Source organism: Psychromonas arctica (assembly GCF_036697365.1).
GTDB classification, from domain to species: domain Bacteria; phylum Pseudomonadota; class Gammaproteobacteria; order Enterobacterales; family Psychromonadaceae; genus Psychromonas; species Psychromonas arctica_A.
Genome location: NZ_JBAHZA010000002.1, coordinates 346,029 through 454,548, shown reverse-complemented (window position 1 = coordinate 454,548; position 108,520 = coordinate 346,029). Strand labels below are relative to the sequence as shown.

Here is a 108,520-nt window from a genome sequence, read left to right as displayed (position 1 = left end):
AAATGTACTGTCTCGTTCATAATATAGAGAAGTTAAGGAATAGTTTACATTAAGCCAAAGGCTAAGCCCTTAAACCGCAATAATCCAGCCTAAATAACTTCATATACGTCTTTACAACTCAAATTAATCAATCATTTATTGAAAATCCGAATTATCTATTGGAATCTCAACTAAATATGAATTAATGTGTTTTTTATTTTAAATAATCGGGCTGAAAATGAGAAATTCTACAGCCTCGTTATAACTTAAGGAGTATTTAAACATGGATGTCAAACTTCCAGAGCTTTTCTCTTCAATGGGTGAAACAAAAATCACGGTGATATACGTTAATGATGGGCAGGCAGTTAAGGAAGGGGATGTTTTGCTAGATGTAGAAAGTGAAAAAGTATCCATAGAGTTGCCAGCACCTCGTTCTGGCGTTGTAGATAACTTTAAAGCAAAAGTAGGAGATATTGTTTCATCTGAGCAAATTATGCTTGAAATAAGAGACTTACATGAAGGTGAGCAGCCAGCTAAAAAGAAAATGTCATTAGAAGAAGAGGTTGCTTTTTTAAGACTTGAAAATAGCAGATTGTTAAAAGAGTTAGAAAATAGCATAAAGTTACAATAAGCTAATTAAGCGGAATTAAAAACAGTTTACTTGGTTTCACTTCGCTACACATTTTAGCAAACAATTTTTAGCCCCTTATTGAGGCGTTAAGTTCACAAGGAGCATCGGTGTCAATTAGAAAAGTTAACTCAGCAGATTTATGCGGTGTAAGCACTATATGCATTGATGCTTTTATGGAAACGATAGCACCAACACTGGGAAAAAAGGGGATTCAAACATTTCAGAGAATTGCATCTAGAGGAAGCTTAGAAAGACGAATGGACGCAGATAATGAAATGCTGGTTTACGAGAATAATGGTGAAGTAGTAGGTTTTCTTGAGCTTAAAGAAGGCCGCCACATTGCCATGCTTTTCGTATCTCCTGGCGCTCAGAAAAAAGGCGTGGGTAAGTCGTTGGTTTCAGCAATGCTCCCGTATGCTAAAAATGATATCGTCACTGTTAGCGCATCACTAACATCCGTTTCGGCTTATCGGCAGTATGGATTCGAGTGTTCTGGCTGTGTATCAGAATCAGCAGGGCTAACGTATCAGCCAATGGAGCTAAAATTTAACAAGCCAAAGCACGCGGAATTGTAAATACTGTTACCTTTTTTGAGAAAACGTTTAAAAAATTCGCCAACATTCACAATCCGGCGTTTGAGCTGTTATATGGCTCTGGGAAATTATGACTTTTGGTGAAGAAGAATCTCTATTTGACAATATTAAGTCGGCTCACAATGATAATTACCTTATCGCTGATACATCATGGCGATTTTTTCTAAAAATTGAGAATAATAAGCTTCACATGTGTCGCTCTGAAAAAGCTGGTTGGAGTTATGAAATTCCTGGTGAATTAGGTAAGCAGTTCCAATTTGTTGAAATTGTTTCAATTAATACAGATGAAATCGTGTTCAAACTTAAAGGTAAGAGGAAAAAAGTGGAAGTACTATGCTCAGATGCAAGCCATTATTATGGTAGGTAGCTAATTATTTTTTTATGATATAAAAAAATAATTAGCTTGGCAGACAATAAATCAATTTCATTGGCAATTTTTCTTGGCGTATCTAAAGGATTCGAAACCATGTGGGGAAATTGGTTGTTCAGTAACTTTACCAATAGTAGTTTTAGTGCAGAAGATTTTGTTGCAAACCTAATTGGGTTTTATCGGGCGGTAGAACCAAATAATCAATTCATTTCTATTTGCGAACTTGTCAGCAAAAATATCGCTTTGAAATATGGGATAAATATGGGGGGCGGTGATAATAAAAATACTACTACGATCCCTTATATCTATCCTCTTCCAAACTCGTCTAGATCAACGCCTTTAAGGATGTCTCTTCGTCATGCTTTCAATTGAATTACTCCCGTAAAGCAGGGTGTATTGTTTTGTGAGGTAAAATAAGTGATAAAAAAATTAATATATTTCAGTGTATTATCAATTGTATTACTAGGGTTTTACTATTCGATGATATCTTTATCGGAAAGGAGGGATTTTTCTAAGTCTTCGCTTGATTATTATTTACTCGCTCCTAATTTATTTAAAAACATTTCATCTGCAGATATTATTGAGGAACGTTATATTTATAATTCCAGTGACGGCAATAAGCCAATGATAATTTCTCTTATATTCCATAGTATGAAAGACTCAACTCAAATTAAAAATGAGCTTAGAGAATATTTAAATGCTAATGGTTATAAAATGGTGGGGTCAAGTTTTTCGGATGGTGAAAATAGAAAAATTACAATAGAGGCAACAGATAACAATATTAATGTAATTGTTAAGCTAACAATGCTTGAGTATATAAAATGATATAGCAGGAGATTAAACGTAAATAAAATAGTGGATACGTATCACTTTCTAATTCACTATTCTAGTCCGCTTAATGTGACGTTGAGACTTTAGCATTTCTCCAAAAATAATGTTTTTATGTTCTTTTTTATAATCTCATTGTACGAAAAATAATCTTTATTGAGCTGATCGTCCGTGACCTGATAGTTATTTTACTCAGAGATAAACATGGTTGCACTCTTTTAAAGTAAAGAGGCAAACCTGATATATCTTGCCCAAGTAAATTCATTTCGATTGATTTTGAACAGTAAATTATTCCCAGTGTATTTCAATATACACTTTTCGAGGTTGCAGCCTATTATTTAAATAAGGTAGACGAATAGCGTCTACTGTTCTTATTTTTAAAATCAGAGGGGTAATAAAAGGATGAGTAAACTCATTTTGTGTCGCCAAGATAAAATGAATACGCAATGGTAAATGTACCGTCTCATTCATACTGTTCGTTATAACGGTGAGAAGCTAAGGAATAGTTTACATTAACGGAACTGCTCAACCCTTAACTCAATAAATTCCGTGTGTTTAGCCTTCTAACCCCATTTATAGCTCAATTTAATTAATTAGTTAATAAAAATAAAATAATCTATTTAATCTCAAGTAAATGTAAGATACTGTCATTTTTTATTTAAAATAAACAGGCTGAAAATGAGAAGTTCTACAGCCTAGTTATACGTTTCGAAGTGATATATGAAAATCTTAAGTTTCGTCTTTTTATTCTTCTCTTTGCCAATTTTTGCTAATGAATTGACTTTGGAGAAGTCTAATGATTATGAGGTCCCACAAGGTAAATCTTGGATTTTGAAATCAATCGAGCCTGCTGACTATAAAGTTTGCACATCAGACTTAAGAATCGCTGGTGGAGTGGCTATTGGTAACAAAAGTGAATTAACAATACATGGAGACTTTGAGATTTCTTTTAATAGTAAGTCTCATAGTTCAATAAAACTATTTACTGGTACTAAATTTTGGCTCGGAGATTCTAGACCAACTATCAAAGTTATTGAGTTGGTAGAATAAATGTATAATAAGTTATTTAAGCAGGGCAGTTGGTTATTGCTCGCAGGTCGCTGATTTTAAAAAGCTATTTTATTGTATCTGGGATAGTATGCTGACTTCTACGCAAGAATTAGAAACAATTAAAGCTTTCGGTTTGATTGCAATGACAGTCGGTGGAAGTAAACTTAAAGTCAATTGGGCTATGAGTTTACTTGAGCAAGGCGTCGAAACCGAAAACCTTTGTATTTTGGCCTCTTTATTAAATCCACTAAATGAATTTGAAGTAGATGAGCACTTTAATATTGTGATCTCTGAGTTAGATCTAAAGTTTCCTAAGCTTGAAGAGGCTGTCGAGGGTTATGTTAAAATTTTAGCCCATGAAGTTATCCGAGGAATGCTTCCTCCCGAAGACGGAGCCTCCAAGATTTATGATGCTAATGTATTTTTAGGTTACCCTGAGTCGTTTTCAGAATATACAATTTATGAAGACGAATGGTATTGTGAGCATATTAATGGTTGGTCTAAAGAAAAAAGGCAAGAAGAGATAATTCAAGCTTGTAAAGTTTCATTTGGCTTGCTCAGGTACCCTAGTATAATTAAGGTCTAGCGAAAGATCGTAGACAGCCATAAAATTTTAATGGATGTACTATTTTGTAAGTTAATAAATAATGTTGAGTGTGTTATTACTTTTAACCGTGAGTCGATTGAGCATAATGTGAACAATATATGTTGCAAATAGTAATTGAAGTTCAAGGCTTTATCGATGTTTTCAGCAAAAAATATAAACATAACAATTAAAAAGAAGAAGCAAATATGAGCAAAAGAGCGAGTTTATTAATTATAATTTCAATATTTTTTATAAGTATGGCATCCAAGGCTAGTCAAAATATTAAAGCGTTCGTTTCCGGTCATAATAGTAATTACGACGTACAACTCAAAATTAATGGAAAACCTGTAGGTAAAGGAGCTGTTTCAGGTCTAAAAATTTTTAATGAAGAAAATCCACTTAAAAATCAATTTCAAGATATGCCTCCTTTTGTTCAAGACATATTAGCCTTTGTATTAAAAGAGGGCGAGAATACCATTGAATTAAAGTTTGATAGAAAAAGGGCAAACTTTTCTCCACCTAGAAAATTTAGCTTTGGTTTAACAAGCTCAACGGAATATATTCCTTTCTATTATGTTTCAAGTGAAAAAGAATCAGGTGTTATAACGTCAAAGTTTTACTTGAATTACACAAAAGAAAGGCCAGAAAAAGAACAAATTACTTTAGGCAATAAAGATGCTGCTTTTATTTACTCTGAAAGAATGAGTTCTTTTCAAGCTACCTTAAACGATGAAAGCTTAATGTATTTTGGAGGCTCAGGTGGACTTACAGATTTAAACTTAATCAAAGGTACTAACATTTTACAGGTTCAATATGAGACTGAACACGAAGGTGAAATTAGCTATTATATTCAAACACCTAGTTTTACCAAAAAAGTGGTAAAAAACATATCCAAAGACCAAGTTAATAAGGCTCAAACTGATATTTATGAGTTAAAAAAATAATAATAAATAGTGAACATATATGGTAACTCTTTGTAAATCGGAAAAGAGCGTGGACAACCATAAAACTTGACGAGTCATAAGTAGCCTTCAACCTTTTAGTCATGTAACTTTTGCACGCTAAGAGGTAGTTGTTATGACTCAGTCTCGCCAATCTTAGATATCGTCATCGGATACACCTCATTATTACTGTATTTCATATTGTATTCGCGCGCTTATTTTTGCGGGGAAGATATATATAAAAAATTTTTTGAACGTAGACGTCAATGGTTGATTGAACAGGTAAATTATTGGCTTCTAATATTGATGTATCTGGTTATGTGCCTTCTGCATTAACGTCAGTCTTTAATCGCTACCATTTAGTCTTATACGTTTATGATTAGCTTAACTATCAACCCACCAATGAGAGGTGTGTTAACGGTGGTATCAGTTATATCCTAAACCCGTTTAAGTTGAATGTCGGCAGAGCGAACAAACATGCTTAGTCCCTGAAAATATAGCTGAGTTAGTGGTGATTAGCCGTTGATGAGAACGAGCCTAATCGATTGCATTTATTACTTGAATGCAAAGGCAATAGGCTTCAGTTATGAAATAATATCTTCTAAATTAATCAACGCAGGGCTCTTTTGTAACTGAGAAATACATATCTTGTAAAAGTCTATATCCAGTTTGGCGGTCACATTAAAATTAAAGTCTGCTAGTTCACTTTCATTATTCACTTTCCCTAAATATAACCAATGCGAAATAATATGAATACAGCTTATATCGCTTGTTTCATTGTACTCTTTAATGCCAATTGCACCTGAGTAGGGCCAACCTTTAATTTTTATCGGTGAAAATGCTTGTTGCATTCGCATTTGGTAACTGATGTTCGACTCTTGGCCACAGCAAATACCTTTACATTTTTTAAGTTGATAGGAAAAACAAGGGCCTTTTCCTTTATCTAAACCTAATTGTATTCCGCATAGTTGATTTTCATCTTTTAATTTACGTAGGGCTTCAAGTGCGGTTCGGCGGTTTTTATAAAGTCCGTAGGTGTTACGTAGTGATGCTTTTTTCGATTGTGTATTTAAAGTATTAATATCAATCACACTTGGTTGAGCAACATTCTCATTCGTACTGTTTTCCCAATAGATTGTAAATAGAGATTTTTGTTTTCTAAGCTGCCTATTGAATAAAGGGGCGCGTGACTTAACTAATTCGGATTCTAAAACTAACGCACTAAATTCACCCGCTGTGGTTATCCATTCAATATCATATACTTGTTGAGCCATACGCATTTCTCTATCATGACTATGATCGCTAGAAAAATGTGAAATGACTCTCGCTCTGATTTGTACGCTTTTACCAACATATAATAAATTACCTGTTTCGCCGTAGAACAAATAAACTCCGGGTTCATTGGGCATAGTTGAGAAAATATCAGGGTTTATATGGGGCGGAACACTAGATAGCTTTTGTTGAGATTGCATAGCTTTCATGACTTTGGCTTCATCAAATTCACCCGTCATACGTGCAACTATCTGCGGTAAAATAGCCGCATCGTCCATTGCTCTATGTCTCGCTTCACAGGTTAGATCAAAGCGTTTAATGATGCTATCAAGGTTATGTCTTTTGAAACTTGGGTATAGTTCTCGTGAGAGTTTAACGGTGCACACGACTGGATATTTAAATTCTACATTGTTTTGTTTAAAGGCATTTTTTAAAAAGCCCACGTCAAATCGTGCATTATGTGCAACGACAACATGTCCTTTAAGCTTTTCAATAACAGTAGGAATAACTTGATCGATAGTTGGGGCGTCTGCCACCATCTCAGGAGTTATTCCCGTTAACTTCTGAATCATTAAGGGGATGTTTGTATCTGGGTAAATTAGCGATTGCCACCTATCAACTATGACTCCGTTGAGGGTTTGTACGATAGCAATTTCTGTTATTTGATCTCGTGTTGGTTTGGTTCCTGTTGTTTCAAGATCAACATAAGCTAGTCGGCTAAAATCAACCATAATTATATGATATCCATTTGTTTATATTAATAAAAATTGTACGATTTTGTTGATAGTAAATACAATCCACTCCACATCATACGGATAAATAATATAGATCAGTTCACTTTGATGGCAATTACATTAAATATATGATTTTAAAAAGTAATATAGATTAGTCGTTGGTGTTATTAATATTAATGAGTACAAAAGATAACGTTGCTTTTTATAACGGTAAGTTTGGATGTAAGTCATTGTTAAAAAGCGTATTTTGAAGAGTAGGTTTCAAAATACATTATTCAAGAGTAAGTCGCTAAACAGATATTGTCGTTACGATTAATACTTTGAATAATGTAGATTGAAAAGTATTGGTTTATTTTATGTCGACAGTGGCGTTGCTTACCCAAGTTTCAGTGATTGCTTTGCCTTGTTTGTTGATTAAATGCGCGCTAATAGTAACTGGGTTGGCATTAACTTGTTTGTAATCAAAGGTTAAGCGCCATTGGTCTGTGCCGACAATAGGGTAGGCGCGTATCGGCTCTAAGATTTCTCCATTACTCGCTTCAACAATGGGCTTTATTCCACTGTCTCTGTCTAGTCCTTTTAATGCTGCACCGTCAAAATCAATGACCATTTTATTGATATCAGCAGGTATTGGCTGGCCGGGAATGCCACCTAAACCTTGTCGAGTGTTTACAACAGTGGCTAAGGTTGTGGATCTCGGATCAAGTGGACGCCATTCAATATCGTAAGAAAAAGTAAACTCATCACCTTTACGAGCCGGTTTATCGGGTACCCAATAAGCCACAATATTATCGAAAGTTTCATCTTTGGTTGGAATTTCAATTAATTGAACAGCGCCTTTACCCCAATCACCAATCGGTTTAATCCAAGCTGACGAGCGTTTATTGTAGAAAACGCCATCATCTTGGTAATGGCTAAAATCACGATCTCTTTGAATTAAGCCAAATCCTTTCGGGTTCTCATCGATAAAACTATTGGTAGATACTGATTGAGGGTTATTCAGTGGACGCCAGATTTGTTGACCTGATCCAGTATGAATAGCAATGCCATCACTGTCATGAATTTCGGGACGCCAGTCTTTAGCGATTGTTTTATCTTTCTCTGAATACCAATACATACTGGTTAATGGTGCAATACCTAATCGTTCAACATCAGCACGCATATATAGGTTGGCGGTAACAGAGGTAATATGTCCTTTAGCTTCTTTGTTATCTTTACTTAATTCAAAACGGTAGGCGCCAGTGATAGAGGGACCTTCAAGTAGCGCCCAAACAGACAAACTTTCTCCTTGTTTATCTGCAGGACCTAACCAAAATGCTGAAAAGCGAGGAAATTCTTCAGGCTGGCTCATACCTGTATTGATTGCAATGCCTCTGGCTGATAAACCATATTGCCCTTCAGGCCCATCAGTTCGAAAGTAGGATGCACCGAGAAAAGATATCCAATCTGGTTTGTTATCTGGTCGCATTATTCTAAAACCTGCAAATCCAAATCCAGCAGGAAGATTTTGGGCAGGGCTATCAGATGGCATATCAAAAAAATCATTACTGAAAGGAATGTGTTGAGCTTGGTTGTTATTATCACGTACATAAATTTTTACTGGTTCTTGGAAGTATCGACCAGGGTAAAAAAATTGCACAGGTGCTTTTGTTCCATTTGGGTATAAGGTTTTTTCGTCTTTGAAGCGTATTTTCCAATGCTGATCATAGGTAATTTTATCAATTAAGTCTGTTGCTGGAACAACCGGAGGAGAATAGGGGCTGGCAGCAGAGGCTTTTGCAAGTCCCTTCAAATCTTCGAAGGTAAACTCTTTTCTATCTAATACTTCTGATGCGTGAGACGACATTGAGGTAGAAAATACAATGGCGACAAATAACTTCAATCTCATAAAAATCTCCAATACATTGGGTTTGATAAATTCGTTGTGGTGAATAAATTCTGCTAATTAACTTTCCGAGTATCGCGGTAAACTTGATAACTTTTTAAATAAATCAGGTGTGCCTAATACACAGGTTTGTTCTTGTTTGTTTAAGTAACTAACAGCTTCGACTATCGTTGTTGCTTCAAGGATTTTTACTGTTGCAGTTGCTTCAACTACATTTATTTGACCACGCGCTCTTAATGGAATTGAGTCCATCAGGGAGAGGTGTACTGCACGCCATTTAGGGTTTGCAGCTATTTCAATTAAATCAGGCGCATTATTGACAGCAGTTTGATAGACACTTCTTGTATCATCCATCGCTTGCTGAATTATTGGTTTTTCTTTCTCGTATTGCGTAGATAATATTGTTGATTTCTTAACAGCATTACCAACGGCCCATGACCCGGTTAATAGTGATAATGGCACCGATAACAGCATTCCTAAAATAGCCGGGGACAACCAAGCTAATAATGCGAGTGAGTTGAGGTAACCAGCCACTGTTAATAATAATCCCACAATCATGTGCCAACGATGTCTGTAGATTAAATGCTTAACGGGTAAGCTACCATCGTCGCGGCGTTGTGGGTTCCAACCAGAATCTTGGCCAATCAAGATAGAAAAGACTGCGCCAGTATGAATAAGCATCATGATAGGAGCGAGCATTGCTGATAAAATAATTTCGACAATAAAGCTGAGCATCAAAATGAAAAATCCACCGCAACGTTTTCTTAAAGGACTGTGGATCATATAGGAGATTAAGCCTAAGGTTTTTGGTGTGAAAAGTATCACCATGGTAAAGGCAAATAAGCTTAGGGCACGCGCGGCATCCATTTGAGGCCAAGTAGGAAATAACGAGAATTGGTCGCTAAAATACTCTGGACGAATATATTCAGCCTGTAAAGAAAGTGCTAGCCCGACTAGAATTAACATCAACCACAAAGGTGATGATAGGTATGACATGATTCCCGTTAATAAATGACTACGGCTCACCCAATGTAAGCCTTTTGCAGTGATAATACGGCCATGTTGTAAATTACCTTGGCACCAACGACGATCTCGAATTGCTAAGTCGGTGATAGATGGTGGGCATTCCTCGTATGAACCATAAAGGTCTGCTGCAATAGTCACACTCCAACCAGCACGTCTAATCAATGATGCTTCTACAAAGTCATGGCTTAAAATATGCCCACCAAATGGTGGAGCGCCTTTAAGATCTGGCAAGCCAGCAGCCGACATCATTGCTTTAGTACGTATAATGGCATTATGTCCCCAGAAGTTGCCTTCTTTATGAGTCCACCAAGCAAGCCCAGTACCGACAATGGGGCCATAAACACAAGTAGAAAACTGTTGTAACCTAGCGATTAAGGTGGTGCCATTTATTAATTGAGGGATGGTTTGAATTAAACCAGAATCAGGATCAGCCTCCATACGACGAGCTAATTCCAGCATGGTATCTGCTTCCATCAAGCTATCGGCATCTAACACTAATAAGTGGTCGTAACTCGCTCCCCAGCGTTTACAAAAATCAGAAACATTACCTGCTTTTCTTGCTGTGTTGTTTTGGCGTCGACGATAATAAACGTTTGTAGAGTGGCTTATTCGTTGGCGTAATGTATGAAAACCTGCTTCTTCTTTGAGTACTATCTCTGGATCTGTTGTGTCACTAATAACAAACCAATCAAATGCTTTACTTTCCCCTGATTCAGCGATTTCTACTGCCATCACTTCAATCGCTGCGTAAATACGATCAGGATCTTCGTTATAGGTTGGCATTAATACCGCGGTTCGGCCAACGAGTGTATTTGTTAAGCGCTTAGGTTTTTGGAGGCGTTGAGCACAGACTAAGAAAAAACCAACAATTGAGCCACTAAAGGCAACGGTGATCCAGCTAAAAGTCAAAGCGAATAAAATAAGAAAGAGGTATTGAATGAAAGTCATATTATCCGCACCGAGCACGGTATGCATTTCATTGACTCCCCATATAGACAATAAAAGTGATGATCCTAAAACTAACCATCTTCTTAATACTTGGGATTTAACTCCCTTAGGGTTGATGGGAGTGCGTTTGTTACTTGTATCATAGTCGCTTAAAGATTGAACTGGCATCGCCTCAAAATGCTCTTTTGGCATACCTGGTTCAACAATATCTGGTTCAGATAAAGGAGTGTCATGCACAATTATTTTGTCCATTGATACATCCAATTTTCAGCTTTTCTACCATCGGCAAATTGTAATGCTAATCGAAGCTCAATTAATTCAGCATCAAGTGGGTCAAGTTCAAAAGTAACACGATAACCATCCTGGTGGTTTTCAGTAATAACCACATTGTGTATTTCACCTGCGGTGTTTTCAATTGATGTGGTTGGTTTTTGAGTGGCGATATGATTTGAAGGATTAGGAAAACGATAGTCGACAACAAATAAGCGCTTCTCCGTCGGGCCATTAATACTCGCTCGACCGCTTCGTGTTGCTTCGACAATAGCTTCATCTTTCTTTACTGATGGAGCTTCGCCCCAGAGTAATCGGTATGCAAACTGATATTCAGATCCGGCAGGAATGACTTCACTAGGAGACCAATAAGCAACAATATTATCATTGACCTCAGACTCTGTCGGGATTTCAACTAAAACGACAGATCCTCTTGCCCAATTACCAAGAGGTTCAACCCATAAACTTGGGCGTTGTTGATAATTAGCTTCTAAATCTTGGAAGTTATTAAAATCACGATTACGTTGTATCAAGCCAAAGCCAATAGGCCCGTTGTCACTAAATGCACTGACTTCTAAATTTCTAGGGTTACGTAAGGGGCGCCATAATCTATCACCGCGTCCATTAATCATTAATAACCCATCTGAATCGTGAACACGAGGTCGGAAATCATCGACTTGTTCTCGTTCGTATGAAGAGAACATGAACATACTTGTACCAGCTGCTAATCCTACTTTATCTAAATCTTCACGTGGGAATAAAGTGGCTTCTACATCCATCACGGTATTGTCACCTGGACGGATTGTGAAGCGATAGGCACCGGTTGTACTTGGGCTATCTAATAAGGCATAAACAACAATTGAATTACTGTCATTGGCTGGCTTTTCAATCCAAAATGCTCGAAAAGCTGGAAATTCCTCTCCTTCAGGATCAGCGGTTTTGAGCGCTAAACCACGTGATGACAGACCATAACCTTCATTTTTACCGAGGGAGCGAAAATAGCTACCACCTTGAAAAACCGCTACTTCATCATAATAATCAGGGGTATTTAATGGGTTGTGTAAACGTAGACCAGCGAAACCAACATCTGCATTTGGCAACGTTTTCTGCATAACATCACCCGTTGTAAACATATCAGGTTGGTAGCGTAAGTGCTTTGATTGACCATTCTCTACGATCGCAATTTCCACAGTCTCTTTAAAATAAAAGCCACGATGAAAGAGCTGCATTTGGAAAGGTAACGATTCATCTTTCCATATAGCAGCATTAGGATTAAAGCGAATGTCTCTGTATTGGTCATAATTCAAGTCTTGCAATTCAGCAGGCAATGTCAAATTAGGTTCTTGATATGGTTTGCTAGCTAAGTCACGCGCTATAGAAACCACTGTATTACGATCAAATTTACCATCAACAGCATAAAGAATTTTTGTATTATTCGATGTTTGTACTGGATCAGTATTCGCATTAAAAGGCACTTTAGAGAAAGCAACGCCAGGTAATAAGCAGCTAATAAAGATTATTTTTTTTAAGGTAAATGGTCGTACAGTCGTAGGTAACAAAGGCATATAATTAAACTCTCTAGTGATGATTTAAAATAAACTGACCAATCGTTAAAGTAGGGTGCTGTTTTAGTTATCTCTTACATTTTTTTGAAAAATTTAAGCTAATTTATAATGATCTTTTAATGTGTAATCGAACTCTAAATAACAATTAAATGCTATCAAACTTGCATTAGCGTATTGATAAAAAATCAAATTTATTTAATTAAAATATACTGAAGCTAAAATGAGAGTTAATAATGAACACTGTCATTTTATGATTGTTATGTCCTATGGATACTGACAGTTGATTGATTTAATAGTTTCATTTAATAAAAATAGTAAAAGAATAGTGCTTATATCTTGCCAATAAATATCACTTTATAGTGATGTAGTTGTAAATTTTTAGATGAGAAATGACGAGGGGATATTTTTAATATTATCGTCTTAAGTAATCAATTAAGGAGAATGGTTGTGCGATATTTAATGCGAAAAATTAATAATATTTTCTTTATAGGATCTTAAAAATTTAAGCCCTTTATAAGCTTTAAAATTATGAACGGTCAGTAAATTGATAGCAATGGTTACTGATATTGGCAGAAGACATTGAAATAAACTTTTATATTACGATTATTTTTATCAAGTTTAATAATAAACTTAGAAAGCCCACCATTAATAAGTTTGTTAAACAACGGCTAGGCTTCTCGAATAACACAAGTAATCTCTTTGGGACGACTCTTCCAAATATGATCAAACCCACTTGAAAGCATTACTTCAATGTTGCCTTGAGGGGATTCAATCAGAAGATAGCGATCGTGAGAACCTTTATATTTTGTGCTTTCACAGATAGACCACTCTTTACAAATGCTATGCATGAATCGTTCACTCATTTTTGCACTATTCTTTGTCACTGTAATGACTCGTGGGGTTTCGACATATTCTATTTGAAGTTTATGGCGGGGTAATATGAACCTGAATAAACTTTGAGTGTTGTCCCAGCCTTGTGCAAAGTAGTTATCACAAATGGTGATTTTAGTCGCGCTCGCACACAGTATTTGTAGGTATTTAACCAAATCAGTACGGCTATCATCTGCTTTCAAACTAATTGATAATTCATTACTAAGAAACGATGAGCGATAAAATACATAGGGCAATTTAGCGGCTTTATCTTCCGTTAGAATGATTTTTAAACTGGTGTTCATTGCCAACATTTCAAGCGAATCATCTCTATTAGATTGATGCTGTAACTGAGGCATTAACCGATTGTAAGTAACGTCGTTAAGCCCTTGGCTTTTTGCCTCAATTAACTGCCTTTTATTGGTTTTATAGGGTAAAGATAAGGTTTTCATTAAACGCTTATACTTTTTTTGATACTGACGAGCATCAAACGCCATGTTTTCATAGGCAATCAATAAAGAGGTGCTGAGAACCATTTTTTCAGCCATTATCGAATTACCTCATGTCCATCAAGTCAGTCAAGGTGACATCGAAGAAGCCTGCAGGGAAGCTAATAATGTTACCTTCTAGATCGTTGAACTCACCATTCAGGTCAATAGTGATTGCTTGAAAGTCTTCTTCTACATGTCCTTTGTAATGGATGACAACATCTCCACTCTCTATTTCATCTTCATACACTTGATAAGCTACTTTATTAATTAAGTGCTCACAGTGTGTTTCAATAATGAGTTGAATGCCTGAACTGGCGATAAACGCGAGGAATACACCTAATAGGGCTTGTGCTTTAGGGTGAAGTTGTACTTCTGGATTTTCAATTAAAATTAAATCGCCTTTTTTAGCCATTAAACACACAATGAGTACCTTGGCTACATCACTCATGCCAGCACCCAAATTGTAAGGGGATACTTGACTGTCTATATCTTTTACGTTGAAAGACACTTTAACTTGATCGCTTGTTTTTTCTGTTTGCAGTTCTAACGAAGTACCTGTGATAAACGCTAACCATTGACTAAGTTGGTATGAAATGGTTTTAGAACCTTCAAACTTTAACAGTTCATCGGGTAAAATATTACCTTTCACTTTATCAAAAGTAGGAAAAACAAATTCTCCTAATAAGCCTATTTTACGATCTGCTACGGGTACTAATTCTTGTGCGCCAATACGGTTTGCATTTAGGTAAAGCAGCTCTTGTTCAGCGATTTTTGTTGGCGGCTCATAAATGTACTGTAATTGACTATCAGCTTCTACGCCATCTGCATTAATGTTGATCTGATGGGATTTATCTTGATGATCGATGGCGGTGATATTTAATGATCTGGCATTGTTTCTCTTATTGCGGATAGCTGAGAAATCGTTCATGTAACGTAATAGTTCTTCCATACTAAAGCGATTGCTTGATCCGCTATGTTTAATTAATAACATCAGTGATTGCATCACCGTGGACTTACCTGCGGAATTTGCCCCTGCTAGAATGGTTAAAGGAGCAAGTTTTAATGATGTTTTACTAATACTTTTTAAGTTAGTAATATCGAGTTGCTTAAGCATTGGTTAATCCTTCCGTTATTTCTAGAGCAGTGTTAAACCGCATTGTTACATGTTCAATAGTATCGATGCTACCACCAAAAATACCTTGCTCATCGAGATAAGCTTTTTTCTCTTTAATGAGATTTTTAGCCTTTTCTATGTTCACTTTATCGAGCTCTATATGGCCAAATGCAAAGACTAACATTTCGAATAATCCGATATTGATAGGGCGTTTATGTGCCGAGGCTTTGCTATCAAAACGAAAAGCCTGATCGCCTATTATTTGGTAAATATTGTGCATACCTTGCAAACAAGTTTGTGTAATATGTTGAATTAATTCATCAGATGCTTTCTCGTTTAAATATGCCATTGTAGCGGCGAGAAAAGAGTCAATATCTGACTTGTATTCAATATTGGTTGTAGGTGTTTGTTCTGCCTTTAATAGATAAAAAGCGATAAAACGTAATAGTAAATAGCGGTCACGCATTCGATCTGGTTTTACCCCATTATCAGTGCACAGCTTGAATGCGGTGCTTTCTGCTAGTACTTGCAGTAAATCAGTCGCTTTACCTTGATACAAGGCGTGTCGCATCTCTTGTTTATTAATGCTGATACCACTTCGATTAACACGCTCAAAAATATTAAATTTTACAAACTCCGGAGTGGGAGGTTGAATCACATAAGTATGTAATTGGTAATCTTCTAGCTTTGCTTGTGAAAGAGGGCGTATATCATCAAAGGTTTTACCTTTTAGGTCTGGCAACATTGATAGTGTTGTGAGGGCGAATTCATTATTGAGAAACGCTTTTAGGGCGCTAATTCGCTGCTTACCATCGACTACTTGTCTAATACCGTTTTCATTTTCAAAAAGATAAATTAAAGGGATCGGAAATCCCATTAGAATGGACTCGATTAACTCTGATTTATGTTTTAAATCCCAAACATCGTTTCTTTGAAAGTCAGGGGCTAAGATAAGATCACCGCGTTTTTCACGGCGAAGTAGTTCAAATACGCTCGATTGTTCTTTTGCAATACGAACGTTGATGTCATTTTCCATATAAACAGGACGAACAGCTAAATTTAGCTCATCTTGGTTTTCAATTTCAATAATCTCATCAGTGTTTGTCATCGCTTGTACCTTGGTATTTTTTGTTGTGTAATCATATCATTAAGTGTTACTTGGGATAAGCGCGTAATATTCATTAGCAAACAATAAATGGTTATTATGATTTATTTGTTACTTTCTGATCGTGTTCACTATAAATTAATTTTAATTATTATTGATGACTGTGTTTATTAAATTATATTACTTCAGTATTTTTCACTGTTTTAAGCATTTATGGAAAATTTATAATTCATTTTATTCTGGCGATTCTGATCGTGTCGTTTTTATCAGGATGTTCAAGTATTGTTAGTGAACGTCGATATTTAGTTGAAATTACCAGTGAACCTAGTCACGCTCATATCACACTTAAAAATAGAAGTGGGGCATTAATACATACGGGTACAACGCCTATTTCACTTATACTAAATGCGTCCTCTGGATTTTATAAAGGAGAGACGTACACGCTCACTTTAAACAAAAAAGGGTATATTGAAAAAACAGTGATAATAGACAGTAATTTAGATGAATGGTATTTTGGTAATATTCTCATTATTAGCTTTCTTGGTATGCTCGTGGTCGATCCTGTAACAGGGGCGATGTTTGAGTTACCTGAGCACTCTTATACTGTTTTAGATAAAAGTAAGTGAGTAACTTACTTACGACTAATAACTGACTATCAATCCGTGGCCAGGTTTACTGACCACTACAAATGCGTATCTAACATCTTGTTTATTTTTGATTCTATATCGTTTTTCGCGACTTTAAATAGCGCCCCAAGGGTTAGATTCAACTCTAAGCTTTGTGCGTCAATTTCAATACTTCCACTTGCCCCTTTACGACGAAAAAAAAGACAGTTATCTTCCCATTCACTTGTTAGTTGATATTCAGTGGCTAACTCCGCGGCTATGTTATCAATTTTTTGTTTTAAGACTGAAATCGGTAAATTATGATCTCTGGTTGTATGGATAAGAGCCATCAATAAATCCTTAGTTAATTTTTATTACGAGTAAAAACTCACTTACTACCTTAGTAAGGAAGCAATAAGTGAGTTATATCAAACCAATCAAAGTCATATTATTTATAACCACAGCGATAAACGCATTATTGCTTTTAGTTATTATATGCATCTGGGTTTTTATTTATTGTTAATCGCATTAACAATGTCATTCAATTGACCGACAATTTGTTGTCCGCTATCTGTTTCATCGCCACCCATTGCTAAATTACGTTTGAAGTCAGCTTTTATAGAGGCCCAACGTTTATTATCTTCTGAGGTTAATAATCCACGTAATTCAGCTAGTTTTAACAGATTCGCTTCAGTGCCTGTTGTTAATAACTGCGATTCACCTTGGTAATGGTCATCAACCAAGTCGGCCAATTCTTTATCGGTCATAATGGCAGAGATCTTCTCAGCCATTTTATTCATATTACGATATGAACCCTGTAACTTGAATGGAGGCTCTGTACGGTATTTAGGATCTTGTGCGCTTGACTGAATGTATTGTTTATTGACGATAGCAACCACGCTCTGTATTTGTTGTAGCTTTTGCAATACGGTGACTATCTCTTTACTTTCAGCAGCACTATATTGGTGACTAAAGTCAGTACTCGCCACATTTTTACCCTCTGCCATATCAACAAATTTATACACATCATCCATCGAACGACTGGCTAAAGGTGCTAATATTGCATTGGAAGATAGGGCGTTTTCAATATAACTTAGATTAAACACCTCTTCTTTACCGCTTAATACATCACCTAGATTATAAATATCTGCTCGGTTGGCTAACATATCTGGAATTTGGAATGTCTCACCAGTTTCAGTGTAGGGGTTGCCGGCCATCACAACACAGAACTTTTTACCGCGCATGTCATAGGTTTTGGTTTTACCTTGCCAAACGCCTTCAATTTTTCTTGTGCCATCACAAAGCGAAATGAACTTTTGTAAGAATTCTGAGTTGGTATGTTGAATATCATCTAGATATAACATCACATTACTGCCCATTTCTAAAGCTAGATTGAGCTTTTCTAGTTCTTGTTTTGCTGCGCTGTCGGTTGTGCCATTTGGATCAACGGATGTCACTGAATGGCCAATAACAGGGCAGTTAATTTTCATGAATATCAAGCCAAGACGATCTGCGACATACTCCATCAAGGTGGTTTTACCGTAACCAGGCGGTGAAATCATTAATAATAATCCCATCAAGTCCGTACGCTTACTGCTCCCTACTGTGCCCATTTGTTTGGCGAGGTTATCACCAATTAACGGTAAATAAGAATCTGAAATTAGACGGTTACGTACAAATGATGAAAGTGGTTTTGCTTTAAACTCTTCTAAACGAAGTAGTGACTTTTGTTCATCCATAACCTGTTGGCGCGTACTTAAGTAATCTAAGTATTTTGGTAGCACTTGTTGATGGAAATGATTGTTACGATCCAGAAAATCAGGCAGTTGAATGGTTAATGCTTGTTCTTTAATAAGCGGATGATTACCTAGCAATCCTGTAATGGTAAACTGAATATCAACTTCACGGTCATTTCTGTCGATACGTTTTTCTGCATTAAGGATACCAATGGCTTCACCGATAAATTCATATAAGTCTGTTTTACCTTGTGACTCAACAAATGCTGTTAACCAACTTTCTGTTAATTGCCAACGTTTACCCGTTTCGCCTTGTAATTCGTTCAATAATTTTAAGTAGTCTTGCCATACATCATGTGTATTTAAATATGTTGTAAAATCATCACACAAACGACGTGCATACTTACTGGTGTCAAAGTTAACTTGATCTTTTGCAAGCTCTTCACTTAAGTATTCACTTGCACGTGAAATGATTTGTGTTGGCACAGCAAACTGATGTTTTACGAGAAAAGCGCTTAATGATTGTTGAATTTCATTAATGATTGTCGTTTTAGCGGTTAACTGACCAAAAAGACGTTGCATTTGAGCGGCGTTTTTACACGCTTGATGCCAAAGTGTTTGAGGCTTTTCTGTTTGAGTATTCGCCCAAAAAATACACGCTAACCCTCTCGCAAATGGGCTGTGAACAAATACCCCTGCGGTTTCATAAGCTGGGAATAATTTGGTTAATATTAATGTGGCATCAAAATCATGTATGCCTTTTTCATAGCCTTCTTTATAACGCGTACTCGCAAATTCACTGACTAATTTAGAGAGTAAATCTTGGCTTCCCACTACAGCGCTAAGTGATTGCCAGGTTAAGCCATCAGTTTGATTAATCGCTGCTTGTAAAACCGAATAAGCTAAGAACTCACTACGATATAGTAAATTTGTTTCAGATGGATAATGTATGTTCCAATAAGGTTTTAAGTCATCTAATTTAGCGTTTTGTATCACTTGTTCATAATCAGTACCGGTAAGCCGAACATACATTTGTTCATCTTTTGCTAAAAGGCTTAAATCTAAGGCTTGTTTATTGACTGAGAATTTGTGGCGCGGGCCTAACTTGATGACATTGCCGCCTTCCTCAAATAAGTCACTTTTATCACGTAAAGAACGGAGTGCTTGTGCTTTAATAGCTTTGAGTTTTGCATCAACATCTTCGGCTTTAACTGAGCTATCAAGCTGGTTCAGTTGCTCAATAATATCGCGAATTTTATTGATTAAACTATCAGCAGCAAAAAAAGTATTCATTTCACTGGCTTCAGTAAAACGATTAATACGTTTAGTCACAGAAGATAAAATACGTTTTGCAGCATCTTCTAGTGATTGTGCTTTGCGTTGTCTTGTTTCAATAAGCGATTGACGATGTGTTTCAAAAGATTCAAATATTTCATCACGCTTTGTGACAATATCGCCAATGAATTGATCATATTCGCTGAATTCACTTTCTAACTCTTCAACTTGTACCATTAACCTTGCTGATTGCTCATCACATTTATCGGGTGATGTTGAAAGACTTAATGCGTTATGAATAGTTTGATTTAATAGTTTTAATCTAGCTGAAAACTGAGCTTGTGCTTCGTGGCTACCAAAACTCTTTTGCTGGTGGCTGAGCTGAGCTTTTTGCTGATTAATTTTGCTGTAAAGTGTAGAGACTGCATCAACAATTTGTGTTTGCATGGTGGCATCGGATACTTTTAATGAAGCCATGATCTGACTAATGAGATCCAACCCTTGTGAAATATCGTTCAATGCGTCTATTTGAGGTGATAGTTCTGCAGTTGATTGGGCCTTTTCACTGCTTGATATAATCTGTTCAAGGTCGCTGTAATAACTTTTCAACGCATCATCAGACGATAAAAATTCAACCGTTCTTTGATTCAGTTCTTCACTGGTTTTAGTCAGCTTTTGGTTCAATTCATCAATCGCTTCTACATCAATATAACGATATTCTCTAATCGTTAATAAATGTCCTTGTTGTGCTGAGATGGTATTCAAGCCATCCACAAATTCCTGTGGTGAACGCCAACTACCAGGCTGAATCTGACGTAATATTTCTACTTGTTTTTTGTTTGCTTCACTTAATGCTTTGTCTGATTGTTTACGAATACTTTCTACTTTTTCATATTCATCAATCACGGCTTCTGAAGTTTCTTTTACGGTATAAAGCAGGTTGCGAATTGGCTCAAGTTCTTTGCTGTCTAACCAGTAATAAGCATCAAAAATAGTGGCACAATGTTTGATTAAATCATTGTAATGATTAGCAGAGCTGGCTTCTTGGTGAATACTCTTTGAGATGGTATATAACTCTGAAATACCACGAACCAGATCGGTGTTACCAATTTTCCCGAAGAAGGTAGGGGACTGAATTTGTTGGCTAGCAAAAACATCTGAGTAATAAGCGGTTTGCCAAATTTGCACAGGATGAATACGGCTTGCTTCTTGTTCTGCATAAAAGATGATCATACGGCCATCTTCATAGAAACCATAACCATGCCCGAATATTGGATTTTGTAATGACTTATTGATTAAATTATATGGGTATAACGCCACGATATTTGTATGTGGTTGATAGAATACGAATAACACATCTTCACCATTAGGTGATTTCATGCTGCTATTAAAAACTAGTCCTTCTAAATCATCCTCAAAAGTTTTAAGTTCACCTGTCGTAAGGTAATAACCACCAGGGAAAATAATACCGTGATTCTCCGGGAGTTGCTGGCAAGAGTCACCAATAGCATCAACTCGTTTTATATCTTGGTTTTTTTTATTGAAAAGGAGGTATCGATAATTTTCTTCTTGATAAGGTCTTATTTTCAATAAAATAATGGGATCAAGATCTGCATAATAAAATTCAGCATCGTTAATTGACTGATTACTTTCTTGTACTGGTTCGCTGTAAATACCTTGTCCCACATTAGTATTATCTTCAACTTTTATGGTGATATCACCACGTAAACTGTCAATAAAAAGGGTATCAAGGACATTAACATGTGGGTTACGCCCATCGATAATATCTTCACGACCACAGCGATTCCATTGAAAGTCGTGTGTATCAGGTAATTTTAAATCTCGTTCACCACGATTATCGATGTACTCGATATCATTACCATTTACTTGCCAGCGAAATACTCGAATATCTGTTAGTTTTTCACCAATCTTGAAGGCCGCTAACAGTTTATTGTTTCTCAATACTAATTGAGAAAGGGTAGCATCTTTGTAGTATGCATATACTTCTTGGAATTCAGTAATAAATCGAGGGTCTGAGAGAAATGAGCTATCTAAGTCAACTTGCTTCAGTTCATATTGCTGTTCGACTTGCTCTAATTGAAATAGTGAGAGTACATCACTTAGTACTGTTTGTTTTTTTAAACCTAGAAAAACATTATAACCAAATAGAACATAATCACCAACGATAACCAAGTCTGTTGCTTGGCAATTATGTTCTGTTCGAATACGAGTACGACCCAACACTTTCATTTCAGTAGTGCCGAATTCTTTTTGTCTATCTAAGTTGAGTTGTTGAGTTAAGCTATCTAGTTGGTTGCCTTGATCTTCAAGACGTTTACGAATGATTTCATAAGCGCCACCTTGTGCGACGGCTTGTTCTACTATCATTGATTTATCAGTCACAATTACTTCCTAAACAGCTTTAATTGACAAGTCAGAGCAGGGCTCTGACTATATGTAAATATATTAAATGAATCGCTACTCAGGTAATCGTTTAATCAGGTTGGTTGAATATGAACATTCCTTATTAAACGATTAAGTACTGAGTAGGAAGAGGTTAATTAAACCTCAGGTGTCTTCGTTGTTTCTACGATTGGTTGGTTTATCTCTTTTTCATTTGAGGTACCCGCCAATAATTTCTCCATCAAGCTTTGGATAACAGGGCTCTTTTCTAAGAAACCGTTAATTGCATTACCTGCTCCTAAACCTTTATACAGCTTGTCAAAGTATTCACCTTGACCACCTACAATATCGATATTCGCATGTTTCAGTGCGGCACCTAATACGCTTGCTTGATCGCTTGAAATCTCTTTGTTAGCTTCGATATTAGCTAATGTTTGTTTGAATTCTATTTCAAGGTTCATACGGAATTCTTCAAACTCTCTGCTTTCTTTACTCATGTTGTTCATTGCAGCGAATTTTTCAATTAGACCATCTGCTTCAGCTTTACCTTTCTCGCGAATAATGTCTGCTTCACTAACACCAATCTCACGTTTAGATACCGCTTCTGCTCTGCCTTTTTCAGTTAAGACTTCTGCTTCACTCAGACCAACTTCACGTTTGGCAACAGCCTCTGCTTTACCCAATCCTTCATTACCACGAGCTTCAGCTGTTAGTTTTTCTTCAAGTACTTTAGCTTCTGCAAGACCTGTCATTTCTGTTGCTTTGGCTTGCGCTTCCTCTACTCGAACTTTTGCTAATCCTTCTTTTTCAGTTGCATCAGCTTTTGCTATTAATACTTTTGCGTCAGCTAAACCATTCGCTGCTTGTTCTGCTTGAGTACCTTCGGCTAGTTTCTTAATTGATTCAGCTTCTTTAGACGCTACTTCAAGGTTAGCTTGTGCCATTAAGTTAATTTCACGAGATTTATGTTCAGCTTTTTGTTCATCTGCCTCAGCTTGTTTGACAACACGAAGTAATTCTTCTTGTGCTTTAGCTTCTGCTTCTATGATAGTAATTTGTTTTAGACGATCAGCTTCAGAGACTTCTTGTACTTCTTTAATTCTTTCTTCTTCTTCAGCTACTTTACGATCTACTGCAATTCTTTCACTGATTGTTTGAGCAATAATTTTACGCTCTTCTTCCAGTGCTTTTTCTTTATCAATTTCTGATAATTCAACTTCGCGTTTACGATTCACAATTTCCATTTCTTGTGCGCGAATGACTTTTTCTTTTTCGATAATAACAGCACGTTCTCTACTTTGTTCTGCGATCTCAACTTGACGTAATTTTACTTGGTCTCGAATGGCAATTTGTTCATCGGCTTCTAGTTGAGCTTGTTCTGACTTGCTGCGTTCTTCCTGTTGAATTTTATGTGTTTCAGCTTCTTCACGTGCTTTTACTGTTTCTATCTCACGTTTCTGTTTAGATTCTGCATCAACTTCTTGACGCTCTAACGCTAACATTGCTTCACGTGTTTCTACGTTCTTTTTGGTAATAGAAAGAGATTCATCTTTTTCTAAACGGTTAGTTTCAATATTTTGTACTGCGGTTTTTTCGGTAATTTTACGAATACCTTCAGAGTCTAAAATGTTGTTTGGATCTAAACTAGATTTTGGTGTTTGCTCTAAGTAATCAATTGCCACATCTTCTAATACATAACCGTTAAGATCATTACCTACAACAGTGACAATCTTTTCACGAAAGCCCATACGATTTTCAAAAAGCTCAAGGAAGTCCATCCCTTTGCCGGCAGTTTTTAATGCTTCAGAAAATTTAGCATTAAATAACTCGTTAACAGCATCTTTGTCAGATGCTCGATCAACACCTATGGCTTTTGCTACTTTCAATACATCATCACGTGTTTCATTTACACGTAAGTAAAAGGCAACAGTAATATCAGCACGTAAGTTGTCTTTACAAATTAATCCATCGCTACCACGACGGTCGATTTCAAGTGTAATTAATGAAATTTTCATTATTTCCATCTTGTGTACAACCGGTAAGACCATGCCACCTGTAAAATGTACCTTTGGTTTAGAAGACATGTCATTCACGATCATCGCATGACCTTGGCTGATTTTTTTATAAAAGGCACTAAATGTCATTGCCAATAAAGTAATAATGGCAATGACAGCAAGGACCGCAGTCCCTATTGTTATTAAGATACTAGTATCCATGGTTTGAGCTCCGTATTATTGATTGAATTCTTGTTTACTAACGACAATGTACATGTTGTCAATTTCTTTAAAGTCGATGATGATTACTGTTTCACCGTATAAATATTGTTTTGCGCTACCTGATCTTGCGTTGAGTATTAAACTAGCTCCATCACGAGAACATTCAATCTGACCTGAATTTTCGTCAATTTTTGTAGTGCGTACTCGTGCTTCTTTACCCATTAAGGTTTCTTGTATAGGGCCTTGATTAAAAGCTCGAAATAGTGGTCTAAGTGGGTTAATTGTTTTAGCGGTAAGTGGGATAGAAAGGGCACCAGTAGCGATCAAAATAAAAGTATTTAAAAGGAAAGTTAATACGCCATAATCCCAATCGAAGTGACCAATAAATAGTGACAATATTGAACAAAGTGTCCAGCTATATAAAATAAGTATGCTAAGTACTAAAGTGACAGGTACTCCTGTTAACCCTAATGTAACAAGCACCCCTAGTGCGCCACCGACTTCAGAGGTGTCTAAGTCGATATCAACATCTAAAATATCCATGTCGAATAAACCAACCACTGTTAGTAGCCAGAATAATAATATTATTAATAATAATGTTGTGTAGATAACAGTTGGGTAGCTTGTTATGTTAATGAGGAAGTGTTCCACAAATGTTCCTTTATGTGTTTAGTTCGTGTTGTTATTTTTTGGGGGTAAAACATTTCTACTTGGACGTTTAATATTTATTAAATAGGTATAAATATTTTTGGGTAAACAATTAAACGAGAAAAGTATTATTTGGTGGCTTTATTACATTTGTGCGTAACTCGAGAAATTTACTAAAAAGTATAAATAAAGTCAAAACAATAAATTTAATTTATTTTTTAAATATAAAGGTTATTTAAAATTAAATCATTATTTGAAGTGTTTTGGAGGCTGCCTAATCAGAATTAGGGTTATGAGGTATTAAAATCAGCTTGTTTTTTTAGTTTGTGTTGAACAGATTAAAATTATGAATACTATTGTTACAGCCTGTATTTGAATATCAATTTACTAATAATTATAGGTCTATTAACGTAATATTTAACTATTTACAAAACAGTATAAATCAGAATTTATCGCTTATAGTATTGTTAAGATTAAATGAATTAGAGAATGAAAAATGAAGTAGGCATTCAGGAAGTATGTCATGGTTATCATTAAAAGCAGGGTAGTTTCCTACCCTGTCGTTAGCTCTTGATGCGCCTCGGCTAAATCAGTGAGTGTCTAGTCATTGCAGCAGGTTGTTCTACGCCAATTAACTTTAATATGGTTGGTGCCATATCACCTAACACACCGTCTTCAATACTCTTCAGGTCTTTATCCACTAGAATTACTGGCACAGGGTTTGTTGTGTGTGCAGTATGTGGACTACCATCTGGATTCATCATGGTTTCACAGTTACCGTGATCGGCAATAATTAATGTAGTGTAGTCATTAGCAAGCGCAGCAGTAACAACATCTTTAACACATTCATCTACTGCTTCGCAGGCTTTAATTGCTGCATCCATCATGCCTGTATGACCGACCATATCGCCGTTTGCAAAGTTAAGACAAACAAAGTCAGCTTCACCTTTGTTTAGTTCTGGTACTAATGCATCACGTAATTCGTATGCACTCATTTCAGGTTTTAAATCGTACGTCGCTACTTTTGGTGAGTTTTTTAAGATACGTGATTCGCCTTCAAAAGGCTCTTCTCGACCACCAGAAAAGAAAAACGTAACGTGTGGGTATTTTTCAGTTTCGGCAATACGAATTTGCTTTTTACCGTTTTTTTCTAATACTTCACCAAGTGTTTCACTGATATTGTCTTTGTCGTAGATGACTTTTACATTTTCAAAGTCATCGCTGTAGTTAGTAATCGTTACGTAATATAAATCAAGTTTAGCGGTATTCTGCTCAGGAAAGTCCTGTTGGCTTAACATTTGAGTTAATTCACGACCACGGTCGGTACGGAAGTTAAAGAATATAACCACATCATCTTTTTTAATCGTTGCTTTAGGCTGTGCTTGCTCATCAGTTAAGATAATTGGTTTAACAAACTCATCAGTAACACCATCGGCATAACTTTGTTCAATTGCACTGATTGGATCTGTGGCTTTTACACCAACACCATTAACCAGTGCATCATAAGCTAGTTGTACTCGCTCCCAGCGATTGTCTCTGTCCATTGCGTAGTAGCGACCTGTGATTGACGCTATTTGAGTATTGGTATTTTTAATGTAGTTTTGCAAATCAGCAATAGAGCCTTTTCCTGATTTAGGGTCTACATCACGACCATCAGAAAATGCGTGAACATAAGCGTTTTTTATACCCGCTTGTTCTGCTGCGTCGATAAAGCCTTTTAAATGACTTGAGTGGGAGTGTACGCCACCGTCACTTAAAAGACCTAAGAAGTGTACATCTTTGTTATTATCTTTGGCATATTGCAGTGCATCAACTAAAACAGGTTCTTTTGCTAACGTGTTATCTGCTACTGCCATGTTAATTTTTGCTAAGTCTTGGTACACAATGCGTCCTGCGCCAAGGTTCATATGCCCAACTTCACTATTACCCATTTGACCCGTCGGTAAACCAACATGTTCTCCGTCAGTGCGTAATGAGGCATTAGGGTAATCTTTATATAAAGAATCTAAAAATGGAATGTTCGCATTGTCTGGTGCTGATACTTTAGGATCTGGTGAAGTGCCCCAGCCATCTAAAATCATAAGTATTGTTTTTTTATTCATAATTCACCCAATTTAATGTGTAGTGCTTATATTCTGTTAGCTATTTTGTTTTATGCTTGTCATAAAGAAATAATATCGCCATTTAATGATAATAGTTATTATTAAGATGTGTTCAATTTATGCCTTATTGATAGGTTTGTCCATGACATATCGTGTTTTTGCTATGGTTATTTCCAATCAAACTGATAGGTGTAAAAGGCTGCGTCATATGAAAAGGTGGGGTAATTGAATGGAATTGTATTACCGACCAATGAAAAAGCACGACAGTAAACGCGTGCTTTAGATTGTGATAGTTAGCAATGACCTTGTTGAAAACTAACTAGGTAATTTTGAGTAAATACCTCTAATCATAGTCCGTGGATTATCAATGCAATCCTTATAAGCCGCTCGACCATGGCAAATTCGGCTATTATCCATCACCATTAATGTTCCGCTTTGTAATTGAAACTTAGCGGTAAAAGGTGAGCCTTCCTTTGCCATGTCAAAGAGTTGAGCAACAGTTCTGTGCAAGCCAGGTACTTTGTTAAATCCATCTTGCCACTGGCAGGTAATGTTTATTGCAAATCGAGCAATCAACCTCTTTGTTTCTGGGTGGTAGCCTAGGATAGGACCAGTATGACTCTCATTGATACCTTCATAGGTTGAGGCTCTTTTGAGTGCATTTGGATCAAATAAAGGTTGAATGAGAGATAAATCTTTTTTGGCTAAGTGATTAATGGCTCCAATCAGGTTGAAGACAATACTTTCACCACCGACTTTGGCAGGTTGTTTGCAATATAAAAGTGATGTTTGTATGGATCCTAACGGTTCAATAGTCCCGTCTACGTGTAATCCTTGAGCATTATTACTTTCAAAACCTTCATGGTTAATTTGACCTTTTCTATTGGGAAGGTTGCCAATTACAGCCATATTGTCTGTTGTTAGCTTGTAGTCAAAGTAGGTTTTGTTGTAATAGGTTGTCGCTGCATCGCCTAAGTTTAATGCTGCTGCAATAGGGGATATTTTATCTTTATCCTCAATAGAGCTGGTATCTATTAATACAAAGCCTTGTCGATAAAATGTGGATTTTATATTGGTTAACTCGTTTAGCGTGTGTTTGTTTAAATTTAATGCGTTAAAAGTAATCATTTTCTTCCTTTCATTCATTTCTATAAGGTAAGAAAGGCTTCACAAAAAGTAACAATTTGCTATTAGCCGATCAGATTTTGCAAACTAAATTGCACAGTTAACGTACTGTTTTTATAGAAAATAGACAAAAATGTTAAGTAGGAATGTAGGAGTCAATTGTTGTTTTTTTGGTGTTATTAAATGGGGTGTTATTACAGAGAGGATTAGGCCTGTTGAAGCAGATATATTGAATTGATGTAGAGGAAAATAGCGAGTATGAACTGTTTAAAATTACTCTTGTTAGCAGCAAAAGCACTTACTCAGACAGCACTGAATAATCGTTGAAAACTGCTTCAAGCGGATATTCAATAGCTGTCTGGTTCTTGTTTGTCTTGTGTACATTAGCTCATGTGCTGTTTCTGGCGTTGTAGCAATTTACTTGGTTTATTGGTGTCTTTTATTCGAGCTTGGTAAAGGTTTAGTGTGTTAAAGATACTTTTTAATCCTGAAGCTTGGTAGTCCTTTTCAAGTTGTACCAGTACCACTGAATGTTGCTCAGGGAAAAGTGTTACCACTGACTGAGAGATTAATTCATAAAGTCGCTTTAAGTTAATCTTATGTGTTTGACCGGTTTCTTCAAAAATCCAGTTAGAGATAGCCATAAAGTTATCGAAGGGCTTATCTGCAAGTAATAGGTCGAGAGTGTGCTTGAACCGACCTGAATTACCAATCATATCCCAGTAACGCGCAAAACGATTCACCAATTGCATCGTCGCAAAGTCAACGCGATCGGTACTTAATATATTAAAAGGTGGTAGCGGGTTAAAGCGAAGATCGAAGTTCTCTGTATGCCTAATAATTGGGCTACCTTTAAGGCGCTTTAAAATACCCATTTGAATTTCATGTGGTTTACAAGCGTACAGTTGATCGAAGCTATCTTTAAATGTCTCAAATGTTTCACCAGGTAATCCGAAGATTAAATCTGCGTGGATGTGTGCAGTGGTATTTTCTTTCAACCAGATTAAATTTTCTTTTGATTTTGGATTATTTTGCTTACGGCTGATATTCGTTTGCACTTCTTGATCAAAAGTCTGTATTCCAATTTCAAACTGCAGAGTATTTTCAGGGAATAAAGCCAGCATCTCTTTCAGTTTTCTTGGTAAATGATCAGGTACTACTTCAAAGTGTAGATAAAGGTCGTCTGTCATTCTATCCAAGAAGAATTGCATAATTTGTAAAGACGTTTTAATGTCTAAATTAAAGGTTCTATCAATAAATTTAAAGTTACGCGCACCGCGTTGATACAAGGTTTCCATTTGTTGTAAGAAAACGGTTAATTCATAAGGGTTTGATTTTGTATCTAAAGAAGATAAGCAGAACTCACATTTAAAAGGACAGCCTCGTGATGCCTCTACATACAATAATCGATTCTTTAAATCTTCATCGCTGTAATATTGATAGGGCATTGCTAAGTCTTTTAAATCTACTGGTTTAGATTTCATGACCTTAGTATCAGGGGCATTATCACTTAAGATATCCCTGCATAAATCGTAAAAGCTGATATCAGCTTCGCCAGTTAATACATAATCGGCAGTTTGCACTATAGGTTGTGATTCAGATTCATAGCTTACTTCTGGACCACCTAATACAATTTTTACATTAGGTGCGATTACTTTTAATAAGCTAACGACATTGGTCGTCTCAATAATATTCCATATATACACACCAAAGCCTACTATAGTAGGGTTCGTTGCGAGTATTTGCTCTACAATGTCCAGAGGACGTGTATGAATAACAAACTCTTTAACTTCACAATTCGGCTGTAAATCTTTTAAATTAGCATATAAGTAACGTAGCCCTAAACTGGAGTGGATATATTTAGAGTTGAGCGTGGAGAGTATGATGCTAGAAGAAGATAAACCCTCAATAACAGGCGCCGCTACATCAGTGTTAGCAGTACGCATAATAGTGAGTTCGTTATCGAATTGTTGAATAGCCATGAAAATTCTTTTATGTCGGGGAATATATGCGCGACATAATACATTAATCGTGGTTAATATTCAGCGCTAGATTGATTGTAAAAAGGAACATTTATTGTGTGACGGTTTGAGATGATTTTTTATTATTCGTAATAATCCTGTTTATTTTCTCTTAGGTTCGCATAATAAGCGTAAATAGTATTTTTCTTTTTGAGTTTTTCTCATTTAGTTAGTGAGTTATACCAATAAATAAGCCATTTATTGTGATTGCTATTAATGGCTAATATTAATCTGTGGAGTTTTACTATGCCTTATGAATTAGGTAACCGTTTAGTGATTGGTGTTGCTTCGAGTGCGATGTTTGATTTAACTGAGTCTGATACAGTCTTTCGTACTAAAGGGGAAGAAGAATACCGTAAATATCAAACAGAGAAGGTTGATGTGCCTTTACCAAAAGGACCATCGTTTTCATTTGTTAAACGTTTATTGTCACTTAATAATTTAACTGATGATCCGAAGTCTGATCCATTGGTTGAAGTTGTGTTGTTATCGCGTAACGATCCCGATACGGGGTTACGTGTCATGAAGTCGATTAAACATCATAATCTACCCATTACACGAGCGATATTCATGCAAGGCAAGTCACCATATCAGTATATTCCCGCTTTAAGTATTTCTTTGTTTTTATCGGGAAATTCTTCTGATGTAAAAGAGGCGATTAGACTAGGTTATCCAGCCGGGCATGTCATGAAATCTGCAATAATTGATGACGACGATGATGATCTCCGTATCGCCTTCGATTTTGATGGAGTGCTAGCAGATGATGAATCAGAAACCGTGATGCATAAGACGAATGATTTGAATCAGTTTCATGAACATGAAACAAAGAATGTTTTACAGCCGCATAATCCGGGGCCGTTAAAAGAATTCTTAGTGAAAGTGTCTGCCATTCAAAAAATTGAAGAAAATAAAAAAAAGAATGATCCCGCCTATCGTAATCGTTTACGTGTATCGATTGTCACTGCGCGTAATGCGCCTTCCCATGAAAGAGCCTTAAATACTTTAAAAGAGTGGGGCGTAATGACCAACGATGCTTTTTTCTTAGGTGGTGTTGATAAAGGCTTGATCCTTGGTGTATTAAAGCCACATATTTTCTTTGATGACCAATCCGGTCATTTAAGTTCAACAAGTACGGTTGCGCCTTCTGTACATATCCCCTTTGGTGTTAAAAATGCAGTTGATAGCAATGAAGTGGAAGTGAGTGATTAATGCAAGATAACCTGAGTATTCGCGCTTACAGCAAACAACAAAAAGGGCATGTACACTGCTATCATCAGTTAGTTCTGCCCATTATTGGAACAATTATTATTGAGCTAGAAGGTTATACGGGTAAGGTATCAGTTGGTGAATGTGTGGTAATACCCGCACAAGTTTTTCATCTGTTTAAAGCCAATGAGAGTGCACGTTTTATTGTTGCTGACCTTAACCATCTCCCAGATAATTTATTGAGTATGAGCTCTTCTGTTTTTGCTATGTCAGCGCCGTTACGTAGTTATTTGCTATTTATTGAGCAGCAATTGCAGCATAAAGTTGATCAGTCATTAGAGAAAATGATGATTGAAATGTTTAGTAAATTGTTATCAGAACAAATAGCTGGAGAACAAATAGACCCTAGAATTCGAGCTGTTTTGCAGAGCATTTCAGATGATCTTTCTCAACCTTTACATGTTAATCAACTTGCACAGTTGGCTTGTCTTAGTCCAACTCAATTTAAAAAGGTATTTAAACAGTGCATCGGTCAAAGTGTATTGCAATATATTACCGAACAAAGAATGGAAAAAGCTAAAGCCTTGTTAACGCACACCGATATCCCGGTACAATTAATATCAGAACAAGTAGGTTACAGTGATATCTCGGCTTTTAGTCGCCGATTCTCTCAATTTTATCAACTCTCTCCGCGCCAAATAAGACGTTAACTAAGTCTTTAATGTCAAACACAGCGTCTTAACTGCAAACTAATTGTTAAATGAATGCTTTATGATTTGATACTAATCTATAAGAGAAGGAAGTTAACATTGAGCCAATTAAGCGTGAGTAGCAAGGCAAGTAAACAGGGCGTATTTGCCATTTTGTTTGCCTCATTACTGTGGGGAACAACAGGAACAGCTGCTTCCTACGCATCAACTATCAGTCCTTTAGCTATTGGATCTTTCACCATGGGGATTGGTGGGTTATTGTTGGCTATTAACGGCGCTAAACATATTCGTTTGGACATGAAAAAACTGAGTGAGTCTCGTTATACCTTACTGATTGGCGCCATTGCATTAGCTATTTATCCATTAGCATTTTATAGTGCGATGCGCTTATCTGGCGTTGCTATCGGCACAGTTGTTTCGATTGCTAGTGCACCATTTTTTGTTGCTGTTATTGAGCGACTTTTTAGCAAAGAAAATAATATTGATGGATATTGGTTAGTTAGTTTGTTGTTGGGAGCCGTTGGCATTGTTTTTTTAGCTGGCTCAGAGACTAATATTTCGGGTAGTGAGTTTGATGAAAACAGTAAATATTTAGGCATTTTATTAGGTTTTATCGCAGGCTTTACCTATGCCTTGTATTCTTGGGCAGCAAAAGCATTAATTAATCGTGGTGTTAGCTCAAAGTCAGCGGTGGGTAGTATATTTGGTATTGGTGGTATCTTGTTGGTGCCTGTGTTTCTGATCAACAGTAACTCGTTAGTTATTGCTTCTATTGATACCATAGTACTTGTGTATATAGCGGTTATTCCAATGTTTATTGGTTACCTTTGTTTTGGTTTTGGCTTGAAAACAACTCATGCGAGTAAAGCAACTTTATTGACTCTTTTTGAGCCTGCTGTTGCTGCTTTGTTCGCGGTTTTTGTAGTAGGCGAGTCAATTTCATTATTAGGTTGGCTAGGGCTTTTTTTAATTCTGATCTGTTTATTGTTGCAGTCCTATAAAAGTTAAATAGGTAAACCTGTAAAGAGTTATCATTGTTTGGATTATTTTTGACTAATACCTAACGTCGTTAATTTAGAAACAATCAACTTTGCTCTTGCATAAATTTTTCTGATTAAAATTTAGCATCATTATTTAATGTGATTGGCTTTATTAACGAAATAAGGAAAACTGTGTTTTTAATAGATTTAGAAAAAGGTTAACAAAAATGAGTTTATGTTCTGAAGTCGCTATTTTTAAAGTCTCTAAAAACAATATCCCTGAAGTGATGCGTGTGAGTTTATTAATTTTTGAAGAAATTAATGTGCACGGTCAGTTAATATCATCATATGATATTTTACAAAGTATTGATCGCGAAGATGAGGTTTGTTGGCAATTGACTTGGACAAGTGAGCAAGCGGTCAAGCAGGCCGCTGAGCTTTGGCATAGCTTACCGAGTCGTGAAGCTTTAGAGTCGCTAGTAGGTGAAAAGCTTTACTATGGGCATTTCACTAGTATGTTATAAAAATTAAATACGAGGCCTCGAAATTACGGGGTTTCTGATTCTAGTATTTCAGCTAAACGAGCTTGTTTATTACTGTGAATAACGGCAGTTAAAGCAATTGATGAGGCAATCAGCATAATAAACACCACTGGTTGCAAATAGCCCATACTAATAAACGCAGCAAAAGCGCTAATCGTTGCCCCCATTGTGCATTGAAAAGCGCCTAAAACTGCAGAAGCAGTGCCTGCATTTTTACCAAAATATTTTAAGAAACAAGCATTACAGTTAGCCATTACGCCTCCATTTGCACTGATCATTATCATAAAACCAATTACGATTAGGGTTAAATTATCTGGAACAATCAAGCTTGATGCAACCAATAAAACACCTCCTAAAAACTGCATGGTCAAAAAGCACCTTGCTAATATCGCTGGTTCAAAACGATTCAATAGCAAGGTATTAAGCCGATTAATAAATATTAAGCCGCCAATATTTAATGCAAATAGCTGAGTGAAGGTCGTGGCGGTAACCTTAAAAATAGATAAATAGATCATGGCTGAGTTAGCGACAAAGGTCATCATTACAGCAAATGCAAAGGCTTGTGCCAGCATGTAACCGATCCCTTGCTTGTGCTTAAACACTTCAATAAATTTAATGCCTTTTTTACGTTCAATGGTGATGGCTAATAATTTTTTTTGTTTTTTTGATTGATGTGGGACGTATTTCTTAGCCATCAACATCGCTATACATGAAAAGCCTGCCGTAAAATAGAAAATCCAGTGCCATGAATGCAAAGATAAAATAAGATTACCAATGGTAGGCGCAATTGATGGCGCTATCATCATGATTAGGGCGACTAGAGCAAAGAGTTTTGCAGCTTCTTTACCATCAGCATTATCTCGAATAGTGGCTGGTACGCCAACGATGGCGATCCCTCCACCAATAGCTTGCATTAAGCGCCATCCCCATAACAAAGCTATATGACTGCTGGTGGTGAGTAACAAACTTGCAACTGCAAAGATGAACAAACCTAATAGCATAATAGGTAATCTTCCGTGTTTATCGGAAAGTGGGCCGCCGATCAGTTGGCCAATGGCTAAACCCAAAATATATAAACTAACAGTGACTGATAATAAAGAAATATCAACCTGCATTTCATTGGCAATTAATGGGATCGCTGGTAAATAACTGTCAATGGCAAAAGGGGAAATGGCATAAATAGATGACAAAGTGATAATTAATCGTTTACTGACTTTTTTAGGCTGTGCAGTTGTCATCTTGACCTCTAGTTTATATTTTTAAGATGATAATAAGGGGCTTTTACTTGGCAGGCAAGGTTTGTTATTTTGCGATAATAGGCTGTCGCAAGTTAATAATTAAAATAGCTTTAAATTCAGAGGTATAGTGTTTTTTTAGATTAGGTCGGTGGTGCTTGTCATTAGATAAATAATTTAATTTATGTAGCCGGACGTTGCTAGTGTTCATCTATATTTTATTGATATTGCTAAGGGAACATAACAACAAATCACAAGTAACTATGATATAAATGCTTATTAATTTATTTTTCGGATTCTTATATGTATTCTACCTTGCAGCAATATTTTGGTTTTGATCAGTTTCGTGCTGGGCAAGAGCCAGTGATTCAATCACTCTTAAATGGCCATAGTGCTGCTGCTATCTTTCCTACAGGTTCAGGAAAAAGCCTCTGCTATCAATTGCCTGCATTACACCTCCCACATTTAACGTTAGTTGTATCGCCTTTGTTAGCCCTAATCCAAGATCAGTTAGATTTTTTACAAAGCAAAGGAATTCACGCGGCGAGTATTCAATCTATGCAAACAGCAGCAGAAGCGGCTGACGTTTATAAACGTGTTAGTGAAGGTGAAATTAAGATCTTATTTATTTCAGTAGAGCGTTTGAATAACGAACGGTTTAGAACATTTTTGAAGCAAGTCCCGATCTCATTAATGGTGGTTGATGAAGCACACTGTATCAGTGAGTGGGGACATAATTTTAGGCCAGATTACTTAAAGCTGGCAGCTTATCGAGAGCAGTTTTCGATTAATCAAGTTTTGTTATTGACTGCCACTGCCACTGATAAAGTGATTCAGGATATGGCAGAAAAATTTCATATTGAATCAGAGCATATTACGCTTACGGGTTCTTACCGTGCTAACTTAAACCTCTCCGTTTTAGGTGTAGATGAGCAGAATAAATTACCTTGTTTAGTGCCTTGGCTAGAAAGTAAAGCTGGGCAAGCAGGGATCATTTATGTGACGTTACAAAAAACTGCAGAACAGGTCGCTGAAGCGCTATCTCAAGCTGGTATTAAGGCAATCGCTTATCACGCAGGGTTAGGCAATGAACAAAGGCAACTCATACAACAGCAATTTATGGACGGACAGTTACCATTAATCGTAGCTACTATTGCCTTTGGGATGGGGATTGATAAAAGTGATATTCGCTTTGTGGTGCATTATGACTTACCTAAGTCTATTGAAAACTATGCTCAAGAAATTGGCCGAGCAGGACGTGACGGTAAAACTTCAGAATGCCTTGTGCTAGCCAATAAAAATAACCTTAATATATTAGAAAACTTTGTACATGCCGATACACCGGAAGCCAGTGCAGTGGATTTTATTATTCACGAAATACAACAAGCACAAGGGCAATGGGAAGTGGTCATGAATAGTCTGTCGGCTCAGTCTAATATTCGCTTGTTAGCTTTGAAAACATTATTAGTATATTTAGAGCTGGAAGCAGTGATCGAACCTGCTTACAGTTATTATGCAGAATATAAGTATAAATTATTGGTACCTGAAACTGAGTTAGTGGGACGTTTTCATGGGGAAAGGGCTCAGTTTGTACAAACTATTTTAGCGACTTCTGATAAAGCTCGCACTTGGTCTTCATTAAATTTTGAACGCATGCAAAGCCAGGTTCAATGTGACCGTAGTAGGGTACTTACTGCGTTAGATTATCTAGATCAACAGGGGTTGATAGAACTACAAACTAAACAGATGACGCAAGTCTACAAAATTGACAAATCCAATATTACTAATGACCTGCGCGATGAACTCATTACGCGATTCTTGCAAAAAGAACAGAGCGAGATTCAACGTATCCATCATTTATTAGACTTTTTTGCGAGTGACCAGTGTTTGAATTGGCAACTCGCTGACTACTTTTCTGATCGCCGTTTACAAACTCAATGTGGTCACTGCTCGGTATGTGTAGGGCAGCCTGCAGTGATGCCTGTAGTGCCCGCTTTAACACCTTTACAACAATTTGACCCAGTGCAGTTAAGCCAGTCTATCGCTGAAAAATTAGGTGAACATGATAGCTATATATTGAGAGCTCGATTTTTATGTGGATTAACGACACCAATATTTACTCGTTTAAAAGTACGCCAATTACCTGGATTTGCTTCACTAGAGAATTATCGTTTTTCCGACGTAGTTAATTGGATAAGTAAAAACAACAAATAATACTAACAATAAGTGGTTTCAGTAATTTATTTTAGCCCGACATAAGAGGAGTGTGTATGTATAAACTGATTGCCTTAGATATTGATGGCACATTAATGACGCCGGATAAAAAAATCACAGATGAAAATAAAGCCGCTATTGAAGCTGCTCGCGCTAAAGGTGTACGTGTTGTCTTAGTTTCTGGACGTCCAACTAGTGGTATGAGAGGCGCATTAGATGAGTTAGGTATGACTACTGACGATGACTATGTATTAAGTTTTAATGCTTCTGTCGTGCAGCAAGTTGAAAGTGGCAATATTGTTCGAAGCCAAATTTTGCAGGGTAAAGACGCAAAACAGATCGCCGCATTAGCAGATTTAATGGGATTACATGTACATGCCTTTTGTGCAGAGAGAGGCTTAGTAACTCCTGCTCACAATGAATACACGGATTTAGAATCCCGCATTAATGGTGAATTAATTACTTTGTTTGATTTTAAAGAATTTAATGATGATGACGCTATTTTAAAAGTGATGATCATAGATAAACCAGAAAAGTTAAGTGCAGCCATTGAAAAATTACCTCCTGAATTATATGAGCAATTTACTATTCTAAAAAGTGCTCCTTTCTTTTTGGAATTTTTGCATAAGCAGAGTAATAAAGGGATTGGTGTTAAGGCACTTGCAGATTACTTTTCTATTCCTGCTGAGCAAGTTATGTGTGTTGGTGATGCTGGCAATGATTATCATATGATTAAATATGCAGGGTTGGGGGTAGCGATGGGTAATGCGACGGATGATATTAAAGAGATCGCTGATTATGTCACACTATCAAACACTGAAAGCGGTGTGGCTAAAGCGATTCAAAAGTTTGTACTAGATGCTTAAACTTTAATATTTTTGATTGATAATAGACAGTGATGAATTTACTGAGAGTGAGGTGATATGAAGTTTTTAGTCTTTTTAGGTTCGGTACGTGATAGTACGCCACCGAAACCTGCTAGATTAGGCGAAAGAGTCGCTAAGGCTTGTATCTCTTGTTTACAGAGCCGATATGACGAGCATCAGTTCGAGTTAATTGATGCTTTAGATTTTTCATTCGATGATGTTTTTAAACCTCATTTTGCTTATGCTAAAAGTCAGGTCCCAAAAGATTTAGAAGCATTAGCAAACAAGATAAAAGTCAGTGATGGTTATATTATGATTAGTCCTGAATATAATCATTCAATGAGTCCCGCATTGAGTCATTTACTTAATCACTTTGGGAGTTCACTCTTTTCATATAAGCCGAGTGCGATTGTCACTTATTCTGCCGGACAATGGGGCGGTATGCGAGCCGCTATGGGGATGCGTACTTTTTTATCTGAATTAGGGAGTTTATCGGTATCTTCAATGATTCATATCCCTAAAGCACAGGAAGTTTTCACTGCAGATGGCTCGATGCATGTAAATCAAGAACAGGATGCGTGGTTTAACTATTTTACACAAACCTTTAATCAACTTATGTGGTGGGCAGAAGCAACTAACCAACAACGTAAGCTTGTTAACCCATTGAGCGTAGGAACAACATTTAAAAATTCTCCTAGCGAAAGAGATGCACCATAAAGTTGCTATAATTAATGATGAATACAGTTAACTAATTCTATTTATTATCAATATCTTAAAAAATATTAAACTATGATGTTCAGTAATGTTACGATCAGCAATTATTTAACGCAGGCTACACTAAGGTAAATTTAAGTGATGGATTTCTTTTACAGCGATCAACAAGTGGTCGATTTTACCCGTATTTATCTTGCCGTTTTTTATTCTTTTGTCGCTGTATTTTATACTGGTCGAATTATAATAAAGCAGCGGAGCACTGAGACTAAATCAGTGGTATTTCCTGGAGAGCGGTTTTGTTGTACTTGGTGGAATCATATGACTTTCCGAGTATTTAGAGCTGTAATTTGGGCTGTTTGTTTGCTTCGTCTCGCTTTTGTAGACTTCGATCATTATCTGGGAGTTATTTCATTTTTAAACTCAGCGGCTATTATTACTTTGGGTAATGTACTGTTAACACTTGGCTTTCTTTCTACTGTCGCGATCCATTTATTATTAGGTAAACATTGGCGTACTGGAATTGATCCCAATGGCCCGTCAAGTATACGTACTACCGGCGTTTATAGACTTTCTCGCCATCCGATGTTTGTTAGTATTATGCTATCGCAATTAGGCTTTTTCCTGGCATTACCTTCAGTTTTTTCACTAACTTGTTTAGTGATTGGCGTGATTGCTTTACAACGTCAAAGCGTTGCTGAAGAAACGCATTTATTGACTGTTTATCCTACTCAATATCATGCTTACAAAGTACAAGTCTCTAAATGGTTATAGTACTTTTCAGCAGATGATTAGTAGAGTTAACGTCTCCGTCTATTTCATCTAAAATTGAACTGTTTTTTTAGCGCAAAACTTAGATCGAATATGTAATGTAATTGCTATTATTGTTCTAACAAAGCAGGTAATTGCACTGCATAGAGTTCACCACTTCTGTTGGTAATATATAAAGTGTTCATCTCTTTGCCACCAAATGTGCAGTTAGTCGTGCGTAATGCATTTGGTAATACTATTTTCCCCCATTTTTTTCCAGTTGTAGAAAAGACTTCGACTCCTGTGCGAGACGCGACATATAAATTTCCTTTTTTATCAACAGCCATTCCATCTGCATTTTGCGCATAAACAAATTCCCTTTCATTGAGTAACATACCTTTCAAATCAACATCGTAAGCGAAAATAGGACCAGATTTGTCATCTGAAATGGCAACATATAAGGTGTTTTGTTGTTGATTAAAAATAATGCCATTAGGTTTCTTATCTAAAGGCATTCTTTTGATTAAGTTAATTTGTCCACTAGGATAACGCACATAAATACCATTGAAGCCTAAGTCTGAGGTCTTTCCTCTTAAGCCAAAGGGCGGATCAGTGAAAAAGACACTGCCATCGTGAAACACTGCGATATCGTTGGGAGAGTTAAACTTTTTAGTTGCACCATCGAATTCAAGGCGGCTAATAAAAGGAACAACCTCTGAAGTTGCAAGATCCATACGTGAGATGGCTCTGGTTTTTTGCTCAGCTGCCAGTAAAAAGCCTTGGTTATCTAGCACTAGTCCATTTGCATTATTACTTGGATTACGTAATACCGATAAGGTTGCTGTGTCGGCTTCTAAGGCATAGATAGTGTCACCAGGAATATCACTGAAGATCAATGAATTAGATTTTTTATGCCAAACAGGTCCTTCAGTTGAGATAAACCCACTGGCAACAACTTTTACTTCACCGATATTATTTAATGGATTTTGATGGGTTGTGGGTTGGGTACTTTGTTGCGCATGTAATACTGAAAAGCTGAAGGTTAATAAGCTTAAGGTGATCCATTTTACTGAGCTAATAATCGACATGATTAATTCCTTTATCATTTATCCATGATTATTTTATTGTAATTTTATGTTCATTTTTGCATTAGATTAGTTTTTAGCTAGGGTGCTTTGTTTGAGTAATAACAGCAATCCATTGAAATAACAGACCCGGCTTATCAATAAAGGTTCACGGAATTAAATTATTTGTTTACTGGTAAAGCATCAATTAATAAGCGTGATTATGATAATTTAATGACTTCAAATGGAGAGTGTTATTAAAAATAGTTGGGTTGTTAATGTGTTTAAGCATTTGTTGATTTGGTAAACAGTCATCATCAACATAATCGACAAAATCACCAGATGAATCAAAAATCAGCGTATCAAAGGCCAATCTATCTTGACCATATAAGCCTCGGTGAATCATATCTGCTGAAAATACTAATAGATCACCAGCATTTAATGGGATTTTTTTACCAGTAGAGAGCTCATCGCTACTGAATTTACGTTTTCTCGCTAATCGTACATCTAATTCTTCTTGAGTATCCCAGCGTTTATGTGACCCTGGTACTAACTCCATTCCAGGTTCGTCGAACAACGGCACTCGAAAATGCACTACTTGTGTGTCTTTAATAGCTTGTTGTTGACCTGCAATATCATGGTCATATTGACAATCTCGGTGCCAAAAATTTTCTTGTGCTGCGGTACACGGGTTAAAAAACAGTTGTGTATTCATAAATGCGGGTTTATGAGGAACAATAGTCTCGATTATCTGTGTCATTTTAGTTGAACTGATAAAATTAAATAACTGTAAGCGTTCTGTGTTTGCTAAGTATTGTGTCCCTGTAATGAGAGACGAATTAAAAGCTTCAGTTTGGTAGAAGTGCTGATTATCTTGTTGCCAGTTATAATGAAATTGCAATACAGCTTGTCGTAAATGCAGTAGTTCTTCAGCGTTAAAATAATTTCTTAATACAAAGTAACCTTGATGATCGTAAGTTACTTTCAAATTATTTAACGTTCCGTTCATATTACTGTGATTACCTTAGGTCTATTTTGTAGGGGAATAGTTGAGCGCGAATCATAGCGGAATCATCTACAAACATTAATCATTATCTTGTTGTTTAATCAAATTTGCTAATTCAATGATTCCTTGTTCTCTTTCTAGCGCGGTTTTTTCACTAAAATTTAAGCGCATACAATGCCGAAATTTTCCCGTTGCCGAAAAGAGTGTGCCAGGGGCAATACTGACAGTACTTTTTTTACTTTGCGCGTAGACTTTGACGGTATCGTAGCGTTTATCGAGCTCTACCCAAAGTATATAACCACCTTGCGGAAAGCTAATCCGAGTCCCTATTGGAAAGTGTTGTTTAATACATTGAATTAAGTGATCTCGACCTTGCTTATACAACAAACGTACTTTGCGTGTATGACGAGCATAAGCCCCTGATTGGATAAAATCTGCTATTGCTAGTTGTGGTAAAGTAGGGCACATAGAGCTACTTACATATTTAATGTGAGTCACTTTATCGCGATACCGACCTGGTGCAATCCAACCAACACGTATCCCAGGCGCGACACTTTTAGAAAAAGAGCTACACAGTAAAACACGACCATCCTCATCAAATGATTTAATTGTTTTAGGGCGCGGAGATTGGTAACTGATATCGCCATAAATATCATCCTCAATGATACTAATATCATAACTTTGTGCGAGTTGATAAAGGCGTTTTTTATCAGCTTCCGACATGCTGAAACCCATTGGATTGTTTACTGTCGGAGTCACCAATATTGCTTTAATAGGCCATTGTTCTAAGGCTAATTCTAATGCTTCTAAACTCAAGCCGTTTTCGGAATTAGTTGGTATTTCTATGGCTTTCAGATTTGCTGCTTTAATTGCTTGCATTGAACCATAAAAACTCGGTGATTCAACGGCAACAATATCAGCTGGTTCTGTTACTGCTCGTAAACAAACTGATAAGGCTTCTTGGCATCCTGATGTGATCACCAAGTCATCAGGGTGAAGCACACAACCAGAATAAGTTGCAATTTCTACTATTTGTTCGCGTAATGCTAACGTTCCTTTTATATCGCAATAGGGGAGGCTTATTTCGGCTTGTTGGCGCATTAACCATGACATCTTTTTCAGTAGTGGCGACAAGCTAGAAACTTTCATATTTGGCATGGCATGTTGAAGCTGTACTTTTTGCTTGTCTTCCTTAGCTAATAGCACTTCTAAAACATCTTGCCATTGAGAAACCTCAATAGGCCTTTGAGCCGGTCTTGAAGTAATGGGTAAATCAGGCGAATCCATTTTATGAGCGACAAAATATCCAGATTTAGGGCGTGCTTCGATTAAGCCTTCCATTTCCAACTGGTGATAGGCTTGTTGAACTGTCGAGATACTTACTTCAAATTCAGATACTAACTGACGAATGGAAGGTAACTTGTCGCCCTCTACAAATAATCCTGTATGAATATTTTCACGTAATACTTTCGCAATCTGTTCGTAAAGCTTGAGTGTAGTTGCCATGACTTTCTTCCTTAAAAGCAAATGTAATACTTCGGCTGAATTATATACTAAGTCAAAACACTATAACTTAACCATACAGAATGAATGATTTTTGTGCATACAGTGCGTTCATCGATATATCTGTATTGTGAAAATAATTTTATTTGAATCTGTATTGCATTTTGTTGTTATTTACAATCATTTGGTATTCAAAAATTGAATCAATAAATGAAATGTTAATAATCAGGAGGCTCAATGCAGTATTTAAATAGAATATTATTGTTATGTAGACAGTATCGGACACGACAGCAATTACGTCATTTACCTCGCTTTACTCTTAGGGATATAGGTAAGACGCAGTATCAAGTCGACAGAGAGCTAACTAAGAATAATATCAAATATATTACGGGAAAAGGGATCCGCAACCTCTATCAGCTTATTGTAGGGAGGGGGTAATATGGACATCTCTTCATTGTTAGCAATTTCTTTGTTTGCTTTTGTTATGTCGGTAACGCCAGGTCCAAACAATATTATGTTGTTAGCGTCAGGCGCTCAATTTGGTTATCAAAAAACATTGCCACATGTTTTCGGGATTATTGTTGGGATTGCTTGCTTGTTAACATCGGTATTACTTGGATTAGGTGCTGTACTGGAACGTTTTCCTTCTTTTTACGACATATTAAAAGTATTAGGAAGTGTTTACCTTTTTTGGCTAGCTTGGAAAATAACCACTGCATCTACTGCAGGAAATACAATAGGGATTAAATCAGAAAAAACAAAGCCCATGTCATTTTTAGGGGCAGCTTGTTTTCAATTTGTTAATCCTAAAGCGTGGGCAATGGGTATTGGCAGTATCAGTACTTTCACCTTAGCGGGAGATCAATACTTAGTTTCAGGTTTATGGATCATGTTATGTTTTGCTGTAAACGGATTTGTGGCTATTAGCATTTGGGCTTATCTGGGCGTAGGTATTGCAAAATGGTTGACTACCGCCAAACGTAAGAAACGTTTTAATTACACGATGGGAGCGATGACGGTAGGGACCTTATTTTTTATTTTAAATTAAGTGATGAGGTTATTAACAACCTCTTTGCCTGCACTGAATAATAAATTGAAATACTATTGTTTATACTTATGAAGTGTTGCTTCTGGAATATGGCAATAATCATCAGGGTAGTGTTGTAATCTATCTTGATGCTCTGCTGCACTTTTGATGTAGTTACTTAAAGGTAATACTTCTACTGCTATTTTGGCACTATCGTCACGGCTGCTAATAAATTGCTTAGCAATGGCAAGGTGTTCTGTTTTTGTTGAGTAGATCCCTGTTCGATACTTTTCTCCTTCATCAATTCCCTGTTTATTTATACTGTAAGGGTCGATGATCTCAAAGTAGCGTTCGATTAGGGTATTTAAACAGATAATATTAGGATCAAATTGGGTTTTTACGCATTCAGTATACCCGTCGTAATTACCGTCTAATATTTGTGTTGTTCCATTTGCTCTACCTACTTCAGTTAAAGTTACGCCTGGAAGGTGTCTTAGGTATTCTTGTACTCCCCACAAACATCCGCCAGCTAAATAAATTTCTTGCACTGTATTTCCTATTGTTCATTAGTTGGATAGATATAAAGTGACAAGGAGTCTAAATAAATCATAATTCATTTGCTAATTGTTTTTAACATTCATATTGAACGATTGTTAGTCACTAGGGGGGTATTTGTAAATTGTGTCGTTCAATACTCAATTATTGATTGGAAATGATAGTATAAAGGAAATTATCCATGTTTAATTAATGGTTATTACACGTAATTGATAAATAGAACGTATCAGATGATTTAGAGTATTAATTCAACAATTGTAAATAGTTGGATAAATTATGTTCAATATTGTTAACAAGTAGCTTGCTACTGATAATGATAATCATATGGGGCTGTTTTAGTCTCATTTTATTGAATTATATCGTTTTATCTGCGAGTTGAGTTGCTATCTATTTTTTATGTTTATAGTATATAATGTTACGTATGTTAAATTATTGTTATTATTAGAGGTATAAATGAGCCTGTATTTAGATTACTTAAATGAAATAGAAGACCGTAAAGTTCAAGGATTACATCCACTACCAATTGATAAAGGTGAGCTATTAGCTGAAATCATCGAGCAAATCAAAGATACTGGTAATGAGCATCATAAAGACTCTCTTCATTTCTTCATCTATAACACTTTGCCTGGTACAACTAGCGCTGCGGGTGTTAAATCTCAATTTTTAAAAGACATTATCCTAGGCAAATCAGTGGTTGAAGAAATCACTCCTGAATTTGCATTTGAGCTACTTTCACACATGAAAGGTGGTCCTTCTGTTGAGGTGTTATTAGATTTAGCACTTTCTGATGACGCATCTGTAGCTCAACCAGCTGCACAAGTATTAAAAACACAAGTTTTCTTATACGAAGCAGATACTGAACGTCTTGAAGCTGCATTTAAAGCTGGTAACGAAGTTGCTAAAGATCTTCTTGAAAGTTATGCACGAGCTGACTTCTTTACTAAATTGCCTGAAATACCAGAAACAATCGATGTGGTTACTTACATTGCTGCAGAAGGTGATATTTCTACCGATTTATTATCTCCAGGTAACCAAGCTCACTCTCGTTCTGACCGTGAATTACATGGTAAATGTATGATTTCACCAGAAGCACAAGACGAGATTCAAGCGCTACAGAAGAAGTATCCTGGTAAAAAGGTAATGCTAATTGCTGAAAAAGGCACCATGGGCGTTGGTTCTTCTCGTATGTCTGGTGTAAATAATGTGGCACTTTGGGCTGGTGAACAAGCTAGTCCGTATATTCCATTTGTTAACTTTGCACCTGTTGTAGCAGGTACTAATGGTATCTCTCCTATCTTCTTAACAACTGTTGGTGTAACTGGCGGTATCGGTTTAGACCTTAAAAACTGGGTTAAGAAAGTAGATGCAGACGGAAAAACTGTTTTAAATGAAAATGGTGACCCAGTACTTGAGCAAAAATATTCTGTTGAAACAGGGACAGTATTAACGATTAATACTAAAGAGAAAAAACTATACAACGGCGATAAAGAGTTAGTTGATGTGTCATCTGCATTTTCTCCTCAAGCGGTTGAGTTCATGAAAGCGGGCAGTTCTTACGCGATTGTGTTTGGTAAAAAACTACAAACATTTGCAGCAGAAACATTAGGCGTTCCATTAGAGTTGGTGTACGCACCGTCGAAAGAGATTTCACATGAAGGTCAAGGTTTAACTGCTGTTGAAAAAATCTTCAACAAAAATGCAGTAGGTGTTATGACAGACGCTGCACTTCATGCTGGTTCTGATGTTCGTGTTCAAGTTAATATTGTTGGTTCGCAAGATACAACGGGTCTAATGACTTCACAAGAACTTGAATCAATGGCAGCAACCGTTATCTCTCCAATTGTTGATGGTGCCTACCAGTCTGGTTGTCACACTGCATCTGTTTGGGATGCTAAAGCACAAGCAAATATTCCTAAACTAATGCAGTTTATGAACAAATTTGGTTTGATTACAGCGCGTGACCCGAAAGGTGTTTACCGTCCAATGACTGATGTTATCCATAAAGTATTGAATGATATTACAGTAGATGACTGGGCTATCATTATCGGTGGTGACTCACATACTCGAATGTCTAAAGGTGTCGCATTTGGTGCCGATTCAGGTACGGTTGGTCTTGCATTAGCAACGGGTGAGGCATCAATGCCAATTCCTGAGTCTGTTAAAGTAACCTTCAAAGGTGATTTGAAAGACCATATGGACTTCCGTGATGTAGTACATGCTACACAAGCACAAATGTTAAAACAGTTTGGTGATAATGTTTTCCAAGGTCGTGTCATTGAAGTACATATCGGTACATTGTTATCTGACCAAGCCTTCACTTTTACCGATTGGACTGCTGAAATGAAAGCAAAAGCGTCTATTTGTATTTCACAAGATGAAACATTAATAGAGTCGCTAGAGATTTCGAAAAGCCGTATTCAAATCATGATTGATAAAGGGATGGACAACGAAGCAGAAACGCTGAAAGGTCTGATTGCGATTGCTGATAAACGTATCAATGAAATTAAATCTGGTGAAAAAGCTGCTTTATCTCCTGATAATAACGCTAAATACTTTGCTGAATTAGTGGTTGATTTAGACCAAATCGTTGAACCGATGATTGCCGATCCAGACGTAAACAATGAAGATGTTTCTAAGCGTTATACGCACGATACTATTCGCCCAGTTTCTTATTACAAAGGTGAGAAGAAAGTTGATTTAGGGTTTGTTGGTTCTTGTATGGTACATAAAGGCGATATGAAGATCATTTCGCAAATGTTGAGAAACCTTGAAGATCAAAATGGCAAAATTCAATTCAAAGCTCCACTAGTCATCGCTCCACCAACTTACAACATTGTTGATGAGTTAAAAGCTGAAGGTGATTGGGAACTATTGAAAAAATACGCAGGTTTTGAGTTTAATGATGACACGCCTAAAGAAGCTGCTCGTACTAAATATGAAAACATCATGTATTTAGAACGTCCTGGTTGTAACCTATGTATGGGTAACCAAGAGAAAGCTGAAAAAGGTGATACGGTAATGGCGACTTCAACTCGTTTATTCCAAGGCCGTGTTGTAGAAGATACTGAAGGTAAAAAAGGTGAGTCATTATTATCATCAACACCTGTTGTAGTATTGTCTACTATTCTTGGTCGTACACCGACAATGGAAGAATACAAAAACGCAGTGAAAGGCATCAAGCTTACTGATTTTGCTCCACCATTGGATGAAATGACGACAGAGCCAGTTGAGTTTATTCCTGTGAATAATCTATAAATTAGCTTTTAGTTAACATTAAAAAGAGCTGTATCCTAAAGGGTACAGCTCTTTTTTATTATTTAATACCAATCACACTGATTAACTAATCTATTTTCCTTGTTAAAATAACTTATTTCTTCGTTGTAATTTTCGCAAATAGAACAATTATTAAAAATTAACATCTTACCGTTAATTATCCGATAGACTATTAACGAAGTTAATCGACAAAAGGCTTAAATTACGCCTTGAACTCAGTCATTATTCCTGCGTAAAATTTAGATTACTTATTTAATATAATTGGTATAACATATTGAAAATAAAATTAAAGCTAGGTAAGAAATACCCGCTATTTTGGGTCTGCTAGAATGATTTTATCTACAACAGACATCATATCTTGCTCGTGAATAGTTGGTGTTAAGTATTGTGGATTGTAAGGTGTGCCTGCACGGTCTATATACGCAGCTAGCATGCCCGCTGACAATGCGCCATGCGTATCCCAGTCATGGGTTGCGACTAAGCGTAATTCACTAATAGGCTTGTCTAAATGGGTTGCTGCAAATTGATACACACCTGGATCTGGCTTAAAACTCCCCGTTGTTTCAACAGAAAGAATTTGATCAAAAGTGTCGTTTAATCCGGCGTTGGCGATCTGTTTTTCAATTAAACTAGTCGATGAGTTAGAGAAGGCAATGGTTTGGTAGCCATTTTCGCGTAATTTTGCCAAAGCTGGTTTTATATCATCATGTGCTTTCAAACTAGAAAAGGTTGATAAAATATCTTCTCGGGCCTCTTTTGTGAGTGTCGTTTGGGTTTTTACAGCAACATTATCTAATACATTACCGGCTAAAGTAGCAAATTCCGTTTTTAAATTAGTGACTGCGCACACTGTGGATGTGTGTAATAGGGTAGAAAACCATAGGCCCATTACAGATTCATCCCCAAACGCTTTTGCAAATTTAGGCTTTAATAAATTTAAGTTAAGTACTGTTTCATTAATATCAAATAGGATGGTGTCACGTTTCATATAAATTCCTCGGTTGTTTATTTTTAATTAATGGTTCAGGTCTTAATGGTTGTTAAGTTCGGTGTTAATTTATGCATTATTTCTGCGGCAATAAAGCCCGTAATCGTTATCACAATAGCAGAAATATATAGCATAGTTGTCATCCCCCAATGTGTGATTACAAATCCATTAAAAGTGGTGCCAATTGCACCACCTGTAAATAGCCCAAAGGATGCTATAGACATAATAGATCCTTTCATTTCTGGAATTTGTTCTTGAATTTTAGCAATAAAAACAGGTTGAAAAAGGATAAACCCTGCACCGAAACAGAATAAATAAAAGCAAAATAAAGCAGGGCTCTGTGTATTAGCTAATCCCACTAATGCTGCTGCAATTAATAGTCCATTAAAAGGCATATAACCTTTTTTCAATTTTAATCTCAATGTCGGCATCGCCTTTCCAGCTAGTATAATACCTAGACCAAAAGGTGATAGCATGGCTCCTACAGTAAATATATCATAACCAAATCGCTCACTGATTAATTGACCAGTGTAAGTAAAAATTCCAAAAACAGTGAAACCCATTATTACAAATAATGGCCAAAGTGCGATGACACCTCTATTTGATAACACTTTTTTATAGGTCGCAATAATGGTGACTTTATTACTGATCGGTTCATCTCTTTTAATGACTTTTAACATCACTAATCCAAGTATGAGCTCTAGTACACCATAAGTTAAATAAACTAGTTTCCATGAGCCTAATTGCGCAATCGAACCTCCGATCAATGTTGCAGTCGCAGTGCCTAAAAATCCATAAGACATTATTTTAGTCAGTACTTGAGGTCGCTCATTATCTGACGCTGCTTGTCCTAGGTAAGCTAAGACAACAGGTAATAAACCTGCCGCAAATGCTCCATTTACAGATCTAAAAAAGATTAATGAAGGTAAGTCATAAGCCAATGCGCCTAAAATACTAAAAATGGCTGTCCCTAATGTGGAAACATGAATAATAAATACTTTTCCGTAGCGATCCGATAAAGGACCAAACAAGATGGTAAATACACCAAAAGCTAACATATAAGCTGTAACTGATGTTGCTGCAGCATTAACACTAAAATCTAAATCTTCAGCAATGTTAACGATTAAAAGCGCAGCAGCGTAATTATCACCATTTGCAAAGAAAAGCAGCAAGCCTAATAAAAAGATAATTTGATTATTCATAATTTTCCAATATCTAAACGATTGGTTAGAAACGAGGTGTGGAAATTGATCACCTTGTTTATTGGTTAATGTGTGTGAGTTGCACTTATCGCGTTGAAAGTGAATTCGATATAGTCATGTACTTGTTCAATGGGATGCACTTTTGATGCAGCTGATATAGATTGCTTAGTAATGATAAGGTAATTTGCTTGCTTAACTGCTGTTGATTGGTCAAGGCCATGCTCTAGTAACTTATCAATAAAGAGTTGTCGTTGATAATCAACAAAGGATTGAATTTCAGCGAGTATTTTCGTTTCTTTATGGTTATTTAATTGGGCACGAGTGTTAGACATCAAACACCCTTTACTACAATCGGTGTCATGATAAATATCTAAACAGTCATAGAAAAAAGTTTTGATCGCCATTAAACCTTGATTACTTTGCTTTAATTTAATGATCGCTGTGGAATGAAGAGTTCGATAGGCTTGTAAACTGGCGATAAATACACCTTGCTTACTACCAAAACTGGCATAAATAGAGAATTTATTAATACCCATTGTAGATTCAAGTAAACTCATTGAAGTATTTTGATAACCATTACGCCAAAAAAGCTCCGTCGCTTTTTCGATGACATCATTATCTTCATAACTCTTTTTGCGTGGCATATTTTTTACCTAAACGACCGGTTAGTTTAAATCTATTCTAGGGATCTTAAATTATTTTACAAGTGACTTTTAAAATAGGGGATTAACACGAGAAGGCATAAAAAGCACTAACGGTGCTCGTTAGTGCTTTTGGTATCAAATTAAATGTCTATATATTAATTTAATAGTCTAAATTTTTACGACCAATTTACCTTTGTTGGCACCGGTAGAAAATAGGTTTAAACCATCGATAGCAGACTCTAAACCTTCTAATACATGGGTTCTGTGCTTAATTTGGCCTGCCATTACATAAGGGGTTAGTTTTTCTAATAACTCCGGCACTTTATGAAAATGGTCTGGCATAGTGAAGCCTTGAATAGTGATACGGCGTTTAATCACATTTAACCAACTTGGCCCTGGTGCCGGAACATCGCTATGATAGTCAGATATCAAACCACATACTACAACGCGACCATGTGCATTCATTTTATCTATGATCATATGTTGGATAGGTCCGCCAGTATTTTCAAAGAAGACGTCTATACCGTCTGGCGCTGCGTCTGCTAATTGCTCAGCTAAATCATCACTCTTGTAATTAATCGCTGCATCAAATCCTAGTTCGTTGACAATCCAATCTGCTTTTTCTTCGCTACCAACAACACCAATTACACGTAAGCCATCTGCTTTAGCAAGTTGCCCTACAATAGAGCCAACAGATCCTGCTGCTCCCGTTACGATTAATGTTTCGCCTTTTTGTGGTTTACCTACGTTAAATAAGCCTTGTGTAGCAGTTAAACCAGGTAATGCAAAAACAGATAAAACGCTTTCATCTGGTAAGTCAGCGGTTACTTTATTTAGTCCTTTACCATCACCTATGTAGTATTCTTGCCATCCCATCATGCCCATTACACGATCACCGACAGTAAAGTCTGGATGATTACTGACTGTGACTTCTCCAATACCAGAACTACGCATGACATCGCCTAGCGCAACTGGTGGGATATAACTGTTAGTATCAGGCGTCATCCAACCAAACATAGCTGGGTCTAGTGACATGTAGTTTTGTTTAACCAAAATTTGACCTGGTTCGATTTCAGGTAATGTTTTCTCAACTACATCGAAAATTGATGAGTCCACATGACCACCTTCATGGTATTTAACGAGATTAATTGCTGTAAATGTTGTCATGTTATTTTCCTCTTGATAAAAGCAAAGTTTATGTTGTTGAATCAACGGAAATGATTATTGCAACTATTAATGACGAGATATATACCTTAATATGAGCATCTTTATTGTCATAAAGACAATAGTTATAAGTTTAATAGCAAGGGAGTTTCAATTGGATCAGCTACGTGCATTAAAATACTTTGTTCAAGTAGTAGAAATGGGCAGTTTTACCAAAGCTGCAGAGGTCTTTTCTGTACCGCCTTCATCATTATCACGACGTATTGCAGATCTTGAAAAAAGTTTAGGGGCTACCTTATTAAAGCGATCAACAAGGGTAATGACTCTCACTGAAATAGGGCAGCAATATTATCAACAAGTATGCGATGTATTGAGAACACTGGAACTCAGTGATGAGTCAGTTAGGGCTTATCAAACCACCCCAATGGGAGTCTTGAATATTAGCTCAACGGTCGGTTTTGGTGAAAAAGTGTTATTACCTTTATTAGATGAATTTTATAGTTTGTATCCGCAGGTCACGTTAAATGTGACACTCACTGATGAACTGTCTACCCTTGCAAGAGATGAGGTTGATTTAGCTATTCGTGGAGGCTATGCACCAGACGAGCGAGTGGTTGCCATTAAACTTATGGATAATGATTTCATCCCAGTTGCAGCACCTAGTTATATTAAAAAAGTTGGTAAAATTGAAGATGCGTTAAAGTTAAAGCAACTTCAAGGCTTGTTCTTCAAAACACCTGCAGGTGCTACGCCTTGGTTATGTGATATAAAAGGGCAATGGTATGACGTTTCAGCAAAACCTTATCTAATCACTAATAGTGGTGATTGGTTATTAAGGCAAGCTATTGCTGGAAAAGGAATATTAATGATGCCAAAGTGGGCATTGAAGGATCATATCTTATCAGGGGAGTTAGTTGAGTTAAATATTACGCCATCATTAACCGTGACACAAAATCCTAATTTAGGGATTTTTTTGTTATATCAAAAGCAACGCTATCAAGTTCCTAAGCTGAAAGCTGCAATTGATTTTATTGTGGCAAGAGTTAATGCGTAAGTAAATAAAACGTATTTTAAAAAAAGCTTCCTTACAATATTGCCTTATTACATCTAAAGAGAAAACTGTGGATTTACAACGAACTATTGCTTCTTTACCTGCTGTTGGAGATATAAGTATTGATAAACTTCTCTCACAAATTGTAATGGCTATAAATGCGGTAAGCCTATTTTTTATTTTAATAGTGATCTTATTTATTCTACAACGTTTAGTGTTTGCATTAAGTCTACGTTTGTTTGGCGGTAAAGTAATTTATATTAGTGCTTGGATAGGAACTCCAATACATGAATTAAGTCATGCATTTTTTTGCCTTGTTTTTGGGCATAAAATTAGGCGAATTTTACTGTTTAGTCCTGATCAAAAGGGCACATTAGGTTACGTGACTCATTCATATAATAATCGAAATTTATGGCAAATAATGGGTAACTTCTTTATCGGTATTGCTCCTTTATTTGGTGGTTTATTAAGCCTGTATATAGTTAGTTGGTGCTTGTTAGATAATGCTGGTGAGTTATTTTTATTATTACAAAGTGGGCTTTCTGATGGTATAAGCAAGTTACAATACGAAAACTCACACAAATTAACAAGCGCAGTGCTAGAGGTCATCGAACAGGCATATATTAATGAACCTATTAAAGTGATTGTTTGGGGTTACTGTTGTGCAGCGATTAGCTTACATTTATCACCTTCTGCTGAGGACTTAAAGGGAATTAGTGGGGGACTGTTGGTCTTTGTATTACTGTGTATCTTGTTAATGCTCAGCAACCAATTTCTTCAACTGCCATGGTTTGCTCAGCTAGGTACAATGCTTAATATCGCTTCTGTGTTTTATCTGATTGGTATTGTATTAGCTAGTTTACTTTTATTACCATTGGTAATAGGGTATTTATTTGTTTTAGGTTATCGTTTTAGGTAATGCGAACAGCTCTGAGGTAGCTGTTCGCAGAATCAATTTAGTGAACGGAAAATTGGTTATTTTGAATATGATGAAGGCGTTGACCTAGTAATATAGCGGCAGTTGTTAATCCAACTGTGATACCTATCCAAAAACCAATCGCTCCCATTGGCTCTGTTAACCAGTCGGTCATTCCTAAAATGTAGCCTAACGGTAAACCAACTATCCAGTATGAAATGAACGTACGAATAAATATTGCAGACATCTCTTTATAACCACGTAATGCACCTGCTGCCACTACTTGAATCGCATCTACACATTGGTATATTGCCGATAATAAAATTAGCGTTATGGCTAGCTCAATAACCTCTATATTATTAGAGTAGAGCTCTGCTATTTGCTGTTTGAATATAATGCTTAGTGCAGCAGTAATCACTGATAATCCTAAGCCAATCGAAAGGCCTGCATAGCTTGCTTGCTTTGCACCATTGTTACTTTGTTTGCCTAAGTTATAGCCCACTCGAATACTCACTGCATTAGCGATACTCATTGGTAACATAAAGATCATGCTCGAAAAGTTAATGGCGATTTGATGTGAGGCCACTACATTTGCTCCCAATGGAGCAACAAGTATTGCTATCGCAGCGAAGATGGTTACTTCAAAAAATAGGGCAACAGCAACCGGTAAGCCTAATTTCGCAATGTGATATATATGTTTGTAATCAGGCTTAGTAAATTTCGTGAATAATGGGTAGTTTTTTAACTTTCGTGTGTAATAAACGTAAGCTGCTAGTGCAGCACACATAAACCAATACACAATCGCTGTAGCAACACCACAACCTACACCGCCTAAGGCTGGTGCTCCCCATTCTCCATATACGAACATCCAATTCAATGGGATATTTAGTAATAAACCTAAAAATCCAATTACCATTGCAGGCTTGGTTAACGATAACCCTTCAATATAATTGCGTAATGCTTGGAATATTAAAAATGCTGGAATGGCAAAAATCATTGCATATAAATAATGCGTTGTTATTTCAGCTAAGCGGTCTTCTATTTCCATCAAAACCATCAGAGAGCTTGCGTTAAATAATACAATGGCAACCGGGATGCATAACAATAATGATAGGTATAAACCTTGTTGGCCTGTTTTAGGAATATTGTCTAAATCATTCGCACCATGTGCTTGTGCCGTTAGCGGGATCAAAGCCATCAGTACACCGACACCAAATAGAATACAAGGTAACCAAATACTCGCTGCAATGGCAACCGCTGCCATATCTGTTGCGCTCACACCACCGGCCATTACCGTATCAACAAAGCCCATTGCAGTTTGCGCAAACTGCGCAATAAATAATGGTAAGCTTAGTTTGATGATTTTTTTAGATTCAACGATAAATGGCACAACTGACTCCGACAAGGCAAAAATAGCGAGTGTATGATGACCAGCAATAGGGTGCAATTGAATTCTTACTTTAAGTGCAAAATAGCTGAGTTATTTGTCTGAGTGTGAAATTATAATTAATAGACTTATTTTTTAATGGGTGAAGTGCTTTGTAAAAGAGTGAGTTGGAGTAAGAATAAATTAACGAGAATACAACAGAAAATAGATGATAAGGCTCTTACTTTATTTAAAAAATACAGCAACTTCTATTTGAATAGGTAAACTATTACCTCTTCATATTTGTACTAACAGTACTAGATAAGGTAGTTATGAGCTTACAATCACTTAAACACTTCTTTAATCCTAAGTCTGTTGCTGTTATTGGCGCATCGGTCAATATTAAGCGTGCAGGTTATTTAGTTATGAATAACTTGTTAGCGGCTGGTTTTAATGGACCTATTATGCCGGTTACTCCAAAATATCGGTCGGTGCACGGGGTCTTGGCTTATCAACAAATACCTGATTTACCGATTGTTCCTGACTTAGCGGTGATCTGTACGAACGAGGTTCGTATACCAGATATCCTTCTTGCATTAGCGAATAAAGGTTGCCAGTCTGCCATTATTGTTGCTACCGAAGACCAAGCGAGTACATCAAGTGAGATATACCGATTAGCAGCTCAGCATCGTATTCGTTTATTAGGTATGAGTAGTTTAGGGATTATTAACCCGCATTGTTTGTTGAATGCAAGCTTGGCCCATTGCAATGCGTTACCGGGTAATATTGCTTTTGTTTCACAGTCAGCAGCAGTGTGTACGACTGTGTTGGATTGGGCAAGTAGTAAAGGCATCGGCTTCTCTGCTTTTATTTCATTAGGTGATGCGCAAGATATTGGTTTTGCTGAGGTATTAGATTACCTTGCTCGTGATACAAAAACACAGTCTATCTTGTTGTATATCGATAATATTGATAATGCACGTGCTTTTGTCTCAGCAGCACGCGCTATTGCACAACATAAAACGGTATTGGTAATAAAGTCTGGCAGTTCTTTATTAGGTGCCAAAGCAGCAGCTTTACACAGCAAGGGCTTATTTGGTCATGATAGCGTTTATGATGCGGCAATTAAACGAGCTGGTTTGTTAAGAGTGCATGATTTACATGAATTATTTGCAGCTGTAGAAACCTTAGCTTATTCCAGAGCATTGCATGGCGAGCGATTAGCCATTGTGAGTAATGGTGGTGGTTTAGGCATACTCGCTGTTGATAATTTAATGGAAGAAGGAGGGCGTTTAGCAGAGCTAGATGCACCTTTAATGGACAAGCTTAATGCCTGTTTACCTGATAATTGGTCACATAATAATCCCATTGATATGATCGGAGATGCAGATCCAACACGTTATGCCACTGCATTAAATCATCTAATGGATAGTGACCAGGTCGATGCAATTTTAATTATCCATTCACCTTCTGCACTATCAAACAGCGAAGAGACTGCATTAGCCATCGTCGAGGCAATTCAAAAGCACCCAAGGCGTAAACAAATCAACATATTAACTAACTGGACTGGAGAGGCCGCTGCAAGACCGGCACGACAAATTTTTGCAAACGCTAAAATCCCAACTTTTAGAACTCCTACAGGGGCGAGTACCGCATTTATGCATTTGGTACAGTACCGACGCAACAAAAAACTATTAATGGAAACCCCAATTAGCGTCCCAGATCATATTATTTACGACGCTAAAGCGGCAACTAACTTTATTAAAGAAGTAATCATTGAACGAACCCAAGGTGATGACGGTCTGCCTGTTAAACTGAGCACTTATTGTACCAAACCATTGTTTGATGCTTATCACCTTAATACTATAGACACGCATATCGCATTAGATATTACTGATGCAATCGAAAAAGCGAAGATAATCGGTTATCCGTTAGCAGTTAAAATTAATTCGCCTGACATTCAGTTTAAATCACAAGTACATGGGGTGATGTTAAATATCAATAATGCCCGCGAACTGGATTCTGCATTAAGGTCGATAACAGAGCGTGTAAAAAAAGCGTTACCAGATGCTCAATTAACAGGGTTTACGTTGCAAAAAATGGTGGCATCTGGTTTGGCATTGGAGTTACGAGTGATGATTAAACAGGATGCTATTTTTGGGCCTGTTATTGCTATTTCTCAAGATAGCGACACTAGAGACTTACAAACAACATTAGAGAATGCTGTTGTTGCTCTACCGCCTTTAAATATGGCGTTGGCGAGATATCTGGTGATTCAAGGTATTAAAGACAAAAAGATAAAAGTGAAACAACAAGTACAAGACTTTGATATGCAGGCTGTTTGCTTGATGCTTACCCAGTTATCACAAATGTTATTGGATAATCCACAAATAGAAGATTTAGATTTAAATCCTGTATTAGTGACAGGTAGTAAGGTGACGATAGTAGATAGTCAAATAACATTAGTAAAAAGTGAAGAGAACTTGCCCTGTCGTTTTGCAATTAGTCCTTACCCTAAACACCTTGAAGAAATTATTCACTTAAAAAATGGACAAACCGTTTTATTAAGACCCATTACTGCGGAAGATGAAGTTCGCCACCAACTTTTTGATAATAGCCAAACTAAAGAAGATCGTTATAAACGTTATTTTTCTCAACGTGGATCAATGACCCATGAAGAAATGGCAATGTTGACACAAATTGATTACGAAAGAGAGATGGCTTTTATTGCGGTTAATTACAATAATGAAGAAGAACAAGATATTGTTGCTGTCATTCGGGCGTCTACTGATCCAGATAATCTCGAAGCCGAATTTGGCATGATAGTAAGTCGAGAATTGCAAGGTTTAGGTATGGGGTCATTATTGTTAAATAAGATGGTTGCTTATCAACAATCAAAAGGCACTCGTCAGTTAGTTGCAATGACCATGTTAAGTAATATTGGTATGGCTAAATTAGCCAAAAAACTCGGTTTTAAAATAGAGCGTGATATTGAGGAGGGGATTATTAATATGCATATGGAACTTACAAAATGAGTGTAAGTCTGATACAAACAAACAGCCTTGATTGATGTTATCCGTATTGCCACCGTGCACAGTAAAATAGTCAATGTTTTACCTGGTTAAGATTGATTTTTAATAAAAATAAAAATAAAACGTAAATGTCATGGTTACACATCACATTCAATAAGTTGTTAAAGTTTTACATCGTAAATAATGCTGTATTCTCACTTAATGAGTTATGAAAGGCTTATTGCCTTTATGCGAATGATTAAGACGGATAAGTGTTAAATCGTCAAATTGATAATTTATTAAGTGTGAATGTTATTGAAATACAAATAAGGCTTAGTAAATAAGTCGCCTTCTTGTATATTAACCATATTAATTTCCCTGATTTAAGAGTGTATAAAAATGAGCCAGTCTGACTCTCTCGTAGAAGAAGTTATTGAAAGAAATCCGCAAGAAAAGCACCTTAGCGATTACCGTCCATCAGATTACACTATCTCCACGATTGACCTTGAGTTTGATCTGTTTGATAGCCAAACAAAAGTAAAAGCAGTAAGCCAAGTCAAGCGTGTTAACACAGAAGTAACACCATTGTTTCTATTCGGTGAATCATTAACCTTAATTTCTATTTTGGTTGATGGCGTTGCATACTCCGATTATCAATTAGTTGAAGATGGCATTGTTATTAACCAATTGCCTGCCTCGTTTACTTTAGAAATTAATACTGAAATTGACCCTGTAGCGAATCAAGCCTTTGAAGGTTTATATAAATCTGGTGATGCGTTTTGTACACAGTGTGAAGCAGAAGGCTTCCGACGTATTACTTACTATTTAGATCGTCCTGATATATTAGCAAAATTCAGTACTAAAGTGATTGCCGATAAGGCCTTATATCCATATTTACTATCAAACGGTAACCAAGTTGATCAAGGCGATTTAGAAAATGGTCGTCATTTTGTTTCATGGGTTGACCCATTCCCTAAACCTGCTTATTTATTTGCTCTAGTGGCAGGAGACTTTGATTGTTTAGAAGATAATTTTGTAACCAAAAGTGGGCGTGATGTAAAACTCGCTCTATTTGTTGATAAAGGTAACTTAGATAAAACTCAACATGCGATGGTATCACTGAAAAAATCAATGCAGTGGGATGAACAACGTTTTAATTTAGAATACGATCTTGATATCTACATGATTGTTGCCGTTGACTTCTTCAACATGGGCGCCATGGAAAATAAAGGCTTAAACGTATTTAACTCTAAATTTGTATTAGCTAATTCGCAAAGTGCAACGGATCAAGATTATTTAGGTATCGAAGCTGTGATTGGCCATGAGTATTTCCATAACTGGACGGGTAATCGTATTACTTGTCGAGATTGGTTTCAGTTAAGCTTGAAGGAAGGGTTAACCGTATTTCGAGATCAAGAGTTCAGTTCTGATCTAGGCAGTCGTAGTGTTAATCGTATTGCCAATGTTATGACTATGCGTGATCATCAGTTTGCTGAAGATGCTGGTCCTATGTCGCATCCAATTCGTCCAGAAAGTGTGATGGAAATGAATAACTTCTACACATTAACGGTATACGAAAAAGGATCTGAAGTGATTCGAATGATGCATACGTTATTAGGGGAAGAGAAGTTCCAACAAGGTATGCAACTTTATGTACAACGTTTTGATGGACAAGCTGTAACCTGTGATGACTTTGTCGCGGCAATGCAAGATGCTAGTGGTATTGATTTGTCGTTATTTAAACGTTGGTATTCGCAATCGGGTACACCGCACGTTTATGTGACGGACCATTACAATAGCAGTAATCAAACTTACCAAATCACTTTCAAACAGAAGACTTTACCGACTGCTGATCAAAAGAAAAAATTGCCGTTGCATATCCCTGTTGATATTGAGTTGCTGGACAGCAATGGTAACGCGATTGAATTATTACCGGGAAAAACTAACCGTGTATTAAGTCTCACTCATACTGAACAAACTTTTGTATTCAAGAATGTATTAACTAAACCTGTTCCATGTTTATTCCGTGGTTTTTCAGCGCCTGTTAAATATCAATATGCTTACAGTGATGAGCAATTATTAGATATCATGAGTTTCGCTAGTGATGAATTTTCTCGTTGGGATGCAGGACAAACCCTATTCAACAAATATTTAGTGAAAAACGTTAAAGCATTGCAGAATGTAGAAATGTTATCGTTACCTGAAATATTTATCGATGGTTTTAAATCGGTCTTGGTTAGTGAAGATTTAGATCCTTCATTAGTAGCTGATATGTTTGCTTTCACTAGTGAAAATGGTGCTCGTGAGTTATTTGATGTAGTGGATATTGATGCAATACACACAGCGCGTGACTTTATGCTGCAAGAGATTGCAACGCAATTGCATGAGTTATTTGTAGATACTTATCTACATCATAACGAATTAAAAGCGTATCAACCTGATATTGAAGATATTGCTAAACGTAAATTAAAAAATAGTGCACTGGCATTCATTGCTCGTGTAGATAAAAAATTAGCAAATGAATACGTTTTAGCACAAATTGACGCATGTAATAACATGACTGATTACCTTGGTGCACTGAACGCTGCTAATAGTGGTTTGTTAGATTGCCGAGCATCTGTGATGCAAGCGTTTGATGATAAGTGGTTTGAAACAGGCTTAGTAATGGATAAATGGTTCGCCTTACAAGCAAGTATGCCGTCTGATAATGTATTGCAAAATATTGAAGCATTGTTTAATCACCGTAGCTTTGATTTTAGTAATCCAAACCGTCTACGTTCTTTAGTTGGTGCATTTGCACAGAATAATACTTACCGTTTTCATAATATTGATGGCAGTGGGTATGCATTCTTAACTGATCAATTAATTAAGTTGAACAGTCAAAATCCGCAAGTCGCATCTCGTTTAATTACACCACTAATTCAATTCAAACGTTTAGATGAAAAGCGTGTAGAACTGATTAAAGTGCAACTCAATAGATTATTAGCATTGCCTAATTTGGCTGTCGATCTGTATGAGAAAGTTACAAAAGCACTGGTACAGTAGATAATAAAAAAGGCCAATTAGTCTCACTAATTGGCCTTTTGTTATTCGAACATTAAAAACAGAAGAAGTTCTAGAACTTGTATTCAATACCTGCTAATAATTCTGCTTCAATTAGATAGCCATCTGCACAATCTGTACCACTACAAAAAGATTCTGTATGTCCTTCACGCAATAGTGTCCCATAAACTCTTAAGTCACTACGAAGTGCAAAGTGCTGATTTAATTGGTAACGCATACCTACAGCTGCACTTGCAGAAAAAGCATAAGCTGAGCTGTAATCATCGCTATCTGGCAAAATATGTGTACCACCAACACCTAGGGCAATACTTGTCGAGAAAGGGGAAGTGTCTTGGAATAAGATACGACCACCAAAGTGCAAGTATTGTAAGTAAATATCAATATCACCAGATGAACGAACGCTATTAGAGAAAATTAATTCTCCTTCTGAGTTTTCTTTGTAACTCCAATTTAGCGCAATCGCTTGTGCAAAACGTAGACCGCTCTCTGGGTCATTAATATCAGTTCCATCATCATAATCAAGGTCAATTCGAGAACCCAAGAATCCAGTGACACTGATGTAATCATTATCATATGCTGATTCTGGTTCAACTAAACGTTCTGCGAACACAGGAGATGACAAAGCCGTTAATAGTAATGTTGAAATTACTTTTTGATGTGTTTTCATGCAATATCCATATTCTAAATTAATATACTGACAAAGAGTAGAGTTGTTATTAAACGCAATAGAATAAAGTAAATTCTATATAAACTCGAATTATTTATTTTTTATCTTAATGTTTCTTGTAAGACTTACGCTTTTTCCATTTTTGAATTGAGCTGTAACGCCAAAAAAATGTAAAGCCCCAGTATCCTAATATTGCAGTGATGCTCCCTAAAATAAGGCACCCGACAAATAACGGTGGTGCGATTGTTTCAATGGCATTAACTATCCAGTGGTAAGAAAGTTTGAAATGAAAGTCTAGGAGTGGCGCTTGTAAAATAAAAGCACCTAGGCGATATGCACAATAAAATAATGGCGGCATAGTAAGTGGGTTAGATACCCATACTAGTGCAACTGATATGGGTAAATTAACCGAAAAGAACATCGCTAAAAAAGCGGCTAGTAACATTTGAAAAGGCATTGGCATCCAAGCACAAAATAAACCAACAGCAACTGCACCAGCAGCACTACGTCGATTCAAATGCCATAAATTTGGGTTTTGTAGTTTAGAACCAAAGCGTTGTAAATGAGGATGAGCCTTTAACGTCTCTGGATTTGGGGAAAAACGTTTAATAAATTTTTTTGGCATATAATTAAACTTTATCTACTTAAATGGAAAGAAATGCGCATAACAATAAGTCTGTCTATTGTTACTTTTATTACTACTCTATTTTGGCCACAGTTACTAAATGGGAGTGGGCTACTTAGTTGTGCCTTAATTATTATCACTTTAATGTGCTGGCCAAGGTGTCGCTATCTAACCATTGTACCTGCTACTGCAGTGTATTTTAGTCTGTTTGTTTATATCACTATGTCGGGAGTTAGCCATCCGACAACATCTCATAATAACACTCAACTAGATAATTTATTAAGTAATAATCATCAATCCTTAATGAGTTTTATGTCTGAGAATAGTAAGGGACAAGACAATACCATAACAGTGCAGGTGAAATCATTAATCAATACAAAAAATAGTGGTTATTTTGTTGCTCGTATGATCGCCCTCAATAATCAAGCCTGTATTATTTGCCCTTTAATTGAAATGCGTTGGTTTCGCCCAACGTTAATGGTGCAAGCAGGTCAAATTCACCAATTTAAAGTGCGCTTAAAGGCATTACAAGGGAACGCAAACCCAGATGGTTTCGACCGTCAAAAGTGGCGATACTCGCAACATATTGCTTATATTGGTTCTATTAAACAACACTTATCTGTTGTTCAAGCATCACAGTCAATGCGGTCACTTCTTTATAATAAAGTATTAATACTGACCGAATCAATGCGGCATCAAGGGGCAATCATTGCTTTAATTTTTGCTGATAAAAGTTTAATGAGTGTCGAGGACAAAGCAATTATAGCTGGCCTAGGTGTAGCGCATCTATTTGCTATTTCTGGTTTGCATATTGGTTTGTTATTTGTGTTTACATTTATGGTCCTTTATTACTTTTGTAAATTAAGCTTACCAGTGGCTTATTTAGGTTGGGCTTCTTGGCGAATAGCGAATGTTTTGGGGTTAATTGTCTGCCTTATATACGGTTATATATCGGGTTTTTCGTTGCCCACTCAACGCGCTCTTTTGATGCTTTTACTAGGTATTATTATGTTGTCTAGTAAACGAAAAATTGCTTTGTTTGATTTACTGTTTCTTTGCTTTTGGTTGATGTTGCTATTCGACCCATTAGCGATTCTAAGCAGTAGTTTATGGCTTTCTTATACTGCAATGAGCGGTATTGTGATTTTTCTGTGGATTATGAAAGGTAAGGCAATACAGCGAAAAGAAGAACTCTCTTGGTGGAGGTCACTTATTACATCCAGTTTGTCAGTAATCAAAAACTTACTATTATTACAATTGATGCTAACGATATTTATGTTGCCTATTCAATTAATCAATTTTTCTGCATTTAGCATTTTCTCATTATTAATTAATCTTTTTGCAATTCCATTATTTTCTTGGCTGATTATCCCAATTATCTTGTTGGGGGCTTTATTAGCGTTTTTCTTTTATTCGATAAGTTATTGGGTCTTATCGTTTGCAAATCAATTGTTAATTTTGTTCTTTGATTATGCAAGTCCATTAGCAAGTGGGTATAAAGTCTTATCGCACTCTTTTGTTGCAATTATATTAAGTTGCCTCGTCATATTGTTACTCTCATTAATTGCCGTTGTGTTTGGACATTGTTTTAGAATTAATAAAAGATTGCAATGGGCAATGATTGGACTTTGTACGTTATTTCTAGTTATTCGTTGGTTTGAGCTTGAATATAAAAAACAATCATCATGGCAAGTGGAAGTATTCGATGTCGGTCAAGGGTTAGCTATTTTAATTCGTAGTGAAGGACAAGTTTTTCTTTATGATACGGGGCCTAGTTTTGGAAACCATTTTGCTGTGGCTAATAATACTATTTTGCCATACTTAAGAGCCAAAGGAATTAAGCAATTACAGTATTTAATGGTCAGCCACAGTGATAATGACCATGCCGGCGGTGCACACCTGATTCAACAAGCGTTTGATATTGATCAAGCTTATTCAGGAGAGGCAGATGTACTTAATCAACGCTATCAATCAACAGGTGTTAAAAAGTATCAACAATGTTTGGCTGGTCAAGAGCTTGATTTAGGGCAATTAACTATGACGGTTATGTCACCAAGCCAGGTCAGCAAAAATAATAATGATAGTTCTTGTGTTGTTAAAATCAGTGATGGTGACGTTAGTTTCTTATTGACCGGGGATATTAGTCAGAAGATAGAACAACAACTGATAAACAAAAAAGGTAAAAACTCCCCAACACTCAAAGCTGATATACTGATCGCACCACATCACGGAAGTAAAACATCATCAAGTATGCACTTTATAAAAGCTGTCGATCCGAAGTGGGTGGTATTTTCCGCAGGTTATAAAAATCGTTGGCATTTTCCTATACAATCCGTTGTGCAACGCTACGAAGATCTAGGGGTTGAACATTTAACAACCGCTAAAACTGGATTTATTCGCTTTAATGTGCAAAATCAGCATATTGAAGTAAAAACTTATAGAGAAGATCTTGCTGCTTATTGGTATCATCAGCATCTTGCATTCTAAATCTCTTATTTGGTGTATTAATGAAAAACAATAAAGAAAACGCTTGGTCAATATTGAAGCGACTTGTTAGTTATATTAAAGATTTTAAACTAGCTTTAGTAGGTGCCATTATTGGCATGATTGGTTATGCAGCCGTAGATATGGCGTTGATTTGGTCTTTACAACCGTTAATCGATGATGGTTTCACTGGTAAAGACCCTAGCATACTTGAAATGATGCCTTATTTCGTAGTCATCGTGATGGGCTTACGTGGCGTAGCCGCTTTTATGAGCTCATATTGCATGGCTTGGGTGGGTAATAATGTAGTTATGAAATTACAGCGTCAATTGTTTGCGCAGTTAATGTTATTACCTGTTTCATTCTTTGATAGAACAAATACTGGCGAATTATTATCTAAAATTACCTACGACGCTACGCAAGTGTCTAACGCAGCAAGTAATGCGTTAGTTAAAGTGTTTCGTGAGGGCGCAACTGCAATAGGGCTAATTGCATTGATGTTTTACCAAAGCTGGCAGTTATCATTAGTTTTTTTTGTGGTTGGTCCGATTGTTGGTTTAGCCATTAATATTGTGAGTAAACGTTTTAGAAAAATCAGTAAAAATATACAAAATGCAATGGGGACAGTCACTACTTCTTCTGAGCAAATGTTGAAAGGCCATAAAGAAGTATTGATGTTTGGCGGTCAAAAAGTTGAAAATAAAAAGTTTGAAAAAGTCAGCAATACAGTACGAACACAAAAAATGAAAATGGCTAGTGCTAATGCCATTAGTGTTCCTGTAATTCAAAGCTTATCTTCTTTTGCTTTAGCATTTGTATTATACCTCGCGACCTTCCCACAAATTATGGATACTCTATCATCTGGTACTTTTGTTGTGATTATTAGTTCAATGATGGCACTAATGAAACCGATTAAAAGTGTGACTCAAATTAATAATGAAATTCAAAAAGGTATTTCTGCAAGTACTAGTTTGTTTGAAATGTTAGATATGAATGTAGCCAAAGATGAAGGTACATACGAAGTAGAGCGAGTGAATGGTGATATCAGTATAAAAAACGTTGTATTCACTTATCCAAAAGGAGACAAGCCTGCGTTAAATAATGTTAGCTTTGACATTAAATCAGGTCAATCAATTGCATTAGTTGGTCGGTCTGGTAGTGGTAAGTCAACTATTGCTAACTTGCTAACGCGTTTTTATGATATTGATTCAGGTGAAATCTCGTTAGATGGCAAGAATATTGAAGAGTATCGATTAACCTCACTGCGTGATCAAGTGGCAATTGTGTCACAAAATGTACATTTGTTTAACGATACTATTGCAAACAATATTGCTTATGCAAGCGAAGATAAATTTACTGAAGAAGATATTGTTAAAGCCGCTACAACAGCACATGCAATGGAATTTATTAATAACTTTCCTGAAGGGTTGAATACAATCATAGGTGAAAACGGTGCTATGTTATCGGGTGGTCAGCGTCAACGTTTGGCAATTGCTCGTGCATTGTTGCGTGATGCACCTGTTCTTATTTTAGATGAAGCGACTTCTGCGTTAGATACTGAGTCTGAACGTCATATTCAAGCTGCATTAGATGAGCTACAAAAAGATAGAACTTCAATTGTTATTGCACATCGTCTATCAACAATTGAACATGCAGATCAAATTTTAGTGATCGATCACGGCGAAGTAGTTGAAAGAGGTACGCATCAAGAACTATTAGCACAAGGTAAGATTTATCATAGCTTGAGCCAGATGCAATCTTCAGGAGAGTTGTAATGCCTTTTTGGTATCAACCAATGCAATGGTGGGTATGGTTATTATGGCCGTTTGCATTATTAATGCAGTGTATTAGCCTTGCTAGACGTTTTTGCTTCCAACGCGGTTGGTTTAAAAGTTATCAAAGTCCGTTGCCTGTTGTAGTGGTTGGTAATATTTCTGTGGGTGGAAATGGTAAAACCCCTTTTGTTATTAGTTTATGTGAACTACTGATTAAGCATGGTTACAAACCTGGTGTTATTAGTCGTGGTTATGGTGGAAAAGCAGATGCTTATCCTTTAATTGTTAATGAACACACTTCAGGTAAAGAAGCCGGCGATGAACCAATATTAATTTACCAACGTTTACAGATCCCTGTTGTGGTTGACCCTGTTCGTTCTAATGCCGCTGATTATTTGGCAACACAGTGTGACGTGGATGTTATTATTACCGATGATGGCTTGCAACATTATGCGTTGCAACGTGATATCGAAATTGTCGTAGTGGACGGTAAACGTCGTTACGGTAATCAACACATTATGCCGATGGGACCATTGAGAGAGTCAGTGAGTCGTTTAAGTGATGTTGATTTTATTATTAATAATGGTGCTATTCATGAAGGTGAGGCGACTATGATGTTAGTTGCCTCGGATTGTAAAAGGGTCGATGGGGCTCCTGGAAGCCTGTCTAAACAACAAGTTAATGCATGTGCTGCGATTGGTTATCCTCCGCGCTTTTTTAATACATTAGTTGAGCAAGGATTTACCCTCGATAAACAAGTACCTTTCGCTGATCACCATGCATATACTGTTAATGATTTCGTCGAACAATTTGATAATGATAAACCATTGCTTATGACAGAAAAAGATGCAGTGAAATGTACTGCCTTTGCGCAACCAAACTGGTGGTACTTACCTATTGATGGTCAACTGCCGGACACCTTTATTCAACCTTTTTTAAAAAAATTAACGCAGATTAAGGAATTAAAATGTTAGATATTAAGTTATTAGACATCATTGCTTGCCCAGTATGTAAAGGAAAATTAGCTTACGATAAAGACAATAACGAATTAATCTGTAAGTTTGATCACCTTGCTTATCCTGTAAGAGATGGTATTCCAGCTTTATTGTATACTGAAGCTCGAAAAATGAGTGCTGACGAGGAGTAAATATGTCATTTATTGTGGTGATACCTGCTCGCTATCAATCTACTCGATTACCAGCAAAGCCATTAGCTGATATTTTAGGCAAAACTATGATCGAGCGAGTGGCTATTCAAGCCCTCCAAAGTGGTGCTAAAAAAGTCATTGTTGCAACTGACGATCAACGCATTGTTGATGCATTAGTATCAGTTAACGATATTGAAGTTTGCTTGACCTCAGCAGATCATGAATCTGGTACAGATAGGTTAGCGGAGGTCTGTCAGAAATATCAATTTTCTGATCAAGAAATTATTGTCAATGTACAAGGCGATGAACCATTGATACCACCAACTGTCATTAAACAAGTTGCTGATAATTTATATGATAATCAACAGGCGAGTGTTGCTACGTTAAGCGCTCCTATCACAGATCAGGATGATGCTTTTAATGTCAATGCAGTAAAAGTAGTGGCAGATAAAAATAATCTCGCACTGTATTTTAGTCGAGCCACTACACCATGGGATCGCGATAATTTTACAGAGCAAAATAAAAAAGAAAAAAATGTCGATTTAAGTCACTTACAACGACATATTGGCATTTATGCATATCGTGTTAGCTTTTTAAAGCACTACACACAATTATCAGTCTCACCTTTAGAAAGTATTGAAAAACTTGAGCAATTAAGAGTACTTTGGCATGGTTACAAAATTCATGTCGATGTTGCAAGCCAAGTACCGCCTGCAGGTGTTGATACTGCGGAAGACTTACAACGAGTGATTGACGTTTTGTCATAAACTTGAATTAATATTAAGGAATGATAAAGCCTATGAGAGTTTTTCTTATTGTCTGTTTTAGTATGTTGCTAGTAGCTTGTGGCGATGACCGCCCTGAGCGTCTACAAGCAAATATTAAAACAGCAGATTATCTTATTGAGAATTTAGGAACGAATCTAGACACTCAACGTGTTCGTAATGCAATTATTTTGCAGCAATATGCAACATTATTAGAACAACAAAAACCTGATCTAAAACCTTTACTATCTGAATTGTCAAAAGATGCAACGAGAGACGGGCCTATGTACCGTTCTTTGACTGATCGCTTGGCAACATTAAAAACACGACCTGCAGTATTAGGCGATATCGAAGCACAATTATTTGAAAGTGAAACGTTAATTGAAGCCTCTGATCCGACATTGTTCAATGATGCTCTTTCCGACCCTATTAACGTAATCGCAGATATGTCGGATGGTGAATTTGCTCGTGTTAATGCGATTAGCCAGTCACAAAGCTTACAAGCTAATGGTGCTGATGATAATGGAGCAGGTAGCCAGTTGGTAGGTAACCCAGGTTACGGCCAATGGCAAACTAATAGCAGCGGCTTCTCATTTTGGCAGTGGTATGCAGCGTATACTTTGTTCTCAGCTATTTCTCCTCGCCAAATAGGTTATGACCGTTGGTCATCTAGACGTGATTACAGCTACTATAACGATGTTGGTCGTAATCGTTATACTTCGCCTCAACAACGAAAGTCACAAGACGATTTAGCACAGCGTACTAAGAAAAAATTTGGTAATAAAGGTGGCTTTACTAGCCCTTATGCTAAATCTAAAACCGGTGCAAGCCGTATGTCTACTGCTAGTAAACAAGCACAAAAGGCGACCAGTTTTTCAGGGAAGTCGAGTTACTCGAAGCAAAAAAGTTCTTCAAGTAGTTTCAGAAATAGCAAATCGACCACATCTCGTGGCGTTAGTCGCGGTAAATAGGATATTGATATGAATGAATTAATGACAACATTAGAAGTAAATGGCTCGCTGATCGGTTATTTAGCCATTGATATGGCTGTTGCTATCTTATTATTAGGTGGCATTCGCTACGCGATGGGCGTACTGGGTAAAGTAAATACCGCGGATGAATTAGCGCAAAAAGACAACTTTGCTTATGGAATTAGTATGGCGGGTGGTGTTGCTGCTATGGGTATTGCATTAAGTGGTGCAATTACAGGTGAGTTGGCTGGTTCTTATGAAATAGAGTTAATCGGAATGTTAGCTTATGGCTTAGCTGGATTAATTCTGATTAAAGCAGGGCGTTATATCCATGATAAATTTGCCTTGGCATCATTTGATAAGCAAGCTTTAATTATTGATCGCAACATCGCTGTTGCATTAGTTGATGCTGCTTCAGTCATTGCAACTGCAATCGTTGTCCGTGCTGCGATCATGTGGGTAGAGGGGTTAAATGTTGATACCTTTATTGCGCTAGTCGCTGTTTGGGTCGTTTCTCAAGTCATGTTAGTTGTGATCACGCGTTTATTCGAATGGAAGTACGCTAAGAATAACGGTATGCCATTCCAAACCGCATTAGTTAATAACCATATTGCATTGGGTATTCGTTACAGCGGTTACTTGATTTCCACTGCGATGTCAGTTACTGCAGCAAGTTACTTTATTATCTTTGATGTAGATTCATTGTGGATGGGGTTAATGCAGTGGGTTGTTATTAGTATCATTTTGATGGTGCTATTAACAATTTTAACAAGTATTGCAAAATTCCTGGTTTTATGGGGAATTAACCGTCGTGAAGAGGTTGAAGACCAACAAAACATTGGTATTGCTACAATTGAGTTAGCAACTTCTTTCTCTATTGCACTGCTACTAATGGCATTAATGTCTTAATTTTATTGTTTTCAACTTTCTAGGCCATCATTTGATGGCCTTTTTTATAAGTGAATTTAACCGTATGCGCTTCAAGTCCCTCAATAACAAACAAATCAACTTACTCATTGATGATACGTTTTTAATTTTAATAATGGCCACTTTAGCCTGCTGTGGTTTGATCTATGAATATTTGTTATCTCATTATTCTGCGCGTATTTTGGGCAGTGTTGAAACGGTGATTTATGCAATAATCGGGATCATGATTGTATCAATGGGGTTAGGGGCTTTTGCAGCGAAGAAGATAAAAGATGCTTTTCAAGGTTTTGTTTTATTGGAATTAATCGTTGCTCTGATTGGATGTAGTGCGACCTTATTTATCGCCTCTGTCATCGGTTTTAGCCAAACGTTGCCACAGTTAATTGCTGATACTTATCAGATACCTAATGATGTTTTATTGAAAGGAGACTTTCTCGCAACTTTATCTTGGTTAAGTAGCAAGTTACCTTACCTGTTTGCGTTTATTTTGGGTTTTTTGATTGGCATGGAAATCCCTTTAATCGCAAGGATCAGGGAAACGGTTTATGGCCAACGTTTAGCACATAATGCGGGTACTATTTATGGTGCTGATTATATTGGTGCAGGTGTAGGTGCGGCGATATGGGTGTTATTCATGCTAAAAATTGAAATCAGTCAAGCAGCAGCACTAACTGCCTCTTTAAACTTGATTGCCGGTTTTGTATTTTTAATACGCTTTAAAGAGCATCTGAAACATAGAATGAAGCTTATTATTGGACATCTTTGTTTAGGTGTTTTGATCGTGTTTGTATTTATATTTGGTAACCACTGGCAAAAACAGATGCAGAATATGTTGTATTTGGACAAAGTGGTTTATCAGACTCAAACAACATACCAAAATTTGGTCTTCACTGAGCGACTTTTAGGTGGCGGTTATGATCCTATTTATAACTTCTATATAAATGGTCGTTTACAATTTTCTAGCTTAGACGAACATATTTATCATGAGTTTTTAGTTCATCCCGTAATGCAAGCTTCTGCACGTCACCAACATATTTTGATCATTGGTGGAGGTGATGGTTTAGCGCTACGTGAAGTACAAAAATGGAATCCAGAACAAGTCACTTTGGTTGACCTTGATCCAAAACTTATTTCTCTATTTAAATATCCAGAAAAAGTCCTACCGCCTCATTTGAGCGATAAGATCAAACATCTTACTCAAGATAGTTTTAATCAAACTGGCGTAAAAGTTATCAACGATGATGCATTTATTGCGATTGATCGGTTACTCGCAAATAAACAAATCTTTGATACGATCATTGTTGATTTACCTGACCCTAGCCATCCAGATCTAAACAAAATGTACAGTGTTAACTTTTATTATCGTTTGAAAAATTTATTGAATGGTGATGGTGCAATTGTGGTGCAATCGACTTCTCCTTTCCACGCTCAATCAGCATTTATTTCTATTGGAAAAACCTTGCAAGAGGCTGGGTTTAACACCGAGCAGTATCATCAAAATGTACCTTCTTTTGGTGAATGGGGGTGGAGTATTGGTACTAAACGAGGTCAAACGGCATCTCAAAGGTTATCAAGTATTGATAGTCTGACGATTCCGACTAAATGGTTAACTTTACCGTTATTAAAAGGGGCTTTTTCTTTTAATAAAGATTTTTATTTGAATAAAGATAAGGTAAAAGTTAATTATTTGGGCAGTAATATTCTTTATCAATACCATCAAAATGCCTGGGAAGCCGAAACAGAATTTGCTAATTAATCTCAATACTAAAAAATAAAGTCGAATCTTTAAAAATCAATATAATTGAATATATTGCTAAAGTCATTTGTCATCAACAGGTCTTAATTTTGTAACCTCTCTGTCATTTAACCTTTCTATGCTAATTAAAACGGCATAGAAAGGTGATGATAAGATGATTTCAAGTCAAGAGGTGTTTAAGAAGTATTTTCCAAAACTGGTGGAAGATTCATTACAGCATAAATTATTAAGTTCTTTGTGCAAAAACTTACTACATGAAAGCGAGTTTGTTCAATTCGCAGACCGTTACCCAAATCTAAAAGGTTTTGACTTAATCGAGAAAACCCTTGATTACTTTGATTTTAGTTTTGCTACCATTGATAAACAAATCGAGCGTATACCGGTCACTGGACGTGTTGTTATTGTCGCTAACCATCCAATTGGTTCTTTAGACGGTTTAGCGTTATTGCATTTGCTTAAAAAGATCAGAGGTGATGTTAAAGTTGTTGCTAATGAGTTATTGATGGAGATTAAATCGTTGCATGACGTGTTGTTACCCGTCAACAATATGTCGGGTAATACCGCAAAAAAGGATCTTTTAAACATACATGACTTTTTATCCTCTGATGGTGCATTAATCATATTTCCTGCAGGTGAAGTTTCGCGCTTTACAGCAAAAGGTATTAAAGACTCTCCTTGGCAAAAAGGTTTCTTAAAAATTGCATCACGTGCTAAAGCACCTATTTTACCTATACACATCAAGGCTAGAAATTCTTGGACTTTTTATGCGTCTTCTTTCTTTTATAAGCCACTTGCAAGCTTATTACTGGTTAAAGAGATGTTTAAACATAACGAGCAAAGCATCAATGTCAGTATTGGCAAACTAATTCCGTTTGAAAGTTACGGTAAAAGTAAACTATCTACTAAAGTTAAGGTAAATCTATTACAAAAAGAGGTTTATCGCATTGCCAAAGGGCAGCAAAGTTACTTTAAAACAGAATCAGTGATTGCACACCCTGTCCCACGAGTAGAATTAAAGCAAGCGATTGAACAATGTCAGCTATTAGGCAGTACTTCGGACGGGAAAAACATATATCTGTTAGAGAAACCCGAACACGGCATAATTTTAAAGGAATTAGGGCGATGTAGAGAAGTCACTTTTAGAGCCGTTGGTGAAGGAACAGGAGAAAAACGTGATCTCGATAAATTTGATTTTGAATACTTACATATTATTTTATGGGATAAACAACAGTTAGAGTTAGTCGGAGCCTATCGCTTTATCAATACAGCACAATTAATTAAAGGAAAAGCAATGGGGGAGTTATATAGTAGCCAACTTTTTGATTATAAAATGGAAATGCAGCCATATTTTGAAAAAGGCATAGAGCTTGGCCGGAGTTTTGTACAACCACGGTATTGGGGAAAGCGCAGCCTAGACTATTTATGGCAAGGAATCGGTGCGTATTTAGCAATGAATAGTGATATTCGGTATTTATTTGGTGCTGTTTCTTTGACTGCTTCTTTACCCAAAAAAGCACATGCTTATTTAGTATATTTTTATCAATTATATTTTCCATCACAAGCAGAGTTGGCAATAGCAAAAAATGCCTATTCGATTTCAGAAGAATTGGATAACGAGTTATTAGAATATTTTACCGGTGATGATTATGAAAAAGACTTTATGAAATTAAAAACTATGATGAATAATATGGGAGTGAGCGTACCAACTCTGTATAAGCAATATACCGAATTATGCCATGAAGGTGGCGTACAGTTTGTTGATTTTAATATTGATCCAGAATTTAATCATTGTATTGATGGTCTAGTCATCGTTGATTTAACTTACGTAAAAGAAAAGAAAAAATCTCGTTATATTGACCTTCACCTGAATGAAAGCCTAAGCGCAAATAAGTGATTTAAATGGTCGCTTAATTAACAGGACAATTAAAATTTGTTTGTTTTGCTGTTACTTCAAATGGAGGCTATAATATGCGCCCTATATTTTACCCCTAAAAAGGAACAACAGCGGTGTTTGAATTCCCCCAAATTAATAAAAGCAGTGTTAAAAATGATGTGCTTTCAGGTTTAACAGTTGCTCTTGCACTGGTGCCTGAAGCAGTGGCCTTTGCCTTTGTGGCTGGTGTAGAACCAATGATTGGTTTATATGCCGCATTTATGGTTGGTTTAATTACCTCTATTTTTGGCGGTCGTCCTGGCATGATTTCAGGTGCAACTGGTGCTATGGCTGTAGTCATGGTGGCACTAGTTAGTTCTCATGGTGTTGAATACTTATTTGCAGCAGTACTACTAGCGGGTTTATTCCAGATTTTATGTGGAGTATTGCATTTTGGTAAGTTTATTCGCATGGTGCCTCATTCAGTAATGATTGGCTTTGTGAATGGTTTAGCGATTGTTATCTTTTTAGCTCAGCTAGGGCAGTTTAAAGTAAAAGATGCAGCAGGCAACCTAAGCTGGTTACAGGGTAATCCGCTTTACATTATGCTAGGACTGATTGCTTTAACTATGGCGATTATCCACTTTTTACCTAAGTTAACTAATGCAGTGCCTTCTACATTAGTGGCGATTCTAGTGGTGACACTTTTAGTTTATTTCGTACCTGCACTAGAAACACGTACTGTATTAGATTTTCTACAAAGTATGACCGGTGATGAAAACGCAACAATTGCAGGAACGCTGCCAACATTTGCACTACCAGTAGTGCCGTTTAATTTAGAAACATTACAGGTTATTTTACCTTACTCACTAATTTTAGCTGCGGTGGGTTTAATCGAATCGTTATTAACATTAACAGTCGTTGATGAAATGACTGGTACTCGTGGTCGCCCTAATAAAGAGTGTGTCGCGCAGGGTGCTTCGAACATGGTGAACGGCGTGTTTGGCGGCATGGGTGGTTGTGCGATGATTGGTCAGTCGATGATCAATATTAACTCTGGTGGTCGTGGTCGTTTATCTGGTATTACAGCAGCATTAGCGTTGTTAGCATTTATTTTATTTGCTTCAGATTTAATTGAAATTGTACCACTCGCAGCATTAGTGGGTGTCATGTTCATTGTTGTGCTTGGAACGTTTGAATGGGCTTCATTCAAAATGATGCGTAATGTTCCAGTAAAAGATGCATTTGTAATTGTATTAGTAAGCACAGTAACTGTATTTACAGATTTAGCAATTGCTGTATTTGTTGGTGTTATCGTATCGGCATTAGTGTTTGCATGGGAACATGCTCGCCATATTCATGCTAACGTTGAAGAAAATGCAGATAAAGGTGAGAAGTCTTACAGTATTAACGGTCCATTATTCTTTGGTTCAGTGAGTAATTTCTTAGAATTATTCGACGTGAAAAATGATCCACGCCATATTGTCGTAGATTTTGCAGCTTGTCGTGTTGTTGACCATTCTGCTATCGAAGCAATCAGTGTGCTAAATGAGCGTTATGTGAAAGAAGGTAAGAAACTACATATTCGCCACCTTAGTAAAGACTGCCGTAAATTATTACATAAAGCAGGTGTATTAGTAGAAATGAACTTAATTGAAGATCCATCTTATGCTGTGGCATCTGATAAGCTTGGTTAGTATCATTGAACAAACTAATAAGTAAGATTCTAAAGCAGGTTTTATAACCTGCTTTTTTGTATCTGTTCGAAAAGGTATTACGGGAAAGGGATAAGGTTTAAGAAACCTTGTGATATTAATAAATTTTTATCGAGTTGATTGTCTAATTGGGCGATATTCAGCATCGCATTTAGGGCTGAGTTGAGTTGACTTTGGGTTCCACACAGAAAACCAAATATGTTTGTTTCTTAACGTTTTCTTTTTACTTTTCATCTTCTTCTCCTTTTATTTATTAAATACAATATAGTCTACTTATTGCATATTTGTGACAATTTAAAAAAGATTACTGATCCAGATTAATAAAAAAGCAAAGAAAGACCTTTTTACTAAGAAAATGCATAATATTGTTATTCTACAGCGTTCAGATATTGTATGCTTGATATACGAAGTATCAGAGGTTGTTTACATGAAAAACCAATGATTAAATAATAGCTATTTTAATAAAGAATGATGTGGTTTAGGACGTTTACTTTCTACAGGTTGTGTAGAAAACTACATTTAATTTGAGTTAAAATAAAAAGTTTTAATTTAAAGATGACTATTATAGGTTTATTGGCAAAAGGCTTATGATTTTTATCAATTAGTGTAATTGGTTGAGGTAAATTGTGATTAAAAAAATTGGTGTACTTACAAGTGGTGGCGATGCGCCTGGTATGAATTCTGCAGTGCGAGCAGTGGTACGTACTTGTCTATCTCACAATATCGAAGTTTTCGGTATTTATGATGGTTATGCAGGATTACATGCAGACAAAATTGAACAAATGGATCGCCATTCTGTATCTGATGTTATCAATCGTGGCGGCACCTTTCTAGGGACTGCACGTTTCCCAGAATTTAAAGAAGAAAGTGTTCGTAAAGAAGCGATTAAACAATTAGAAAAACATGGTATTGAAGCATTAATCGTAATTGGCGGTGATGGTTCGTACATGGGTGCATTAAAATTAAGTGAAATGGGTTACCCATGTATTGGTATTCCTGGCACGATTGATAATGATATTGCAGGGACAGATTTTACGATTGGTTTCATGACTTGTTTAAATACAATCGTTGATGCGGTGGATCGTCTTCGTGATACTTCTTCATCTCATAACCGTATTTCTATTGTAGAAATGATGGGTCGTTACTGTGGTGATTTAACTTTATGGGCTGCTATTGCTGGTGGTAGTGAATACGTTATCGTACCAGAAGTTGATTTCGATGAAGATCAATTAATTGAGCAAATTCAATTAGGTGAAGAAAAAGGTAAAAAGCACGCGATAGTTGCAATTACTGAGCATATTACTGATGTAACAGCATTAGCAAAACGTATTGAGCAAAGAACAAAACGCGAAACACGTGCTACAACCTTAGGGCATATCCAACGTGGTGGAGCTCCGATGGCATTTGACCGTATTTTAGCAAGCCGTATGGGTGCTTATGCAGTTGATTTATTAATGGCAGGTAAGAGTGCTCGTTGTATCGGTATTAAGTGTGGTGAGATGGTTGACCATGATATTATTGAGTGTCTAACTGAAATGAAGCGTCCATTCCGTCAAGACCTTTACGATCTATCTAACGTATTATATTAGGACTTAATAGCTAATATACATCTTTATAGATATGTCGATTAAGCCTACTTTTAAGTAGGCTTTTTTATTCATACTATTTATATTTCACATTACTAGGAGTTAATATGCCCGATAATCAAAAAAAGGTGTTATTTGATTTTATCGAACTAAATGGCCAATTAAATTCAATTAAAGGATTACATACTAGTTATTATCAAATTGGATTTATCTGTAGTGTGCAAGCCTTACCTGAGTTATTGGACTTGGATCAGTGGTTAAGTTATCTATGGAAGTCTAATGCTGAAATGAGTTTTGATAATGAACAGCAAGCAACTGATTATGCTCAAACGATTATAGCCTTAACTAATGAAATTCAAACGGCTTATCAAGAAGCGATCCCACTAAACGGATTACAATGCCATGATTGGTTAACTCCTAATAAGCAGTTAAGTGAACAAGGAATACAATTTGCGAGTGGCTTTTTAGCTGCTGTTGAAATATTTAATGAACAATGGACAACGGTGGAGGGCGATAGTAATAGTGAAAATATTTTACAAACAACTATCTTATTATTAACCAAACTGGCCCCAGCAGATGCGAGCGACCCACAATTCTTGGCTATTGTTGATCAATTACCTGAATACCATGAAATATTAGCAATTTTACCACAATTATTAAGTAATTTAGCTTATAGTGCGGCCCAGAATTTAGTCTTTGATGAATAACAGGGTAGCCATGATAGGAACAGTCTCAGAAGAAAATATATATTTTTCAGTTGTATCAGACGAAGATGATTTTGTGGTCATTAACAAACGTCCTGGTATTAACTTCCATAGTGAAGATGGTGAGTATGGCGTAGTCGTAGCTGCAGAAAAATACTTTGGGCAGAAGTTATTTAGTGTGCATCGTTTAGATAAAATGACCTCGGGTATTCTATTACTGGCTAAATCATCAGTTGCTGCAAGCCGATTGTCCGAGTTATTTAAAAATCAAGATATTCAAAAATTTTACTTAGCCATTGCAGATAAAAAACCTAAAAAAACTCAAGGATTAATTAAAGGTGGAATGGAAAAGTCTCGCCGTTCCATGTGGAAATTAACTAGAAATACTGAGAATTTAGCGATCACGCAGTTTTTTAGTTATTCATTAGGAGAAGGTAAACGCTTGTTTGTGGTTAAACCTAAAACAGGGAAAACACATCAAATTCGTGTGGCATTAAAAAGTATAGGCAGTGCGATTTGTGGTGATCCTATTTATGCAACGGAAGATGCGCACCGCTATGACCGTGGTTATTTGCATGCTTTTCAAATTCAATTTGTCTATCAAGAACAGGCATTTAACTTCAGCGCTACGCCAAGTTTAGGTGAGTTGTTTCATTTACAAGCTTGCCAAGAAAAATTAGCAGAGTTAGAAGATTGTAATACATTAAAGTGGCCTAAGAAAACTTAGTTATACCAATTATATTAAATAAGTGATCTAAATTTTACGCAGGAAAAATGACTGAGTTCAAGGCGTAATTTAAGTTAAGTAGTTGTTCTGCTTCCGAAAATTACAACGAAGAAATAAGTTATTTTAATAAGTAAAATAGATCAGTTAATTAGTGTGATTGGTATTATTTTTTAGGCTTAAAAAATAAAGGCTCAAATATCACTTAAATGATAGATAATTAAGTGATATTTGGACCTTTGAGTATTAGGTTTTCGGGTTAAGCAAATTCGGTCCAGATTGGAGCATGATCTGAAGGTTTATCAATACCTCTAAGCTCATAATCAATATCTGCTTCAACAGTTTTTTCTGCTAATGCAGGCGTTGCTAGTACTACATCAATACGTAAACCACGGTTATCATCAAATCCACGTGAGCGATAATCAAACCAGCTGAATTTTTGATCTTCTTCCGGGTGTAATAAACGGAATGTATCGGTAAAGCCAAAACTCATCAGGGTTGCAAGCCATTCGCGTTCTTCAGGTAGAAAACTACATTTTTTGGTTTGTAACCAACGCTTGGCATTTGCTTCTCCAATACCAATGTCTAAATCTAATGGTGAAATATTAATATCACCCATCACGATCACATTATCTTCAGCTGTATGGTTTTCATTTAAGTATGTATTTAAATCTTGATAAAACTGGCGTTTATACGGGTATTTTGTTTCATGTGTTTGGTTTTCTCCTTGTGGGAAGTAACCATTAAGAATGCGCACTGGCTGCCCATCTTCATCAGGCACTGTCACCATTATCATGCGTTTTTGATGCTCTTCATTATCCGTAGGGAAACCGTATTGCACATCAGTAGGTTTTTGCTTACACAGCATAGCAACACCGTAATGTGCTTTTTGGCCATGATAGTACACGTGATATCCCATTGCTTCTACAGCTTCAACAGGAAACGCATCATTGTGTACTTTGATCTCTTGAAGTCCAATTACATCAGGTTGATGTTTATCGATTAGTGCTTGTAATTGATGTAGGCGTGCGCGAAGCCCGTTAATATTAAATGAGATAACTTTCATAGTGAGGATAGCCTTTACAGAATCAAAAACGATAAATGTACCTTGTTGTTAACATTTACTCAACTAAGACCGTTAAGATAAACCTCAATAAATAGCCCGCTTACTCATCTGCTACACAAATAAGGTGGAGATTGGTGAGCGGCTAACCCACCATATTGATATTAATAATGTAATGCGATGAGTAGGCGATGGAGGCGATCTGCAGTTTCTAAACCACTATCAGTTAAATAACCTCCGTCTTTTACTCATCTGCTACACAAATAAGGTGGAGATTGGTGAGCGGTTAACCCACCATATTGATATTATTAATGTAATGCGATGAGTAGGCGATGGAGGTGATCTGCAGTTTCTAAACCACTATCAGTTAAGTAACCTCCGTCTTGCTGGGATATTAACCCTTTATCAAATAATGATTGTGCTGCTTTAATGACGCTTGGGTCAGCCTCTTTATGAATTTTTAACCCTTCCAGTTGTGAAGTTTCAGGGAATTTCGCGAGTAGTTTTATTTCATCTAAAAAGGTATCAGAATAATTTTTCGTCATTATTTAGCTCACTTCTATTGTTAATAAGAGTTTTCATCATAGTCAGACAAATATAAAAGGCAAAAGCTAATAGAGGGGAGTTTGGCGTAGATCAATTCTTGAAAGAATTCCTTAATTAATAGTGATGTAGCGCACTGAAATTAAATAAGGTTGGTTACAAGGAGTGTTAAAAACACTCCTTGTAACTAGTGTGATTATTATTCGGTAGTTGGAGCGAATTTAGTATCACCAGTTTGTGTCGCTTCGTTAGGTTCTTTTTTAACTTTAGGGTTCTTGATAAGTGGATTTTCTTGATCAATATTGTCACTAGTGATGCTAGTTAGTTTATTCCCATCAAAAGTAAGCAATATCTGTGATTGCTGAATAGGCTCGCCACCTGGTTTAATATAACGTATGTAATACCACTTTGACGTATCGAACTGATCAATTAACATAGGTGATCCTAATACAAATACAATTTGCTGTTGAGTCATTCCTAATTCAACTTGTGCTAATTTTTTATCGTCTACATAATTTCCTTGTACAACATCAATCTGATATACAAAGGTATTGTACAAATAAGAACACCCTGAAAGTGAGAAAGTAATCGCAAGGCTGGCAAGTATTTTTTTAATAGTCATGGGCTCATCATTAATTAAGTGATAAATAATTTGAGTTTGATGATACCCAAGCAAAGCTAACAAGTAAAAATATTAGGGAAGAAATTTTGTGATTCTTATTTATAAAGTAAAACTTATAGCAAAATTGTTTGTTTTTAAGACTAAATGCATCATAGAAACAGAGTTCGCTTTAATTTTGTGGTAAATTTACGTAGAATTCAGCTCTTTGTTTTGCTCCATGTCTTGTTTCTGTGAATTATATAAATGCCATTATTTGCGTTAGGAATTAACCATCAAACTGCACCAGTTGAACTGAGAGAAAAAGTTGCCTTTGCACCTGACTCTTTGATGATGGCTTATGCGGATTTACTAACTCAACCTCTTGTTAAAGAAGCTGTTATTATTTCTACTTGTAATCGTTGTGAAATCTACTGTCATTATGAAGGGCTGGATATTTCACCTATACTTCGCTGGTTAACTGATTTTCATGATATCGAGCCAGGTGCATTCGACCAAAACTTTTATAGCTATCAAGACCAAGAGGCCGTTAATCATTTATTCCGCGTTGCGTGTGGGCTAGATTCATTGGTCTTAGGCGAACCACAAATTCTTGGCCAAATCAAACAAGGCTTTGCTTCTGCAGGGCAAGCTAAAGCCGTCAATAAAACACTCAATAAATGGTTTCAACACGCTTTTAGTGTTGCAAAGCGAGTACGCACTGATACTCAAATTGGTGCGAATGCCATTTCAGTCGCATTTGCAGCGGTGTCTTTAGCAAGACAAATATTCAGTGACCTCAAAAAAAGCAGAGTTTTATTAATTGGTGCTGGCGAAACAATTGAACTAGTAGGCAAGTATTTACTTGAGCATGAAGTGCCAAATATTACTATTGCTAATCGTACTTTAGAGCGCGCGATGGGCTTAGTTGAGCAATTTAATGCAAACGCCATTACCCTAGAAGAAATACCTAACCACCTCGCTAAATCGGATATTATTATCTCTTCGACAGCTAGCCCGTTACCGATCATTGGTAAAGGCATGGTGGAATGTGCTTTAAAAGATCGCCGTCATCAACCTATGTTGTTTATAGATATTGCAGTTCCTCGTGATATCGAACAACAAGTTGCTGAATTAAATGATGCCTATCTTTATAGTGTTGATGATTTACAAGGTATTATAGAAGAAAATAAGCAAGCGCGTGTCGAAGCCGCGATTGAAGCTGAAAAAATTATTGTCGCCAGTGTTATTGATTTTATGGCCTGGCAAGAATCATTAAAAGCGGTAGAAAGTATTCGCTTGTATCGTCAAAACAGTGAGCAACTAAGAGATGAATTATTACAACGTGCTATTGCTTCATTAGCGAAGGGTAATGATAGTGAGAAAGTATTAAAAGAGTTGGCGTTTAAATTAACCAATAAGCTTATTCATCACCCAAGCCAAGCATTAACAACTGTTAGTCAAACAGGTAATGAGCAGGACTTAGCTTTATTAAGGTTAACTCTTGGGTTAAGCCAACAAGACGAATTATAAGAAATAACTCGATAGTTTGGCGACAAACTATTCATAAGAAGAGATAAAAATGAAAGCATCTATTGTTGCAAAGTTAGAAATATTAGTTGAGCGTTATGAAGAAGTACAAGCATTATTAGGCGACCCGGATACTATTAGTAACCAAGACAAGTACCGTGAATTAACCAAAGAGTATTCACAACTTGAAGAAGTGGTACTGTGTTTCAAATCATTTCAATCTGCACAGGAAGATTTAGCTGCTGCAGAACTCATGCTTGATGATGACGATGAAGATATGCGCGAAATGGCGCAAGATGAAATTTCTGAAGCCAAAGAGTCAGTTGAGAGATTAGCAGCTGAACTGCAAATTTTATTATTACCAAAAGACCCAAATGACGATCGTAACTGTTTTGTTGAAATCCGTGCTGGTGCTGGCGGTGATGAAGCGGCTATTTTTGCGGGTAACTTATTCCGTATGTATAGCAAATACTGTGATAGCAAAAAATGGCGTGTGACCATTATGAACAGTAATGAAAGTGAGCAGGGTGGTTATAAAGAAGTGATCATGCAAATTGAAGGTGATGGTGCTTATGGTTTGATGAAGTTTGAATCAGGCGGTCATCGCGTACAACGAGTGCCTGAAACTGAGTCTCAAGGTCGTATTCATACGTCGGCTTGTACTGTTGTTGTTATGCCTGAAATACCAGAATCTGAAGCAATTTCAATTAATCCTGCTGATTTAAAAGTTGATACTTTCCGCGCATCTGGAGCTGGTGGTCAGCACGTTAATAAAACCGATTCAGCTATTCGTATTACGCACGTTCCAACAGGGACTGTTGTAGAGTGTCAGGACCAACGTTCACAGCATAAAAACCGTGCACAGGCGATGTCAGTTTTACAAGCACGTTTACAACAAGTTGAAGATGAAAAGAATAATGCTGAAGAGCAAGATATCCGCCGTAGCTTAGTAGCAAGTGGTGATCGTAGTGAACGAATTCGTACTTATAACTATCCTCAAGGCCGTGTAAGCGATCATCGTATTAATTTAACCATTTATCGCTTAAATGAAGTGTTAGAAGGTGAGTTAGATGCATTACTTGATCCTATTCTACAGGAAGACCAAGCTGATAAATTAGCGGCACTTGCACAAGGTGCTCTGTAGTTGCGTATTGATGATGCGTTAGTTTGGGCTGAATATATACTAATTAATAGTGATTCAGCTCTATTGGATGCACAAGTATTACTGGCTTTTGTATTGGATAAACCAACGATTTATTTAATGACATGGCCAGAGCGAGATTTAACAGCACAACAAAAAGCTAATTTTGAAGAGTTGATTGAACAGCGTGTCAATGGTCAACCTGTTGCTCATTTAACTGGTGAAAGAGAGTTTTGGTCACTACCGTTTAAAGTCAATGCGAGTACTTTAATTCCAAGGCCTGATACTGAAAGGTTAGTTGAATTAGCCTTAGAAAAAAGCAGTGCCCAGGCCCATATTTTAGATTTGGGAACAGGCACCGGAGCCGTTATATTAGCGCTTGCTAGCGAGTTGCCTCAAGCAACTTGTATGGGAGTCGATTTTAGTGTTGATGCAGTTGCTTTAGCTTGTGAGAACCGTAAAAACTTGGGTCTTACTCGAGTCGTGATTAAACAAAGTAACTGGTTTAAGAGCGTGCAGGAAAGGTTTGATGTTATTGTTAGTAATCCACCGTACATTGACCCTTCTGATGTCCACCTCAAACAGGGCGATGTTCGATTTGAACCGCTTTCTGCTTTAACAGCAGAAGAACATGGACTTGCAGATATTCGTTTGATTTGTGAACAAGCAAAAGACTACTTAACGGCTGGCGGCTGTTTGTTAATTGAGCATGGTTATGACCAAAGTAACTCAGTACAAGCAATTATGTTAGACAATGGTTTTGTGCAAATTAAAACAGAACAAGATTATGGACAGAATGACCGTGTGACATTAGGCCACCTTCCGCTATAGAGTAGGGCCGTGTAATTTCTTTTATCTTAACAAACTTAATAAGTCTCAGGGCTTAGGGCAAGGATTATAATGTATTCTATCTTAAAACATACTCACATGAGCTTTATCTTATTAGCGATTATTCTTTATATACTACGGTTTTACTGGTTGAAGTCAGGCCATGTTAATGCTCAAAAACCGCTATTTAAAAAAATCCACACTCATACACACTTAACCATTGTTGTATTAGGAATTGCATTAATGGCTATGGTGCATTGGAATCCCTTCTCTTTAGGTGGATACTGGTTATTAGAGAAAATAATTGCATTTGTAGCCTACTTTACCATGGTACAAGTGTCTTTAAACCCAAATACTAAAACACATATCCAATGGCTATCTTTTGTTGGTGCGTTTGGTTGGCTTGCATACATAGCAAAATTAGCATTCACTAAACAAGCTATTTTATTAGTGGGGTAAACAGTGGAACTAGATGAACAAAGTACGTTAGAAGAGCCAGTTATTAATACTAATCTTATCCATGAAGGAATAGATTTTGATGCTTATTCGCTTTTGCAGCTAGCGAGTATGGCAGAAGCTGAGATAACTGGGCATTCAGCTATAGAGTTACAACATAATATGCGTTTACAATTGATTGTTATTAAATCTCAATTAGCGTCATATAATGAAGCAAATATGGATAAACTCACAGCGTTACTCAATAACGTATATCATGTACAAAATTTTAGAGGTGACTGGAAAGCATTTTTTAAAGTTAAAAATGCATTGTTGTCTTCGGTGTTATCGCGCCGCAAAGGTGTGCCGATAAGTTTAGGTATTTTGTTAATCGAAACCTTAAAAGAAGTGGGGTTTAGTGCTGATGGTATATGCTTTCCAAGTGGTTTTATAGTCAAAGTGGAATTACCAGATGGGCCTGCTTATATCGACCCGTTTAATGGTGAAATTGTCGATTTAATGCAACTTGAGTTAAAGGTACGTGGCCAACTTGGTAATCATGCTCGTTTGACTCCTGAAATGTGTCAAGCTGATAGTAAGGAAACGGTTATCAAACGTTACGTTAATGTATTAAAAGCTGCTTATATCCAAGCTGAAAGTATTGAACTTGCATTATTGTGTAGTGACATATTATTACGTCTTGATCCTGAAGATGCACTTGAAGTGAGAGACCGTGGTTTCTTGTTTCAACAACTAGAGTGTTATCAACTAGCTTGTAATGATTTCACCTATTTTATTGAGCAGTGTCCAGAAGATCCCATTGTTAATTTATTAAAAAGACAAATCAAACAAATGAGTGATGAACTTGTTGCTCAAGTCATTCATTAATTATGTTAAGTATTAATAGTCACTCAATTGCAGTGATTATTATTAATTTTTGATCGTGTTAATCGATAAAAATAAGAGAGTAAAAATGAGCCAGAAAATTATCAAAGTCGGCAATGTTGAAGTTGCAAACGATCTTCCATTCGTTCTATTTGGTGGAATGAATGTTTTAGAGTCACGTGATCTAGCCATGAAAATGGTGGAAACCTATGTTGAAGCGACTAGTAAATTAAACATTCCATATGTATTTAAAGCATCATTTGATAAAGCAAATCGCTCATCTATTAATAGTTTTCGTGGTCCTGGTTTAGAAGAAGGTTTACGCATTTTTGAAGAGATAAAATCGACATTTAATGTGCCAATTATTACTGATGTTCATGAACCTTACCAAGCTAAGCCTGTTGCTGAAGTTGTTGATGTGATTCAACTACCTGCGTTTCTAAGTCGTCAAACTGATTTAGTACAAGCAATGGCTGAAACAAATGCTGTTATTAACGTGAAAAAAGCACAATTTTTAGCACCCCATGAAATGCAACATATCATTACTAAGTTTAAAGAAGCAGGTAACGATAAAATCATTCTATGTGAACGTGGTAGTTGTTTCGGTTACAACAACTTAGTAGTAGACATGTTGGGCTTCAGCACCATGAAAGAAACAACTTACCCAGTTATTTTCGATGTAACACATTCATTACAAAAACCTGGCGCACGTAGTGATAGTGCTGATGGCCGTCGTAGTCAAGTTGTTCAGTTAGGCTTAGCTGGTATGTCTCAAGGTATTGCAGGACTATTCCTAGAGTCTCACCCAGATCCTACTAACGCAAAATGTGATGGGCCTTGTGCATTACCATTAGAGAAATTGGTACCTTTCCTGACACAAATGAAACAAATGGATGAATTAGCTAAAAGCTTAGATCCTATAGTTACTGAGTAAGTTATTACTTTGAATATTTCAAAACAATCACGTTGTTTTATCGCCGTTGCCGCTTTACTCGGGGCAACGGCGGTTATGTTTGGGGCTTATGCTAGTCATGGTTTATCTGCTTGGGCTAATCCTGAACAAATTTCACAGGTTAAATTAGCAGCACAGTATCAATTATTTCATGCTTTAGCGTTATTCATAACTGCCATGCTCAGTTCATTCTTAGTAAGCCGGCTTTTAACCTTGAGCCTATATTGTTTTACTATTGGCACGCTATGTTTTAGTGGAAGCTTGTACTATTGGGTGTTTTTTGCTTCTAAGTTATTGGTATTAATTACTCCGCTAGGGGGCTTATTATTAATCGTGGCTTGGTTATCTATTGCTTTAGCAATGGTCTTCTCTTTAAGAAAATAAAGGTTTACTGAACACAGTAAATTGAGGTTTGTATGTTAGGTATTCTGTTATATTGTCGCCCAGGTTTTGAAAATGACTGTGCTAATGAAATTCAAGCAAAAGCCAGTGAGCTGGAAGTATTTGGTTATATTAAAACACTAAAAAATAGTGGGTTTGTACTATACCATTGTTACGACCCCTCTCAGGTTGAGTCTTTAGCTGAACAGATCAATTTTGCTCAATTAATCTTTGCTCGGCAAATGATTGTTGCTGTTGCAATGCTTGAGGATTTGCCTGCGGAAGACAGAATTTCGCCTATTTTAGAAATAACCCGTAACTTGCCAATGGCAGGCGATGTTTATGTTGAGTGTCCTGAAGGCGATGAAACGAAACCTTTATTGACTTTCTGTCGTAAATTTACAGTACCTTTTAGACAAGCGTTGAAAAAGCATAATAATCTTACTAACAAAGAAAACCCTAAACGTCGTCGAACTCATGTTTGTTTTATGGATTATGAAACTGCTTATGTTGGGTACTCTCTACCTAACAATCGTAGTGAATTGCATATGGGGATCACTCGTTTACGTTTCCCTAATGAAGCTCCAAGCCGTTCTACACTAAAACTCGATGAAGCCTTTCAAACATTTTTAAGCAAAGAAGAACAAGAAGCACGCGCGCACTCAGGTCTTAAAGCGGTTGATCTTGGTGCCTGTCCTGGTGGGTGGACTTATCAATTGGTAAGACGTGGCATGTTTGTTAGTTGCGTGGATAATGGCGCAATGGCAGACAGTCTAATGGAAACTGGACAAGTTACACATTACATGGAGGATGGTTTTAAGTTTGAACCTGAACGTAAAAACATTCACTGGTTAGTCTGCGACATGATAGAGAAACCAAAGCGGGTTGCTAAGTTAATGGCTAAATGGTTAATTGAAGGTTGGTGCAAAGAAACTATCTTTAATCTTAAGTTACCTATGAAGCAACGTTATCAAGAGGCAACGGAAGACCTTAAAATACTAACTGATATGATTGAAGAGGCTGGGTTTAATTATGAGCTTCAAGCTAAACATTTATACCATGACCGTGAAGAAATTACTGTTCACGTACGCTTAACTGATAAAATATATGGGCCGATCTAAGCTATAGTTATTGTGATTTAAACTGATACTGACCACGTTAATTAACTGCTTTATTTATTTGTTAAACTACCTTGTTGCTTGGTTGTAACTATTTGTAAATAGTGCTTTTTTAATGTCAAATTTAGACTCATAATGTAATAGATATTACGTTATGAGTCTAAAAATTTTGGGCTTGTTACTGTAAAGTTAATGGCGCTAAATATAAATACTTCGGTGTTTTCAGTTTATACATATAAAAATCCACCCCAGCTACATTTCCTAAATCCATTTGTCTTAATGACACACTTTGTTTAATTTCATCCAATGAAATATTGATATCGTTGTGCCCGGGTTTAACCTTCAAAACTTTATCAAAGCGATCTTGGGGGTTAGGTTTCCCTTTATCGTAATGTTTATCAGTAATGATCAAAGTAACGGATAACGTTTGCTCATAAGGATTATAAAAATCAAAACTGAGTTGGTTAAACTTACTCCAATTACCTTGAAAATAGCGCAGAGCTACTCCACTGTACTTACGTGGTACAAAGGTAATTTTCATCACCTTACCTTGTGCATCGGGTAGTTGTTTTGAAGTGACTAAAGAGAGTGCTTGGTCTGCTTTCCACCGTGTTAAGCTAATTTCATTATCAAAGGAAGCAATAGTAGGGAATTCAACTCTCATCTTAACTTCATCATAGGCAGTCGTAACTGCTGGCAATAAGAAATAACTCAGTACAATGAAATAGCCTGCCTTAAATAGTAGATTAATGGAGTGTCGAGTAAATATAATTAAACTCAGTAGGACACCAATATAATTCATGAATAGATCATCGAGCTCTCTAGAGCGCCCAAAGAAAGGTTGGATCAGTTCAATGGCCGCCCCTAAAGCAAAGCAGCTTAATGTTAATAAACACCATTGTTTGAATAATGGTGCATTCCTAATGCTAGGTTGGTAAAGGATTAATAAGGCGGACCAGAAAGCAAAAACAGTGACATGACCTAAAGGCCACAATACATAAATAATTCGTTCAGAAATTAAGTCACCTACATCAATAAATAGCAATGAAATGAAACATAATGATATAAATGACAATAGTATTTTATTGAACATGGGAGTTCTCATATGAAAAAGGAGGATTATAAAAAGATGCTATGCGAATCTAAGGCATTAATAATGATAAGTTACAGCGAAAGTCGCAGTGTTGATAAATGAGGTTATCAACATTGCGAACAGGAAGTTTTATTATTGGCTATACCCATCTAAGAAATGCGCTATTTTATTAATCGCTGTTTTCATCTCATCTACTCGAGGTAAACAAACAATTCTGAAATGATCTGGTTTATGCCAGTTAAAACCAGTGCCTTGCACAATCAGAATTTTTTCTTCAATAAGTAAATCCATCGCAAAACGTTGATCGTCTTTAATGTTAAAACGCTTTTGATCCAGTTTAGGAAATAGGTATAACGCCCCTTGTGGTTTGTTACAGCTGATACCCGGAATATCATTCAATAGCTTCCAGGCTGTTTGTGTTTGATCATACAAACGTCCGCCGGGTACTGTTAATTCATTGATACTTTGATATCCACCTAGTGACGTCTGAATTGCATGCTGCATGGGAACGTTGGCACACAATCGCATACTCGCTAGAATTTCAATACCTGATATATAGTCTCGAGCTTGTTTTTTTGCGCCGCTTATCATCATCCAGCCGACACGGAAGCCACATACACGATAAGCTTTTGAAAGCCCATCAAAGGTCACAATTAAAATATCATCGGCGAGTGTTGCTAATGGTATATGTACTGCATCGTCGTAAACAATTTTCGAGTATATTTCATCGGAGAAAACAATAAGGTTATGTTGGCGAGCTAACTCAACAATCTGCTCTAATAATTCTTTGCTATAGACTGCACCAGTAGGGTTATTTGGATTGATTAAAACAATCCCTTTAGTGCGCGAAGTTATCTTAGACTTAATATCATCAATATCTGGAAACCAGTTAGACTGTTCATCACAAATATAATGTACTGCTTTACCTCCAGAAAGGTTTGCTGCTGCTGTCCATAATGGATAATCTGGTGCAGGCACTAAGATTTCATCACCATTATTCAACAAGCTTTGCATTGCCATTACGATCAATTCACTGACGCCATTACCAATGTAGATATCATCAGTATCTAAAGATAATAATCCTTTACCTTGATAATGTTGCATAACAGCTTTACGTGCTGAAAATAACCCTTTGCTGTCACAATATCCTTGGCTTTTAGGCAAGTTTTTGATCACATCCATTAGTACTTCTTCTGGGGCTTCAAACCCAAATGAGGCGGGATTTCCTATGTTCAATTTAAGAATACGTTGGCCTTCTTCTTCCAGTTTATTTGCTTGTTTTAATACTGGACCACGAATGTCATAACAGACATTATCTAATTTATTTGAACGAACAATAGAATACATTTAAACCCCTTAACCCCTAATATTATGCTTGAAACAGCATGCTAAAGTACCTTATATGCTTAACATAGTGAAGGTGATTTACTCAAAATCATAATGTTATTGTTTAATAATTAATTAATTTCAATTAAATTAATGTATAAATGAATAAAATTAACTTTTATAAATAACCATTTCTTTCGCTGGTAGGGTAATTATGATTGAATTTAAACACTTAAAAACATTATCGACATTGAATAAAGCAGGAAGTTTGGTTGAAGCAGCCAAACAATTGCACTTAACTCAATCTGCCTTATCTCATCAATTAAAAGAGTTAGAACAGCGTTTAGATTGTTCTTTATTTATACGTAAATCGAGACCGATTCGCTTTACCATTGCAGGATTACGAATATTAGAATTAGCTGATAAGGTATTACCTCAAGTACGCCAAGCCGAACGTGACCTTTCTCGTTTTTCATCAGGCGATGCCGGCCGTTTGCATATGGCCATTGAGTGTCATTCATGTTTTCAATGGTTAATGCCTGCCATTGATAAATTTCGTGATAGTTGGCCTGAAGTTGAGCTGGATTTTTCAAGTGGTTTTAGCTTTCTACCTTTACCGGCATTAAAACGTGGTAATTTAGATTTAGTGGTTACTTCTGATCCCCAATCTATTGAGGGAATTACATATATTCCACTATTTAGTTATCAATCAATGTTAGCGTTGAGTCGACACCATCCGTTAGCAAATAAAACCTACATTGATGCTGAAGATTTACAAGATGAAACATTGATCACTTATCCTGTTGAAAAAGAACGTTTGGATGTATTTAATGGCTTTTTAATGCACGAAGGTGTGATGCCTGCAAAAATACGACAAGTTGAAATGACTTTGATGATGTTACAGCTTGTAGCAAGTGGACGTGGAGTGGCTGCTTTACCAAACTGGGCATTGTTTGAATATCTTCAAAAGGATTATGTAGTGGCTCGCCGACTTGGTAAAGAGGGCGTTTGGAAAACTTTATATGCAGCAGTAAGGGAAGAGCAAAAGTCACTGGCCTTCATAGAAGACTTTATTAGTACTGCTGTAGAAAGTTGTTTTAGTAATTTAAATGGGATTAAAACTGCTGTACCGCTTACTTAATCCACGTGATATAAAAATAGTTAGTAGTGTCTGCTGTATAAGTTTTAATAAATTGTAATGAAATTGATAGATATCATTACAGAGAAAATAGAAGTAGGCACAATAAAATTTAACCATTAATTTAAGAGTAATTAATATGAGCTGCTGTGATGTACCTGGTTTAATGCCTTTAGCCGAGGCCATAGATAGAATGCAAAGCGAACTAAATAATGTGTGTGAATCAATAACATTACCTTTATCTGATGCATTAGGTTATACCTTAAGTCAGGATATTATTTCACAGCAAAATGTCCCTCCATTTAATAATTCAGCAATGGACGGTTATGCGTTATATAGCCAAGATCTCGAAACGTGCTCATCTGATAAGCCTATTACATTGAAACAAGTTGGTAAATCCTTTGCAGGTATTCCTTTTACCGGTGCTATTGAAGCTGGTCAGTGCGTTAGGATTATGACAGGGGCGGTCGTTCCAGATCTTCTAAACTGTGTTGTTATGCAAGAGCAAGCTCAAGTTGATGGAGAAAATATTACGTTTACAGACGCGCCTAAGCTGCACAATAATATACGTTTCGCAGGTGAAGATTTAAGCGTAGGCCAAACCGTGCTAAGACAAGGTCATAAATTAACCCCTAGAGATATACCTTTGTTAGCATCTTTAGGTATTGCTACTTTACCTGTCTATCGTCAACTTAAAGTAGCTGTTTTATCATCGGGTGACGAGCTAAGACCTTTAGGTTCTAAGTTAGAACAAGGTGAGATTTACGACAGCAATAGATATAGTATTATAGGCCTTCTATCACGTTTGAATGTCGAAGTGATTGATTTTGGCATTATTGAAGATGATTTTAATAGGATAAAAGAAACACTTATTAAAGCAGATCAGCAAGCTGATGTAGTGATCACTAGTGGCGGAGTATCCGTTGGAGAGGCTGATTTCATTAAAGAAGTACTAAATGAAATAGGTGAAATAGGATTTTGGAAACTTGCCATTAAACCTGGAAAACCTTTTGCATTCGGTAAGCTTCAAAACAGTATCTTTTTTGGGTTGCCAGGAAATCCGGTTTCCGCTATCGTGACACTATACCAATTAGCAGTACCTGCAATGGCAAAAATGAGTGGTGAACTGGTAAAACCAGCATTACGTTTGAATGCAATTTGCAATGATGCATTGCGCAAAGCACCCGGAAGAACAGATTTTCAACGTGGTAATTACTCGGTTAACGAGCAAGGGCAGTTAGTTGTTACAACCACAGGAAATCAAGGCTCTGGTGTATTTAGTTCAATGAGTCAATCAAATTGCTTTATTGTTCTGGAACAAGACAGAGGCAATATCGCAAAAGGTGAGGCGGTAGAGATTGAACCGTATAGCCATTTAATGGATTAATGGGTAAGCAAGTCGCTTAAACAGATATTTATACAATACACAATAAAACAAGAAATTAACTATTAGGCACAACGGTGTGCTCAGGACATATTATGATTAAAACAGACGATTTAAAAATTACAGCGATTAAAGAATTATTACCCCCTATTGCGTTACTAGAGAAATTTCCAGCAACAAATGCAGTAAGCCAAACAGTAGCAGATTCTCGTTCTGCAATTAGTGACATTCTAAGCAACAAAGATGACCGCGTATTAGTGATTATCGGTCCTTGTTCTATTCACGATACTGAAGCTGCACTAGTATATGCAGATAAACTAGTTGCATTACGTGAAAAATACAAAGATACATTAGAAGTTGTAATGCGTGTTTACTTCGAAAAACCGCGTACAACTGTTGGATGGAAAGGATTAATTAATGATCCTGAATTAAATGGTACCTTCAACATTAACAAAGGTTTACGTACAGCTCGTAAACTATTATTGGATATTAATTCAAAAGGGCTGCCTGCCGCGACTGAGTTCTTAGATATGATTACGCCACAGTACATCGCTGATTTAATGTCTTGGGGCGCAATTGGTGCACGTACTACGGAATCACAAGTTCACCGTGAACTAGCTTCTGGTCTATCTTGCCCAGTAGGTTTCAAAAATGGTACTGATGGTACGATTAAAGTAGCGGTAGATGCAATTGGCGCAGCTAATGCGTCTCATCATTTCTTGTCTGTAAACAAATTTGGTCATAGTGCAATTGTTGAAACAGCAGGTAACCCTGATTGTCATATCATTTTACGTGGCGGTAAAGAGCCAAATTACAGTGCTAAGCATGTTGCTGCGATTAAAACGGATCTTAAAAAATCAGGTTTGGCCGAAACATTAATGATCGATTTTAGTCATGCAAACTCTGAGAAAAAATTCGAAAACCAAATGAAAGTACTTGATGACGTATGTGGCCAAATTTCTGGCGGTGATAAAGCTATCTCAGGCGTAATGGTTGAAAGTCATTTAGTAGAAGGTCGTCAAGACTTATGCGAAGGTGTTGCTCCAACATATGGTCAAAGTATTACTGATGCATGTATTGGCTGGGATGCAACAGAAACATTACTTGCACAATTATCTGAAGCAGTGGCAACGCGCCGCGGTTAAGAATAACCGAGCTCCAGTAAAAAAAACACTGTGCAAACGGTGTTTTTTTTTGTCTTCTAAATATGCTGCAACTTGTGGATTAAATAAAAATAATGACTTTAAAGAAAAAGCCGATAATGGTATTAGGTTGTACTAGTGATGCTGGAAAGTCATTGATTGTGACTGCCATTTGTCGTTTATTGGCAAATCGTGGTGTCGATGTTGCTCCTTTTAAAGCCCAAAATATGAGTAATAACGCAGCAATTACTGAAGATGGTTCAGAAATAGGGCGTGCCCAATATCTTCAAGCAATTGCAGCTAAAACAACTCCATCAGTATTGATGAACCCAGTCTTATTAAAACCGAGTGCAGAAACCTTTAGCCAAGTCATTATTAATGGAAAAGTCGATACTGCTATATCTAATATGCCTTGGATGGCAAGGAAAAAGTTGATTTGGCCGAAAGTATTAACAGCCTTAAATGAACTTCAAACTGAATACGAACAAGTAGTTATCGAAGGTGCAGGTAGCCCTGCGGAAATAAATCTTCGAGAAGGAGACATTGTGAATATGAGTGTCGCCTTAGCATGCCAAGCGGACGTTTATCTCGTTTCAGATATTGACAGAGGTGGTTCATTTGCGCATTTATTAGGAACTTGGGCTTGTTTAGCAAAAGAAGAACAAAAGCTAATTAAAGGTTTTGTGTTAAACAAATTCCGTGGAGATCCTAGTTTATTAGGTAATGCAATGGACTGGTTAGAAGAAAAAACAGGTATACCTACCGTTGCAAACTTGCCTTATCATCGACATCACTTGCCAGAAGAAGATAGTTTTAGGTTAGGCACTACATGGCAATATGGTGCGATAAATGTTGCACTTATTTATTATCCTTATGCTTCTAATATGGATGAGTTTGATGCGCTGACTTATCAAGATGATATTAACCTTGTCCCTGTTCAAAAATATCAAGACCTTTCAGTATTTGATGCAATCATTTTACCTGGTAGTAAAAATAGTGGTAAAAGTTTAGCTTTTTTACAAGAAATTGGACTAGACAGTGAAATAATTAAGTTTACTCAATCAGGTAAATTAACCTTAGGGATTTGCGGTGGTTTGCAAATACTTGGTCATCAAATTAATGACCCGCTAGTGCTAGAAGATGGTAATAAAAAAGGATTAGGTGTTATCGATCTAACTACTACCTTGGCACACAATAAAGCAACAAAACAACGAAAATTAACTTGGTTAGGTCAAACAATAGACGCTTATGAAATTCATCATGGTGAAAGTGTGCTATTAAATGATAGTGTTACCTCATTTATTGATGCAGATATAGGTTGGCAACAAGCAAACGTTTATACTTCTTATCTGCATGGTTTATTTGATAATGCTGTTTTTTATAATTGGTTTATGGAACAACTTGGTATTGCTCAAAATGGTATCAACTGGAAAACACATATTGATAAAGAATTGGATCAATTAGCCGATATGTTTGAACAGCATGGCTGGTTATAGATCATATAAAATATGTTAAATAAAGAGGAGGGATACTTGTTTCGTAATAATAAAAATTATTCAGTGTACTTATTTTTATTGAGTTCATTTGTTAGTGTTCCTATGTGTGCTGCTGAAAGTGCTTTAGATTCAATTGAAGAGTCTTTCGCTATTTCTACATTAATGTCTGACAGTGAAGCGTTAACCTTTGGTTTCACTAATTTCGATATTGAGTCGGATGACCCGGGCTTTGGTGATGAAGATTCGTCAAATTATAAAAATAGCTTGAATGTATTTGTGATCCCTTACACTTGGGATTTAGAGCCTAAAAGTGAAGCATGGGATCACGCCATCACTGCACGTGCTTTCTACATTAATACCGAAAGTGATAGTGAAATTTATTCAGGAGTTGCTGATACAGCCAAGCAAGAGACTATGGGTATTTATGGTAACTATTCGCAGTTTTATCATGTGACTGATAGTTGGTATGTAACATCTGCTCTAGGTTTTCATCTCACTTACTACAGTAACGATTATGAGTATGGTGGTGGCTTTCCTGAGGATGCTATTGATGAATTAGATGGTGATACTTTAAATATTAGCGCATGGGCTGTGATTGCTGAGCCTGAGGTTGGTATTGGCTATGAACGCGATGAGCAATGGGGAACATGGAGAGCACACAACAAAACTAACTATATTTATGGTCAAAGTTTTGCTGGTACTATCAATGATAAATTCAGTGTTAATCCAGAAGGTTGGCGTATTACTAATGGTGTTGAATTTACCGTTGGTGTACCTGAACTATGGGGAGTCAACGACTTTTTGACCATCGATTTTAGAAGAATCGACTTATTTGGTGATCTAGAAGCGATGGCTGATGACGGTTATTACTATGAAACGAGTGTCGGTTGGGTGATTGATACAAATAACCAAATTCCATTTTTAGACAATATTGGAATTGGCGTATCAGTAAACTATGGTAGCTCAATCAGTGGTGCAACGGTCGTGCTTTATTGGAATGAATAAAGCACGACACAAAATACAACTTAAGAACTAAGCATATTATGGATTGAGTCTATCTATCTGCCATTCTTTTCCTGATTTTGTATAGGTGAAGCGATCATGTAAGCGGTCTGCTTTACCTTGCCAAAATTCAATTTTTTCAGGAATAACACGATATCCACCCCAGAAATCCGGTAAAGGAATTGCTTGGCCTGCAAATTTTGCTTCGTAATATTTCACACTGTCGACCAGTGTTTGTCTTTCATCTAATACTTGGCTCTGTTTTGATGCCCAAGCGCCGATTTGGCTGCCTCGACCACGAGAATGGAAATACGCTTCAGACTCAGCATGACTTACACGTTCAATTCGCCCTTCAATACGTACCTGACGTTGTAGTATATTCCAATGAAATAACAGTGCTGCAAAGGGATTGGCTTCTAACTCTCCGGCTTTACGACTGCCGTAGTTAGTAAAGAATACAAAACCTTGTTGATCCACTTCTTTTAATAACACCATTCGAGAAGAAGGGCGACCTTGCGGGCTACAAGTCGATACAGACATAGACTCTGGTAACACAACCCCAGTTGATTCCGCCTCTTTTAACCAGTCGTTAAAGAATTGAATTGGGTCGTTTGTTGTGGTTAATGCTTTATTTTCGATCAATACACCTTGACCTAAGGTGAATGCACAACGAAGTTTGCTCAGTAATGACATAGTTTATCTTTATTAGTTAGATTGAACATAAAGGTGAGTGTATAATTTGTATTTACCCTTGTCGATCATATTGTTTTCTGAGATTTTTATTACATGTTACACGTATCAAAAACTGAGTTTGTTAGCCAAGATTTAATTCAGATATTTAATCAGCAGTTTTTTCAACAATATAATACTAAGCTGGTATTGGGGGATGATGAGCCCATCTATTTACCTGCTAATGACGAATGTTCATATCATCAAATTGTTTTTGCCCATGGTTATTTCTCTAGTGCTTTACATGAAATATCGCATTGGTTAGTAGCTGGTGAGCAACGACGTTTACAAGTTGATTATGGCTATTGGTATGAACCTGATGATCGAGACCAAGCACGACAAGCTGAGTTTGAAAAAGTAGAGGTGTTACCTCAAGCCATAGAATGGATATTAACGGTGAGTTGTGGTGCGGACTTTGATGTCAGTAGTGATAATTTAAGTGGCATTGTCATTAATCGATTAAGCTTTAAACAAAAAGTCTATCAAAAAGTATTATGGTTATTAGAAAAGGGTGTATGTGAACGAACACAAACCTTGATAGACGCATTGCAAAAAGCCTATCAAACCCCTAATTTACAACCTAAATTTTTTGCTTATCAAGGTATGTATCAACTCGTTGAATAATCATTCCTATATTCGCATAATAAGTGAGAAAGCAGATGAAAAAAGTACTGATTGTTTGTTTAGGTAATATTTGTCGCTCGCCAACCGCAGAGGCTGTGCTAAGAGCTAAAGCTCAGCAAAAAGACGTGGCGTTAGAGATCGATTCTGCAGGCACTATTAACTATCATCAAGACAATAAACCCGATGCTAGAGCAATCGCTGCGGGTGAAAAGCGTGGATATTCATTTTCAGGTATTAGCTCACGAGGAGTCACAATAGAGGATTTTTCTGAGTTTGATTATATTCTTGCAGCGGATCAGGAGAATAAGCAAGATTTACTAAATCTATGCCCAGTACAACACCAACATAAAATCGCGTTGTTTTTAGCATTCGCAGGACTAGGAGAGCAAGTGATTCCTGATCCTTATTATGGGGGAGAGCAAGGCTTTGAACTAGTGTTGGATTTATTAGAAGAAGCCTGCGACAACATATTAGCTAACATAGGTTTAAATATAGATGGAAAATAAGATTTATCACCACCCAGTGCAGATATATTATGAAGACACGGATCATTCTGGCGTGGTATATCACCCTAACTTTTTAAAGTATTTTGAACGGGCTCGGGAACATGTTATTGATAGTCAACGTCTAGATCAGTTGTGGAAAGAGCAAGGTTTAGGTTTTGCAGTATATAAAGCTAATATGACTTTTCAGGATGGCGTAGAGTTTGCAGAAATATGTGATATTCGCACTAGCTTTGTTATTGAAGGCAAGTATAAAACAGTATGGCGTCAAGAAGTGTGGCGACCAAATTCAAAAAGAGCGGCTGTGATTGGAGATATAGAGATGGTTTGTTTAGATAAGAATAAACAATTACAACCTATGCCGGAATCGATCATTCAGTTATTATCTAAGTAATGAAGATTTATCTATTGCTTTGATGACAGACTCATATTTCAACTAAATGGCTAAGTGATACTTGCAAAAAAAGCCGTTATAAGTCATTTTAATAAAAAATTTCAAGAGGGAATCTTATGTACTTTGCGCAAAATGATAAACGTTCATTTCATCGAATGGAGATAAATCTTCCTATCGAGATTGTAAAAGATGGGGTCTCTTACCCTGGCACCTGCAATGATTTAAGTAGCACCGGGATGCGAATTACATTTAATGATTCAGGATTAAATACTGATCAGCAAGTTGAAATATTATTAGAGACCACTGATAGCCGCTTTTTGCCGTTACATGCCGTGGCGAAACTATTGCGTGTTAATCAAGAAGAACAAGGTGGCTATTCGGCGGCAGTAGAGTTTATCGAACTAAAGTAGCAGATATTTCTGCTAGAGCTGTCTGACCATGATGACTCAACCTTACTGAAATAGATGACTCGCCTCTAAGTAATTAATTTGCTGTTTACTATCACTAGCACGACATAATGAAAGTGCTTGTGAGTCTAGCCTGTCATGATAGCAAAACCAAGCTTGCTCAGTATCTAACGGATAGTGAGCATTAAAAACCACTTTTATATCTTGCGATGCTTGTTGAGGTGGTGATTCTTCGTTTAGGAAATAAAACGAATCTAGCCCTAAGCTGATACCTATCCCTGTTGCTTTTACAAAGGCTTCTTTTAATGTCCAAATTTTAAAAAATGCCTGCTTTTGTGACTCTCCATGTTTAGCCATTAACATACTATGTTCTTGCTCGGAGAAGTAACGCCTGGTGATTGGTTCAATGCTTACTCGTCGCTCAGGACTTTCTATATCACAGCCAATTTGATCATTAACACATACAGCAATGACCACTAGCTTATCGTTATGGCTGATATTAAATGTTAATTGTTTTGAGTTATTAGCTAGGCTGGGTTTGCCGTGTTTATTGCGAATAAATTGATGGGCTTGAGGTGGGCAATCAATATATTGACTTAATACAAGGCGACAAAGCGCACGCGATATCAGTGCCGTTTTTTTTGCGTTGTTGTTTTTATAACTGGCTATTTTAATTTGCTCTTGCGCAGTCAACAGCATGTTGGCTTGCTCTTGCTTGCTATCAGTAAATTGCTCAACTGAAACTGACCATAGGTCAATATGGTTGTGTTGCAATTGTGATAGGGATGAGGGAGTCGAGTTCATCGTTTTGCCTATACAGATAGAAGTTCGAGAGAAATACGGAGGCTAGAAATCAAAAAAGATAGCTAGGCTATCTTTTTTGTTGGCAATAATAACGAGGTTAGTTGTCGTTATTTATTTGCTTCTGGACGTCTGAATGAATTGATTTGTTTATTCACTTCACGGCGCTCTTTTGATAATTCAGCACCGGTAATAATGTGATCATCTACACGATCTTCATAATCTGATTGCATGTTTTTAATGATATTAACGATATCTTCATGAGTCATCGCTGGTGTAATGTACTCAAGTAAGTTGGATAATAGGTCTACACGTTTACGGTTATCACGAATTTTTTTCTCGTTATCGATGATTTCACGTTTTAACTTGTTTTTACGACGCGTGTTTTTTACTAATTCAAGAACTGTACTCATTTATCACACCTTTTGATTGATAGTCTTACTTAGTTTAAACCAACAATGAACTGCTTCGAACATTCATATAATGATTAAATTGCTGATTTGTATCATTGATTCAATTATACGCACGCTGATTATTTACGAAACAAATTTTTTCAAAATTGATGCAGAAATGACTGAAAATTTGACTTGACGGTTATTCTCGTAAATGTGATGGTTGTAATGAAAGTGACATAACTTATTGTTTATATAAAAAATGCAATTGCAATATTTTTTCAATAGAGGAGTTATTCATCACAGAAGCCGAGCGCAAATTCTATATCCTTGATACCAACGTTTTATTACATGAGCCATTAGCACTTTACTCCTTCCAAGAACACAATGTTGTTATTCCAATGACAGTTTTAGAAGAGTTGGACCGCATTAAAGATAGACAAAAAGATGTAAGTAGAGACGCTAGGGTCGCGATACGTGGTTTAGAAAATCTTTTTGAAGACGCCACTACAGAAGAAATATCACAGGGGGTGAAAATAGACCACAAAGGGGTGTTATTAGGTGGTAGCATTTCTATATTTGCTGATCACCATGCCTCTTTTCTACAAGAATCCTTTAGTGAGGATGAGCCTGATAACCGAATTATTAACACCGCACTGTATCTCCAAAAAAGCAAAGCCCCTTCAAAAGTAGTTCTCGTCACCAAAGATATTAATATGCGCCTTAAAGCAAAAGGAGCTGGATTAAAGTATGTAGAGGATTATCGTACCGATAAATTAATTGATGATGTTGATTTATTAAGTAAAGGCTATCAACAAGTAGAAGGTGACTTTTGGGATACCATCAAGGAATGTGAAACTTTTAATCGTGGTGAAGATACCTATCACCAATTAAAAACCGAATTAATTACCCAACCTTTTCCTAATCAATATATTCTCGATGATAACCATGACTTTGTAGGTAAAATTACCGACCAATTTGCAGATGGTGTTGAGCTGCTTGATATTGGTTATGATCGTATCATGGGCCAACAAGCTTGGGGGGTAACGCCAAAAAATATTTATCAAGGCATGGCTATTAACGCATTGCTTGATCCCAGTATTGATTTAGTGGTGTTAACTGGCCCGGCAGGTTGTGGTAAAACTTTATTAGCTGTAGCAGCTGCACTTGAATTAGTTATTGAGCAAAAACAATATGACAAAATTATCGTCACGCGAAATACACCGGACATTGCTGAAAATATTGGTTTCTTACCGGGAACCGAAGAAGAAAAAATGATGCCTTGGCTAGCCTCAGTCACAGATACGTTGGAAGTGCTCCATAAAAATGATAACTGCAGTGCTAGCTCCGTAAATTACATTATGGATAAAGCCAATATTCAATTCAAATCAGTCAATTTCATGCGAGGGCGAAGCATTCAAAATAGTTTTGTGTTACTGGATGAATGCCAGAATCTAACTGCATCTCAGCTTAAGACTATAATTACAAGATGCGGGGAGGGGACTAAAATTGTTTGCTCGGGAAACCTAGCACAAATTGACAGTAACTATTTAACCCCGGTTACTTCTGGATTAACCTACATTGTTGAACGATTTAAAGATTTCGAAGGCAGTGCAAATATATTTCTAAATGGCGTAATCAGGAGCCGACTTGCTGAGTATGCGGAAGAGCATTTATAACCTGAATTAAATTAACCTAAAAGCAGTTGGCTTTCATCTTACAAGGTGGAAGCCATACTTGACAAAATACTGTTTACGATTGCTCTTTTAGTGCAGCCTCTCGAATTATTCTTTTTTCTTCTTTTATTCTATTTTTTTCATACTTCAACGATTTTACTTTGATCTTATTATTACGATCTCGGCTTTTTTTAATTAATTCGTTGTCTAATTGGTGTTGCTGAGATTTCGCTAATTTATCGTACATCACTACATTAACGGATGCGGCCAGATTCATACAACCTATAGTTGGGACATACACCACAGCATCTGCTTGATTGATTATCTTTTGTTTAATGGTGCCATCTTCTGGTCCAAACAAATACATCGCATTATCAGGATGTTCGAAATTAGGTAAAGGCGTCGCTCCTTCGATTAAATCAACACAGACTAGTTTCATTCCTGGCTCTAAGGCGTCTAATAACTCACCATAATGCACTAAAGGTACAATTTCGTGGACCTTTTGTGTATCTGCTGCTAAACGCACTGCACGATTGAAACGATCACCTGAGTAGACAACTTTTTGTGCATCATAACAACCCGCTGCACGCATTGCGCCGCCAACGTTCGATGAGCTTTTAGGGTTAGTGAGGGCAATAATTGTACGTGAATCTGTTGATGATTCCGTTTTATTTTCTGACATAAGTTTTAGCGTTTTAATAAAAAATAATTTAAGAAAGGTAAGCATGTGTTGGAACTTAAACACATGCTAGATAGTGTACTGTGAAGTTTATAAAGCTTCTATTTGGCCTAGTGCCTCGGTAAATTCTGACAAACCAAGTTCGATATCACTTGCTTCACCGATCCAGTTAAGACCTACAATTACATCGTCCTCTACTAAATCTTCTAACCAAAATTCAAACCAATCTGCTAATGAAATAGAAGCTGGCGCGTAATCTGACCATTCTTCAATGCAGTGTGTTTTAGCTAATGCTTCAGTGGACCATAAAGGCATTACTTCAGTTTCTTCGTAATTCATTGAGTCCATTACCACCCAATCACCACTGGCTTTATCTTGTAAGGCCCATAAAAGCTGGCTTTCTTTAACATCATCTTGAAATTTTTCTAACGCAGCAATATTTTCAGTCATGGTTTTCTCTCTATTAAGTAAGGGGTGGTTCTAAAAAAGCTAAGTATACGGGTTAAGTTAATAATTGAAAGCCAGAAATAGTCGCCATTTGATGAAACCATTGGATAGTTAGTTGTTTTTAATTCTGTCATAATTAAATGGACTTAAAAGGAAAAATCATGGAATTATTGCAAATACAACACTTTGGAAAAATACTTAGGCTAGAAGCTTCAATGGCAGGTTGGCAACAATTATATTGGGGTGACCAGTTGGTCTCTCAGATTACTGCAAGTGAATCTGCTCAGGGAAACACGACACATCATTTTCAACTTTTCCAACAACAATCTATAGAGGCTAGTGATTCACCACAAAGTGATATCATTGCGGATAAAGTTGCTATTGATTGTAAATTGGATGTTTATGTTATTTGGCAGCCATTTTTAGTGTCTTACTCATTATTTGTAGACGACAAGCTAATAGAAGAAAAAACCAGAAATGCAAAGGATATTGAACAACAGACTCCGGTTAAAATAACTGAGGAACCAAAGAAACTAAGTTTACTTGGTTTAGGCTCTTTAGCTTTAAAACTGTTTAAGAGTGCTAAAATTATTAAAGTCGTACTCGCTGGTGCAAGCATCGCTGCTTACAGTTGGTTTTTTTCGTTTCAATTTGCATTAGCATTAATTGCTTGTTTGGTATTCCATGAATATGGGCATATTCGCGCCATGAAATACTTTGGGATGAAAACTAAAGGTATTTACCTTATACCGTTTATTGGTGGATTAGCGGTCACCGACCAAAAAATTAATACTCGTTGGCAGGATGTTGTTATCTCAATTATGGGCCCGACATTTGGTTTGATTATGTCTATTGGTTGTTTAATTGTGTACTGGTTAACAGATAGTACGTTTTTTGCTGGTTTGGCTACATTTAATGCATTGTTAAATTTATTTAATCTACTGCCTATTTTGCCTTTAGATGGTGGACACATCTTAAAAAGTATTACTTTCTCCATGAACAGCCTAGTTGGTTTATTAGCTTGTGTGGTAACAGCATTAGTAGGGGTCTTAGTAAGTTACCAACTTGGGTTGGCTCTATTAGGGTTTTTATTATTAATTGGCAGTGTGGAAATTGTGTTGGAATGGCGAACCCGTTTTAATAGTCATTTATTACCGTTAGACCGATACGGGCAGGTGTTCTCGAGTGTATGGTACTTCCTGACAGTGGGCGCTTTAGTTGCAATTATTTTCTACTTTGCCAAATCGGGTGACCAATTATTATCGTTACCATTAATCATTTTGGGCAGCTAATGTAAGTTAACAGCAATTAATAGTTGATTGAACTTATCAGTTTAATATGAAACTAAACTTTGACTATTTTTTGCTGTTTAATCGTGCGACACTCTTATCGATAAGAGTAGCTAACTCTTTAAACACAAAATATCACTATCAGCTGTCTTTGATTACACCACAAATGTAGTAATCAAAGATCAGTTTTAAATAAACTTTTCTTTTTTCAATGAATTAAACAAGGGCACACCCTTATAACAATTTTCTATATACTATCTAATTTCGTTACTGATTTTTATTAAATAACACTGCATAATAAAGAAAATTATATATATCTTGTGACTTTGTAAGGAAACACATGAACAATAAAAGACTAACTCACCTTAAGGCACTTGAGGCTGAATCAATTCAAATAATGCGTGAAGTAGCCGCTGAGTTTGATAACCCAGTAATGTTGTATTCAATCGGTAAAGATTCGTCTGTGTTATTGCACCTTGCACGTAAAGCTTTTTACCCAGGTAAAATTCCTTTCCCACTGCTGCATGTAGATACAGACTGGAAATTCAAAGAGATGATTGAATTCCGTGATAATCTTGCTAAAAAATACGACTTTGATTTATTAGTTCATAAAAATCCTGAAGGTATTGCAATGGGTATGGGGCCATTTACACATGGTTCAGCTAAACATACTGATGTAATGAAAACTCAAGGTCTTAAGCAAGCTTTAGATCATTACGGTTTTGATGCTGCTTTTGGTGGTGCTCGTCGTGATGAAGAAAAATCTCGTGCTAAAGAACGTGTTTACTCTTTCCGTGATAAAAAGCACCGTTGGGATCCAAAAAACCAACGTCCAGAATTATGGAACATCTACAACTCTAAAGTAGACCGTGGTGAAAGTATCCGCGTATTCCCACTTTCTAACTGGACTGAGCTTGATATCTGGCAGTACATCTACCAAGAACAAATCGACATGGTTCCTCTATATTTCTCTGCTCCTCGCCCAGTGGTTGAGCGTGATGGTTCTTTAATTATGGTTGATGATGAGCGTATGCCTTTAGAAGAGGGCGAAGTACCAGAAATGAAGAATGTACGTTTCCGTACGCTAGGTTGTTACCCATTAACAGGTGCGATTGAGTCTGAAGCGAAGACATTACCTGAAATTATTCAAGAGATGTTATTAACAACTACCTCTGAGCGTCAAGGCCGTGTAATCGATAACGATTCTGCTGGTTCGATGGAAAAGAAAAAAATGGAAGGTTACTTTTAGGCCAACGCTTAAATAACCCAATCCTATAAAGAGTTAAGGAAAAAACATGACTAACGATACAAATCTAATCGCATCGGACATCGAAGAATATTTACGTGTCCATGAAAACAAAGACATGATGCGTTTTATTACCTGTGGTAGCGTAGATGACGGTAAATCAACTCTGATTGGTCGTCTATTATTTGATAGCAAAATGATTTTTGAAGATCACATGGCAGCTATCGAAAAAGATTCTAAAAAATTCAATACAACAGATGAATCATTTGACTTAGCGTTATTAGTTGATGGTCTACAATCTGAGCGTGAGCAAGGTATTACTATCGATGTTGCTTACCGTTACTTTGCAACAGAGCAACGTAAATTCATCATCGCTGATACACCAGGACATGAGCAATACACACGTAACATGGCTACTGGTGCTTCTACATGTGACCTTGCAATCATCCTAATCGATGCGCGTCACGGTGTACAAGTTCAAACACGTCGTCACTCTTACATCTGTTCTCTACTGGGTATTAAACATGTGGTTATTGCGATCAACAAAATGGACGCAGTAGGTTATGACCAAGAAGTTTACAAAAAAATTAAAGATGATTACCGTGAGTTCGCTCAACAGCTAAACATTGCAGATATCCGTTTTGTACCTATCTCTGCACTAAAAGGCGACAATGTTGTAAACCAAAGCGAAAACATGACTTGGTACCCAGGTTCACCTTTATTACGCCTATTGAACACAGTTCAAATTAGCAGTGATGAAAATGAGCAATTCCGTTTAGGTGTACAATACGTTAACCGTCCAAACTTAGATTTCCGTGGTTTTGCAGGTACGATCGCATCTGGTGAAATCCGTGTCGGTGATACGATTGAAGCATTACCTTCTGGTAAACAAAGTAAAGTTAAAGAGATCGTTACATTCGACGGTAACTTAGAAGTAGCATACCAAGGTATGGCAGTAACGCTAACACTTGAAGATGAAATTGATATCAGCCGTGGTGATATGATTGTTCGTCCACACGAAAAACCACAGTCAACTAAGAACTTTGAAGCTGACGTAGTTTGGATGGATGAAAATGCATTACACGTTGACCGTGAATACATTGTTAAAGTAGGCAGTAACTCTACAGTAGGCACTGTGACTTCTGTTAACTATCAAACAGATGTAAACACTATCGAGCAAAAACCTGCTTCTAAATTAGGTCTAAATGAGATCGGTAGCTGTAATTTTGAAGTTGCTAAAGAAGTACAATTTGATGCTTACTCATCAAACCGTGCGACTGGTGCTTTTATCATTATTGACCGTTTATCTAACGCCACTGTTGGTGCAGGTATGATTAAACAAGCAATAGAAGCTAAAGCAGCGCCTAAAACAGCTTACAGTGACTTTGAAGTTGAATTCAATGCACTAGTACGTAAGCATTTCCCACATTGGGAAGCAAAAGATATCCTGAAAGGGTAATTCTAAAAAGTGATCAGTTGCCAGTGATACTGACTTCTGATCACGCTTCATTGATGGCGCATTCATGACATTCCAATCCTATTTTGTACTTGCCGTTTTCATCCTAACCATCATTGGTTTAATTAAATTCCAACAACGTCCAAGCCAAGTATTTGGCGTTGCATTGTTAACTCTTTTTTCAACACAAATGGTCACTACAGACCAAGTTATTCTTAGCCTGTCAAATCAAGGCTTATTAACCCTTATTCTATTAATGCTGTGCTCCATAGCATTAGAAAAAACCCGATTGTTGCGTTTAGTGGCAATGAAAGTGATTCAACCTAATTACAGTGCGACTTGGTTAAGGTTGTTTGGATTAACTGTACTGTCATCGGCGTTTTTAAATAATACGGCGGTTGTTTCAACCATGCTTGGGCCAATTCGTAATAACCCAAATCACTCCGCTAGTAAGTTATTAATCCCATTATCTTATGCAGCTATTTTAGGCGGCACATTAACACTCGTGGGGACATCAACTAACTTAATCGTCAACAGTTTAGTACTTGATGCAAACCTACCATCCTTAGGATTTTTTGATTTTACTCTAGTAGGTATCTGCGTAGTGGTAGCTTGTGGGGTGACATTATATTTTTGTCGTTCACTATTACCAGATCGTAAAATACAAG

Annotated in this window: 94 protein-coding genes and 1 pseudogene (1 of these 95 running past the window's edge); 58 read left to right on the top strand and 37 right to left on the bottom strand. The window is 36.7% G+C overall.

Annotated elements, in window-relative coordinates; genetic code table 11:
• Window positions 1-262: 262 nt before the first annotated feature.
• From V5290_RS04045 to V5290_RS04010, 8 genes are all read left to right on the top strand, one after another.
• Entirely contained in the window at window positions 263-610 is a 348-nt protein-coding gene (locus V5290_RS04045; protein WP_333382137.1) for a lipoyl domain-containing protein, read from the top strand.
• Between the two features lie 107 nt (window positions 611-717).
• On the top strand, window positions 718-1,185 hold the full coding sequence (locus V5290_RS04040; protein WP_333382135.1) for a GNAT family N-acetyltransferase: 468 nt from the start codon (window positions 718-720) through the stop codon (window positions 1,183-1,185).
• Window positions 1,186-1,273: 88 nt separating this feature from the next.
• Window positions 1,274-1,570: a hypothetical protein gene (locus tag V5290_RS04035; protein WP_333382133.1), complete on the top strand. Its 297-nt coding sequence runs from the start codon at window positions 1,274-1,276 to the stop codon at window positions 1,568-1,570.
• Window positions 1,571-1,606: 36 nt separating this feature from the next.
• A complete protein-coding gene (locus V5290_RS04030; RefSeq protein WP_333382132.1) occupies window positions 1,607-1,945 on the top strand; it encodes a hypothetical protein in 339 nt (112 codons plus the stop codon).
• A gap of 45 nt (window positions 1,946-1,990) precedes the next feature.
• The gene (locus V5290_RS04025) at window positions 1,991-2,398 is read left to right on the top strand and encodes a hypothetical protein (RefSeq protein ID WP_333382131.1); all 408 of its coding nucleotides are present in this window, start codon (window positions 1,991-1,993) and stop codon (window positions 2,396-2,398) included.
• Between the two features lie 723 nt (window positions 2,399-3,121).
• Window positions 3,122-3,451: a hypothetical protein gene (locus V5290_RS04020; RefSeq protein WP_333382129.1), complete on the top strand. Its 330-nt coding sequence runs from the start codon at window positions 3,122-3,124 to the stop codon at window positions 3,449-3,451.
• Window positions 3,452-3,539: 88 nt separating this feature from the next.
• Window positions 3,540-4,037, top strand: a complete 498-nt coding sequence (locus V5290_RS04015) for a hypothetical protein (protein ID WP_333382127.1) — start codon at window positions 3,540-3,542, stop codon at window positions 4,035-4,037.
• A 206-nt stretch (window positions 4,038-4,243) separates the two neighbouring features.
• Entirely contained in the window at window positions 4,244-4,981 is a 738-nt protein-coding gene (locus tag V5290_RS04010) for a hypothetical protein (protein WP_333382125.1), read from the top strand.
• A gap of 581 nt (window positions 4,982-5,562) precedes the next feature.
• On the opposite strand, the gene V5290_RS04005 is transcribed toward V5290_RS04010, so the two are convergent.
• From V5290_RS04005 to V5290_RS03975, 7 genes are all read right to left on the bottom strand, one after another.
• The gene (locus V5290_RS04005; protein WP_333382124.1) at window positions 5,563-6,981 is read right to left on the bottom strand and encodes an exonuclease domain-containing protein; all 1,419 of its coding nucleotides are present in this window, start codon (window positions 6,979-6,981) and stop codon (window positions 5,563-5,565) included.
• Between the two features lie 352 nt (window positions 6,982-7,333).
• Window positions 7,334-8,872: a glucan biosynthesis protein gene (locus tag V5290_RS04000; RefSeq protein ID WP_333382122.1), complete on the bottom strand. Its 1,539-nt coding sequence runs from the start codon at window positions 8,870-8,872 to the stop codon at window positions 7,334-7,336.
• 57 nt (window positions 8,873-8,929) lie between these two features.
• Window positions 8,930-11,095 (bottom strand): glucans biosynthesis glucosyltransferase MdoH, encoded by a 2,166-nt coding sequence (gene mdoH, locus V5290_RS03995; RefSeq protein WP_333382120.1) that lies wholly within the window; start codon window positions 11,093-11,095, stop codon window positions 8,930-8,932.
• The gene (locus V5290_RS03990) at window positions 11,083-12,678 is read right to left on the bottom strand and encodes a glucan biosynthesis protein G (RefSeq protein WP_333382118.1); all 1,596 of its coding nucleotides are present in this window, start codon (window positions 12,676-12,678) and stop codon (window positions 11,083-11,085) included. Before V5290_RS03990 ends, mdoH begins: the two co-directional genes overlap by 13 nt.
• A 668-nt stretch (window positions 12,679-13,346) precedes the next feature.
• Window positions 13,347-14,096, bottom strand: coding sequence for a hypothetical protein (locus tag V5290_RS03985; protein ID WP_333382116.1), 750 nt, complete (start codon window positions 14,094-14,096; stop codon window positions 13,347-13,349).
• A gap of 7 nt (window positions 14,097-14,103) precedes the next feature.
• Entirely contained in the window at window positions 14,104-15,153 is a 1,050-nt protein-coding gene (locus V5290_RS03980) for an AAA family ATPase (protein ID WP_333382115.1), read from the bottom strand.
• Entirely contained in the window at window positions 15,146-16,261 is a 1,116-nt protein-coding gene (locus V5290_RS03975) for a DUF262 domain-containing protein (protein ID WP_333382113.1), read from the bottom strand. Before V5290_RS03975 ends, V5290_RS03980 begins: the two co-directional genes overlap by 8 nt.
• A gap of 251 nt (window positions 16,262-16,512) precedes the next feature.
• Here V5290_RS03975 and V5290_RS03970 point away from each other — a divergent pair, with 251 nt between their 5' ends.
• Entirely contained in the window at window positions 16,513-16,884 is a 372-nt protein-coding gene (locus tag V5290_RS03970) for a hypothetical protein (RefSeq protein WP_333382111.1), read from the top strand.
• Window positions 16,885-16,940: 56 nt separating this feature from the next.
• On the opposite strand, the gene V5290_RS03965 is transcribed toward V5290_RS03970, so the two are convergent.
• From V5290_RS03965 to V5290_RS03935, 7 genes are all read right to left on the bottom strand, one after another.
• Window positions 16,941-17,213, bottom strand: a complete 273-nt coding sequence (locus V5290_RS03965) for a polyhydroxyalkanoic acid system family protein (RefSeq protein ID WP_333382109.1) — start codon at window positions 17,211-17,213, stop codon at window positions 16,941-16,943.
• 159 nt (window positions 17,214-17,372) lie between these two features.
• The gene (locus V5290_RS03960; RefSeq protein ID WP_333382108.1) at window positions 17,373-22,277 is read right to left on the bottom strand and encodes a DNA repair ATPase; all 4,905 of its coding nucleotides are present in this window, start codon (window positions 22,275-22,277) and stop codon (window positions 17,373-17,375) included.
• 158 nt (window positions 22,278-22,435) lie between these two features.
• Window positions 22,436-24,493: a hypothetical protein gene (locus V5290_RS03955; protein WP_333382106.1), complete on the bottom strand. Its 2,058-nt coding sequence runs from the start codon at window positions 24,491-24,493 to the stop codon at window positions 22,436-22,438.
• Window positions 24,494-24,508: 15 nt separating this feature from the next.
• Complete coding sequence (locus V5290_RS03950) at window positions 24,509-25,144, bottom strand: hypothetical protein (protein ID WP_333382104.1); 636 nt, start codon at window positions 25,142-25,144, stop codon at window positions 24,509-24,511.
• A gap of 581 nt (window positions 25,145-25,725) precedes the next feature.
• Window positions 25,726-27,243, bottom strand: a complete 1,518-nt coding sequence (gpmI, locus tag V5290_RS03945) for a 2,3-bisphosphoglycerate-independent phosphoglycerate mutase (RefSeq protein ID WP_333382103.1) — start codon at window positions 27,241-27,243, stop codon at window positions 25,726-25,728.
• A 315-nt stretch (window positions 27,244-27,558) separates the two neighbouring features.
• Window positions 27,559-28,371, bottom strand: coding sequence for a TauD/TfdA family dioxygenase (locus tag V5290_RS03940; RefSeq protein WP_333382101.1), 813 nt, complete (start codon window positions 28,369-28,371; stop codon window positions 27,559-27,561).
• A gap of 380 nt (window positions 28,372-28,751) precedes the next feature.
• Window positions 28,752-30,350 (bottom strand): B12-binding domain-containing radical SAM protein, encoded by a 1,599-nt coding sequence (locus V5290_RS03935; protein WP_333382099.1) that lies wholly within the window; start codon window positions 30,348-30,350, stop codon window positions 28,752-28,754.
• Between the two features lie 285 nt (window positions 30,351-30,635).
• Here V5290_RS03935 and V5290_RS03930 point away from each other — a divergent pair, with 285 nt between their 5' ends.
• The 4 genes from V5290_RS03930 (at window position 30,636) to V5290_RS03915 (ending at window position 33,809) form a co-directional block, all read left to right on the top strand.
• On the top strand, window positions 30,636-31,598 hold the full coding sequence (locus V5290_RS03930; RefSeq protein WP_333382097.1) for a 5'-nucleotidase: 963 nt from the start codon (window positions 30,636-30,638) through the stop codon (window positions 31,596-31,598).
• Entirely contained in the window at window positions 31,598-32,305 is a 708-nt protein-coding gene (locus V5290_RS03925) for an AraC family transcriptional regulator (protein ID WP_333382096.1), read from the top strand. Before V5290_RS03930 ends, V5290_RS03925 begins: the two co-directional genes overlap by 1 nt.
• A 99-nt stretch (window positions 32,306-32,404) precedes the next feature.
• Window positions 32,405-33,313, top strand: a complete 909-nt coding sequence (locus tag V5290_RS03920; protein ID WP_333382094.1) for a DMT family transporter — start codon at window positions 32,405-32,407, stop codon at window positions 33,311-33,313.
• Between the two features lie 199 nt (window positions 33,314-33,512).
• The gene (locus V5290_RS03915) at window positions 33,513-33,809 is read left to right on the top strand and encodes a hypothetical protein (protein ID WP_333382093.1); all 297 of its coding nucleotides are present in this window, start codon (window positions 33,513-33,515) and stop codon (window positions 33,807-33,809) included.
• 23 nt (window positions 33,810-33,832) lie between these two features.
• On the opposite strand, the gene V5290_RS03910 is transcribed toward V5290_RS03915, so the two are convergent.
• Window positions 33,833-35,065, bottom strand: coding sequence for a multidrug effflux MFS transporter (locus V5290_RS03910; RefSeq protein WP_333382091.1), 1,233 nt, complete (start codon window positions 35,063-35,065; stop codon window positions 33,833-33,835).
• A gap of 300 nt (window positions 35,066-35,365) precedes the next feature.
• On the opposite strand from V5290_RS03910, the gene V5290_RS03905 reads away from it, so the two are divergent.
• The 4 genes from V5290_RS03905 to V5290_RS03890 all read left to right on the top strand — a co-directional run bounded on the left by V5290_RS03905 (window position 35,366) and on the right by V5290_RS03890 (window position 39,627).
• The gene (locus V5290_RS03905) at window positions 35,366-37,276 is read left to right on the top strand and encodes an ATP-dependent DNA helicase RecQ (protein ID WP_333382089.1); all 1,911 of its coding nucleotides are present in this window, start codon (window positions 35,366-35,368) and stop codon (window positions 37,274-37,276) included.
• A 56-nt stretch (window positions 37,277-37,332) separates the two neighbouring features.
• Window positions 37,333-38,142 (top strand): sugar-phosphatase, encoded by an 810-nt coding sequence (gene yidA, locus V5290_RS03900; RefSeq protein ID WP_333382087.1) that lies wholly within the window; start codon window positions 37,333-37,335, stop codon window positions 38,140-38,142.
• Between the two features lie 57 nt (window positions 38,143-38,199).
• The gene (locus V5290_RS03895; RefSeq protein WP_333382085.1) at window positions 38,200-38,859 is read left to right on the top strand and encodes an NAD(P)H-dependent oxidoreductase; all 660 of its coding nucleotides are present in this window, start codon (window positions 38,200-38,202) and stop codon (window positions 38,857-38,859) included.
• A gap of 138 nt (window positions 38,860-38,997) precedes the next feature.
• A complete protein-coding gene (locus V5290_RS03890) occupies window positions 38,998-39,627 on the top strand; it encodes a methyltransferase family protein (protein WP_333382155.1) in 630 nt (209 codons plus the stop codon).
• 107 nt (window positions 39,628-39,734) lie between these two features.
• Here the strand turns inward: V5290_RS03890 and V5290_RS03885 are convergent, their stop codons facing one another.
• The 3 genes from V5290_RS03885 to V5290_RS03875 form a co-directional block, all read right to left on the bottom strand.
• Window positions 39,735-40,691: an SMP-30/gluconolactonase/LRE family protein gene (locus tag V5290_RS03885; RefSeq protein ID WP_333382084.1), complete on the bottom strand. Its 957-nt coding sequence runs from the start codon at window positions 40,689-40,691 to the stop codon at window positions 39,735-39,737.
• Window positions 40,692-40,875: 184 nt separating this feature from the next.
• A complete protein-coding gene (locus V5290_RS03880; protein ID WP_333382082.1) occupies window positions 40,876-41,676 on the bottom strand; it encodes a phytanoyl-CoA dioxygenase family protein in 801 nt (266 codons plus the stop codon).
• 75 nt (window positions 41,677-41,751) lie between these two features.
• Window positions 41,752-43,179: a PLP-dependent aminotransferase family protein gene (locus V5290_RS03875; RefSeq protein WP_333382080.1), complete on the bottom strand. Its 1,428-nt coding sequence runs from the start codon at window positions 43,177-43,179 to the stop codon at window positions 41,752-41,754.
• A 436-nt stretch (window positions 43,180-43,615) separates the two neighbouring features.
• On the opposite strand from V5290_RS03875, the gene V5290_RS03870 reads away from it, so the two are divergent.
• The gene (locus V5290_RS03870) at window positions 43,616-44,224 is read left to right on the top strand and encodes a LysE family translocator (protein WP_333382078.1); all 609 of its coding nucleotides are present in this window, start codon (window positions 43,616-43,618) and stop codon (window positions 44,222-44,224) included.
• 53 nt (window positions 44,225-44,277) lie between these two features.
• On the opposite strand, the gene V5290_RS03865 is transcribed toward V5290_RS03870, so the two are convergent.
• The gene (locus tag V5290_RS03865; RefSeq protein WP_333382076.1) at window positions 44,278-44,751 is read right to left on the bottom strand and encodes a peptide-methionine (S)-S-oxide reductase; all 474 of its coding nucleotides are present in this window, start codon (window positions 44,749-44,751) and stop codon (window positions 44,278-44,280) included.
• A gap of 460 nt (window positions 44,752-45,211) precedes the next feature.
• Here V5290_RS03865 and V5290_RS03860 point away from each other — a divergent pair, with 460 nt between their 5' ends.
• Window positions 45,212-48,013 carry a bifunctional aconitate hydratase 2/2-methylisocitrate dehydratase gene (locus V5290_RS03860; RefSeq protein ID WP_333382074.1) on the top strand — a complete coding sequence of 934 codons (2,802 nt, stop codon included), beginning with the start codon at window positions 45,212-45,214 and terminating at the stop codon, window positions 48,011-48,013.
• Window positions 48,014-48,341: 328 nt separating this feature from the next.
• Here V5290_RS03860 and V5290_RS03855 read toward each other — a convergent pair whose 3' ends face one another.
• The 4 genes from V5290_RS03855 to V5290_RS03840 form a co-directional block, all read right to left on the bottom strand.
• Window positions 48,342-49,019, bottom strand: coding sequence for a haloacid dehalogenase type II (locus V5290_RS03855; RefSeq protein WP_333382072.1), 678 nt, complete (start codon window positions 49,017-49,019; stop codon window positions 48,342-48,344).
• A gap of 35 nt (window positions 49,020-49,054) precedes the next feature.
• Window positions 49,055-50,221 carry an MFS transporter gene (locus V5290_RS03850; protein ID WP_333382070.1) on the bottom strand — a complete coding sequence of 389 codons (1,167 nt, stop codon included), beginning with the start codon at window positions 50,219-50,221 and terminating at the stop codon, window positions 49,055-49,057.
• A 65-nt stretch (window positions 50,222-50,286) separates the two neighbouring features.
• Window positions 50,287-50,865 carry a TetR/AcrR family transcriptional regulator gene (locus tag V5290_RS03845; RefSeq protein ID WP_333382068.1) on the bottom strand — a complete coding sequence of 193 codons (579 nt, stop codon included), beginning with the start codon at window positions 50,863-50,865 and terminating at the stop codon, window positions 50,287-50,289.
• Window positions 50,866-51,033: 168 nt separating this feature from the next.
• Window positions 51,034-52,032: an NADP-dependent oxidoreductase gene (locus tag V5290_RS03840; protein WP_333382066.1), complete on the bottom strand. Its 999-nt coding sequence runs from the start codon at window positions 52,030-52,032 to the stop codon at window positions 51,034-51,036.
• A gap of 151 nt (window positions 52,033-52,183) precedes the next feature.
• Here V5290_RS03840 and V5290_RS03835 point away from each other — a divergent pair, with 151 nt between their 5' ends.
• Both V5290_RS03835 and V5290_RS03830 read left to right on the top strand, forming a co-directional pair.
• A complete protein-coding gene (locus V5290_RS03835) occupies window positions 52,184-53,083 on the top strand; it encodes a LysR family transcriptional regulator (RefSeq protein ID WP_333382064.1) in 900 nt (299 codons plus the stop codon).
• 67 nt (window positions 53,084-53,150) lie between these two features.
• Window positions 53,151-53,999: a hypothetical protein gene (locus tag V5290_RS03830; RefSeq protein ID WP_333382062.1), complete on the top strand. Its 849-nt coding sequence runs from the start codon at window positions 53,151-53,153 to the stop codon at window positions 53,997-53,999.
• 37 nt (window positions 54,000-54,036) lie between these two features.
• Here V5290_RS03830 and V5290_RS03825 read toward each other — a convergent pair whose 3' ends face one another.
• Entirely contained in the window at window positions 54,037-55,386 is a 1,350-nt protein-coding gene (locus V5290_RS03825; protein WP_416351596.1) for an MATE family efflux transporter, read from the bottom strand.
• 308 nt (window positions 55,387-55,694) lie between these two features.
• Here V5290_RS03825 and V5290_RS03820 point away from each other — a divergent pair, with 308 nt between their 5' ends.
• Both V5290_RS03820 and pepN read left to right on the top strand, forming a co-directional pair.
• Window positions 55,695-58,397 (top strand): bifunctional acetate--CoA ligase family protein/GNAT family N-acetyltransferase, encoded by a 2,703-nt coding sequence (locus tag V5290_RS03820; RefSeq protein WP_333382059.1) that lies wholly within the window; start codon window positions 55,695-55,697, stop codon window positions 58,395-58,397.
• 375 nt (window positions 58,398-58,772) lie between these two features.
• Window positions 58,773-61,418: an aminopeptidase N gene (pepN, locus tag V5290_RS03815; RefSeq protein ID WP_333382057.1), complete on the top strand. Its 2,646-nt coding sequence runs from the start codon at window positions 58,773-58,775 to the stop codon at window positions 61,416-61,418.
• 70 nt (window positions 61,419-61,488) lie between these two features.
• On the opposite strand, the gene V5290_RS03810 is transcribed toward pepN, so the two are convergent.
• On the bottom strand, window positions 61,489-62,103 hold the full coding sequence (locus tag V5290_RS03810; RefSeq protein ID WP_333382056.1) for a hypothetical protein: 615 nt from the start codon (window positions 62,101-62,103) through the stop codon (window positions 61,489-61,491).
• A 106-nt stretch (window positions 62,104-62,209) separates the two neighbouring features.
• Window positions 62,210-62,728 carry a DUF2062 domain-containing protein gene (locus V5290_RS03805; RefSeq protein ID WP_333382054.1) on the bottom strand — a complete coding sequence of 173 codons (519 nt, stop codon included), beginning with the start codon at window positions 62,726-62,728 and terminating at the stop codon, window positions 62,210-62,212.
• A 33-nt stretch (window positions 62,729-62,761) separates the two neighbouring features.
• Here V5290_RS03805 and V5290_RS03800 point away from each other — a divergent pair, with 33 nt between their 5' ends.
• The 10 genes from V5290_RS03800 to V5290_RS03755 all read left to right on the top strand — a co-directional run bounded on the left by V5290_RS03800 (window position 62,762) and on the right by V5290_RS03755 (window position 76,122).
• On the top strand, window positions 62,762-65,215 hold the full coding sequence (locus tag V5290_RS03800) for a DNA internalization-related competence protein ComEC/Rec2 (RefSeq protein WP_333382052.1): 2,454 nt from the start codon (window positions 62,762-62,764) through the stop codon (window positions 65,213-65,215).
• A 20-nt stretch (window positions 65,216-65,235) separates the two neighbouring features.
• The gene (msbA, locus tag V5290_RS03795; protein ID WP_333382050.1) at window positions 65,236-66,987 is read left to right on the top strand and encodes a lipid A ABC transporter ATP-binding protein/permease MsbA; all 1,752 of its coding nucleotides are present in this window, start codon (window positions 65,236-65,238) and stop codon (window positions 66,985-66,987) included.
• A complete protein-coding gene (lpxK, locus tag V5290_RS03790; protein ID WP_333382048.1) occupies window positions 66,987-67,961 on the top strand; it encodes a tetraacyldisaccharide 4'-kinase in 975 nt (324 codons plus the stop codon). The genes msbA and lpxK overlap by 1 nt, the downstream gene beginning before the upstream one ends.
• Window positions 67,955-68,134, top strand: coding sequence for a Trm112 family protein (locus V5290_RS03785; protein WP_333382046.1), 180 nt, complete (start codon window positions 67,955-67,957; stop codon window positions 68,132-68,134). Before lpxK ends, V5290_RS03785 begins: the two co-directional genes overlap by 7 nt.
• Window positions 68,135-68,136: 2 nt before the next feature.
• On the top strand, window positions 68,137-68,901 hold the full coding sequence (gene kdsB / locus V5290_RS03780; RefSeq protein ID WP_333382044.1) for a 3-deoxy-manno-octulosonate cytidylyltransferase: 765 nt from the start codon (window positions 68,137-68,139) through the stop codon (window positions 68,899-68,901).
• Between the two features lie 32 nt (window positions 68,902-68,933).
• Window positions 68,934-69,869 (top strand): hypothetical protein, encoded by a 936-nt coding sequence (locus tag V5290_RS03775; RefSeq protein WP_333382042.1) that lies wholly within the window; start codon window positions 68,934-68,936, stop codon window positions 69,867-69,869.
• Window positions 69,870-69,878: 9 nt separating this feature from the next.
• A complete protein-coding gene (locus V5290_RS03770) occupies window positions 69,879-70,778 on the top strand; it encodes a DUF350 domain-containing protein (protein ID WP_333382040.1) in 900 nt (299 codons plus the stop codon).
• A 34-nt stretch (window positions 70,779-70,812) separates the two neighbouring features.
• Window positions 70,813-72,552: a polyamine aminopropyltransferase gene (locus V5290_RS03765; protein ID WP_416351595.1), complete on the top strand. Its 1,740-nt coding sequence runs from the start codon at window positions 70,813-70,815 to the stop codon at window positions 72,550-72,552.
• Window positions 72,553-72,706: 154 nt separating this feature from the next.
• Window positions 72,707-74,446 carry a lysophospholipid acyltransferase family protein gene (locus V5290_RS03760; RefSeq protein WP_333382038.1) on the top strand — a complete coding sequence of 580 codons (1,740 nt, stop codon included), beginning with the start codon at window positions 72,707-72,709 and terminating at the stop codon, window positions 74,444-74,446.
• A 113-nt stretch (window positions 74,447-74,559) separates the two neighbouring features.
• On the top strand, window positions 74,560-76,122 hold the full coding sequence (locus tag V5290_RS03755; protein WP_333382037.1) for a SulP family inorganic anion transporter: 1,563 nt from the start codon (window positions 74,560-74,562) through the stop codon (window positions 76,120-76,122).
• A gap of 126 nt (window positions 76,123-76,248) precedes the next feature.
• On the opposite strand, the gene V5290_RS03750 is transcribed toward V5290_RS03755, so the two are convergent.
• Window positions 76,249-76,374, bottom strand: a complete 126-nt coding sequence (locus V5290_RS03750) for a hypothetical protein (RefSeq protein WP_290037898.1) — start codon at window positions 76,372-76,374, stop codon at window positions 76,249-76,251.
• Between the two features lie 392 nt (window positions 76,375-76,766).
• On the opposite strand from V5290_RS03750, the gene pfkA reads away from it, so the two are divergent.
• The 3 genes from pfkA to V5290_RS03735 all read left to right on the top strand — a co-directional run bounded on the left by pfkA (window position 76,767) and on the right by V5290_RS03735 (window position 79,157).
• Window positions 76,767-77,729: a 6-phosphofructokinase gene (gene pfkA / locus V5290_RS03745; protein ID WP_290037899.1), complete on the top strand. Its 963-nt coding sequence runs from the start codon at window positions 76,767-76,769 to the stop codon at window positions 77,727-77,729.
• A gap of 104 nt (window positions 77,730-77,833) precedes the next feature.
• Window positions 77,834-78,433 (top strand): UPF0149 family protein, encoded by a 600-nt coding sequence (locus tag V5290_RS03740; protein WP_333382031.1) that lies wholly within the window; start codon window positions 77,834-77,836, stop codon window positions 78,431-78,433.
• Window positions 78,434-78,443: 10 nt separating this feature from the next.
• Complete coding sequence (locus tag V5290_RS03735; protein ID WP_333382030.1) at window positions 78,444-79,157, top strand: TIGR01621 family pseudouridine synthase; 714 nt, start codon at window positions 78,444-78,446, stop codon at window positions 79,155-79,157.
• Window positions 79,158-79,413: 256 nt separating this feature from the next.
• On the opposite strand, the gene xthA is transcribed toward V5290_RS03735, so the two are convergent.
• From xthA to V5290_RS03720, 3 genes and pseudogenes are all read right to left on the bottom strand, one after another.
• Window positions 79,414-80,220: an exodeoxyribonuclease III gene (xthA, locus tag V5290_RS03730; RefSeq protein WP_333382028.1), complete on the bottom strand. Its 807-nt coding sequence runs from the start codon at window positions 80,218-80,220 to the stop codon at window positions 79,414-79,416.
• A 161-nt stretch (window positions 80,221-80,381) separates the two neighbouring features.
• Window positions 80,382-80,762: pseudogene (locus tag V5290_RS03725) on the bottom strand (TIGR02647 family protein).
• A gap of 197 nt (window positions 80,763-80,959) precedes the next feature.
• Complete coding sequence (locus V5290_RS03720; protein ID WP_333382026.1) at window positions 80,960-81,382, bottom strand: outer membrane protein assembly factor BamE; 423 nt, start codon at window positions 81,380-81,382, stop codon at window positions 80,960-80,962.
• Between the two features lie 243 nt (window positions 81,383-81,625).
• Here V5290_RS03720 and hemA point away from each other — a divergent pair, with 243 nt between their 5' ends.
• The 8 genes from hemA to rlmM all read left to right on the top strand — a co-directional run bounded on the left by hemA (window position 81,626) and on the right by rlmM (window position 88,631).
• Window positions 81,626-82,891, top strand: a complete 1,266-nt coding sequence (hemA, locus tag V5290_RS03715) for a glutamyl-tRNA reductase (protein ID WP_333382024.1) — start codon at window positions 81,626-81,628, stop codon at window positions 82,889-82,891.
• A gap of 49 nt (window positions 82,892-82,940) precedes the next feature.
• Entirely contained in the window at window positions 82,941-84,032 is a 1,092-nt protein-coding gene (gene prfA / locus V5290_RS03710; RefSeq protein ID WP_333382022.1) for a peptide chain release factor 1, read from the top strand.
• Window positions 84,033-84,860: a peptide chain release factor N(5)-glutamine methyltransferase gene (gene prmC / locus V5290_RS03705; protein WP_333382020.1), complete on the top strand. Its 828-nt coding sequence runs from the start codon at window positions 84,033-84,035 to the stop codon at window positions 84,858-84,860. It begins immediately after the preceding gene.
• Between the two features lie 69 nt (window positions 84,861-84,929).
• Entirely contained in the window at window positions 84,930-85,316 is a 387-nt protein-coding gene (locus V5290_RS03700) for a SirB2 family protein (RefSeq protein ID WP_333382018.1), read from the top strand.
• A 3-nt stretch (window positions 85,317-85,319) separates the two neighbouring features.
• Window positions 85,320-86,180: a SirB1 family protein gene (locus V5290_RS03695; RefSeq protein WP_333382016.1), complete on the top strand. Its 861-nt coding sequence runs from the start codon at window positions 85,320-85,322 to the stop codon at window positions 86,178-86,180.
• Window positions 86,181-86,265: 85 nt separating this feature from the next.
• The gene (gene kdsA, locus V5290_RS03690) at window positions 86,266-87,111 is read left to right on the top strand and encodes a 3-deoxy-8-phosphooctulonate synthase (RefSeq protein WP_333382014.1); all 846 of its coding nucleotides are present in this window, start codon (window positions 86,266-86,268) and stop codon (window positions 87,109-87,111) included.
• A 9-nt stretch (window positions 87,112-87,120) separates the two neighbouring features.
• Complete coding sequence (locus tag V5290_RS03685) at window positions 87,121-87,513, top strand: DUF423 domain-containing protein (RefSeq protein WP_333382012.1); 393 nt, start codon at window positions 87,121-87,123, stop codon at window positions 87,511-87,513.
• Between the two features lie 32 nt (window positions 87,514-87,545).
• Window positions 87,546-88,631, top strand: a complete 1,086-nt coding sequence (rlmM, locus tag V5290_RS03680; RefSeq protein ID WP_333382010.1) for a 23S rRNA (cytidine(2498)-2'-O)-methyltransferase RlmM — start codon at window positions 87,546-87,548, stop codon at window positions 88,629-88,631.
• 175 nt (window positions 88,632-88,806) lie between these two features.
• Here the strand turns inward: rlmM and V5290_RS03675 are convergent, their stop codons facing one another.
• Both V5290_RS03675 and V5290_RS03670 read right to left on the bottom strand, forming a co-directional pair.
• Complete coding sequence (locus V5290_RS03675; RefSeq protein ID WP_333382008.1) at window positions 88,807-89,721, bottom strand: VanZ family protein; 915 nt, start codon at window positions 89,719-89,721, stop codon at window positions 88,807-88,809.
• A 132-nt stretch (window positions 89,722-89,853) separates the two neighbouring features.
• Window positions 89,854-91,068, bottom strand: coding sequence for a pyridoxal phosphate-dependent aminotransferase (locus tag V5290_RS03670; RefSeq protein WP_333382006.1), 1,215 nt, complete (start codon window positions 91,066-91,068; stop codon window positions 89,854-89,856).
• A gap of 193 nt (window positions 91,069-91,261) precedes the next feature.
• Here V5290_RS03670 and V5290_RS03665 point away from each other — a divergent pair, with 193 nt between their 5' ends.
• The 5 genes from V5290_RS03665 (at window position 91,262) to V5290_RS03645 (ending at window position 97,212) form a co-directional block, all read left to right on the top strand.
• Window positions 91,262-92,188, top strand: a complete 927-nt coding sequence (locus V5290_RS03665; RefSeq protein WP_333382004.1) for a LysR family transcriptional regulator — start codon at window positions 91,262-91,264, stop codon at window positions 92,186-92,188.
• Window positions 92,189-92,324: 136 nt separating this feature from the next.
• Window positions 92,325-93,572, top strand: coding sequence for a molybdopterin molybdotransferase MoeA (gene moeA, locus V5290_RS03660; protein ID WP_333382002.1), 1,248 nt, complete (start codon window positions 92,325-92,327; stop codon window positions 93,570-93,572).
• An 89-nt stretch (window positions 93,573-93,661) separates the two neighbouring features.
• Window positions 93,662-94,714, top strand: a complete 1,053-nt coding sequence (aroG, locus tag V5290_RS03655) for a 3-deoxy-7-phosphoheptulonate synthase AroG (RefSeq protein WP_333382151.1) — start codon at window positions 93,662-93,664, stop codon at window positions 94,712-94,714.
• A 92-nt stretch (window positions 94,715-94,806) separates the two neighbouring features.
• A complete protein-coding gene (locus V5290_RS03650; protein WP_333382000.1) occupies window positions 94,807-96,207 on the top strand; it encodes a cobyric acid synthase in 1,401 nt (466 codons plus the stop codon).
• A gap of 36 nt (window positions 96,208-96,243) precedes the next feature.
• Window positions 96,244-97,212, top strand: coding sequence for a Solitary outer membrane autotransporter beta-barrel domain (locus V5290_RS03645; protein ID WP_333381998.1), 969 nt, complete (start codon window positions 96,244-96,246; stop codon window positions 97,210-97,212).
• Window positions 97,213-97,248: 36 nt separating this feature from the next.
• Here the strand turns inward: V5290_RS03645 and pdxH are convergent, their stop codons facing one another.
• Entirely contained in the window at window positions 97,249-97,902 is a 654-nt protein-coding gene (pdxH, locus tag V5290_RS03640) for a pyridoxamine 5'-phosphate oxidase (RefSeq protein ID WP_333381997.1), read from the bottom strand.
• 93 nt (window positions 97,903-97,995) lie between these two features.
• Here pdxH and V5290_RS03635 point away from each other — a divergent pair, with 93 nt between their 5' ends.
• The 4 genes from V5290_RS03635 to V5290_RS03620 all read left to right on the top strand — a co-directional run bounded on the left by V5290_RS03635 (window position 97,996) and on the right by V5290_RS03620 (window position 99,869).
• Entirely contained in the window at window positions 97,996-98,562 is a 567-nt protein-coding gene (locus tag V5290_RS03635) for an elongation factor P hydroxylase (RefSeq protein WP_333381995.1), read from the top strand.
• A 35-nt stretch (window positions 98,563-98,597) separates the two neighbouring features.
• Window positions 98,598-99,068, top strand: coding sequence for a low molecular weight protein-tyrosine-phosphatase (locus tag V5290_RS03630; RefSeq protein WP_333381993.1), 471 nt, complete (start codon window positions 98,598-98,600; stop codon window positions 99,066-99,068).
• Window positions 99,058-99,459 carry an acyl-CoA thioesterase gene (locus V5290_RS03625; RefSeq protein ID WP_333381991.1) on the top strand — a complete coding sequence of 134 codons (402 nt, stop codon included), beginning with the start codon at window positions 99,058-99,060 and terminating at the stop codon, window positions 99,457-99,459. The genes V5290_RS03630 and V5290_RS03625 overlap by 11 nt, the downstream gene beginning before the upstream one ends.
• A gap of 116 nt (window positions 99,460-99,575) precedes the next feature.
• Window positions 99,576-99,869, top strand: a complete 294-nt coding sequence (locus V5290_RS03620) for a PilZ domain-containing protein (protein ID WP_113817524.1) — start codon at window positions 99,576-99,578, stop codon at window positions 99,867-99,869.
• Window positions 99,870-99,911: 42 nt separating this feature from the next.
• On the opposite strand, the gene V5290_RS03615 is transcribed toward V5290_RS03620, so the two are convergent.
• Together V5290_RS03615 and V5290_RS03610 are read right to left on the bottom strand one after the other, a co-directional pair.
• Window positions 99,912-100,670, bottom strand: a complete 759-nt coding sequence (locus V5290_RS03615) for a 4'-phosphopantetheinyl transferase family protein (protein WP_333381988.1) — start codon at window positions 100,668-100,670, stop codon at window positions 99,912-99,914.
• Window positions 100,671-100,777: 107 nt separating this feature from the next.
• Window positions 100,778-101,080 carry a DUF496 family protein gene (locus V5290_RS03610; RefSeq protein WP_333381986.1) on the bottom strand — a complete coding sequence of 101 codons (303 nt, stop codon included), beginning with the start codon at window positions 101,078-101,080 and terminating at the stop codon, window positions 100,778-100,780.
• A 278-nt stretch (window positions 101,081-101,358) separates the two neighbouring features.
• On the opposite strand from V5290_RS03610, the gene V5290_RS03605 reads away from it, so the two are divergent.
• Entirely contained in the window at window positions 101,359-102,738 is a 1,380-nt protein-coding gene (locus V5290_RS03605; RefSeq protein WP_333382149.1) for a PhoH family protein, read from the top strand.
• 73 nt (window positions 102,739-102,811) lie between these two features.
• Here the strand turns inward: V5290_RS03605 and V5290_RS03600 are convergent, their stop codons facing one another.
• Together V5290_RS03600 and V5290_RS03595 are read right to left on the bottom strand one after the other, a co-directional pair.
• Window positions 102,812-103,417, bottom strand: coding sequence for an RNA methyltransferase (locus V5290_RS03600; protein WP_333381984.1), 606 nt, complete (start codon window positions 103,415-103,417; stop codon window positions 102,812-102,814).
• An 87-nt stretch (window positions 103,418-103,504) separates the two neighbouring features.
• The gene (locus tag V5290_RS03595) at window positions 103,505-103,864 is read right to left on the bottom strand and encodes a DUF2750 domain-containing protein (protein WP_333381983.1); all 360 of its coding nucleotides are present in this window, start codon (window positions 103,862-103,864) and stop codon (window positions 103,505-103,507) included.
• 158 nt (window positions 103,865-104,022) lie between these two features.
• On the opposite strand from V5290_RS03595, the gene V5290_RS03590 reads away from it, so the two are divergent.
• The 4 genes from V5290_RS03590 to V5290_RS03575 form a co-directional block, all read left to right on the top strand.
• Complete coding sequence (locus tag V5290_RS03590; RefSeq protein WP_333381981.1) at window positions 104,023-105,153, top strand: site-2 protease family protein; 1,131 nt, start codon at window positions 104,023-104,025, stop codon at window positions 105,151-105,153.
• A gap of 337 nt (window positions 105,154-105,490) precedes the next feature.
• Window positions 105,491-106,399: a sulfate adenylyltransferase subunit CysD gene (gene cysD, locus V5290_RS03585; protein WP_333381980.1), complete on the top strand. Its 909-nt coding sequence runs from the start codon at window positions 105,491-105,493 to the stop codon at window positions 106,397-106,399.
• Window positions 106,400-106,445: 46 nt separating this feature from the next.
• On the top strand, window positions 106,446-107,855 hold the full coding sequence (gene cysN / locus V5290_RS03580; RefSeq protein WP_113817532.1) for a sulfate adenylyltransferase subunit CysN: 1,410 nt from the start codon (window positions 106,446-106,448) through the stop codon (window positions 107,853-107,855).
• 64 nt (window positions 107,856-107,919) lie between these two features.
• On the top strand, window positions 107,920-108,520 hold the start of the coding sequence (locus V5290_RS03575) for an SLC13 family permease (protein WP_333381976.1). The gene runs 1,136 nt beyond the window's last position; the window shows 601 of its 1,737 coding nt (coding positions 1-601); its start codon is at window positions 107,920-107,922; its stop codon lies beyond the right edge, outside the window.

Excerpts from the sequence above, each read along its gene's own strand:
- V5290_RS03700 (WP_333382018.1), top strand. The coding sequence starts at position 84,930 with ATGTATTCTATCTTAAAACATACTCACATGAGCTTTATCTTATTAGCG.
- hemA (WP_333382024.1), top strand. The coding sequence starts at position 81,626 with ATGCCATTATTTGCGTTAGGAATTAACCATCAAACTGCACCAGTTGAA.
- V5290_RS03775 (WP_333382042.1), top strand. The coding sequence starts at position 68,934 with ATGAGAGTTTTTCTTATTGTCTGTTTTAGTATGTTGCTAGTAGCTTGT.
- V5290_RS03955 (WP_333382106.1), bottom strand. The coding sequence starts at position 24,493 with ATGGATACTAGTATCTTAATAACAATAGGGACTGCGGTCCTTGCTGTC.
- cysD (WP_333381980.1), top strand. The coding sequence starts at position 105,491 with ATGAACAATAAAAGACTAACTCACCTTAAGGCACTTGAGGCTGAATCA.
- V5290_RS03670 (WP_333382006.1), bottom strand. The coding sequence starts at position 91,068 with ATGTATTCTATTGTTCGTTCAAATAAATTAGATAATGTCTGTTATGAC.
- V5290_RS03735 (WP_333382030.1), top strand. The coding sequence starts at position 78,444 with ATGATAGGAACAGTCTCAGAAGAAAATATATATTTTTCAGTTGTATCA.
- V5290_RS03975 (WP_333382113.1), bottom strand. The coding sequence starts at position 16,261 with ATGACAAACACTGATGAGATTATTGAAATTGAAAACCAAGATGAGCTA.
- xthA (WP_333382028.1), bottom strand. The coding sequence starts at position 80,220 with ATGAAAGTTATCTCATTTAATATTAACGGGCTTCGCGCACGCCTACAT.
- V5290_RS03770 (WP_333382040.1), top strand. The coding sequence starts at position 69,879 with ATGAATGAATTAATGACAACATTAGAAGTAAATGGCTCGCTGATCGGT.
- V5290_RS03765 (WP_416351595.1), top strand. The coding sequence starts at position 70,813 with ATGGCCTTTTTTATAAGTGAATTTAACCGTATGCGCTTCAAGTCCCTC.
- V5290_RS03855 (WP_333382072.1), bottom strand. The coding sequence starts at position 49,019 with ATGAAACGTGACACCATCCTATTTGATATTAATGAAACAGTACTTAAC.
- V5290_RS03935 (WP_333382099.1), bottom strand. The coding sequence starts at position 30,350 with ATGGCTATTCAACAATTCGATAACGAACTCACTATTATGCGTACTGCT.
- V5290_RS03930 (WP_333382097.1), top strand. The coding sequence starts at position 30,636 with ATGCCTTATGAATTAGGTAACCGTTTAGTGATTGGTGTTGCTTCGAGT.
- V5290_RS04045 (WP_333382137.1), top strand. The coding sequence starts at position 263 with ATGGATGTCAAACTTCCAGAGCTTTTCTCTTCAATGGGTGAAACAAAA.
- V5290_RS03890 (WP_333382155.1), top strand. The coding sequence starts at position 38,998 with ATGGATTTCTTTTACAGCGATCAACAAGTGGTCGATTTTACCCGTATT.
- V5290_RS03800 (WP_333382052.1), top strand. The coding sequence starts at position 62,762 with ATGCGCATAACAATAAGTCTGTCTATTGTTACTTTTATTACTACTCTA.
- V5290_RS03965 (WP_333382109.1), bottom strand. The coding sequence starts at position 17,213 with ATGGCTCTTATCCATACAACCAGAGATCATAATTTACCGATTTCAGTC.
- kdsA (WP_333382014.1), top strand. The coding sequence starts at position 86,266 with ATGAGCCAGAAAATTATCAAAGTCGGCAATGTTGAAGTTGCAAACGAT.
- V5290_RS03665 (WP_333382004.1), top strand. The coding sequence starts at position 91,262 with ATGATTGAATTTAAACACTTAAAAACATTATCGACATTGAATAAAGCA.
- V5290_RS03750 (WP_290037898.1), bottom strand. The coding sequence starts at position 76,374 with ATGAAAAGTAAAAAGAAAACGTTAAGAAACAAACATATTTGGTTTTCT.
- V5290_RS03905 (WP_333382089.1), top strand. The coding sequence starts at position 35,366 with ATGTATTCTACCTTGCAGCAATATTTTGGTTTTGATCAGTTTCGTGCT.
- V5290_RS03940 (WP_333382101.1), bottom strand. The coding sequence starts at position 28,371 with ATGATTACTTTTAACGCATTAAATTTAAACAAACACACGCTAAACGAG.
- kdsB (WP_333382044.1), top strand. The coding sequence starts at position 68,137 with ATGTCATTTATTGTGGTGATACCTGCTCGCTATCAATCTACTCGATTA.
- V5290_RS03595 (WP_333381983.1), bottom strand. The coding sequence starts at position 103,864 with ATGACTGAAAATATTGCTGCGTTAGAAAAATTTCAAGATGATGTTAAA.
- V5290_RS03615 (WP_333381988.1), bottom strand. The coding sequence starts at position 100,670 with ATGAACTCGACTCCCTCATCCCTATCACAATTGCAACACAACCATATT.
- V5290_RS03620 (WP_113817524.1), top strand. The coding sequence starts at position 99,576 with ATGTACTTTGCGCAAAATGATAAACGTTCATTTCATCGAATGGAGATA.
- V5290_RS03610 (WP_333381986.1), bottom strand. The coding sequence starts at position 101,080 with ATGAGTACAGTTCTTGAATTAGTAAAAAACACGCGTCGTAAAAACAAG.
- V5290_RS03805 (WP_333382054.1), bottom strand. The coding sequence starts at position 62,728 with ATGCCAAAAAAATTTATTAAACGTTTTTCCCCAAATCCAGAGACGTTA.
- V5290_RS03875 (WP_333382080.1), bottom strand. The coding sequence starts at position 43,179 with ATGGCAACTACACTCAAGCTTTACGAACAGATTGCGAAAGTATTACGT.
- V5290_RS03720 (WP_333382026.1), bottom strand. The coding sequence starts at position 81,382 with ATGACTATTAAAAAAATACTTGCCAGCCTTGCGATTACTTTCTCACTT.
- V5290_RS03985 (WP_333382116.1), bottom strand. The coding sequence starts at position 14,096 with ATGGCTGAAAAAATGGTTCTCAGCACCTCTTTATTGATTGCCTATGAA.
- V5290_RS03845 (WP_333382068.1), bottom strand. The coding sequence starts at position 50,865 with ATGCCACGCAAAAAGAGTTATGAAGATAATGATGTCATCGAAAAAGCG.
- V5290_RS03850 (WP_333382070.1), bottom strand. The coding sequence starts at position 50,221 with ATGAATAATCAAATTATCTTTTTATTAGGCTTGCTGCTTTTCTTTGCA.
- V5290_RS03870 (WP_333382078.1), top strand. The coding sequence starts at position 43,616 with ATGGACATCTCTTCATTGTTAGCAATTTCTTTGTTTGCTTTTGTTATG.
- V5290_RS04010 (WP_333382125.1), top strand. The coding sequence starts at position 4,244 with ATGAGCAAAAGAGCGAGTTTATTAATTATAATTTCAATATTTTTTATA.
- V5290_RS03885 (WP_333382084.1), bottom strand. The coding sequence starts at position 40,691 with ATGTCGATTATTAGCTCAGTAAAATGGATCACCTTAAGCTTATTAACC.
- V5290_RS03880 (WP_333382082.1), bottom strand. The coding sequence starts at position 41,676 with ATGAACGGAACGTTAAATAATTTGAAAGTAACTTACGATCATCAAGGT.
- msbA (WP_333382050.1), top strand. The coding sequence starts at position 65,236 with ATGAAAAACAATAAAGAAAACGCTTGGTCAATATTGAAGCGACTTGTT.
- V5290_RS03760 (WP_333382038.1), top strand. The coding sequence starts at position 72,707 with ATGATTTCAAGTCAAGAGGTGTTTAAGAAGTATTTTCCAAAACTGGTG.
- V5290_RS04005 (WP_333382124.1), bottom strand. The coding sequence starts at position 6,981 with ATGGTTGATTTTAGCCGACTAGCTTATGTTGATCTTGAAACAACAGGA.
- gpmI (WP_333382103.1), bottom strand. The coding sequence starts at position 27,243 with ATGAATAAAAAAACAATACTTATGATTTTAGATGGCTGGGGCACTTCA.
- V5290_RS03910 (WP_333382091.1), bottom strand. The coding sequence starts at position 35,065 with ATGACAACTGCACAGCCTAAAAAAGTCAGTAAACGATTAATTATCACT.
- V5290_RS04035 (WP_333382133.1), top strand. The coding sequence starts at position 1,274 with ATGACTTTTGGTGAAGAAGAATCTCTATTTGACAATATTAAGTCGGCT.
- cysN (WP_113817532.1), top strand. The coding sequence starts at position 106,446 with ATGACTAACGATACAAATCTAATCGCATCGGACATCGAAGAATATTTA.
- V5290_RS03600 (WP_333381984.1), bottom strand. The coding sequence starts at position 103,417 with ATGTCAGAAAATAAAACGGAATCATCAACAGATTCACGTACAATTATT.
- V5290_RS03895 (WP_333382085.1), top strand. The coding sequence starts at position 38,200 with ATGAAGTTTTTAGTCTTTTTAGGTTCGGTACGTGATAGTACGCCACCG.
- V5290_RS03785 (WP_333382046.1), top strand. The coding sequence starts at position 67,955 with ATGTTAGATATTAAGTTATTAGACATCATTGCTTGCCCAGTATGTAAA.
- moeA (WP_333382002.1), top strand. The coding sequence starts at position 92,325 with ATGAGCTGCTGTGATGTACCTGGTTTAATGCCTTTAGCCGAGGCCATA.
- V5290_RS03630 (WP_333381993.1), top strand. The coding sequence starts at position 98,598 with ATGAAAAAAGTACTGATTGTTTGTTTAGGTAATATTTGTCGCTCGCCA.
- V5290_RS03860 (WP_333382074.1), top strand. The coding sequence starts at position 45,212 with ATGAGCCTGTATTTAGATTACTTAAATGAAATAGAAGACCGTAAAGTT.
- V5290_RS03915 (WP_333382093.1), top strand. The coding sequence starts at position 33,513 with ATGAGTTTATGTTCTGAAGTCGCTATTTTTAAAGTCTCTAAAAACAAT.
- yidA (WP_333382087.1), top strand. The coding sequence starts at position 37,333 with ATGTATAAACTGATTGCCTTAGATATTGATGGCACATTAATGACGCCG.
- V5290_RS03650 (WP_333382000.1), top strand. The coding sequence starts at position 94,807 with ATGACTTTAAAGAAAAAGCCGATAATGGTATTAGGTTGTACTAGTGAT.
- prfA (WP_333382022.1), top strand. The coding sequence starts at position 82,941 with ATGAAAGCATCTATTGTTGCAAAGTTAGAAATATTAGTTGAGCGTTAT.
- V5290_RS03980 (WP_333382115.1), bottom strand. The coding sequence starts at position 15,153 with ATGCTTAAGCAACTCGATATTACTAACTTAAAAAGTATTAGTAAAACA.
- V5290_RS04000 (WP_333382122.1), bottom strand. The coding sequence starts at position 8,872 with ATGAGATTGAAGTTATTTGTCGCCATTGTATTTTCTACCTCAATGTCG.
- V5290_RS04020 (WP_333382129.1), top strand. The coding sequence starts at position 3,122 with ATGAAAATCTTAAGTTTCGTCTTTTTATTCTTCTCTTTGCCAATTTTT.
- V5290_RS03810 (WP_333382056.1), bottom strand. The coding sequence starts at position 62,103 with ATGAAAACACATCAAAAAGTAATTTCAACATTACTATTAACGGCTTTG.
- V5290_RS03635 (WP_333381995.1), top strand. The coding sequence starts at position 97,996 with ATGTTACACGTATCAAAAACTGAGTTTGTTAGCCAAGATTTAATTCAG.
- pepN (WP_333382057.1), top strand. The coding sequence starts at position 58,773 with ATGAGCCAGTCTGACTCTCTCGTAGAAGAAGTTATTGAAAGAAATCCG.
- V5290_RS03840 (WP_333382066.1), bottom strand. The coding sequence starts at position 52,032 with ATGACAACATTTACAGCAATTAATCTCGTTAAATACCATGAAGGTGGT.
- V5290_RS03740 (WP_333382031.1), top strand. The coding sequence starts at position 77,834 with ATGCCCGATAATCAAAAAAAGGTGTTATTTGATTTTATCGAACTAAAT.
- rlmM (WP_333382010.1), top strand. The coding sequence starts at position 87,546 with ATGTTAGGTATTCTGTTATATTGTCGCCCAGGTTTTGAAAATGACTGT.
- V5290_RS03820 (WP_333382059.1), top strand. The coding sequence starts at position 55,695 with ATGAGCTTACAATCACTTAAACACTTCTTTAATCCTAAGTCTGTTGCT.
- V5290_RS03925 (WP_333382096.1), top strand. The coding sequence starts at position 31,598 with ATGCAAGATAACCTGAGTATTCGCGCTTACAGCAAACAACAAAAAGGG.
- lpxK (WP_333382048.1), top strand. The coding sequence starts at position 66,987 with ATGCCTTTTTGGTATCAACCAATGCAATGGTGGGTATGGTTATTATGG.
- V5290_RS04015 (WP_333382127.1), top strand. The coding sequence starts at position 3,540 with ATGCTGACTTCTACGCAAGAATTAGAAACAATTAAAGCTTTCGGTTTG.
- mdoH (WP_333382120.1), bottom strand. The coding sequence starts at position 11,095 with ATGGACAAAATAATTGTGCATGACACTCCTTTATCTGAACCAGATATT.
- pdxH (WP_333381997.1), bottom strand. The coding sequence starts at position 97,902 with ATGTCATTACTGAGCAAACTTCGTTGTGCATTCACCTTAGGTCAAGGT.
- V5290_RS03675 (WP_333382008.1), bottom strand. The coding sequence starts at position 89,721 with ATGTTCAATAAAATACTATTGTCATTTATATCATTATGTTTCATTTCA.
- V5290_RS03590 (WP_333381981.1), top strand. The coding sequence starts at position 104,023 with ATGGAATTATTGCAAATACAACACTTTGGAAAAATACTTAGGCTAGAA.
- V5290_RS03625 (WP_333381991.1), top strand. The coding sequence starts at position 99,058 with ATGGAAAATAAGATTTATCACCACCCAGTGCAGATATATTATGAAGAC.
- V5290_RS03990 (WP_333382118.1), bottom strand. The coding sequence starts at position 12,678 with ATGCCTTTGTTACCTACGACTGTACGACCATTTACCTTAAAAAAAATA.